The sequence below is a fragment of the Actinosynnema sp. NPDC004786 genome, from assembly GCF_053601135.1.
In genome coordinates this window covers 1-115,343 of the sequence record NZ_JBSGBG010000027.1, presented here as the reverse complement: position 1 = coordinate 115,343, position 115,343 = coordinate 1, and the positions used below count along the sequence as shown (strand labels likewise).

At 73.9% G+C, this 115,343-nt stretch carries 77 protein-coding genes (1 of these 77 running past the window's edge); 21 read left to right on the top strand and 56 right to left on the bottom strand.

Going from position 1 to position 115,343, the window contains the following annotated elements; genetic code table 11:
* Together ACWEFJ_RS23740 and ACWEFJ_RS23735 are read right to left on the bottom strand one after the other, a co-directional pair.
* Window positions 1-8,951 carry the 5' portion of a type I polyketide synthase gene (locus ACWEFJ_RS23740; RefSeq protein ID WP_449715072.1) on the bottom strand. The gene continues 289 nt to the left of window position 1, outside the view, so only the first 8,951 of its 9,240 coding nucleotides appear in the window; the start codon lies at window positions 8,949-8,951; the stop codon falls past the left edge of the window.
* An 8-nt stretch (window positions 8,952-8,959) separates the two neighbouring features.
* A complete protein-coding gene (locus ACWEFJ_RS23735; RefSeq protein ID WP_449715071.1) occupies window positions 8,960-21,850 on the bottom strand; it encodes an SDR family NAD(P)-dependent oxidoreductase in 12,891 nt (4,296 codons plus the stop codon).
* Window positions 21,851-22,029: 179 nt separating this feature from the next.
* Here ACWEFJ_RS23735 and ACWEFJ_RS23730 point away from each other — a divergent pair, with 179 nt between their 5' ends.
* Both ACWEFJ_RS23730 and ACWEFJ_RS23725 read left to right on the top strand, forming a co-directional pair.
* On the top strand, window positions 22,030-22,404 hold the full coding sequence (locus ACWEFJ_RS23730; protein WP_378092881.1) for a YybH family protein: 375 nt from the start codon (window positions 22,030-22,032) through the stop codon (window positions 22,402-22,404).
* Between the two features lies 1 nt (window position 22,405).
* Window positions 22,406-23,854: an aspartate aminotransferase family protein gene (locus ACWEFJ_RS23725; protein WP_449715070.1), complete on the top strand. Its 1,449-nt coding sequence runs from the start codon at window positions 22,406-22,408 to the stop codon at window positions 23,852-23,854.
* A gap of 267 nt (window positions 23,855-24,121) precedes the next feature.
* On the opposite strand, the gene ACWEFJ_RS23720 is transcribed toward ACWEFJ_RS23725, so the two are convergent.
* The 9 genes from ACWEFJ_RS23720 to ACWEFJ_RS23680 all read right to left on the bottom strand — a co-directional run bounded on the left by ACWEFJ_RS23720 (window position 24,122) and on the right by ACWEFJ_RS23680 (window position 34,889).
* The gene (locus ACWEFJ_RS23720; protein ID WP_449715074.1) at window positions 24,122-25,687 is read right to left on the bottom strand and encodes an acyl-CoA carboxylase subunit beta; all 1,566 of its coding nucleotides are present in this window, start codon (window positions 25,685-25,687) and stop codon (window positions 24,122-24,124) included.
* Between the two features lie 17 nt (window positions 25,688-25,704).
* Window positions 25,705-26,229, bottom strand: a complete 525-nt coding sequence (locus ACWEFJ_RS23715; RefSeq protein ID WP_378098439.1) for a flavin reductase family protein — start codon at window positions 26,227-26,229, stop codon at window positions 25,705-25,707.
* Window positions 26,230-26,294: 65 nt separating this feature from the next.
* The gene (locus tag ACWEFJ_RS23710) at window positions 26,295-26,711 is read right to left on the bottom strand and encodes a YybH family protein (protein ID WP_378096412.1); all 417 of its coding nucleotides are present in this window, start codon (window positions 26,709-26,711) and stop codon (window positions 26,295-26,297) included.
* 278 nt (window positions 26,712-26,989) lie between these two features.
* Window positions 26,990-27,739, bottom strand: a complete 750-nt coding sequence (locus tag ACWEFJ_RS23705; protein WP_378096409.1) for an SDR family oxidoreductase — start codon at window positions 27,737-27,739, stop codon at window positions 26,990-26,992.
* A gap of 97 nt (window positions 27,740-27,836) precedes the next feature.
* The gene (locus ACWEFJ_RS23700) at window positions 27,837-29,276 is read right to left on the bottom strand and encodes a flavin monoamine oxidase family protein (protein ID WP_449715069.1); all 1,440 of its coding nucleotides are present in this window, start codon (window positions 29,274-29,276) and stop codon (window positions 27,837-27,839) included.
* Between the two features lie 96 nt (window positions 29,277-29,372).
* Complete coding sequence (locus ACWEFJ_RS23695; protein WP_378096403.1) at window positions 29,373-30,545, bottom strand: acyl-CoA dehydrogenase family protein; 1,173 nt, start codon at window positions 30,543-30,545, stop codon at window positions 29,373-29,375.
* Window positions 30,542-32,086, bottom strand: coding sequence for a GMC family oxidoreductase (locus tag ACWEFJ_RS23690; RefSeq protein ID WP_449715068.1), 1,545 nt, complete (start codon window positions 32,084-32,086; stop codon window positions 30,542-30,544). The genes ACWEFJ_RS23695 and ACWEFJ_RS23690 overlap by 4 nt, the downstream gene beginning before the upstream one ends.
* Window positions 32,086-33,318, bottom strand: coding sequence for a cytochrome P450 family protein (locus ACWEFJ_RS23685; RefSeq protein WP_378096397.1), 1,233 nt, complete (start codon window positions 33,316-33,318; stop codon window positions 32,086-32,088). The genes ACWEFJ_RS23690 and ACWEFJ_RS23685 overlap by 1 nt, the downstream gene beginning before the upstream one ends.
* Window positions 33,315-34,889, bottom strand: coding sequence for an aspartate aminotransferase family protein (locus tag ACWEFJ_RS23680; RefSeq protein ID WP_449715067.1), 1,575 nt, complete (start codon window positions 34,887-34,889; stop codon window positions 33,315-33,317). Before ACWEFJ_RS23680 ends, ACWEFJ_RS23685 begins: the two co-directional genes overlap by 4 nt.
* Before the next feature lie 575 nt (window positions 34,890-35,464).
* On the opposite strand from ACWEFJ_RS23680, the gene ACWEFJ_RS23675 reads away from it, so the two are divergent.
* The gene (locus ACWEFJ_RS23675; RefSeq protein WP_449715066.1) at window positions 35,465-35,896 is read left to right on the top strand and encodes a hypothetical protein; all 432 of its coding nucleotides are present in this window, start codon (window positions 35,465-35,467) and stop codon (window positions 35,894-35,896) included.
* Between the two features lie 106 nt (window positions 35,897-36,002).
* On the top strand, window positions 36,003-36,728 hold the full coding sequence (locus ACWEFJ_RS23670) for a hypothetical protein (protein ID WP_449715065.1): 726 nt from the start codon (window positions 36,003-36,005) through the stop codon (window positions 36,726-36,728).
* 65 nt (window positions 36,729-36,793) lie between these two features.
* On the opposite strand, the gene ACWEFJ_RS23665 is transcribed toward ACWEFJ_RS23670, so the two are convergent.
* Both ACWEFJ_RS23665 and ACWEFJ_RS23660 read right to left on the bottom strand, forming a co-directional pair.
* A complete protein-coding gene (locus tag ACWEFJ_RS23665) occupies window positions 36,794-37,366 on the bottom strand; it encodes a hypothetical protein (protein ID WP_449715064.1) in 573 nt (190 codons plus the stop codon).
* A 378-nt stretch (window positions 37,367-37,744) separates the two neighbouring features.
* A complete protein-coding gene (locus tag ACWEFJ_RS23660; RefSeq protein ID WP_449715063.1) occupies window positions 37,745-40,960 on the bottom strand; it encodes a BTAD domain-containing putative transcriptional regulator in 3,216 nt (1,071 codons plus the stop codon).
* 172 nt (window positions 40,961-41,132) lie between these two features.
* Here ACWEFJ_RS23660 and ACWEFJ_RS23655 point away from each other — a divergent pair, with 172 nt between their 5' ends.
* The 8 genes from ACWEFJ_RS23655 to qhpG all read left to right on the top strand — a co-directional run bounded on the left by ACWEFJ_RS23655 (window position 41,133) and on the right by qhpG (window position 52,595).
* Window positions 41,133-41,993: an NAD(P)-dependent oxidoreductase gene (locus ACWEFJ_RS23655; RefSeq protein ID WP_378085569.1), complete on the top strand. Its 861-nt coding sequence runs from the start codon at window positions 41,133-41,135 to the stop codon at window positions 41,991-41,993.
* Between the two features lie 36 nt (window positions 41,994-42,029).
* Complete coding sequence (locus tag ACWEFJ_RS23650) at window positions 42,030-43,529, top strand: MFS transporter (protein WP_378085572.1); 1,500 nt, start codon at window positions 42,030-42,032, stop codon at window positions 43,527-43,529.
* 88 nt (window positions 43,530-43,617) lie between these two features.
* Complete coding sequence (locus ACWEFJ_RS23645; protein WP_449715062.1) at window positions 43,618-45,768, top strand: BTAD domain-containing putative transcriptional regulator; 2,151 nt, start codon at window positions 43,618-43,620, stop codon at window positions 45,766-45,768.
* A 432-nt stretch (window positions 45,769-46,200) separates the two neighbouring features.
* Window positions 46,201-47,685 (top strand): ferritin-like domain-containing protein, encoded by a 1,485-nt coding sequence (locus ACWEFJ_RS23640; RefSeq protein ID WP_449715061.1) that lies wholly within the window; start codon window positions 46,201-46,203, stop codon window positions 47,683-47,685.
* Window positions 47,682-49,064, top strand: a complete 1,383-nt coding sequence (locus ACWEFJ_RS23635; RefSeq protein ID WP_449715060.1) for a hypothetical protein — start codon at window positions 47,682-47,684, stop codon at window positions 49,062-49,064. The genes ACWEFJ_RS23640 and ACWEFJ_RS23635 overlap by 4 nt, the downstream gene beginning before the upstream one ends.
* Window positions 49,061-49,918 carry a hypothetical protein gene (locus ACWEFJ_RS23630; protein ID WP_449715059.1) on the top strand — a complete coding sequence of 286 codons (858 nt, stop codon included), beginning with the start codon at window positions 49,061-49,063 and terminating at the stop codon, window positions 49,916-49,918. The genes ACWEFJ_RS23635 and ACWEFJ_RS23630 overlap by 4 nt, the downstream gene beginning before the upstream one ends.
* Complete coding sequence (locus ACWEFJ_RS23625; protein ID WP_449715058.1) at window positions 49,915-51,246, top strand: radical SAM protein; 1,332 nt, start codon at window positions 49,915-49,917, stop codon at window positions 51,244-51,246. The genes ACWEFJ_RS23630 and ACWEFJ_RS23625 overlap by 4 nt, the downstream gene beginning before the upstream one ends.
* Window positions 51,243-52,595 carry a flavin-dependent monooxygenase QhpG gene (gene qhpG / locus ACWEFJ_RS23620; RefSeq protein WP_449715057.1) on the top strand — a complete coding sequence of 451 codons (1,353 nt, stop codon included), beginning with the start codon at window positions 51,243-51,245 and terminating at the stop codon, window positions 52,593-52,595. The genes ACWEFJ_RS23625 and qhpG overlap by 4 nt, the downstream gene beginning before the upstream one ends.
* Window positions 52,596-52,632: 37 nt before the next feature.
* Here the strand turns inward: qhpG and ACWEFJ_RS23615 are convergent, their stop codons facing one another.
* Entirely contained in the window at window positions 52,633-55,152 is a 2,520-nt protein-coding gene (locus tag ACWEFJ_RS23615) for an SdrD B-like domain-containing protein (protein WP_449715056.1), read from the bottom strand.
* Between the two features lie 85 nt (window positions 55,153-55,237).
* Here ACWEFJ_RS23615 and ACWEFJ_RS23610 point away from each other — a divergent pair, with 85 nt between their 5' ends.
* On the top strand, window positions 55,238-55,999 hold the full coding sequence (locus ACWEFJ_RS23610; RefSeq protein WP_378085588.1) for a hypothetical protein: 762 nt from the start codon (window positions 55,238-55,240) through the stop codon (window positions 55,997-55,999).
* Between the two features lie 140 nt (window positions 56,000-56,139).
* On the opposite strand, the gene ACWEFJ_RS23605 is transcribed toward ACWEFJ_RS23610, so the two are convergent.
* A complete protein-coding gene (locus tag ACWEFJ_RS23605; RefSeq protein ID WP_449715055.1) occupies window positions 56,140-57,459 on the bottom strand; it encodes a right-handed parallel beta-helix repeat-containing protein in 1,320 nt (439 codons plus the stop codon).
* Window positions 57,460-57,524: 65 nt separating this feature from the next.
* Between ACWEFJ_RS23605 and ACWEFJ_RS23600 the strand changes: the two genes are divergently transcribed.
* Window positions 57,525-58,667, top strand: coding sequence for a Dyp-type peroxidase (locus tag ACWEFJ_RS23600; protein ID WP_449715054.1), 1,143 nt, complete (start codon window positions 57,525-57,527; stop codon window positions 58,665-58,667).
* Here ACWEFJ_RS23600 and ACWEFJ_RS23595 read toward each other — a convergent pair.
* Window positions 58,664-60,271, bottom strand: coding sequence for a LuxR C-terminal-related transcriptional regulator (locus tag ACWEFJ_RS23595; RefSeq protein ID WP_449715053.1), 1,608 nt, complete (start codon window positions 60,269-60,271; stop codon window positions 58,664-58,666). The two genes, ACWEFJ_RS23600 and ACWEFJ_RS23595, sit on opposite strands and share 4 nt — an antisense overlap.
* Window positions 60,272-60,652: 381 nt before the next feature.
* Here ACWEFJ_RS23595 and ACWEFJ_RS23590 point away from each other — a divergent pair, with 381 nt between their 5' ends.
* Complete coding sequence (locus tag ACWEFJ_RS23590; RefSeq protein WP_449715052.1) at window positions 60,653-60,925, top strand: GlsB/YeaQ/YmgE family stress response membrane protein; 273 nt, start codon at window positions 60,653-60,655, stop codon at window positions 60,923-60,925.
* A gap of 615 nt (window positions 60,926-61,540) precedes the next feature.
* Here ACWEFJ_RS23590 and ACWEFJ_RS23585 read toward each other — a convergent pair.
* The 9 genes from ACWEFJ_RS23585 to ACWEFJ_RS23545 all read right to left on the bottom strand — a co-directional run bounded on the left by ACWEFJ_RS23585 (window position 61,541) and on the right by ACWEFJ_RS23545 (window position 73,490).
* Entirely contained in the window at window positions 61,541-62,509 is a 969-nt protein-coding gene (locus ACWEFJ_RS23585; protein ID WP_449715051.1) for an aldo/keto reductase, read from the bottom strand.
* A gap of 11 nt (window positions 62,510-62,520) precedes the next feature.
* Window positions 62,521-63,576 (bottom strand): ABC transporter permease, encoded by a 1,056-nt coding sequence (locus ACWEFJ_RS23580; protein ID WP_378085601.1) that lies wholly within the window; start codon window positions 63,574-63,576, stop codon window positions 62,521-62,523.
* Window positions 63,566-65,080: a sugar ABC transporter ATP-binding protein gene (locus tag ACWEFJ_RS23575; RefSeq protein ID WP_449715050.1), complete on the bottom strand. Its 1,515-nt coding sequence runs from the start codon at window positions 65,078-65,080 to the stop codon at window positions 63,566-63,568. The genes ACWEFJ_RS23580 and ACWEFJ_RS23575 overlap by 11 nt, the downstream gene beginning before the upstream one ends.
* 22 nt (window positions 65,081-65,102) lie before the next feature.
* Window positions 65,103-66,149 (bottom strand): sugar ABC transporter substrate-binding protein, encoded by a 1,047-nt coding sequence (locus ACWEFJ_RS23570; RefSeq protein ID WP_378085605.1) that lies wholly within the window; start codon window positions 66,147-66,149, stop codon window positions 65,103-65,105.
* A 31-nt stretch (window positions 66,150-66,180) separates the two neighbouring features.
* A complete protein-coding gene (locus ACWEFJ_RS23565) occupies window positions 66,181-66,933 on the bottom strand; it encodes an SDR family NAD(P)-dependent oxidoreductase (protein WP_449715049.1) in 753 nt (250 codons plus the stop codon).
* Window positions 66,930-68,231 (bottom strand): enolase C-terminal domain-like protein, encoded by a 1,302-nt coding sequence (locus ACWEFJ_RS23560; RefSeq protein ID WP_449715073.1) that lies wholly within the window; start codon window positions 68,229-68,231, stop codon window positions 66,930-66,932. The genes ACWEFJ_RS23565 and ACWEFJ_RS23560 overlap by 4 nt, the downstream gene beginning before the upstream one ends.
* Window positions 68,232-68,248: 17 nt before the next feature.
* Entirely contained in the window at window positions 68,249-69,100 is an 852-nt protein-coding gene (locus ACWEFJ_RS23555) for a fumarylacetoacetate hydrolase family protein (protein WP_449715048.1), read from the bottom strand.
* Window positions 69,101-69,295: 195 nt separating this feature from the next.
* Window positions 69,296-72,547, bottom strand: coding sequence for a glycosyl hydrolase family 95 catalytic domain-containing protein (locus tag ACWEFJ_RS23550; RefSeq protein WP_449715047.1), 3,252 nt, complete (start codon window positions 72,545-72,547; stop codon window positions 69,296-69,298).
* A 298-nt stretch (window positions 72,548-72,845) separates the two neighbouring features.
* Window positions 72,846-73,490 carry a hypothetical protein gene (locus ACWEFJ_RS23545; RefSeq protein WP_449715046.1) on the bottom strand — a complete coding sequence of 215 codons (645 nt, stop codon included), beginning with the start codon at window positions 73,488-73,490 and terminating at the stop codon, window positions 72,846-72,848.
* A 111-nt stretch (window positions 73,491-73,601) separates the two neighbouring features.
* Between ACWEFJ_RS23545 and ACWEFJ_RS23540 the strand changes: the two genes are divergently transcribed.
* Window positions 73,602-74,000 (top strand): hypothetical protein, encoded by a 399-nt coding sequence (locus tag ACWEFJ_RS23540; RefSeq protein ID WP_378085616.1) that lies wholly within the window; start codon window positions 73,602-73,604, stop codon window positions 73,998-74,000.
* A gap of 320 nt (window positions 74,001-74,320) precedes the next feature.
* On the opposite strand, the gene ACWEFJ_RS23535 is transcribed toward ACWEFJ_RS23540, so the two are convergent.
* The 8 genes from ACWEFJ_RS23535 to ACWEFJ_RS23500 form a co-directional block, all read right to left on the bottom strand.
* The gene (locus tag ACWEFJ_RS23535) at window positions 74,321-75,589 is read right to left on the bottom strand and encodes a hypothetical protein (protein ID WP_378085618.1); all 1,269 of its coding nucleotides are present in this window, start codon (window positions 75,587-75,589) and stop codon (window positions 74,321-74,323) included.
* 12 nt (window positions 75,590-75,601) lie between these two features.
* The gene (locus ACWEFJ_RS23530; protein WP_449715045.1) at window positions 75,602-79,162 is read right to left on the bottom strand and encodes a hypothetical protein; all 3,561 of its coding nucleotides are present in this window, start codon (window positions 79,160-79,162) and stop codon (window positions 75,602-75,604) included.
* Window positions 79,159-80,829 carry a hypothetical protein gene (locus ACWEFJ_RS23525; RefSeq protein ID WP_449715044.1) on the bottom strand — a complete coding sequence of 557 codons (1,671 nt, stop codon included), beginning with the start codon at window positions 80,827-80,829 and terminating at the stop codon, window positions 79,159-79,161. Before ACWEFJ_RS23525 ends, ACWEFJ_RS23530 begins: the two co-directional genes overlap by 4 nt.
* 19 nt (window positions 80,830-80,848) lie before the next feature.
* Complete coding sequence (locus ACWEFJ_RS23520; protein ID WP_449715043.1) at window positions 80,849-81,901, bottom strand: polyprenyl synthetase family protein; 1,053 nt, start codon at window positions 81,899-81,901, stop codon at window positions 80,849-80,851.
* Window positions 81,898-83,160 carry a hypothetical protein gene (locus tag ACWEFJ_RS23515; protein WP_449715042.1) on the bottom strand — a complete coding sequence of 421 codons (1,263 nt, stop codon included), beginning with the start codon at window positions 83,158-83,160 and terminating at the stop codon, window positions 81,898-81,900. The genes ACWEFJ_RS23520 and ACWEFJ_RS23515 overlap by 4 nt, the downstream gene beginning before the upstream one ends.
* Window positions 83,157-83,540 carry a hypothetical protein gene (locus ACWEFJ_RS23510; protein WP_449715041.1) on the bottom strand — a complete coding sequence of 128 codons (384 nt, stop codon included), beginning with the start codon at window positions 83,538-83,540 and terminating at the stop codon, window positions 83,157-83,159. Before ACWEFJ_RS23510 ends, ACWEFJ_RS23515 begins: the two co-directional genes overlap by 4 nt.
* Window positions 83,541-83,555: 15 nt before the next feature.
* Entirely contained in the window at window positions 83,556-84,461 is a 906-nt protein-coding gene (locus ACWEFJ_RS23505) for a hypothetical protein (RefSeq protein WP_449715040.1), read from the bottom strand.
* Window positions 84,462-84,879: 418 nt separating this feature from the next.
* Window positions 84,880-85,548 carry a DUF1990 family protein gene (locus ACWEFJ_RS23500; protein WP_449715039.1) on the bottom strand — a complete coding sequence of 223 codons (669 nt, stop codon included), beginning with the start codon at window positions 85,546-85,548 and terminating at the stop codon, window positions 84,880-84,882.
* A 532-nt stretch (window positions 85,549-86,080) separates the two neighbouring features.
* On the opposite strand from ACWEFJ_RS23500, the gene ACWEFJ_RS23495 reads away from it, so the two are divergent.
* The 3 genes from ACWEFJ_RS23495 (at window position 86,081) to ACWEFJ_RS23485 (ending at window position 89,502) form a co-directional block, all read left to right on the top strand.
* Window positions 86,081-86,701: a hypothetical protein gene (locus tag ACWEFJ_RS23495; RefSeq protein ID WP_449715038.1), complete on the top strand. Its 621-nt coding sequence runs from the start codon at window positions 86,081-86,083 to the stop codon at window positions 86,699-86,701.
* A gap of 134 nt (window positions 86,702-86,835) precedes the next feature.
* Window positions 86,836-87,954 carry a glycoside hydrolase family 43 protein gene (locus ACWEFJ_RS23490; protein WP_378085635.1) on the top strand — a complete coding sequence of 373 codons (1,119 nt, stop codon included), beginning with the start codon at window positions 86,836-86,838 and terminating at the stop codon, window positions 87,952-87,954.
* A gap of 264 nt (window positions 87,955-88,218) precedes the next feature.
* Complete coding sequence (locus ACWEFJ_RS23485; RefSeq protein WP_449715037.1) at window positions 88,219-89,502, top strand: cation:proton antiporter; 1,284 nt, start codon at window positions 88,219-88,221, stop codon at window positions 89,500-89,502.
* A 75-nt stretch (window positions 89,503-89,577) separates the two neighbouring features.
* Here the strand turns inward: ACWEFJ_RS23485 and ACWEFJ_RS23480 are convergent, their stop codons facing one another.
* The 22 genes from ACWEFJ_RS23480 to ACWEFJ_RS23375 form a co-directional block, all read right to left on the bottom strand.
* Window positions 89,578-90,993 carry a LuxR C-terminal-related transcriptional regulator gene (locus ACWEFJ_RS23480; RefSeq protein ID WP_449715036.1) on the bottom strand — a complete coding sequence of 472 codons (1,416 nt, stop codon included), beginning with the start codon at window positions 90,991-90,993 and terminating at the stop codon, window positions 89,578-89,580.
* 309 nt (window positions 90,994-91,302) lie between these two features.
* Window positions 91,303-92,370: a methyltransferase gene (locus tag ACWEFJ_RS23475; RefSeq protein ID WP_449715035.1), complete on the bottom strand. Its 1,068-nt coding sequence runs from the start codon at window positions 92,368-92,370 to the stop codon at window positions 91,303-91,305.
* A 55-nt stretch (window positions 92,371-92,425) separates the two neighbouring features.
* Window positions 92,426-93,226, bottom strand: a complete 801-nt coding sequence (locus ACWEFJ_RS23470) for an SDR family NAD(P)-dependent oxidoreductase (protein WP_449715034.1) — start codon at window positions 93,224-93,226, stop codon at window positions 92,426-92,428.
* Window positions 93,227-93,305: 79 nt separating this feature from the next.
* A complete protein-coding gene (locus ACWEFJ_RS23465) occupies window positions 93,306-94,133 on the bottom strand; it encodes an SDR family NAD(P)-dependent oxidoreductase (RefSeq protein WP_378085644.1) in 828 nt (275 codons plus the stop codon).
* A gap of 51 nt (window positions 94,134-94,184) precedes the next feature.
* The gene (locus ACWEFJ_RS23460) at window positions 94,185-95,033 is read right to left on the bottom strand and encodes a TIGR03621 family F420-dependent LLM class oxidoreductase (RefSeq protein ID WP_378085646.1); all 849 of its coding nucleotides are present in this window, start codon (window positions 95,031-95,033) and stop codon (window positions 94,185-94,187) included.
* A gap of 11 nt (window positions 95,034-95,044) precedes the next feature.
* The gene (locus ACWEFJ_RS23455) at window positions 95,045-95,629 is read right to left on the bottom strand and encodes an NADPH-dependent FMN reductase (RefSeq protein WP_378085648.1); all 585 of its coding nucleotides are present in this window, start codon (window positions 95,627-95,629) and stop codon (window positions 95,045-95,047) included.
* Complete coding sequence (locus tag ACWEFJ_RS23450) at window positions 95,626-96,807, bottom strand: MFS transporter (RefSeq protein WP_449715033.1); 1,182 nt, start codon at window positions 96,805-96,807, stop codon at window positions 95,626-95,628. The genes ACWEFJ_RS23455 and ACWEFJ_RS23450 overlap by 4 nt, the downstream gene beginning before the upstream one ends.
* Window positions 96,800-97,783: an LLM class flavin-dependent oxidoreductase gene (locus tag ACWEFJ_RS23445; RefSeq protein WP_378085652.1), complete on the bottom strand. Its 984-nt coding sequence runs from the start codon at window positions 97,781-97,783 to the stop codon at window positions 96,800-96,802. The genes ACWEFJ_RS23450 and ACWEFJ_RS23445 overlap by 8 nt, the downstream gene beginning before the upstream one ends.
* 15 nt (window positions 97,784-97,798) lie before the next feature.
* Window positions 97,799-98,152: an acyl-CoA carboxylase subunit epsilon gene (locus ACWEFJ_RS23440; protein WP_449715032.1), complete on the bottom strand. Its 354-nt coding sequence runs from the start codon at window positions 98,150-98,152 to the stop codon at window positions 97,799-97,801.
* Entirely contained in the window at window positions 98,149-99,720 is a 1,572-nt protein-coding gene (locus ACWEFJ_RS23435; protein ID WP_378085656.1) for an acyl-CoA carboxylase subunit beta, read from the bottom strand. Before ACWEFJ_RS23435 ends, ACWEFJ_RS23440 begins: the two co-directional genes overlap by 4 nt.
* Window positions 99,721-99,733: 13 nt before the next feature.
* Window positions 99,734-101,653 (bottom strand): SDR family oxidoreductase, encoded by a 1,920-nt coding sequence (locus ACWEFJ_RS23430; protein WP_449715031.1) that lies wholly within the window; start codon window positions 101,651-101,653, stop codon window positions 99,734-99,736.
* 4 nt (window positions 101,654-101,657) lie between these two features.
* Window positions 101,658-102,602: an aromatase/cyclase gene (locus ACWEFJ_RS23425; protein WP_449715030.1), complete on the bottom strand. Its 945-nt coding sequence runs from the start codon at window positions 102,600-102,602 to the stop codon at window positions 101,658-101,660.
* A 25-nt stretch (window positions 102,603-102,627) separates the two neighbouring features.
* The gene (fabG, locus tag ACWEFJ_RS23420) at window positions 102,628-103,410 is read right to left on the bottom strand and encodes a 3-oxoacyl-ACP reductase FabG (RefSeq protein ID WP_378085662.1); all 783 of its coding nucleotides are present in this window, start codon (window positions 103,408-103,410) and stop codon (window positions 102,628-102,630) included.
* A gap of 16 nt (window positions 103,411-103,426) precedes the next feature.
* Entirely contained in the window at window positions 103,427-103,690 is a 264-nt protein-coding gene (locus tag ACWEFJ_RS23415) for an acyl carrier protein (protein WP_449715029.1), read from the bottom strand.
* 21 nt (window positions 103,691-103,711) lie between these two features.
* The gene (locus ACWEFJ_RS23410) at window positions 103,712-104,926 is read right to left on the bottom strand and encodes a ketosynthase chain-length factor (RefSeq protein WP_378085666.1); all 1,215 of its coding nucleotides are present in this window, start codon (window positions 104,924-104,926) and stop codon (window positions 103,712-103,714) included.
* On the bottom strand, window positions 104,923-106,194 hold the full coding sequence (locus tag ACWEFJ_RS23405) for a beta-ketoacyl-[acyl-carrier-protein] synthase family protein (RefSeq protein ID WP_378085668.1): 1,272 nt from the start codon (window positions 106,192-106,194) through the stop codon (window positions 104,923-104,925). The genes ACWEFJ_RS23410 and ACWEFJ_RS23405 overlap by 4 nt, the downstream gene beginning before the upstream one ends.
* The gene (locus ACWEFJ_RS23400) at window positions 106,191-106,517 is read right to left on the bottom strand and encodes a TcmI family type II polyketide cyclase (RefSeq protein ID WP_378085670.1); all 327 of its coding nucleotides are present in this window, start codon (window positions 106,515-106,517) and stop codon (window positions 106,191-106,193) included. The genes ACWEFJ_RS23405 and ACWEFJ_RS23400 overlap by 4 nt, the downstream gene beginning before the upstream one ends.
* Window positions 106,518-106,532: 15 nt before the next feature.
* Entirely contained in the window at window positions 106,533-107,984 is a 1,452-nt protein-coding gene (locus ACWEFJ_RS23395; protein WP_378085672.1) for an FAD-dependent monooxygenase, read from the bottom strand.
* A gap of 29 nt (window positions 107,985-108,013) precedes the next feature.
* Window positions 108,014-109,753: an acetyl/propionyl/methylcrotonyl-CoA carboxylase subunit alpha gene (locus ACWEFJ_RS23390; RefSeq protein ID WP_449715028.1), complete on the bottom strand. Its 1,740-nt coding sequence runs from the start codon at window positions 109,751-109,753 to the stop codon at window positions 108,014-108,016.
* 91 nt (window positions 109,754-109,844) lie between these two features.
* Complete coding sequence (locus tag ACWEFJ_RS23385; protein WP_378085676.1) at window positions 109,845-110,279, bottom strand: hypothetical protein; 435 nt, start codon at window positions 110,277-110,279, stop codon at window positions 109,845-109,847.
* Window positions 110,280-110,317: 38 nt separating this feature from the next.
* On the bottom strand, window positions 110,318-110,812 hold the full coding sequence (locus ACWEFJ_RS23380; protein WP_378085678.1) for a nuclear transport factor 2 family protein: 495 nt from the start codon (window positions 110,810-110,812) through the stop codon (window positions 110,318-110,320).
* Between the two features lie 244 nt (window positions 110,813-111,056).
* Entirely contained in the window at window positions 111,057-112,232 is a 1,176-nt protein-coding gene (locus ACWEFJ_RS23375; RefSeq protein WP_449715027.1) for a LuxR C-terminal-related transcriptional regulator, read from the bottom strand.
* A gap of 818 nt (window positions 112,233-113,050) precedes the next feature.
* Between ACWEFJ_RS23375 and ACWEFJ_RS23370 the strand changes: the two genes are divergently transcribed.
* Entirely contained in the window at window positions 113,051-113,518 is a 468-nt protein-coding gene (locus ACWEFJ_RS23370; protein WP_378085682.1) for a hypothetical protein, read from the top strand.
* 5 nt (window positions 113,519-113,523) lie between these two features.
* On the opposite strand, the gene ACWEFJ_RS23365 is transcribed toward ACWEFJ_RS23370, so the two are convergent.
* Complete coding sequence (locus ACWEFJ_RS23365) at window positions 113,524-113,745, bottom strand: PLDc N-terminal domain-containing protein (RefSeq protein WP_378085684.1); 222 nt, start codon at window positions 113,743-113,745, stop codon at window positions 113,524-113,526.
* Between the two features lie 1,059 nt (window positions 113,746-114,804).
* Between ACWEFJ_RS23365 and ACWEFJ_RS23360 the strand changes: the two genes are divergently transcribed.
* The coding region (locus ACWEFJ_RS23360; RefSeq protein WP_449715026.1) for a non-reducing end alpha-L-arabinofuranosidase family hydrolase at window positions 114,805-115,343 on the top strand (539 nt) is incomplete at its 3' end.

Sequence of the window (115,343 nt, the reverse complement as noted above, 5' to 3'; positions counted from 1 at the left end):
GCCACGCCGGTCTCCGCGGCGAGCCGGTTGCGCAGGTCCACGGCGGTCAGCGAGTCGAACCCGAGGTCGCTGAACGGCTTGTCCAGGTCGACCCGGCGCGGGTCGCCGTGCCCGAGGACCGCCGCCACCTGGGTCCGCACGGCTTCCTCCACGACCCGGTTGCGCTCGCCGTTGACGGTGGACGCCAGCCGTTCGGTCAGCGGCACGCGCGGCGCGCGCACCAGGTCGCGGAGCAACGCGGTGTTCGGCAGCTCGGCCAGCGGCGCGGCGACCACGGCGGGCCGGTCGGTGACGACCGGGTCGCCACCGGTGATCACGGCCGTGCCCGGCAGCCCGTCGGCGACGCGGTGGCGGGCCAGGGCCTCCATGAACGCCACCCCGGCCGCGTAGTGCGCGTGCCCGGGCGCGCCGAACCCCTCGACCGGGGCGGCGAAGACCAGGTCGCCGGAGGTGTCGTGGTGCAGCCGCCACGCCTGTTCGGCGGTGTCGCGGAGGGTGTCGGCGAGGAGGTCGTCGGTGAGGGCCGCGAGCGCGGCCCGCGCGGGCGGTGCCGGCCGGTGCACGACGGCGTCCTCGGGCAGGGGCCTGACCTGCACCGTGACCCGCACCAACCGGGGCGCGAACGCCCGGCCGTCGCGGAACACGACCTGCGGCTCGCCGGACGCGACGACCGAGGCGAGCACGGCCGCCAGGTCAACGCCGGGCACCGGGCTCGACGCCGCGCCGTTGCCCGCCGCGCCACTCGCGGTGGCACCGCCGGGCACCGGGCTCGACGCCGCACTGCTCGCGGCGGCCCCGGCCGGACCCGCGCTCGGCCGGGATCCGTTCGCCGCGCCCGCCGAACCAGCGCCGGTGGCCACCGCGCTCGCCGCCACGCCATTCGCCGCAGCCGGACCCGCGCTCGGTGCCGCGCCATTCGTCGCAGCCCCGGCCGAACCGGCGCTCGGCACCGATCCGTTCGCAGCGTCGGCCGAACCGCCGTTCGCCGCGGCCGAGCCGGCACCGCCCGACGTGTCGCCGGGCAGGCCGCCCACCAGCACGATCCGGTCCGGTGCCTCGACCTGCGCGGCCCGCACCAGGCCCCACACCGCCGCCACGCCGGGGTCCGCCGGGTCGGGCGTGAGCACGACCGCCCGGCCCGTGCCCGTCGCGCGCTCCCGCAGCCCGGCCAGCACCTGCCGCGTCCCGGTGTGCGCGGTGGTGATCGGGTCGCCGCACGACTCCACCCGGATCACGTCCGGCGCCGGCCCGTCGACCGGCGGCAGCTCCACCGGCACCCAGTCCACCTCGTACACCGGCACCCCGTTCAGCGCGCGGAACTCGACCGAGTCGAACCGGGCGACCTCGTTGCCCTGCTCGTCGCGGAACACCGAGCCGTCCAGGCGCACCGCGGCGCCGGGCGCGGTCGCCCGCAGGCCGCGCCACACGGCGGGTTCGAGGTCGCCGCTCGCGACCAGGGACAGGTCCACCTCGGCCTCGATCGCGGGACCGGCGGTGAGCGTGCCCCGGGCCTGCTCGACCCACCCGTCCTGCCACGCGTGCACGGTCACCGGCCGGCGGTCGCCGTCCGGCTCGCCGACGGTCAGCTGGAGCCGACCGGCCCCGGGCAGCGCGACGACGTCCAGGTCCACCACCGGGTACCCGACCTCGCGGCCCGCGTGCCACACCAGGTCGGCCACGCCCGCGCCGGTCAGCGGCTCGGTCGCGGTCCCGGTGAACAGCACCTCGTCACGACCGGCGACCGGCACCGCCGCGTCGAGCACGGGGTGGCCGCCGGTCGGGCGCGGCCTCGCGGTGAGCCAGTACCGCTCGCGCTGGAACGGGTAGGTCGGCAGCACCGCCCGCCGGCCGGGGAACGCCGACCAGTCCACCGCCACGCCCCTGGCGTGCAGGTGGGCGAACAGCTCCACGGCCGTGCGGTGCTCCGACCGGTCCCGGCGCAGCACGGGCAGCGCGGCGTGCCCCTCGGGCAGCACGGCGGCCAGCAGGCCGGTCAGGACCGCGTCCGGCCCCACCTCCACGAACGTCGTCACGCCCCGGTCGAGCAGGGTGCGGGCCGCGTCGTGGAACCGCACCGGCTCGCGCACGTGCCGCACCCAGTACTCGGGGTCGGTCCAGCGGGCCTCGTCGCCGGTGACCGTGGAGACGGCCGGGACGGTGGGCTCGTGGTAGGTCAGCTCCCGGGCGACCGCGCGGAAGTCGTCCAGCATCGGGTCCATCAGCGGCGAGTGGAACGCGTGGCTCACCGTGAGCCGCTTGCCGCGGAATCCCTCCGCTGCCCCGAGGACCGCGTCCTCCACACCGGACAGCACCACCGAACGCGGACCGTTCACCGCCGCGACGGCGACGCCCTCGGGCAGCTCCAGCTCCTCCTCCGCGGCCTGCACCGCGACCATCGCCCCACCGGCCGGCAACGCCTGCATCAGCCGGCCGCGCGCGGCGACCAGCTTGGCCGCGTCGGCCAGCGACAGCACCCCGGCGACGTGGGCGGCGGCGATCTCGCCGATCGAGTGGCCCGCGACGAAGTCCGGGCGCACGCCCCAGGACTCCAGCAGCCGGAACAACGCCACCTCGACCGCGAACAGGGCGGGCTGCGCGGTGCCGGTGTCGTCGAGCCCGTCGCCGGACCCGATCGCCTCGCGCACCGGCAGGTGCGCGCACACCTCCTCGAACGCCCGCGCGAACACCGGGAACGCGCGGGCCAGCTCCAGCCCCATGCCGACGCGCTGCGCGCCCTGGCCGGTGAACACGAACGCGGTGCGCCCGTCGCGGACCTTCGGCAGCACCACCGCCTCCCGCAGGTCGGACGGGTGCTCGGCGGCGACGACGGCGCGGTGCTCCAGCAGGGCGCGGCCGGCGCCGAGGGTGTGCGCGAGGTCGGCGACCGGGACGTCCACGCCCGCCAGCCGGTCGAGCTGGTCGGCCAGCGCCCGCGGCGTGCGGGCCGACACCACCACGGGCACCGGTCCGGCCGCGCGCTCCGCCCCGGTGTCCGCCGGAGCCTGTTCGAGCACGACGTGCGCGTTGGTGCCGCTGATGCCGAACGACGACACCGCCGCCCGCCGCGGCCGGTCGACCCGCCACTCCCGCGCCTCGGTCAACAGCTCCACCGCACCGGACGACCAGTCCACGTGCGGCGACGGCTCGTCCACGTGCAGCGTGCGCGGCAGCACACCGTGCCGCATCGCCTCGACCACCTTGATGATGCCGCCGACGCCCGCCGCGGCCTGGGTGTGGCCGATGTTGGACTTCAGCGACCCCAGGGCCAGCGGCCGGTCGCGCTCGCCGCCGTAGACCGCGAGCAGCGCCTCGGCCTCGATCGGGTCGCCGAGCGTGGTGCCGGTGCCGTGCGCCTCCACCGCGTCCACGTCGGACGGCCGCAGGCCGGCGGCGGCGAGCGCGGCGCGGATGACGCGTTGCTGCGCCGGGCCGTTGGGCGCGGTCAGGCCGTTGGACGCGCCGTCGGAGTTGACCGCCGTGCCGCGCACGACGGCCAGCACGGGGTGGCCGTTGCGGCGCGCGTCGGAGAGGCGTTCCACGAGCAGCACGCCGACGCCCTCGGCCCAGCCGGTGCCGTCGGCGGCCGCCGCGAACGGCTTGCAGCGGCCGTCCGGGGCCAGGCCGCGCTGCCGCGAGAACTCCACGAACGCGGTCGGCGTGGCCATCACGGTCGCGCCGCCCGCCAGCGCCAGGTCGCACTCGCCGCGGCGCAGCGCGCCGACCGCGAGGTGCAGCGCCACCAGGGACGACGAGCACGCCGTGTCCACCGTGATGGCCGGCCCTTCGAGGCCGAGCGCGTAGGCCACGCGGCCGGACGCGACGCTGCCGGACGTGCCGCCGACCAGGTAGCCCTCCAGCTCCGGCGGCAGCGCGCCGCCGGTGCCGTAGTCGTGGTACATCAGGCCGGTGAACACGCCGGTCCTGGTGCCGCGCACCGAGGTCGGGTCGATGCCGCCGCGTTCCAGCGCCTCCCAGGCGGTCTCCAGCAGCAGCCGCTGCTGCGGGTCGGTCGCCAGCGCCTCGCGCGGCGACATGCCGAAGAACTCGGGGTCGAACAGGTCGGCGTCGTGCAGGAACCCGCCGTGCCGGGTGTAGGTGGTGCCGGGGTGCTTCGGGTCGGGGTGGTAGAGGCGGTCGAGGTCCCAGCCGCGGTTGGCCGGGAAGTCGCCGATGGCGTCACGGCCCTGCGCGACCAGCTCCCACAGGTCCTCCGGGCTGCGCACGCCGCCCGGGTAGCGGCAGGCCATGCCGACGATCGCGATCGGCTCGTCGGCCGCCGTCACCGCCTCCTCGGCCGGTTTGACCGCGCCCGCCAGGTGCTCGGCCAGCGCGGCCGGCGTCGGGTGGTCGAACACCAGCGTGGTGGGCAGCCGCCGCCCGGTGGCCTCGGCGAGGCGGTTGCGCAGCTCGACCGCGGTCAGCGAGTCGAAGCCCAGCTCGGTGAACGCCCGCCGGGCGTCGATGCCGGACGGGTCCGGGTGCCCGAGGACGGCCGCCACGTGGGACCGCACCAGGTCCGTGAGCGCGCGGACGTCCGTGGGCGCGGAGGCCGGCTTGCGCGCCGCGCGGCGCTTCGGGGCCAGCTCCCGCAACGCGGGGTGCGGGTCCTCGCGCAGCGCCGCCCGGTCCAGGGCGGTCACCGCGAGCACCGGTTCGCCGGTGGTCAGGGCCGCGTCGAACGCCGCCAGCGCCGCGTCGACCGGGATCGGCTTGAGGCCGAGCCGCCGGATCCGGTTGCGGTCCACCTCGGACAGGCCGCCGGACATCGTGCTGTCGGCCTCCCACAGGCCCCAGGCCAGCGACGTCGCGGGCAGGCCGAGGGCGTGCCGGTGGCGGGCCAGCGCGTCGAGGAACGTGTTGCCGGCGGCGTAGTTCGCCTGCCCGGCGGTGCCCAGCACGCCCGCGATGGACGAGTACAGCACGAACGCGTCCACGTCCCCGGCCAGCTCGTGCAGGTGCCACGCGGCGTCCACCTTGGGCCGCAGCACGCGGTCCACCTGCTCCGGCGTCAGACCCTCCAGCGTGCCGTCCTCGACCAGGCCCGCCGCGTGCACGACGGCCGTGACCGGGTGCTCGGCCAGCACGGCGGCCAGCGCGTCGCGGTCGGCCGCGTCGCACGCCACCGCCACGACCTCGGCCCCCTCGACGGCGGGAGCCGTGCCGCTGCGGCTGAGCAGCACGAGCTTGCGCGCGCCGTGCCGGGTGACCAGGTGCCGGGCGATCGCCGCGCCGAGCGCGCCGCTCGCGCCGGTGACCAGGACCGAGTCCCACGTCGGACCGTCGTGGCCGGGCCGCGGGGCCGGGGTCAGCACGGTCTCGACCGCCTCGCCCCGGTGCAGCAGCGCGAACCGGCCCGGGTGCTCGGCCGCGGCGCTGCGGACGAGCCCCGCGACGGCCGCGTGCGCCAGGTCGTCGCCGACCTCGACGCCCAGGACGCCACCCGATCCGGCCGCCCACGCGCGGAGCCGGTCCAGCACCTCGTGCGTGACGCGGCGGACCTGCTCGGGCACCGGGCCGTCCGGGGTTGGCACGGCGTACACCTCGTCCACGCGGGTCGCCGCGGCGCGGGTGGTCGGCGTGAACAGCAGCCCCGCGCCGGTCACGGGTCCGGTGAGCGGGCGCAGGACCAGCTCGGCGACGGACACCACCGGCGCGCCCGTGCTGTCGGCGACCAGCAGCGCCACCGAGTCCGGGCCGGTCGGGGTGATCCGCACGCGCAGCGCCGTGCCCGCGGCGCCGTGGAACCGGACGCCGGACCAGGAGAACGGCAGCCGGGCCGGGCCGTCCTCGACCAGGCCGGGCAGCAGCGGGTGCAGCGCGGCGTCGAACAACGCCGGGTGCACGGCGAACCCGGCGGTCGGCACGTCGGCCGAGACCTCGGCGAACACCTCGCCGTCGGCCTGCCACACCTTGCGCAGCCCCCGGAACAGCGGTCCGTAGCCGTACCCGTGCCGGTCGAGGCCGTCGTAGGACACGGGCAGCTCGGCGGCGGCGGGCGGCCACTCGGTCAGGTGCTCGACCGCGTCGTCGGACGGGTCGGGCACGCCGGTGGCGTGCAGGGTCCACGGCTCGTCGTCGCGGCGCGAGTGGACCTCCACCGCCGTGGCGGTGCGGACCACCTGGACGGTCACCGCGCCGGTGTCCGGGACGACCAGCGGCGAGGTGATCGTCAGCTCGGCGACGTCGCCCGCCAGCTCGACCAGCGCCGTGCCGGGCAGGACGGCCGCGCCGTGCACGCGGTGCTCGCCGAGCCACGGGTGGGTGGCCAGGGACAGCTTGCCGGTGAGCACGGTGGAACCGTCCGGCAGCTCGACCGCCGCGCCGAGCAGCGGGTGCCCGGACGAGGTGAGGCCGGCCGCCGACACGTCGCCGGCGGTGGACGCGTCCAGCCAGAACCGCTTGCGCTGGAACGCGTACGTCGGCAGCGGCACCTTGCGCGCGCCGGGGAACACGGCGGTCCAGTCCGGGTCCACGCCGCGCGCGTGCAGGTCGGCCAGCGCGGTGGCGACCGTGAGCGGTTCGGGGTGGCCGGCCCGCAGCAGCGGCACGGGCTTCACGTCGTCGAACGCGGCGGCGGTGAGGCCGGACAGCACCGCGTCCGGGCCCAGCTCGACCAGCGTGCGCACGTCGCGGTCGCGCAGGGTGGTGAGGGCGTCGTGGAAGCGGACCGCGGCGCGGACCTGGCGCACCCAGTACTCCGGGTCGGTCCAGTCGGCGTCCGGGCCGACCGTGGACATCACGGGCAGCCGCGGCGGGTGGTAGGTCAGGCCGCGGGCGACCTCGCGGAAGTCGTCCAGCATCGGGTCCATCAGCGGCGAGTGGAACGCGTGGCTCACCGCGAGCCGCTTGCCGCGCAACCCTTCCGCGACCTTGAGGACCGCCTCCTCCTCGCCGGACAGCACCAGCGAGCGCGGACCGTTGACGGCCGCGACGGCCACGCCGTCGGGCAGCTCCAGCTCGTCCTCCGCGGCCCGGACGGCGACCATCGCGCCGCCGGGCGGCAACGCCTGCATCAGCCGGCCGCGCGCGGCGACCAGCTTCGCCGCGTCGGCCAGCGACAGCACCCCGGCGACGTGGGCGGCCGCCAGCTCGCCGATCGAGTGGCCGACCAGGAAGTCCGGGCGCACGCCCCAGGACTCCAGCAGCCGGAACAACGCCACCTCGACCGCGAACAGGGCCGGCTGGGCGTTGCCGGTGAGGTCGAGGTCCACCCCGGACTCGATCACCTCCCGGACCGGCAGGTGCTCGCACACCTCGGCGAACGCGCGGGCGAACTCCGGGTACGCGGCCGCCAGCTCCAGCCCCATCCGCACCCGCTGCGCGCCCTGCCCGGTGAAGGCGAACGCCACCTTGCCGCGCGGCGGGATCGCCGCGACGGGCACGTCCCGCAGGTCGGTCGCGGCCGCGCGGTAGGGCATGGGGGTGCGGGTGGCGAGGGTGAACGCCGCGTCCCGGCCGGCGACACCGGCCTCGGCGAGCCGCCGGGCCTGCGCCGCCACCGCCTCCGGGCTGCGGCCGGACAGCACGAACGGCACCGGCAGGCCGGGGTCCGGCGCCTCCCCCGCGTCCTCGACGGGCTCGGGTTCCTCGATCACGACGTGCGCGTTCGTGCCGCCGAACCCGAACGACGACACGCCGGCCCGGCGCGGCCGCTCCCCGCGCGGCCACTCCCGCGCCTCGGTGAGCAGCTCCACCTTGCCGGAGGTCCAGTCGACGTGGCTGGACGGCTCCTCCGCGTGCAGGGTCCGCGGCATCACGCCGTGCCGCATCGCCTGCGCGACCTTGATGATCCCGCCGACGCCGGCCGCCGCCTGGGCGTGCCCGATGTTCGACTTCAGCGAGCCCAGCCGCACCGGCTCGTCCCGGTCGCGGCCGTAGGTGGCGAGCACCGCGCGAGCCTCGATCGGGTCGCCCAGCGTCGTCCCGGTGCCGTGCGCCTCGACCAGGTCCACGTCCGCGGGCGACAGGCCGGCGGCGGCCAGGGCGCTGCGGATCACGCGCTCCTGCGCGGGCCCGTTGGGCGCGGTCAGGCCGTTGGACGCGCCGTCGGAGTTGACCGCGCTGCCCCGGATGACCGCGAGCACGCGGTGGCCGTTGCGGCGCGCGTCGGACAGCTTCTCCAGCACCAGCACGCCGACGCCCTCGGCCCAGCCGGTGCCGTCGGCGTGGTCGGAGAACGACTTGCAGCGGCCGTCGGACGCGAGCCCGCGCAGCCGGGAGAACTCGATGAACGCGGTCGGCGTGGACATCACCGTCGCGCCGCCCGCCAGCGCCAGCGTGCACTCGCCCCGGCGCAGCGCGTTCGCCGCGAGGTGCACCGCCACCAACGACGACGAGCACGCCGTGTCCACGGTCAGCGTCGGCCCCTCCAGGCCGAACGTGTACGCCAGCCGGCCGGACGCGATGCTGCCCGCGCTGCCGCTGAACAGGTAGCCCTCGACGCCGTCGGGCGGCAGGTTCGGGCGCGAGCCGTAGTCGTTGTACATCACGCCGACGAACACGCCGGTCCGGCTGCCGCGCAACGACTCCGGGTCGATGCCCGCGCTCTCCACGCTCTCCCAGCTCGTCTCCAGCAGCAGCCGCTGCTGCGGGTCCACGGCCAGCGCCTCGCGCGGCGACAGGCCGAAGAACTCGGCGTCGAACCGGTCGGCGTCGTGCAGGAACCCGCCGTGGCCGGTGGTGGACCGGCCGACCCGCTCCGGGTCGGGGTCGTGCAGGTCGGCGGGCCAGCCGCGGTTGGTCGGGAACGGCGTGATCGCGTCCCGGCCCTCGGCCACGAGCCGCCACAGGTCGTCGGGCGTCTCCACGCCGCCGGGGTAGCGGCAGGCCATGCCGACGATCGCCACCGGCTCCTGGTCGCGGTCCTCGACCTCCTTCAACCGCCTCCGGGCGTCCCGCGCGTCGGCGATGGCCCGCTTGAGGTAGTCGCGGAGCTTGTTCTCGTCAGCCACGTCGTCTCCTAGTCCAGCTCGTCGACCAGCGCGAACAACGCCTCGTCGTCAGCGGAGTCGAGGTCGGGGTCCAGTGCCGGGCCCGCGCCGAGCAGGGCGCGCAGCCGGTCCAGCGCGGTGTCGTCCAGCTCGCCCGCCCGCACGGCCGCCTCCAGGCGGTCCACCAGCGATTCCTCTTCGACGGTCGTCAGCGACCGCAGGTGCTCGGCCAGCGCGTGCGGGCTCGGGTGGTCGAACACCACCGTCGTCGGCAGCGTGAGCCCCGTGGCCGCGCCGAGCCGGTTGCGCAGCTCGACGGCCGTCAGCGAGTCGAAGCCGAGTTCGGTGAACGCCCGCCGCGGGTCGACGGCGTCCGGGTCGTCGTGCCCGAGCACGGCCGCGACCTGGGCCCGCACCAGCGCGGGCAGGTCGGCCGGCTCGGCGGCGGCCTTCGGCGCGGCCCGGCGCACCCGCACCAGGTCGCGCAGCACGGCGGGCAGGTCGTCCCGGCCGCGCAGCGCCGCCTGGTCGAACCTGGTCACGGCGAGCACGGGCGCGCCGTGCGCGAGGGCGGCGTCGAACAGGTCCATCGCCTCGGCCGCGGCCAACGGCGTGAGCCCGGACCGGGCCAACCGCCGCAGGTCCACGTCGGACAGACCGCCGGACAGCTCGCTCTCGGTCTCCCACAGGCCCCACGCGAGCGAGGTCGCCGGCAGCCCGAGGGCCTGCCGGTGCTCGGCCAACGCGTCCAGGTAGCTGTTGCCGGCGGCGTAGTTGGCCTGGCCGGCGGTGCCGAGCAGGCCCGCGACGGAGGAGTACAGCACGAACGCCGACACGTCGCCGACCAGCTCGTGCAGGTTCCAGGCCGCGTCCACCTTGGGCCGCAGCACCCGGTCCACCTGCTCGGCGGTGAGCCCGGCCAGCGTGCCGTCGTCCACCACGCCCGCGGTGTGCACCACGGCCGTCGGCCGGTGCCGCGCGACCACGGCGGCCAGCGCGTCCCGGTCGGCCGCGTCGCACGCCACCAGGTGCACGGTCGCGTCCAGCCCGGCGACCAGGCGGTCCGCGCCCGGCGCGTCCGGGCCGCGCCGGCTCAGCAGCACCAGCTCCCGCACGCCGTGCGCGGTGACCAGGTGCCGGGCCAGGATCGCGCCCAGCGCGCCGGTCGCGCCGGTGATCAGCACCGGACCGTCGCCCCAGTCGACGGGGCGGTCGGCGGACGGCGTGCGGGCCAGGCGGGGCACCAGCACCTCGCCGCCGCGCACCGCGACCTCGGGCTCGCCCAGCCGCAGCGCGGTGTCCAGCAACGCGGTGTCCGGCACCGCGCTCCCGGCATCCGCCCTGTTCGGCGACGCGTCCGCGGTGTCGTGCGCCGTGTCGGCGGCGTTCAGCGGCGCATCGCCGGCGTCCGGGGTCTCCAGCGGGTCACCGGCCTTCGGCGGCGTGTCCGCCGCGCCCGCGGTGACCAGCACGAACCGGCCGGGTTGCTCCGCCTGGGCGCTGCGCACCAACCCGCGCACCGCCGCGTGCTCCAACCCGTCGCGCACCACGACCGCGAGCGGGCCGTCCGCGCGCCGCAGCACGTCGAGCGTGTGGTGGACCGCCTCCCGCGCCGGCAGGTCCGGCACCCGGTGCACGGCCAGGCCGTGCGGCGGCAGGTCGGCGGGCACGGTCACCGGCCGCCACGTCAGCGCGTGCAGCCCGTCGCGCACCGCGCGCCCGCCCAGCGGCCGCAACGCCAGCTCGTCCACGGTCAGCACCGGCCGACCGGCCGCGTCGGCCAGCGCCAGCGACACCGACGAACCCCGCCGGGTCAGCCGCGCGCGCACCGCCGTCGCGGTCGAGTGCACCGTCACCCCGCTCCACGCGAACGGCAGCACGGCCGGGGCGTCGTCGTCCGCCACGCCGGGCAGCAGCGCGTGCAGGGCGGCGTCGAGCACCGCCGGGTGCACCAGGAACCCGCCGCCGTCCTGCGGCTTCAGCTCGGCGAACAGGTCGTCGCCGTCCCGGCGCAACGCCGTCAGCCCCTGGAACGCCGGGCCGTAGTGGTAGCCGTGGTCGGCCAAGCGGTCGTAGACGCCGTCGAGGTCGATCGGCTCGGCGTCGGCGGGCCAGTCGAACGCCGCCGGGGCGGGCGGCTCGTCGGTCAGCACGCCGGTCGCGTGCTGCTCCCACGGCGCGGAGTCGTCCGGCCGCGAGTGGATGGTGACCGGCCGCCGCCCGGACTCCGGCGCGCCGACCGTCACCTGGAGCTGCGCGGCGCCCAGCACGAGCGGCGCGGACAGGGTCAGCTCGGCCAGGTGCGGGTGGCCCGCGTACGCGCCGGCGGCCAGCGCCAGCTCGGCGAACGCGGTGCCGGGCAGCAGCACGTCGTCCCGCACGCGGTGGTCGGCGAGCCAGCGGTCGGTGGCCGCCGACACGCGCCCGGTCAGCACGACGGTGTCGCCGCCGCTCAGTTCGACGGCCGCGCCGAGCAGCGGGTGGCGCGGGTCGGACAGGCCCAGCGCGTTCGCGGACCGCGAGGCGCGTGGCGCGTCCAGCCAGAACCGGCGGCCCTGGAACCGGTAGGTCGGCAGCGGCACGGGCCGGGCGTCGCCGAAGTCCCACGCGACCGGGATGCCGCGGGTGTGCAGGACGCCCAACGCGGACAGGGCGTGCTCCAGCTCCGGCCGACCGGCGCGCAGCAACGTCACCGCCGACCCCGGCTCGCCCTCCAGGCACTGCCGGGTCAGCGCGGTCAGCACCCCGTCCGGCCCCAGCTCCACGAACTCGGTGGTCCCGAGCCGTTCCAGCGTGCGCACGCCGTCGAGGTAGCGCACGGCCTCGCGGATGTGGCGCACCCAGTACTCCGGCGACCGGAGCTGCTCCACCGTGGCCACCTCGCCGGTGACCTCCGAGACCAGCGTGATCCGCGGCTCGCGGAACACCACGTCGGCCAGGTCGGCGCGGAACGCGTCGAGCACGTCGTCCATGTGCGGGGAGTGGAACGCGTGGCTGACCGGCAGCCGGCGGGTGCGGCGGCCCCGGGCCGACCACTCGGCGACCACGCGGGCCACGGCCTGCGCGTCACCGGAGACCACGGTCGAGCGCGGCGCGTTCACCGCGGCCACCGCGAGGTCGCCGGTCAGCGACGCGCGCACCTCCTCCTCGGTCGCCTCGATCGCGGCCATCGCGCCGTCGTCGCGCGCCGACTGCATGGCCCGGCCGCGCGCGGCGACCAGCGTGCACGCGTCGGCCAGGTCGAACACCCCGGCGACGTGCGCGGCGGCGACCTCGCCGACCGAGTGGCCGAACAGGTGGTCCGGGCGCACGCCGTGGTGCTCCACGAACCGGAACAACGCCACTTCGAGCGCGAACAGCGCGGCCTGGGTGAACGCGGTCTGGCCCAGCAGCGCGGAGTCCGCGGAGTCCGGCTCGGCGAAGAGCACGGCCCGCAGCGGGCGGTCCAGCACCGGGTCGAGGTGGGCGCAGATCTCGTCCAACGCCTGCCGGAACACCGGCGAGGACGCGTACAGCTCGCGGCCCATGCCGGCCCGCTGGCTGCCCTGCCCGGTGAACAGGAACGCGATCTTGCCGCGGCCCGCGGCGTCGCCGGCGGTCAGCTCGCCGAGCAGGGCGTCCCGGCCGAAGACGACCGCGCGGCGGTCCAGCAGCGCCCGCCGGGACAGGGTGAGGCCGACGTCGGCCGGGTCCAGGTCGGGGTGCTCGGTCAGGTGGGCGTGCAGGGCGACGGCCTGGGCGCGCAACGCCTCGTCGTCGCGGGCGGACAGCACCCACGGCACCACCTCGGGCGTGACGCGGTCGGCCGACGCCGGCTCCGGCGCCTGTTCGAGCACGACGTGCGCGTTGGTGCCGCTGATGCCGAACGACGACACCGCCGCCCGCCGCGGCCGGTCGGAACGCCACTCCCGCGCCTCGGTCAACAGCTCCACCGCACCGGACGACCAGTCCACGTGCGGCGACGGCTCGCCGACGTGCAGGGTGCGCGGCATGACGCCGTGCCGCATCGCCTGCACCACCTTGATGATGCCGCCGACGCCGGCCGCCGCCTGGGCGTGCCCGATGTTGGACTTCAGCGAGCCCAGCCGAAGCGGCTCCTCGCGGTCCTGCCCGTAGGTGGCCAGGAGCGCCTGCGCCTCGATCGGGTCGCCGAGCGTGGTGCCGGTGCCGTGCGCCTCCACCAGGTCCACGTCGGCGGGCGACAGCCCGGCCGAGGCGAGCGCCGCCTGGATCACGCGTTCCTGCGCGGGCCCGTTGGGCGCGGTGAGGCCGTTGGACGCGCCGTCGGAGTTGACCGCCGAGCCGCGGAGCACGGCGAGCACGCGGTGGCCGCGCTTGCGGGCGTCGGAGAGCCGTTCGACCACCAGCAGGCCGACGCCCTCCGACCAGCCGGTGCCGTCCGCGTCGGCGGAGAACGACTTGCAGCGCCCGTCGGGCGACAGCCCGCGCTGCCGGGAGAACTCCACGAACGTGCTGGGGCCGGCCATCACCGTGACGCCGCCGGCCAGCGCCAGGTCGCACTCGCCCTGCCGCAGCGCGTTCGCCGCCAGGTGCAGCGCGACCAGCGACGACGAGCACGCGGTGTCCACCGTGATCGCCGGGCCCTCCAGGCCGTAGGTGTAGGCGAGCCGGCCGGAGATCACGCTGGAGGTGTTGCCCGCCAGCAGGAAGCCCTCCACCTCGTCGGGCGTCTCCGGCAGGCGTGAGGCGTAGTCGTCGTACATGACGCCGGTGAACACGCCGGAGCGGCTGCCGCGCAGGGTCGTCGGGTCGATGCCCGCGTCCTCGAACGCCTCCCACGCCGTCTCCAGCAGCAGGCGTTGCTGCGGGTCGGTGGCCAGCGCCTCGCGGGGCGACATGCCGAAGAACGCCGCGTCGAACAGGTCCGCGTCGTGCAGGAACCCGCCGTGCCGGGTGTAGGTCGTGCCGAGCTTCTCCGGGTCCGGGTCGTACAGCGCGTCCACGTCCCAGCCCCGGTTGGTCGGGAACTCCGAGATCGCGTCCCGGCCCTCGGCGACCAGCCGCCACAGGTCCTCCGGCGAGCGCACGCCGCCCGGGTAGCGGCAGGCCATGCCGACGATCGCGATCGGCTCGTCCGCGCGGACCGCCGCCTTGCGCTCCACCTTCTTCGCGCCCGCCACCAGGAACGCGGCCAGCGCGGTCGGCGTCGGGTGGTCGAACACCAGCGTGGAGGGCAGCTTGCGCCCGGTCGCCGCGATGAGCCTGTTGCGCAGGTCCACGCCCGCCAGCGAGTCGAAGCCCTGCTCCCGGAACGCCTTCTCCGGGTCCACCGCCGAGCCGTCCGCGTGGCCCAGCGCGGCGGCGGCCAGCGACCGCACCAGGTCCAGCGCGTTCGCCTCGGTCAACGTGGTGGACGTGGTCCTGGCGGCCCGCCGCCGCACCAGGCCGCGCAGCGGCGCGGGCGCCACGTCGGCGTCCACCCGCGACGGTTCCAGCGCGGCCGGGACGAGCAGCGCGGCGTCGCCCGCGAGCGCCCGGTCCAGCAGCGCCAGGCCGCGGCCGGGGTCCAGCGGCGCGATGCCGGACCGCGCCCAGCGGGCCAGGTCCGCCTCGCCCAACGTCTCGCCCATGCCCGCGCCCCACAGGCCCCACGCCAGCGACACGGCGGGCAGGCCCTGCGCGCGGCGGTGGGCGGCCAGGGCGTCGAGGTAGGTGTTCGCGGCCGCGTAGTTGCCCTGGCCCGCCGTGCCGAGCACGCCGGAGATCGAGGAGAACAGCACGAACGCCTCGACCTCGCCGACCAGCTCGTGCAGGTGGCGGGCGGCCAGCGCCTTGGGCGCGAGCACGCGGTCCACCTGCTCGTCGGTCAACGCGGTCGTGGTGGCGTCGTCCAGCAGGCCGGCGGCGTGCACGACGGCGGTGATCCGCTCGCCGGCCAGCAGGTCGGCCAGCGCCTCGCGGTCCGCCACGTCCACCGCGGCCACGCGCGCGCCCAGCTCCTCGGCCAGCTCCCGCGCGCCCGGCGCGTCCAGGCCCCGCCTGCTGACCAGCAGCAGGTCGCGCACGCCGTGGTGGGCGTGCAGGTGCCGGGCGACCAGCGCGCCCAGCCCGCCCGTGCCGCCGGTGACCAGCACGGTGCCGTGCAGCCGCACGGGCTCGCCCAGCTCGGTCCGGGTCAGGCGCGGCACGAGGAACCGGCCGTCCCGCACTGCGACCTGCGGCTCGCCGGTCGCCACGGCGGCGGGCACCGCGTCGGCGTCCTCGGCGTCCACCACGACCACCCGGTCCGGGTGCTCGGACTGCACGACCCGCGCCAGGCCCCACACGGCGGCGTTGGCCAGGTCGTCCACCGGCTCGCCCGGCACGGCGGCGACGGCGCGCCGGGTGTGGAACACCAGCCGGTCGCCCGGGTCGTGGTCCTCGGCCAGCCACTCCTGCACCAGCCCCAACGCGCGGCGCACGGCCACCCGCGGGTCGTCGGTCGCGGCGGGCGGCACGACGACCACGTCGCCCACCGGCTCGTCCCCGCCGACCTCGGTCCACGTCACGGTGAACGTGGAGCCGGCCGCGAGGCCGTCCTTGGCGACGGCGCGCAGCGTGATGCCCTCGATGCGCCCGAGCGGCACGCCGCCCGAGTCGGCCACGTCCACGGCGAACGTGTCGCCGCCGGCGGGCGTGATCCGCACCCGCAGTCCGGTCGCGCCGGCCGCGTTCAGCTCCACCCCGCTCCACGCGAACGGCAGCCTGATCCGGCCCGGTCCGGCCGGGTCGAGCACCAGCGGGTGCAGCACGGCGTCCAGCAGTGCCGGGTGCACCGCGAAGCCCTTGGCCGGCGCGGTGATCGCGACCTCGGCGTAGACCACGTCCCCGTCGCGCCACATCGCGCGCAGACCGCGGAACGGGTCGCCGTAGTCGTAGCCCAGCTCCGCCAGCCGGTCGTAGGCGTCGTCCACCGGCTCCTCGACCGCGTCCGGCGGCCACGGGAACGCCTCCATCGCGCCCTCGGCCGCGGCCAGCGCGCCCGAGGCGTGGCGCTGCCAGGTGTCCTGCCGGGAGTGCACGGTGAACCTGCCGTCCCGCACGGTGACCTGCACCGGCACCGAGCCGGTGGCCGGCACGACGAGCGGCGCCTCCAGGGTCAGGTCCTCGACCCGGGGCAGGCCGACCCGCTCCCCCGCCGCGAGCGCCAACTCCAGGAACGCCGTGCCGGGGACCAGCACCGAACCGTTGACGACGTGACCGGCCAACCACGGCTGGGCGGTCAGCGACACCTCGCCGGTGAGCACGACCTCGTCCCGCTCGGCCAGCTCGACCGCCGTGGTCACCAGGCCCGCGGCGCGCGGCTGGGAGGTGAGCCAGTAGTGGTCGCGCCGGAACGGGTAGGTCGGCACGTCCTCGGCCGGGGCCGCGTCGGGCACGAACGACGCCACGTCCAGCGGCGCGCCGTGGGCGTGGGCGTGCGCCAGGCCCCACACCGCCGTGGCGGGCTCCGGGCGTCCCTTGCGCCCGAGCGCCACCGCCGTGACGCCCGCGGCCTGCGCCAGGGGCGCGAGCACCGCGTCCGGGCCGACCTCCACGAACACCGACGCGCCGTGCCGCTCCAGGCCGCGCACGGCGTCCAGGAAGCGGACCGTGGCGCGGATCTGGCGCGTCCAGTGGTCGGCGTCCGGGTCCAGCACCTCGCCGGTCACCGTCGAGACGACGGGGATGCGCGCGTCGTGGTGGGTCACCGTCGCGGCGACCGCGCGGAACTCGGCCAGCACCTCGTCCATGTGCGCGGAGTGGAACGCGTGGCTGACCTTGAGCCTGCGGGCGCGGGGGAACCGCTCGGCGAACGCCGTGACGGCGTCCTCGTCGCCCGCGAGCACCAGCGAGGTCGGGCTGTTGACGGCCGCGAGCGCCACGCCCGGCGGCAGTGCGCCCAGGTCGGTCTCGGCCGCCTCCACGGAGATCATCGCGCCGCCCTGCCGGGCCGACTGCATGAGCCGGCCGCGGGCGGCGACCAGCTTGGCCGCGTCCTCCAGGGTGAGCACGCCGGCGACGTGGGCGGCGACCAGCTCGCCGACGGAGTGCCCGGCCACCAGGTCGGCCTTCAGCCCGTGGTGCTCGGCCAGCCGGTAGAGGGCGGTCTCGAAGGCGAACAGCGCGGGCTGGGTGAAGCGGGTCTCGTGCAGCTCCGGCCGGTCGCCGAACATCAGCTCCGTCAGCGGCACGTCCAGGTGCGGCGCGAAGGCGTCGGCCACCTCGTCCAGGGCGCGGGCGAACACCGGGAACGCCTCGTGCAGCTCGCGTCCCATGCCCGCGCGCTGCGCGCCCTGGCCGGTGAACAGCACCGCCGTGCGGCCGCCCGGCGTCGCGTGGCCGGTGAGCGGCGCGGCGGTCGCGAAGTCCTCCGGCGTGACGCCGACGACCACGGCCCGGTGGTCGAACCGGGTGCGCCCGGCCAGCGCGCGGGCCACCTCGGCCACGTCGGTCCGGCCCCGGACGCGGTCCAGGCCGGCGAGGGCGGCGTCGGCGTCGCGGCCGCTGACCACCCACGGCACGGGCGTGGTCACCTCGGCGCGCGTCGGCTCGGTGGCGTCGCCCTGCTCCAGCACCAGGTGCGCGTTCGTGCCGCTGATGCCGAACGACGAGATGCCCGCGCGCCGCGGCCGGTCGGTCGACCACTCGCGGGCCTCGGTCAGCAGCTCGACGCGGCCCCGGGTCCAGTCGACCTTCGGCGTCGGCTCGGTGACGTGCAGGGTGCGCGGCATGACGCCGTGCCGCATGGCCTCCACCAGCTTGATCACGCCGCCCACGCCGGCCGCCGCCTGCGCGTGGCCGATGTTGGACTTCAGCGACCCGAGCCGCAGCGGCTCGTCGCGGTCGCGGCCGTAGGTGGCGAGGATGGCCTCGGCCTCGATCGGGTCGCCCAGTGACGTGCCGGTGCCGTGCGCCTCGACCAGGTCGACGTCCTGCGGCGCGAGCCCGGCGTCCGCGAGCGCCTGGCGGATGACCCGCTGCTGCGACCGGCCGTTGGGCGCGGTGAGGCCGTTGGACGCGCCGTCGGAGTTGATCGCGCTGCCCCGGATGACCGCCAGCACGCGGTGGCCGTGGCGGCGGGCGTCGGACAGGCGTTCCAGCAGCACCATGCCGACGCCCTCGGCCCACGCCGTGCCGTCCGCGTCCGCGCCGAACGACTTGCAGCGGGCGTCGGCGGCCAGGCCGTGCTGGCGGGAGAACTCCAGGAACATGCCGGGCGTGGCCATGACCGTGACGCCGCCCGCGATGGCGGCGCTGGACTCGCCGCTGCGCAGCGACCGCACCGCGAGGTGCAGGGCCACCAGGGACGACGAGCACGCGGTGTCCACGGTGAGCGCGGGCCCGACCAGGCCGAGCTGGTAGGCGATGCGGCCGGACATCACGCTCGGCGTCGCGCCGGTCAGCACGTGCCCCTCGGCCTGCTCGGACGCCTCGTGCATGCGGGGCCCGTAGTCGGCCGCCGTGCCGCCGACGAACACGCCGGTCCGGCTGCCGCGCAACGACTCCGGGTCGATGCCCGCGCGTTCGACGGCCTCCCACGCGGTCTGGAGCAGCAACCGCTGCTGCGGGTCCATGGCCAGCGCCTCGCGCGGCGAGATGCCGAAGAACGCCGGGTCGAACTCGCCCGCGCCGGCCAGGAACCCGCCCTCGCGGACGTAGGTCGCGCCCGAGCGGTCCGGGTCGGGGTGGTACAGGTCGCCGGGCCAGCCCCGGTCGGTGGGGAACGGGCCGATCGCGTCCCGGCCCTCGGCCACCAGCCGCCACAGGTCCTCCGGCGACTCCACCCCGCCGGGGAAGCGGCACGCCATGCCGACGATGGCGATCGGTTCGTGCGAGTGCTCCGGCGTGACGACGTCGTCGGTCACGTCCTCGTGCCGCAGGTAGGCGATCACGGCCTGCGGGGTCGGGTGCTCGAACAGCAGCCCGGTGGGCAGGTCGCGGCCCGTCGCGGCGGCCAGGTCCTCGCGCAGCCGCACGCCCATGAGGGAGTCGAAGCCCAGGTCGCGGAAGGGGCGGCGCGGGTCGACCTTGCGGGGGTCCGCGCCGAGCACGGCGGCGACGTGGTGCACGACCAGCTCGTCGACGTCGGTCGGCCGGGCCGCCGGCGCGGTCGGGGCGGCCTGTTCCCCGATCCAGTGCCGTTCGCGCTGGAACGGGTAGGTGGGCAGCTTGATCCGGCGACCGCCGGGCAGGGCCGTCCAGTCCACGGCGACACCGCGGGTGTGGGCGGCGGCGAGCGCGGTCAGGGCGGTGGTGGTCTCGTCGTGGCCCTTGCGCATGAGCGGGAACGCGCGGATGCCCGCGTCGGCGGCCATGGCCGAGCAGACGCCGTCCGGCCCGGCCTCGACCAGGGTCGTGACGTCCAGCCGGCGCAGCGCCTGGAGGAACCGGACGGGTTCGCGGACCTGGCGGACCCAGTGCTCGGGGTCGGTGAGGTCGGCGTCGGGGTGGACGGTCGAGACCACCGGGATGACCGGCGGGTGGAACGCCAGGCCGCGCACGACCTCCCGGAACGCGTCCAGCATCGGGTCCATGAGCGGCGAGTGGAAGGCGTGGCTGACGGTCAGCCGCTTGGTGCGGTGCGCGGTGAGGGTGTCGGTGTAGGCGAGGACGGCGTCCTCCGGTCCGGACAGGACGACCGACCGCGGCCCGTTGACCGCGGCGAGCGCGACGCCGTCCGGCAGGTCCAGTTCCTCCTCGGCCGCCTCCACCGCGACCATCGCGCCGCCCGCCGGCAACGCGCCCATGAGCCTGCCGCGCGCGCTCACCAGGGCGCAGGCGTCGGGCAGGGACAGGACGCCGGCCACGTGGGCGGCGGCGATCTCGCCGATGGAGTGGCCCAGCACGACGGACGGCCGCAGGCCCCACGACTCGGCCAGCCGGTAGGCGGCGACCTCGACCGCGAACAGGGCGGGCTGGGTCCACGCGGTGTCGTCCAGCCCCTCGCCGGTGGCGATGACGTCGCGCAGGCCGGGGTCGAGGTGGGCGAGGACGTCGTCGAAGGCGGCCGCGAACACCGGGAAGCGGCCGTACAGCTCCGCGCCCATGCCGACCCGCTGCGCGCCCTGCCCGGTGAAGACGACGCCGAGCGTGCCGTCCTCGACCGAGCCGGTCACCACGTTGGCCGCGGGCATGCCGGCGGCGACGGCGTCGAGGCCGGTGTCCAGGGAGGACCGGTCGGACGCGATGACGACGGCCCGGTGCTCGAAGGACGTGCGGGTGGTGGCGAGGGAGTGGCCGAGGTCGCGCGGCTCGCCCGCGGTGTCGCGCAGGAGCGCCGCGTGCGCCCGCAACGCCTCGGGCGTCCGCCCGGACACGGGCACGAGCGCGAACCCCGCCGCCTCGCCGGCACCGGTTGCTCCGGGCTCGGCCACGGTCGCGGCGACCGCTCCGGGGCCGGCGGCGACCGGCTTCGACGCCGCACCGGCGAGTTCCGGCGCGGCGGCAGCGGTTTCCGCGGCCGGCTCCGGCGCGACGGCGGTTTCGCCGGCCAGCTCCGGCGCGCCGGCAGTCGCCTCAGCGGCGGCCGTTCCCGGCGCGGCGGCGATCACCTCAGCGGTGGCCGGCTCAGCGGCGGTCGTTCCCGGTGCGGCGGCGGTCGGCTCAGCGGCGGCCGTTCCCGGCGCGACGGCGCGCGGTTCTCCGGCGTCGGCGGTTCCCCTTGTGCGGGCGGGTGGTTCGGCGACCACCACGTGGCAGTTCGTGCCGCCCATGCCGAACGAGCTGACCCCCGCCACCAGCGGGCGGTCCGGGTGCGGCCACGCCGAACGTCCCGTGTGGACGGTCAGGTTGTGCTCGGCCAGCTTCACCTCCGGGTTCGGCGTGGCGAAGTTCAGGCTCGCGGGCAGTTCCCGGTGCCGGATGGCGAGCACCGCCTTCAGCAGGCCGACCACGCCGGCCGCGCCCTCCAGGTGCCCGACGTTCGTCTTCACCGACCCCACCGGCAGCGGCTCGGCGCGGTCGCCGAAGACCTCGCCCAGCCCGGCCGCCTCGATCGGGTCGCCGACCGGCGTGCCGGTGCCGTGCAGCTCCACGTACTGCACCGCCTCCGGCTCCACCCCGGCCCGCCGCTGCGCCGCCCGCACGACCGCCGCCTGCGCCGCCGGCCGCGGCACGGTCAGGCCCGGCGTCGCGCCGTCGTTGTTGACCGCGCTGCCCCGGATCACCGCGTACACGTCGTCACCGTCGGCCAGCGCGGCGCGCAGCGGCTTCAGCACGAGCACCGCCGCGCCCTCACCGCGCACGTACCCGTTGGCGCGGGCGTCGAACGTGAAGCACCGGCCGTCCGGCGACAGGCCGCCGAACTGCTCGGCGCCCAGCGCGCCCTCGCCCAGGATGTTCAGGTTCACGCCCGCCGCCAGCGCCAGCGGCGACTCGCCGCTGCGCACGCTCTCCGCCGCCAGGTGCACCGCCACCAGCGACGACGACTGCGCCGTGTCCACCACCACGCTCGGCCCGCGCAGGTCCAGCGCGTACGACACCCGGTTGGCGATGATGCCGCGGTGCGTGCCGGTGTTGGTGTGCTGCGTGATCGCGCCGCGCCCGAGCACCAGCCCGGCGTAGTCGTCGCGCAACGAGCCCACGAACACCGACGCGGCCGTGCCCGCCAGGGAGCCCGGCACGATGCCCGCGTCCTCCAACGCCTCCCAGGCCAGCTCCAGCACCAGCCGCTGCTGCGGGTCGGTGGCGGCGGCCTCGCGGGGCGAGATGCCGAAGAACCCGGCGTCGAAGTCGCCGACCCCGTCCAGGAACGCGCCGAACCGCGCGCCGCGCACGGCCCTGGTCTCCGGCGACAGCGCCTCCCACCGGTCCGCGGGCACCTCGGTCACCACGTCCAGGCCGTCGCGCAGCAGCCGCCAGAACGCGGCCGGGTCGGCCGCACCGGGCAGCCGGCAGGACACACCGACCACCGCGACCGTGTCGTCCAGGTTCGTCATCGACAAGTCCTCCGCGAGCGGGATGGTTTTCGACCACCGGTTCTACCGAGGAATTGCACGACCCCAGTCACGAAACGGTCGTCGGGCGTTCTCCGATCGGCGAGTTACCGGCGCGTGACCGCGCCCTGGTTAGCGTCGGGCCGTCATTCCGACCAACCACCGGAAAAGGACTGGTCCCCATGACCGCGAACTTCACGCTGCCCGACGACGCCACCGAAATGACCGCCCTCTACGTCCGCGCGATGAACTCGGGTGACGTCGACGTCGTCCTGTCCCTCTACACCGAGGACGCGGTGTCGGTGTGGGACCCGGAAAAGCCCCTCAGCGGCGACGAGCACGCGCAGGCCGTGAAGGACTTCATGGCCAAGCGGCCGGTCATGCGCGCCGAGGTCAAGGAGTCGTACGTGACCGGCGACACGGCGCTGCTGGTCGTGGACTGGCAGATCGACGCCGAGGGCGAGGAGACGCTGTCCGGCACGGGCCTGGACGTGCTGCGCAAGGGCCCGGACGGCAAGTGGCGCTACGCCATCGACAACCCGTACGGCGACAACTGACATGGAGCCGCGACTGGCCGAGGCGCACCTGGGCGGACTGCTGGCCCAACTGGGGCTGGACGCCGAGTACGTGCGCGGCGAGGCAGACACGCTGTGGTGGCGCAAGCCGTCCGGCGACGAGGTGCCGGTGGTCGACTTCGTCGGCGGCTACGGCTCGCTGGTCCTGGGCCACAACCACCCCGACGTCGTGGCCCGCGCCCACGAGCTGCTGGCGCAGCAGGCGCCGGTGCACGCGCAGTTCTCCTACCACCCCTACGCCAACGAGCTGGCCCTGGCGCTCAACCGCGTGCTGCGGCGCGAGTTCGGCGCCGACGAGCCGTACTCGGCGATCTTCGCCAGCACCGGCGCGGAGGCCGTCGAGATCGCCCTGAAGCACGCCGAGATGGCGCGGGGCGCGCGGGTGGCCGCGGTGCGGGACGAGATCGAGGCGCACCTGGCCGACGCGCCCGCCGACCTGGCCGAACGGGTGCGCGAGCACAACGAGGCCCGGTACGGGACGCCGCCGGTGTTCCTCACCCTGGAGGGCTCCTTCCACGGCAAGCTCGCGGGCAGCGTGCAGCTGACCCACAACGCGGGCTACCGGCTGCCGTTCCGGACGCTGGCCGTGCAGGCGCGGTTCGTGTCCGGCGGCGAGGTCGCCAAGGAGGTCGAGGCGTGCCGCGTCACGCTGCTCGACGTCCGGGACGGCCGGCTGGTCGAGCGGGACCTGCCGGTGATCGCGGCGTTCTTCGTCGAGCCGATCCAGGGCGAGGGCGGCATCCACGTGCTCGACCGCGAGGTCGCGGCCGACATCCGCGCCGCGGCCGACGCGGGCGGCTTCCCGGTGGTCGTGGACGAGATCCAGACCGGCGTCGGCCGCACGGGCGCGTTCTTCGCCTCGTCGCACGTCGGGCTGCTCGGCGACTACGTGCTGCTGGCCAAGGCCATCGGCGGCGGCGTCGCCAAGTCGGCGGTGACGCTGATCCGGCAGTCGACGTACGTGCCGGACTTCGAGCTGGTGCACAGCTCCACGTTCGCGAAGGACGCGTTCTCCTGCCACATCGGGACGCGCGTGATCGAGCTGGTCGAGTCGATCGACGTCTGCGGGCGCGCGGTCGAGCGCGGGGCGGCGCTGGAGTCGGCGCTGCGCGCGGTGCGGGAGGAGTTCCCGACCGTCGTGGCCGACGTGCGCGGCAAGGGCCTCATGCTCGGGCTGGAGTTCCGGGACCAGACCGGCGCGCCGGGGCCGGTGGGCGAGCTGGCCGGGCAGGGCCTGCTCGGCTACGTGCTGGCGGGCTACCTGCTCAACGCCCACCACGTGCGCGTCTTCCCGACCGCGAGCGCCTCGCACACGCTGAGGTTCGAGCCGTCGGTGTTCATCACCGACGAGCAGATCGAGCAATTGGCCACGGGACTGCGCGCGGTGTGCACCGCGCTGCGCGACGACCCGTTCACCCTCCTGCCGGGCTGAGCCCCTCCCCCCACGGCCCACCGACCGCTCCCCCACGGTCGGTGGGCCGTTCCTCGTGCTACCTCGGCGGGTCCAAGCGGTCGCGCGGCACCGGCGACCGCGCGGTGGGGTCGAACAGCGGCCTGCCGTCGTCGTCGAGGGGGACCCAGCCCAACCCGCACCGCCGGCCGGTCCCGGGCACGCGGAAGCGGCTGAGCGCGCCGTCCGGCCGCTCAGCCGCCCGCCGTCAGCGGCCGCCCCGTTGGTCCGGGATCGGCCGCCGAACCGTCACAACGGCACGTTGCCGTGCTTGCGGGCCGGGGCGCGGCGGCGCTTGTCGCGCAGCATCGCCAGGCCCCGCACCACCGCCGCCCGGGTCTGCGCCGGGTCGATCACGTCGTCCACCAGCCCCCGTTCGGCGGCGTAGTAGGGGTGCACCAGCTCGTCGCTGTACCGGGCCACGAGCACCGACCGCAGCTCCTCGGGATCGGCCGCGGCGGCCAGCTCCTTGCGGTGGATGACGTTCACCGCGGCCTCCGCGCCCATCACCGCGATCTCGTTCGTCGGCCACGCCAGGGACAGGTCGCAGCCGATGGACCGGGAGTCCATCACGATGTACGCGCCGCCGTACGCCTTGCGCAGGATCACCTGCACCCGCGGCACGGACGCCTCGCAGTAGGCGTACAGCAGCTTCGCGCCGTGCCGGATCGCGCCGCCGTACTCCTGGTCGGTGCCCGGCAGGAACCCCGGCACGTCCACCAGCGTCACCAGCGGGATGTTGAACGCGTCGCAGAACCGCACGAACCGGGCCGCCTTCTGGGACGCGGCGGTGTCCAGCACGCCGGCCAGCACCAGCGGCTGGTTGCCGACCACGCCGACCACCTCGCCGGCCACCCGGGCGAGCGCGCACACCACGTTGCCCGCCCACCGCTCGTGCACCTCCAGGAACTCGCCGTCGTCCACGACCTCGGCGATCACCGCCCGGATGTCGTAGGGCTGGTTCGGCTCCACCGGCACCAGCGACGCCAGGTCGGGCCGCAGGTCGTCGTCCTCGGGCGGCTCGCACGACGGCGGCGGCTCCAGGTTGTTCGACGGCAGCAAGGACAGCAGGTACCGCACGTCGGCCAGGCAGCTCTCCTCGTCGTCGTGCACGAACGACGCCACACCCGACATCGACCCGTGCACGTCGGCGCCGCCGAGCTGGTCGTGCGTCACCCGCTCGCCGCTCACCGCCTTCACCACGTCCGGGCCGGTCAGGTACATCTGCGCGGTGTCGCGGACCATGAACGTGAAGTCGGCCAGGGCCGGCGAGTAGGCCGCGCCGCCCGCGCACGGCCCCAGCACCACGCTGATCTGCGGGATGACGCCCGACGCCTCGACCTGGCGGCGGAAGATGCCGCCATAGCCGTCCAGCGCCATCACGCCTTCCTGGATGCGCGCGCCGCCGCTGTCGTTGAGCGCGACGACCGGCGCGCCGGTGGCCAGGGCCAGGTCGAGCACCTTGTGGATCTTCGCGGCGTGGCCCGCGCCCAGCGAGCCGCCGGAGATCGTGAAGTCCTGCGCGTAGACGAACACCCGCCGCCCGTCCACCGTGCCCGAGCCGGCCACCACGCCGTCGGTGTGCGCGCCGGTCGTGCCGCGCCGGTACATGTCGACCTCGACGAACGAGCCGGGGTCCAGCAGCAGCTCCAGCCGCTCCCGGGCGGTCCGCTTGCCCAGCCGGTGCTGCCGCTCCACCGCGACCCGGTCGCCCAGCGCGATGCGGTCGGCCAGCTCGTCGCGCCGCTCCCGCAACGCCCGCATGGTCCGCGGCGCGGGCGCGGGGGCCGCCGCCGGCCGCACGGCGGGCCGGATGTCGATCTCGGAGATGCTCATCGTCGCCTTTCGCTCGTGTCGACCTGCCAGTACCCGCCGTCGAAGAACAGCAGCCCGGCCCGGCCGTCGCCGCGGCCCGTGCCGAGCACCCGGCCGATGAACAGCGAGTGGTCGCCCGCCTCGTGCACGTCGACCAGCTCGCACTCCAGCCACGCCAGCGCGTCGGTCAGCACCGGCGCGCCGGTGGCCGGTCCCGGCGTCCAGTCGACCCGGTCGAACTGGGCCCGCCCGGCGGGCCGGTCGCGGTCGGCGAACCAGCGGGCGCTGGCCTCCTGGTCACCGCTCAGCACGGAGGTCGCGAAGTGCCCGGCCGCGGCGATCCCGTCGTGCAGGGTCGCCGTGCGGGCCACGCAGCACAGCACCAGCGGCGGGTCCAGCGACACGGAGCTGAAGGCGTTCGCGGTCATCCCGTGCATGTGCTCGCCGCCGACGGTCAGCACGACCACGCCGGTGGCGAAGCGGGCGAGGGTGGAGCGCATCTCGGTCGGGGACACCCCGGTCAGCTCGGGTGCCAGTTCCATCGCACACGTCCTTCCCGCGAGCGGTGCGCGGACCGCGCCGGCGCGCGACGCGGTCCGCGCGCGGCTCAGCCCTGGATGTCCTCGACGCTGTCGGCGACCGGGCGGTCGACCGCCATCACCCACTTGCCGTCCTCGCCGCGCACCAGCACGTCGGTGCACTTGCCCAGGATGCGCTGCCGGGTGCCGTCCTCCTTGGTGATCTCGAGGTCGTACTCGACGATGATCAACGACGAATCACCCGCCGTGTAGGCGGCCTTCACCTTGGACTTCAGCTTCGGCTTGGTCGCCAGGAACGCGGTGATCGCCTCGGTGCGCGCCGCGCCGGTGAGCGGCCCGCCGGACAGGTTGGAAATGGAGTCGTCCCGGTAGAGGCTGTCGAAGATGGCGCCCTGACCGGAGTTGAACGCGGCCAGGAAAACGTCGTTCTGGGTTTCCGGATCGTCGGTCAGATCCAGGTTCTGCAAGTCGATCTGGGCCGTCATGGGCGAATCCTTCCTGCAAGTGCGGCAAATGCCCGGCTCCGACGTTATCGGCCCGTCCGGGAAGCCCACTCATCGTGGAATAACCCGCCGCTCATCGGCCGATCCAGGACGGGCGGTGAGCACACCGTGAGCGGTGTCGCGGGCGCTCGGGAACGCGAAAAAACCGCGCCGCCCCCACAGCGCCCGGAAACACCGCGCGCGGGACCGGCGCCCCGGGAAGCGCGAAAGGCCCGGCCGTCCCGAACCGGGACGACCGGGCCTCCCTCCGGCCGCGCGCGCTACGCGGACACGACCGACAGACCTCCGTCGGCCACCAGCTCGTGCCCGGTGGTGAAGGTGGCGTCGAAGCCCAGGTACAGCACCGCCGCCGCGACCTCCTCCGGCGAGCCGTGCCGCTTCATCGGGGTGATCTGGTCGCCCAGCTCGGAGAACTCCTGCCGCTCCTGGGCCGAGGCGTCCACGCCCATGCTCGGGGTGTCGATGAAACCGGGGCTCACCGCGTTGACCCGGATGCCGCGGCCCACCAGCTCGGCCGCGAACACCTGCACGAACGACCGCACGGCCGCCTTCGCGCCCGCGTAGACGCTCATCCCGGCGGTGCCGCCGTTGTTGGCGATGGACGTGGTGAAGACGATCGCGCCGCCGTCCTTGACCAGCGGGGCGAGCACCTGCGTGGTGAAGAACGCGCCCTTGGTGTTGACGCCGAAGGTCCGGTCGAAGACCTCCTCGGTCACCGCCTCCAGGGGCTCCAGCTTGGCGTAGCCCGCGTTGACGTGCACGAAGTCGACCTGGCCCAGCTTCTCCTTGACCACGTCGCCGACCGCGCGGAGCTGCGCGACGTCGGTCACGTCGCAGGCCACGACGTGCGCCCGCTCGCCGAGCTCCTCGCGCGCGGCCTCCAGGTTCTTGCCTTCGCGCCCGGTGATCAGCACCTCGGCCCCACCGGCCAGCAGCGCCTTCGCCACGGCGAGGCCCATTCCGTGCGTACCCCCGGAGATGACTGCTTTTTTACCGGCAAACCGGCTCACGAGATTCCCTCTTTCTGTTCCTCGACTCACGACCCGCACCGTGGTGGGATCATCCTCGAAGCTAGCCGGGCGGCCTCTCCATCGGCTCTCGGCGCGCTCACGCCGTCCGGAGGAGGTCGAGAGCCTGCCGCGCGGCGCGCTGCCCGCTCTCGATCGCGCCGTCGATGTACGCGCCGTTCCAGCCGGACGCGATGTCGCCGGTGGCGAACGCCAGCCGGCCGTGCGGCTGCTGGATGGCGGGCAGGTGGACGAGCTGGTCGGGGCCGCGCATGCCCCACGCGCCCAGCGAGTACGGGTCGCGGCCCCACGGGCCGACCGCGTGCTCCAGCAGCCTGGTGCCGGGCGCGATGCGGCGGATCGCCGCCTCCAGCGCGGCCCGGTCGGTGATGTCCAGCCGCGGGTCCTCGCTGAAGCCGACCGACAGCACGTCGCCGTTGGACAGCACCCGCTGCGGCAGCAGCAGCGAGACCGGGTCGCCCGGCTTGCCGGTGGCGTACACGCGGCCGTTGTCGCCGCTGGTGCGGAACCAGAACTTCATCACGTTGGGCACGCCGAGCCCGAACCGGCTGGCCCCGGCGTGCACGGCCGGCAGCCCGGCGGTGAACCGCAGCGTGCGCCACACGTTCGCCGGGACGGCCACGACCACCACGCGCGCGGACAGCACGCGACCGTCCCTCGTGGTCACGTCGACCTGGCGGCCGTTGTCGGCGATCGTGGTCACCGGCGTGTTCAGGCGCAGGTCCGGCGCGGCGTCGGCGAGGATGCGCTGGAGCAGCCCGAGCATGCCGCCGACCGGCCGGGTGGCGACCTGGGCGTCCCAGCCGGCGTGCGTGTGGCCGCCGAGCGCCCACCACTGCGCCATGCTGGTCAGGCCGCGGCTGTAGCTGTCGCCGCCGGAGTAGGAGTCGGTGACGCCCTGCAGCCACGCGCGGTCCTGCGTGGACAGTCCGAGCTGGTCGAGCCGCGCGCCCAGGGACAGCCGGTCGACCCGGGTCACCAGGTCGCGCGCGTACAGCGGCTCGTACGGGCGCGGGAAGTAGTCCCGCGTGCCCTCGAACAGCCGCGTCATCAGGCTGCCCAGGTGGTCGTTGGCGGACAGGAAGTCGAACGTCCTCGGACCGTCGGACGCCGGGTAGTAGGCCACGTCGGGGAAGGAGTCGGGGTCGCCGATCAGCGGGATGCCGTACCGCTGCAGCTCGCCGAAGGCCAGCGGCTGGGACTCGGCGATCCACTGGCCGCCCAGCTCGACCTGCTCGCCGGCGAACGTGGTGGTCCACGTCCGGCCGCCGATGCGGTCGCGGGCTTCCAGCACCACGGCCCGCACGCCCTGCTGGCGCAGCGCGCGGGCCGCGGTGATGCCGGCGAAGCCGGCGCCGATGACGATCACGTCGTGGACGGTCGACCTCGTCCTGGACGCCGAGGCGACGCCGGTCGCGGCGGCGGTGCCGGCCGCCGCCGCGATGCCGCCGACGCCCAGCGCCTTCAGCAGCGTGCGGCGGCCGATCGTGCCCTGTCGGGGAGGGTTCTGCTCGGTCATCTCATTCTCGTTCTTCCGGTCCGCGGCGGGCGGAGCACTGGCAAGGGGCACAGGACGCGGTCGGGGGTGCGCGTCCGGTCGGTCAACGGGGTCGGGTCACAGGAACGGGGTGTCGGGGTCGAGCCCGAGCAGGACGCGGCCCTGCACCTCGAGGTTGGTGGTGTCGAGCAGCAGACCGTGCTGGGCGAAGCCCTCGATGTCGCGGAAGAACCGCTGGATCGGCACGGACTTCTGCAGCACCGACGCGCCGCTCGCGCCGTAGAGGATCTCCACGGCCTCCTTCGCCAGCGCGATGGCGAACGCGGTCTCGCCGCGCAGCACGGCCCGCTCCTCGGCGGTCAGCGAGCCGCCCTCGTCGGCGCGGCCCTGGAGCAGGTCCCACCAGCCGCGGGCGAGGCCCTCGGCGGCGGCGATCTTGTTGGCCGCGGTGGCGACCTGGATCTGGGTCAGCGGGTGCTGCCGCTGGTCCGTCCACGACGTGTAGGTGATGGGCCGGCCCGGGACGCGCTGGAGGAACAGGTCCATGGCGCCGCGCGCGATGCCGATGCACGCGGCCGCGCACTCGGTGAACACCACGGGGAACAGGCCGTAGCGGCGGTCGGCGGTGAGGTGTTCGCGGCCGGGGGTGCTGTCCAGCAGGGCGTGCTCGAACGTCACCACCCGGTGCTCGGGCACGAACACGTCCTTGAGCGTGGACGAGGCGCTGCCGGTGCCGGCGGCGGCGAAGGTGTCCCAGTCGTCGGCGATGGTGAACTCGCTCATCGGGACGATGGCGATGGCCTCTTCCTCGGTGCCGTCGGGGCGGTGCACGATCGCGGCGGCCATGTTCCACGACGCGCCGCGGCAGCCGGAGTTGAACCGCCAGGTGCCGCTGAGGGTGTAGCCGCCCTCGGTCGGGGTCAGCGTGCCGGACGGGGTGAAGCCGCCGGAGATCCGCACGGAGGGGCCCTCGGCGAAGATCTCGTCCTGCGCCTGGTCCGGGTACAGCGTGGCCAGCCACGCGTTGGACACCCACACCATGGTGACCCAGCCCGTGGAGCCGCAGCCCGACGCCACCTCCTTGATCAGCTCGGCGGCCTCGGCCAGCGGCAGGTCCAGGCCGCCGTAGCGGCGCGGCGAGGCGGCGCGCAGCACGCCGGTCTTCTCCAGCAGGTGGACGTTCTCGTCCACGATCCAGCGGTTGTCCTCGGAAGCCCGGCCGTTCTCGCGCAGCGTCGGCACGATCTCGCGCACGGCCTCCAGCACGGCGGTGAACTCGCTCGTCGTCATTGCTCCTCCTGGATCAGTTCGGCGCCGCGCTCGCCGAGGGCGACGGCGTGGGCGTGGGTGTGCCCGCGGGGCACGTGCGGGATCACGGAGGCGTCGACCACCCGCAGGCCGTCGACGCCGCGGACCTTCAGCCGCGGGTCCACGACGGAGTCCTCGGCCTCGCCGACCCGGCACGTGCCGACGGGGTGGAACACCGTCTCGGCGTGCTCGCGGACGAACGCGCCGAGCCGGTCGTCGTCGGCGGGCCACGGCGTGAGCGGGCCGTCGAGCAGCGGCTTGAACACCTGCGTGTCGGCGACCTCGCGGGCGAACCGCACGCCCTCGAGGAAGGTGGGCAGGTCACGCGGGTCGGTCAGGTAGCCGGGGTCGATGCGCGGCGGCGTGGCGGGGTCGGCGTCGACCAGGTCGACGCGGCCCCGGCTGTGCGGTTGCAGCAGCACGACGCCGAGCGTGCGGGCGGCCAGCGGCGTGCCGTCGGCGTCGAACGCCGCGGGCACCCAGAGCAGTTCCAGGTCCGGCGGCCCGTCGCCGCGGTCGGCGCGGAAGAACGCGACCGCCTCGGGCAGGTTGGAGCTGAACGGGCCGGTGCGGTCGGCCTCGTACCGCCGCCGGGCCTCCGGCCCGAGGTCGGTGAACCGGGTGTCGCCGGAGGCCCGCAGCACGAAGTCCACCACCAGGTGGTCGTGCAGGCCCTCGCCGACGCCGGGCAGCGCGACCCGGGGCCGGACGCCGGCGGCGGCCAGCCGGTCGGGGTCGCCGATGCCGGACAGCATCAGCAGGTGCGGCGACCCGATCGCGCCCGCGCTCAGCACGACCTCGCGGCGCGCGGTGAGGACGCGGTCGGCCAGCCGGACGCCGACCGCCCGCCGGTCCTCCAGCACGATCCCGTGCACGAGTTCGCGGGTCAGCACGGTGAGGTTGCGCCGGCCGGCGGCGGGCCGCAGGTAGGCGTCGGCGGCGCTCCACCGCTGCCCCTCGTGCTGGGTGAGCGGGGTGAGCGCGGCGCCCGACTCGGGCGAGCCGCCCAGGCCACCCTCGATGGGCTTGAGGCCGGCTTCCGCGCAGGCGTCCACGAACGCGAGCGAGCTGGGGTCGGGGTCGCGCGGCGGCGAGATCCAGAGCGGACCGCGGTCGCCGTGGGTGCGGCCCGCGTCCGGGTCGCCCGCCCAGCGCTCGACGCGCCGGAAGTACGGCTCGAACCGCTCCCGGCCCCACAGCGGGCCGGCGTCCCAGGTGTCGAGGTCGTCGGCGTGGCCGGGCACCCACATCTGGAAGTTGATCGTGGACGAGCCGCCGAGGCCCCGGCCGCGCGGCCACGTGACCGACCGGCCGGCCAGCCCTTCCTGCGGCGCGGTGGCGAGGTTCCAGTCCAGCGCGGTGCCGAACAGCTCGGGCGTGGCGAAGGGGATCTTCACGTTCGGGTCGTCGTCCGGGCCGCCCGCCTCGATCAGCGCGACGGTGACGCCGGGGTCCTCGGACAGGCGGGCCGCCACCGCGCAGCCCGCCGAGCCCGCGCCGACCACGATGTAGTCGAAGTCCATCAGCCCAACCTCACCGGCAGGGCGGCGTGCCCGTTGGAGATGAACGACCCCAGCGGCTTCAGCTCCGACGCGGGCACGGCCAGCTCCAGCCCGGGGAACCGGGCGAACAGCGCGGGCAGGCCGATCCCCGCCTCCAGGCGGGCCAGCGGCGCGCCCAGGCAGTGGTGCACGCCGTGGCCGAACGCGACGTGCTCGCGCCGGGTCGGGCGGTCGGGGTCGAACCGGTCCGCGTCCGCGCCGTGCACCTTCGGGTCGCGGCCCGCCGCGGCGAACGCGATCACGATCGGCTCGCCCTGCCGGATGACGAGGTCGCCGAGGTCGATGTCCTCCACCGCGTACCGCATGGGCAGGTTGGTGAACGGCGCCTCCAGCCGCAACGACTCCTCGACGACGTCCTCCCAGGGCAGCGTCCCGGCGGTGACGCGGGCGCGCTGCTCGGGGTGGCTCAGCAGCAGGGCGATGGTCTGGTCGAGCAGGTTCACCGTGGTCTCGTGGCCCGCAGTGAACATCAGCAGCACGGTGTCGACCAGCTCGATCTCGCTGAGCGCGTCGCCGTCGTCGGCGCGGGCCTGGATCAGGCCGGTGGTGACGTCGTCGCCGGGCCGCTGCCGCTTGATCGCCACCAGCTCGCCCAGCAGCCGGTACAGCTCGGTCAGGTTGTGCTGGGCCTGCTCGGCGGTGACCGCGGTGTCCATGATCGCGTGGACGTAGTGCAGCAGGTCGTCGCGGATCTCGCCGGGGATGCCCAGCAGCTCCGAGATGACCTCGACCGGCAGCGGGTAGGCGAACTCCGCGCGCAGGTCGACCACCTCGCCCGCCGGGTGCTCGGCGAGGCGGTCCAGCAGCCCGGCCGTGATCGCCTCGACCCGCGGCCGCATGGCGGCGGTGCGGCGCGCGGTGAACGCCTTGGCCACCAGCTTGCGCAGCCGGGTGTGCTCGGCGCCGTAGGCGGTGATCATGTTGCGGTCGGCCACCCACACCGCCAGCGGCCACGTCTTGGCCAGCTCGCTCTCGCCGTTGCCCCAGGCGGGCCAGTGCCGGTAGGTGTCGCGCGAGACCCGCTTGTCCGTGAGCAACTGCTTGACCAGCGCCTGGTCGGTGACCCACCAGGCGAGCACGCCGTCGGGCAGCTCCACCTTGGCCGCCCGGCCGAGGGCGCGCAGCCGCTCGCCCTCGCCGTGGATGTCGCGGCCCTCGATGTCGATGACCGGAGGGGTGAGCTGGCTGGTCACGACGAGGCCCCGGTGCGGGCGAGCGCGTCGGCGTCCTTGGCCCGCACGAGCCGCGCCACGTCCCGCAGCCCCTCGGCGAAGCGGTCGATCTCCTCGTCGGTGATGTAGATGGAGGGCTCGAACCGCAGCGTGTTCGGGTTGCTCGCGGTGGAGAAGATGCGGATCCGCTTCTCGTGCAGCAGGTAGCCCGCCACCGCGAACAGGAACACGTGGTGCTCGGACCACTCGCGGAACACCTCGTTGTCGGAGTTCTCCTGGTCGTGGAACTGGATGCCGAGCATCAGGCCCCGCCCGCGGACCTCCTTGAAGACGTCCGGGAACTCGGCGGCCACCGCCTCCATGGCGGCCTTGGCCTTCGCGCCGCGCTCGGCGGCCATCCGGTAGGCCGCGCCGTCGTCGGCCTCCAGCAGCTCCAGCAGCTTGAGCGCGATCCGGCTGGAGAAGCCGTCCTTGCCGAACGTGGAGGTGTGCAGCAGCTCGAAGTCGCGGCGGTAGCGGGACTCGCGCACCAGCACGACGCCGGTCTTGGCGATGCCGCCGCCCAGCGACTTGGCCAGGATGATGTAGTCGGGGCGCAGGCCGCAGTGCACCGAGGCGAAGAACGAGCCGGAACGGCCCATGCCGCTCTGGATCTCGTCGGCCACCAGCGGGATGCCGGCCGCGTCGCACACCTCGCGCAGGGCCCGCGCCGTCTCGGTGGTCAGCGGCTTGATGCCCGCCTCGCCCATGATCGGCTCGGCGAAGAACGCGCCGAACACCGGGAAGTCCCGCTCGGCCAGCTCGACCACGCCGTCGCGGACCACGAGGTCCAGCAGCGCGACCCGCTCCTCCTCGATGATCTTCGCGGCCAGCTCGACCTGGTCGGAGGGCACGAAGCGGGCCTGCGCGGCCAGCGCCCGGAACGGGGTGCGGAAGTCGGAGTTGTAGGTGAGCTGGATGCTGCTGACCAGCTTGCCGTGGAAGCCGCCCTCCAGCGCCAGGAACAGCGGCTGCCGGGCCGCGACCTCGGTGTTGCGCCGGCGCACCTCGGCGACGAGCGCGTCGAACGAGGTGACGCCCAGCGACGTCAACGCCTCCTCGGCCACCGACGCGCCGCCGCGGACGGCCTCGGTCGCTTTCTCCACGTTGCCGTCGATCGACTCCAGCAGTTCGGCCGCCCGCATCCCGCGGTCCATCTCGGCGTGCTTGATGGCGATCTCGACCGCCTCCGCGCCGGAGTTGCCGAACAGTCCGTAGAACTTCTCGTCGGTGCCCAGCTCGCGGCGGATGATCCGGTTCAGCGCGGCCGCCACGTCGATCCCGAACGAGTAGCCGGAGAACTGCGCGTGCACCGCGACCTGCTCGTCCAACAATTGCTTGGCGTGGGCGACGATCTCGGGGTTGTTGTGGCCGAGGATCAACGATCCGAAGCCGCAGGCCAGGTCGAGGACGCCGATCTCCCCGCCCTCGCCGTCGTCGTGGTAAAGGGTGTTGCCCTCGGCCCGGACGTACTTCACGGCCAGCCCGAACCCGTCCAGCATCCCGATCGCGTGGGCGTCCGCGAATTCGGGCGCACCAGGAGAAAGGCTCATGACGTCCTCGACTTCCGTTCGGCGTTCGGCAGGAGAATCGCGCTCCATCATTCGGCGCGCTCGGTTGCCAGATATATCCCACGAGCCGGGGAGCCGTGGTCATCGCCGGTTCACGGTGCGGCCGAGGAATGGCCGATGAGCGACCGATTACCGGTCGGTGGAATTCGAGTGCCCCGCACCGGGCGGGAACGTGCTAAGGCGCGTCCGAGCGGGGTCCGCCGCGCTCGTCCCACTATGGAGCGGCCGGGCGGGGTCGAACAACCGCGGCCGCGCTCCGTGCCCGGACCCGGCACCGGATCTTCCGGCCCACCCGCTCCCCCGGCCCATCGCGCGACGGCCCGCCGATTTCCCGGCCCACCACGCGACGGCCCGCCGATTTCCCGGCCCACCACGCGACGGCTCACCGGCTCACCCGGCCCACCACGTGACGCCTCACCCGCTCCCCTGGCCCGTCGCCTGACGCGCCACCGGCTCCCCGGCCGCAGCGCGAGGAGTTACCGGATGCCGGCCGCCGTTCGGCCGCACCGGCGATCAACCCCGGCCCGCGACCCCCGCGACCCGCTTAAGGTGCCGGGATGGGGCAGGACGGGTTCGTCGAGGTGCGCGGGGCCAACCGGGGCAACAACGTGGTCCTGCGCCTGTTCGCCGCGGCGTTGGTGGTCACCGGACCGATCGTCTACGCCGCCGACGACGGCGGCGCCGTCGGCGTCGTGCTCACCGTGGTGCTGCTGCCGTTCGGCATCGCCGTGTGGCGCGGCATCGCGCGCGCCCAGCGGCGGCTGCTGCGCCTGGACGAGGTGGGCCTGCCCGCGATCGCCGAGGTGTTGACCGCGGAGCCGATCAGCGAGGACTCCACGGTCCGCGTCCGGCTCCGGCTCAGCGGCCCGGACGTGCCCGAGTTCGAGGTCGAGCACGACGCCGGGTACCACCCCGCCCTGAGACCCGGGAACAAGCTGGTCCCCGCAGTCGATCCCGACGACCACCGCGACTTCGAACTGGAGTACTAGTGCCGCATCTCGGGGCGTCGACCCGGTAATCGGTCCCGTGAGCTGATCGGCCGGGCTGGTTCCGCACGTCGGGTGCGGGAGGTCCGGTTTGCGGCATCATGTGACCATGAGCGGTGGTTTCCGGGTGGGCGAACTCGAAGTCGTGAACGACCTGAGTCCCGCGCGGTGGCTGGTCGAGCACATCCACGAACGGCCTCTCGACGTGGGCGCCATAGTGCCCACCGGATTCGCGGCATACGCACGCCTGCTGCACCCGGCTTATGAACCCGACCCGGCCACCGCGGCACGCCGCGACCTCCCCCTGGCACAGCGCAGGACAGCGCGTCGGTGGAGCGAGGTTGCGGCAGAAACCGGCGCCGTCGTTCATCCGCTGGTGCAATGGGAACGCATCGTCCCGACGTCGTACACGTACGGCGACGAGCCGGCGACCGGAGTGCTGCCCGTTGATTACGGCACCATCCTGGCCGATTTCCTGCGGTGGCACACCACATCCGAATCCTGCTGGTTCGGAGTGTGGCGAGGCAATCAGCCGCTATTGATCCCGGATGGGGCGTCGACCTTCCGGCTACCGCAACGCGAGATGTACTTGTTGCGCGGCCCCTTGTCGGGACTGGTGCGCAACCTCGCACCGGAACCGCTGCGGAAGACCGTCAACCTCTGCTGGCCGGAGGACGAGGCGTGGGTGCTCGGGATCGACGTCGATCTCAGATCCACCTACCTCGCCGCCTCCCGCCGATGCGTCACGGAACTGCTCGACCTACCCGGGCTCGAGGCGTACGCCGTCAACGCCACCGATTCGGTGACCATCGAGTCCGACTCGGTCAACCGGTGACCGCGGAGCGGCCACCCCCGGCCGAAGGACCAGAGGTGACCGCCCGGTGCCGCCGAAGGCGTGTTTCAGCAGGTGATGGCGTTACCCGGACCGAATCCCAGGGAGGGGTCGGAACTGGGCGGCCAAGTCGCCCACGACGGCGTGTACCCCGGCGGGAACCAGACGCTGAAATAGCGCCATGATCCGTAGAGGGCGTTGTGGCACTGCTCAGAAGCATTCGCCTGGACCACGGCGGCGTAGCTCCGCCTCTCCGGCCCGGACTGGGCCACCAGCGAGCCGTCGCGGTACAGGCTGACACCGGTTTCGAGCTGGCTCACGAAATCGTCGCAACTCACGACCACGACGACGTTGACCGTGCCGGGGACATGGGTGGACCGGTGCGGGTACTGCTTGTCGACCGTGCACGTGATGATGTTTTCCTGCGCGGCACTGGTGGCCGTTGCCGGAACGATCCTCGTCGCGGTGATCGTCCCTTGCACCTCGGCGCCCGCAACGCCCGAAGGCGCCCACGCCTGCGGCGCGATGGCGGACGTCCCGACAGACGGCGGAACATCCGGCAGGGCCGAAGCCACCCCCGGGACAATTGCCACCAGGACGACACCGGCAAGCAGGAGTGCCACATGACGCAACTTGCTCAAACTTCCCCCTCGACTCGTTGGCGAACACGCGACCGAACCTTGACGGGAGGTTCCCCGGAATTCGAAGTGATCGAAGAACCGCGTCGAACGTAGCGAGCCGCACGTGATCTTGGCAACCGAATAAACAAGCAGGGGGGCGACCATCCCGATGGAGCGGTTTTAGCGGCTGTTTAGCGCTTCGACGGACGGCTCCGGTAAAATGTGCGCAATTTCGGCACGACGGGCGATCCCCAACCCGCGCCGGCTGACGACCCTGCCGCATCGCCACCTGCGGATCCCGGATCGGCAGGGTCCCGTCGGCGCCATGGGCGGCCGGACGGCGGCCACCTCCCGCACGCCTGTCAGCGGGAAGGGCTTCGCCGGTCGCCCGACGACCGACTACGGGAGCCGCTGCGCGGGAACGTGGTCGGTGGTCTGGCCGATCAGGCCGTGCGCGGTGACGGGGTCGAGCGCGCGGCCGTGTGAGAAGTGGGTCTCGAACTCGTCGCCCAGCGCCGCGCGCAGGCAGCCCTCGATCCGCTCCAGGTCGCCGCGCTCCGCCGGGGGCAGTGGCGCGCCCGCGCCCTCGCGCCCGGAGGCGGCCGCGCCGAGCAGGGTGGCGGCCTCCGCGTGCCGCCCGGCCACCGACAGCGCGCCCGCCAACCCTTCCAGCGCCAGCGCGACCGACCGCGGGTCGCCGGTGGCCTTCGCCGCCGTGTACCCCTCCTGGTGCAGCGCCAGCGCGGTCGCCGCGTCGCCGCGCTGCTCGGCCACGAACCCCAGCTCGGCCAGGATCAACGCCTCGCCCACGTCGCCGTCGAGCTGGCGGCACCACCCGAGCCACCGCCGCAGGTGCGCCTCCGCCGCGTCCAGCCGCCCCTCACGACGCGCGCCCAGGCCCAGCCCCACCTCCGCGAACTGCTCGCCGAAGGTGAAGCTCTGCTCGGCGGCCAGCCGCATGGCCCGCTCGTGCAGCTCGCGCGCCTGCCCGTAGTCGCCCTTGAGCAGGGCGATCCGGGCCAGGCCCGACAGCTTGGTCGACACCTCCGACCACAACCCCAGGGTCTCGGCGATGCGCAGGCCCTCGCGGTGCACGCGCAGCGCGTCGTCGTAGTCGCCGCGCACCTCGGCCAGCGACGCCAGCGCGTCACCGGCCTGGAGCTGGCCCCAGCCGTCGCCGACGTCGCGGAACAGCGCCGCGCTCTCCTCGCCGTACTGCTGGGTCGTGCGCAGGTCGCCCCGCAGCACGGCCTGCGTCGCCAGCGCGGCCAGCGCCGCCGCCGTGCCCCACCGGTCACCCAGCGCGCGGAACTCGCTCAACGCCCGGTCGATGCGCTTCTCGCTGCTGTCCTGGTCGCCGAACCCGATGCGGGCGTAGCCCAGGAACCACCGCGCGGTGGCCCGGCCCAGCGGGTCGGCGATCTCGTCGGCCAGCGCGTCGTAGTGCTCCAGCGGGTAGGTCGACTCGCCGACGCGCAGGCTGAACCCCGCCTGCCAGGCCAGCGCCTTCGCGCGCTCCGACGGGTCCGCGTGGCCCTCGACGGCGAGCGCCGAGGCGAACGCGCGGGTCGCCTCGCCGAGCCTGCCGCGCAGGAACCAGTACCAGGCCAGCGCGTTGACCGCGCGCAGCGCCAGGTCGGCCCGGCCCTGGTGGGCGGCGGTGTCGAGGGCCACCCGGAAGTTCGCCGCCTCGGCGTCGGCCAGTTCGAGCCAGCGGCGCTGGTCCGGGCCCCGCAGGTGCGCCATCACCCGCACCGCGAAGTCGGCGTGGTAAGCGGCGTGCCGGGCCCGCACCCGGTCGGCCTCCCCCGCCTCGCGCAGCCGTTCGGCGCAGTAGGCGGCGACCGACTCGGGTAACCGGTAGCGCCGCGAGCCCGCCACGTCCGACGCGCTCACCAGGCTCCGGTCCACCAGCCGCGCGACCAGGTCCAGCACCTCGTGCTGCTCGATGCCCTCCCCGGCGCACACCTCTTCCGCCGCGTTGAGCGGGCAGCCGCCGCTGAACGCCGCCAGCCGCCGCAGCACCACGCGTTCCCGGTCCGACAGCAGGTCCCAGCTCCAGTCGATGGCCGCGCGCAACGTCTGCTGCCGGGCGGGCGCGCCGCGCCGGCCCACGGTCAACAGGGCGAACCGGTTCTCCAGCCGGGCCGCGACCTCGTGCACGCCCAGCGCGCGCACCCGCGTCGCGGCCAGTTCCAGCGCGAACGGGATGCCGTCCAGCCGGCGGCAGATCGCGTGCACGGCCTCCACGGTGGACCCGTCCAGCACGAAGTCCGGCGCCGCCGCGGTCGCGCGCGCCACGAACAGCTCCACCGCAGTGGACACGCCGTCGGCGTCGGGCAGGGTCAGCGGCGGCACCGTCCACAACCGCTCGCCCGCGATGCCCAGCGGCTCCTGGCTGGTGGCCAGCACCCGCACGCCCGGCGCGGCCATCAGCAGCATCTCGGCCACGTCCGCGACCCGCTCGACCACGTGCTCGCAGTTGTCCAGCACCAGCAGCAACTGCTTGGTGCGCAACGCCTCCGCCAGGCGGGTGGCCAGCGCCACGGGCGGTCCCGCGCCGGTCACCTCGTCCCGCACGCCGAGCACCGTGGCGACGACCTCGACCACGCCGTCCGGCGACTCCAGGGTGGCCAGCTCGACCAGCCACACGCCGTCCGGGTAGGCGTCGGCGACCTCCGCCGCGGCGGCGATGGCCAGCCGGGTCTTGCCGACGCCGCCGATGCCGTTGAGCGTCACCAGCCGGCTCGCGTCCAGCAGCGCGCGCACCTGCCCGATCGCGGCCTGCCGGCCGATCAGCGGCGTCACCGGCGCGGGCAGGTTGCTCAGCGGCCGGGCCGCCGTGGTGATCGGCGACGGCATGGGCGTGAGCTGGAGGTCCCGTTCGAGGATCGCCTGGCGCAGCGCGACCAGCTCGGCGCTCGGCTCCAGCCCCAGCTCCTCGGCCAGCGTGGCGCGCAGGGCGTCGAAGCTCGCCAGGGCCTCGCTCTGCCGTCCCGCGGCGTAGAGGGCGCGCATGTGCGCGGCGCGCAGCCGTTCCCGCAGCGGGTGGCGCGCCAGCAGGTCGCCCAGCTCGCCCGCCAGCAGGCCGTGCTCGCCGAGGCCGAGCATGACCTCGGCCCGGTCCTCCAGCGCGGTGAGCCGCAGCTCCTCCAGCCGGGCCAGCACCGGCTGCGCGAACCCGGCGTCGGCGAAGTCCGCCAGCGCCGGACCGCGCCACTGCGCCAGCGCGTCGCCCAGCAGGGCGGCCCTGGCCCGCAGGTCGGGGACCTCGTGCGAGGCGGACAGCAGCGCGGCGAACCGGCGGGCGTCCACCGCGTCGGGCGGCACGTCCAGCAGGTAGCCCGGCGACCGGGACACCACCAGGTCGCCCGCGCCCCGCTCGGCGTCCTCCAAGGCTTTGCGCAGCTGCCACACCTTGGTGTGCAGCGCGCCCGCCAGGTTGTTGGGCGGCGAGTCGCCCCACAGCGCGTCCGCCAGGCGGTCGACCGAGACCGCCTCGCCGTCGTGCGCCAGCAAACAGGCCAGGAGGGTGCGCGCCTTCACGCCCGGTACGGGGACGACGCGGTCGTCCTCCGTCCAGACGGTCAGGGGCCCCAGGATGCCGAAACGCACAAAACACACCATAACGGGAGTCGACCGCCGCCACGTGTGACGGAGAGCGTACTCACGAACACTCAGCGAGAGACCCGAGAGGTCGCCGAGAGGCGATCGGGAGGGCTCCCGGAGAGGGTGGGGGCCGTCACGATGAGGAGGGCGGAGGATGACGGCGGGCGACCGTTCGCCTGTGACGGTGATCGGCCTGGGTCCGATGGGGACGGCGCTCACCCGGGCGTTCGTGGACGCGGGTCACCCGACGACGGTCTGGCACCGGCTCCCGGGACGCCCCGACGAACCGGCGACCAACGGCGCGAACCGCGCCGCGACGCTGGTCGAGGCCGTGTCGGCGAGTCCGCTCGTGGTCGTCCGCGTGGTCGACCACCGCGCCATGCGGGAGATCGTGAACTCGCTGGGGGACGCACCGGCGGGCCGCGTGGTCGTGAACCTCACCGCGGGCACCGCGGAGGAGGCCCGCGACACCGCCGCCTGGGCGGCCTCGCGGGGCGTCGGCTACCTCGACGGCGCGATCCTCACGACCGCCGAGGAGGTGGGTGCGGACACCGCCCTGACCTTCTACGGGGGTCCGAAGGCGCTCTACCAGGAGCACGAGCCGACGCTGGCCGCGCTGGGCGGCACCGGCACGTACCTGGGCGACGACGTGGGGCTGCCCGCGCTGTACGAGGTGGCGTTGCTGGGCGTGATGTGGAGCGCGTGGGCCGGACTGCTGCACGGGCTCGCGCTGGTGTCGGCCGACGGCGTCCCCGCCGCCGACTTCCTCCCCCACGCCGAGCGGTGGCTGCGCCGGGTCGTCGGTCCGTCCGTGCCGGAGCTGTCCGCCGGGGTGGACCGGGGCGAGTACCCGGGCACGACGCTCGGCCACCAGGCGGTGGTGATCGAGCGCCTGCTCGCCGCGAGCCGGGCGGGCGGGGTGGACGACGCCCTGCCGGGCTTCCTGCTGGCACGGGTGGAGCAGGCGATCCGTCGGGGGCACGCGGGCGACGGGTTCGCCGGCCTGATCGAGGTGCTGCGCGACCCGCGTCCCGACTGAGGACTTTCACGCTCGAGCTGGGGAAGGTGAAGGAACATGGAACGCACCGAACGGGCCGGTGCCAAGGAGTGGTTGGGCCTCGCCGTGCTGGCGCTGCCGACCCTGCTGCTGTCCGTCGACGCCACGGTGCTCTACCTCGCGTTGCCGCACCTGGGCGCGGACCTGCGGCCCAGCGGCACGGAGACGCTCTGGATCATCGACGTCTACGGCTTCATGATCGCGGGCTTCCTGATCACGATGGGCACGCTGGGCGACCGCATCGGCCGCCGCAAGCTGCTCATGATCGGCGCGCTCGCGTTCGGCGCGGCGTCGGTGGCCGCCGCGTACTCGACCGACCCGGCGATGCTGATCGGCGCGCGGGCCCTGCTGGGCATCGCCGGCGCGACGCTGATGCCGTCGACGTTGGCGCTGATCACGAACATGTTCCACGACGCGGGCCAGCGCGGCGTGGCCATCGGCGTGTGGGCCGCGTGCTTCTCGGCCGGCGTGGCGGCGGGTCCGCTGATCGGCGGCGCGCTGCTGGAGCTGTTCTGGTGGGGCTCGGTGTTCCTGCTCGCCGTGCCGGTGATGGTGCTGCTGCTGGTCAGCGCGCCGATCCTGCTGCCGGAGTCGCGCGACCCCGAGCCCGGCCGGCTGGACCTGCCCAGCGTGCTGCTGTCGCTGGCGGCGATCCTGCCGGTGATCTACGGGCTCAAGGTCGTCGCCGCGGACGGCATCGGCCTGGGCGCGATCGCGGCGGTCGTCGTGGGCCTGGTGTTCGCGGTGGTGTTCGTGCGGCGGCAGCGCGCGCTGCCGGACCCGTTGCTGGACGTGCGGCTGTTCGCGCGGCCCGCGTTCATGGGCGCGTTGCTGGCCCTGCTGGTCGGGCTCGCGGTCGTCGGCGTCGTCTACATGTTCGTGACGCAGTACCTGCAGATGGTCGCGGGTCACTCGCCGCTGGGCGCCGGCCTCTGGCTGCTGCCGTCCGCGGTGGCGATGATCGCGTCGTCGATGGCCGCCCCGGCCCTGGCCCGCCGGGTCGCGCCCGGCCGGCTGGTCGCGGCGGCGCTGGCCGTGTCCGCGGTGGGCTACCTGCTGCTGGTGTTCGTGGACGGTCCGGGCGGGCTCGCGCTGGTGGTGTCCGGCCTGGTCGTCGTCTACCTGGGCATCGGCCCGATGATGGCGCTGGGCACCGAGCTGGTGGTGGGCGCGGCCCCCGCCGAGCGGGCCGGGTCCGCGGCGGCCATGTCGGAGACCAGCATGGAGTTCGGCCTGGCGCTGGGTGTCGCGGTGCTGGGCAGCGTGGGCACGGCGGTGTACCGGTCCGAGCTGCCCGAGGGGCTGCCGTCCGACGCCGTGGAGTCGCTCGCCGGCGCGTTGGCCGCGGGTGGCGCGGACGTGGTCGAGGCGGCCCGGTCGGCGTTCACCTCGGCGTTGAACGTGGTCGGCCTGGTGGGCGCGGTGGCGACGATCGTCGTCGCCGTGGTCACGGCGGTGCTGGTGCGCGGCTCGGCGGAGGCCGGGCAGGAGACCGTGGCGGAGACGAGCAACGCCTGACGGGCTTGCGCCCGACGACGTCGCGGAGGCGTGGGCCGGAGCGGGCACACCCGCTCCGGCCGGTCCGACAACAGCTGGGGGAACAACGATGGAGTTCCGATTACTGGGTCCGCTGGAAGTGCTGCACGACGGGCGACCGATCTCGCTCGGCGGCATCAAGCAGCGCGCCACGCTCGGTTTCCTGTTGCTCAAGGCGAACCAGGTGGTGCCGACCAGCCAGTTGCTGTGCGCGTTGTGGCCGGGTGAGGACCCGCCCGCCTCGGCGCGGAAGATGCTGCAGAACGCGGTGTGGAGCCTGCGCGCCGCGCTCTCGGCCACCGAGGGCGCGGGCGCGCCCCGGCTGTCCACCCAGGCTCCCGGGTACGTGTTGCAGGTGGACCCGGCGCGGGTGGACCTCTTCCGGTTCCACGAGCTGGCCGAGCGGGGCCGTGCCGAGCGCGGGCGGCCCGAGGTCGCGGCGCGGGTGCTGCGCGAGGCGCTGGGCACGTGGCGCGGCGCGGCCCTGGCGGACCTGGTGGAGAGCGGCATCTGCTGGCCGGAGCTGACCGTGGTGGAGAACGCCCGGCTCGACGCGATGGAGGACTACTTCGACGCGGAACTCGCCTGCGGCAGGCACCAGTCGGTGCTGGGCGAGCTGGAGGCGATGGTCGAGGCGGAACGGCTGCGGGAGCGGTCGTGCGGCCAGCTCATGCTGGCGCTGTACCGGTGCGGGCGGCACGCGGACGCCCTCGCCGTCTACAGCAGGCTGCGCACGTCCCTGGTCGAGGACCTCGGTCTGGAGCCCGGCCCGGCGCTGCAGAAGCTCCAGCACGCCATCCTCACCCACGACCCGGCGCTGGCGCTGCCGGCCGCCCCGGAGCAGGCCGTGGTCCGGCGGCTGCGGCCGGTGGAGCCGATCCCCGCGCCGCGGTCCTCGCCGGGGCCGCAGCGGCGGCGGCTGACCGTCGCCCTGGTGCGGGTCCGCCCGCGCCACGGGGTCGCCGACGCCGACCCGGCCGTGGTCGACCACGCGCTGGCCGAGGCGACCAGGATGGTGCGGCGCGGCATCGAGGAGCTGGGCGGCACGGTGGCGACGTCGATCGGCTCGGCGTCGCTGGCGGTGTTCGGCGGTCCCTACGCCCAGGGCGACGACGAGGCGCGGGCCGTGCGGGCGGCGTTGGCGCTGCGCGACTGCTTCGCCGACGGGATGCGCCGCGACCTCGCCGTGCACATCGCGGTGGCGACCGGCGAGGCGCTGGTGCTGACCGAGCCCGGCGTGCCGCCGACCGTCAACGGCGCGCTGGTCGACCGCTGCTACCAGGTGCTGTCGTCGGTGCCCGAGGGCGCGGTGTGGACCTGCCCGAAGACGCTGGACCTGACCGGTGCGGCGTTCGAGGCGGTCGAGACCGGGAGCGGCGAGTGGGAGGTCACCGGGTGCCGCGGCCGGGCCGACGAGGACGACAGCGAGCTGGCCGTCGTGCGCGGGCTGCTGGACCGGGCGCTGCGCCGCGACACGCCTCACCTGGTGACCGTGCTGGGTGAGCCGGACGCGTTCCTGGACCGGTTCGCCGGGTCCGTGGACGGGCCGCGGGTGCTGGACGAGCGGGTCGTCGAGGGCGAACCGCTCGGCGCGGTGAGGCAGGTGCTGGCCGGGTACTGCGACGTGCGGCCGGACGACGGTCCCGACACCGCGCGGGCCAAGCTGGCGTCGGCGCTGTGCGCGGCGGGCCGGGCGGAGGCCGACGCGCTGGCGACCCGGCTGCTGCCCCTGTTCGACACCGCGTCGCCGGGCGGGGGCGTGCTGACCGCGTGGCGGCGGTTCCTGGAGCTGGCGGCCCGCGACCACCCGCTCGTGGTGGTGCTGCGGGACGTGCACCTGGCCGGGGAGGAGGTGCTCGACGCGGTGGAACGCCTCGCCGACTCCGACCACCCCGTGCCGCTGCTCGTGGTCGTGTCCGCGCGGCAGGCGCTGCTGGAGCGCCGGCCGAGCTGGGGCGGCGGCAAACCGCACGCGGCGTCCATCACCCTGGACCCGCCGCGGGACGGCACGGTCGACCGACTGCGCCGGGTGATGCTGTCCACAGTGGACCGGTTATCGACCGGCCCCGACGCGAACGCCGACATCGACACCGACGCCGACCCGTGGCCGAAGCGGGAGCCGGAGGGCACGCCGCTGGCGTTCCGCCGCCCCGAACGGCGGGCGGTCCAGGTGATGGCACTGGCCGGGGTGGGGGTGTCGGCGGGCGCGAACGGCGCCTGACGCACCACCGGGGACCGACGCGCCGCCGCCCGCGCGCCGGTCCTCCCCCGGCCACCGGGCCGATCCGGACTCCACCGCCGATCGGCCGCCGGCCACCCCGTCGACCATGCCTTCGGCGGCGCGGACATCGGGCCGGTCCGGACGCCCATCGCCGATCGGCCCCCGTCCACGCGGACCTCCGACCGGTTGCGGCCGCCACCGTCGGCCGACGATCAAGGCGCGGCCGCGCTACCACCGCCCGAACCGTCGTCGCATCCCCCGACCGTGGCGACCACCGTCGCCCTCGACCACCTTCGGTCAGCAGAGCCCACCCGGTCGGATGACCGATTCACCGGCACGACTGGCGTTCGCCCCGGCCGGCACGCGATGTCGTCCCGACGCCGGCACGCTCGCCCCTGCGCCTCGAAGCGGGCGGGAAACGGAGGTGGGCGGATGCGGTCGAGGGTGCAGAGGCATCTCGCGTCGATCGTGCCGGATTTGTTCGAGGACCGGTCGCCGGCCGTGGCGTTCCTGGCGTCGGCCGGGTCGATCGAGCCCGGCGAGGAGCGCCCGGTGCTGCCACCGGAGTTCAACTGGCGCGACTACACGGTGATGCTGCTGCACGTCGCGGCCGAGATCGAGCACTCGCTGATGGTGCAGTACCTGTTCGCCGCCTACTCGATGGGCGGTCCGCAGGTGCCCCGGGAGCTGCGCGACGACGTGCGGGAGTGGCAGGAGGTCGTCCTCGGCATCGCAAAGGAGGAGATGGGCCACCTCGTGACCGTGCAGAACCTGCTCACGGCCCTGGGCGGCCCGATCAACCTCGACCGCGAGGACTACCCGTGGGGCTCGGACTTCTACCCGTTCCCGTTCACCCTGCGCCCCTTCAGCCTCGACTCGCTCGCCACCTACGTGGTCGCGGAGAGCCCCGGGAGCTGGTCCGGGCCCGAGGCCGACGAGATCAAGAAGAGGGCCGCCGCGACCGCGAGCCAGTACGTCAACCGGGTCGGGCAGCTGTACGAACGGATCGACCGCATCCTGAAGAACCGGGACTTCCTGCCGGACGAGGCATTCCACGCCGACACGCTGCCCTACCAGGCGTCCTGGGACGAGTGGGGCCGCGGCTACACCCGCGGGCAGCGGGGACAGGAGGCGGGGAACCTGCCGAACGTGAAGTCGCCCGAGCTGCTGGTGTTCGGCGTGTTCTCCCGCGACTCGGCGCGCAAGGCGCTGCGCGAGATCGGCGAGCAGGGCGAGGCCCTCGGCAACCAGGGGACGACCGGGGACCAGGGGACGGCGGAGGAGACCTCCCACTTCAACCGGTTCCTCGGCATCTACCGGGCGTTGAAGGCGCTGTCACCGCAGCAGCAGGCGCTGGTGGCGCGCCCCGTCGCCGAGAACCCGGTGACGGTCAAGCGGCTCAACGAGTCGGAGATCGTGGGCTACGCCGCCGCCGAGGTGACGACCAGCCCGATCACCGACCCCGTCACCGCGTTGTGGGGCCACCTGTTCAACCTGCGCTACCGGATGCTGCTGGCCGACATCTCCCACGCGTTCCTGCTCGCCGGTCCCGTGGACAACGGCGGTGTGCTCACCGGGCGCGGCGCGCTCGTGCACCGGGCGTTCGCCGAGATGTACAACCTGCGCGCCCTGGCCGGACGGCTGGTGGAGCGCCCGCTGGAGGCGAAAGCGCCCGACGGGCTGCGGGCCGGGCCGCCGTTCGAGATGCCCTACAGCCTCGAACTGCCCCACCACGACCACGACCGCTGGCTCCTGCAACGCGACCTCGTGCAGGCTTCCCGGCTGCTCACCGCGCAGTTGGCGGACACCGACCCCGACGGCCCGGCCGACCCGTACCTGGTGGCGCTGCGGGAAGCCGACCAGCGGGCGCTGGACCAGATCGGGCACGTCCTCGAGCGCAAGGGGTGCAGGTCATGACGATCCGGGAACTGCGCATCCTGCCACCCCTGGCCATCGGTCGCCTCGGCGCGGCCGCCGAGCCGATGGACAACTACACCGCCGAGGTCGACGAGCTGCGGCCGCTCGCGCCGCGTCGACTGCGCCCCGCGCCGACGTTCCGGGTCGACCCCGACTCCGGCGCGATCACCAGTGCCGACCCGCCCGCCGAACTGCGGTTCACCGACGGTCAGGGCAAGGTCAGGCCGGTCGCGCCGTTCCTGGAGGTCTGGGCGCTCACCGACGACGGCCTCGTGCCGCTCACCCTCGACCTGTTGCGCGACAACGGCCTCACGCCCGAGGACGTGCGCTGGCAGGTCCGGGTCGGCAACCACAAGATCCAGCGCCGCACCCACGACGGCGACGACCTGATCGACGCCGACACCGGGTGGTTCGGCGACCACGCGGTGCACGAGCTGAAGGGTGAGTGCCCGAACTTCCTGGAGCACAAGCACCTGCCGCTGGGTCACGTGCGGTACATCCGGCCGACCGCCGACTTCCCCGGCATCCGGCTGCGCTTCACCCCCGCCGGGGGCCACGTCTACGGCTCCGCCGACGCCACCTACATCCTCGACCCGGACCCGAACGTCGTGGATTTCCTCTACGACGCCACGAAGGGCACGTGGCGCGGCTACGCCGACCAGCCGGACGACCCCCTGGTGACGATCCCGGGCAGCATCTACGCGGGTGACGACGGCCCCGACGGCACGTGGGTCAGCCGCGGCTACCTGGACGACGAGTGCGACGGCTTGGTCCACGTCAAGCTCACCGTGGCGGGGAACGAACTGACCGCGTTCGGCCGCATCGGCGCCGGCCCGCCCGCCTACGCGCCGGACGTCGTCCCGATCCGGACCGTCGCGGACGAGCTGGACCAGGCGTTGCTCGGCCCGAAGGCGACCGACGACGACACGGTCGCGCTCGCCCGCGCCGTGACCGAGGAGATCCTGCGCCGGGCGACCGAGACCGTGCGGCTGATGAACACCGAGGTGATGAACGGCAACACCGTGGACGGGCGCGTCGACGCGGCCAGCACGATGGTGCGGCAGGACTCGGCCGACACCGGCCGGCTCTACGAGCCGATCATGGCGCCGTCCCTGGTGGACGCCTCCGCGGTGCTCGCGCTGCACCAGCACGTGCTCACCGCGCTGCGCAGCGGCACCGCGCCGTGGTTCGCCGACGTGCTGCGCGACCACGACGAGGTGGGCGACCTCACCGCCAAGGGTCGGCGCAAGATGCCCGCGCTGATGCGCGGCGCGGACGGCCGGTCGCTGGCGCTGACCCGCCGCCAGGTCGACCTCGCGCGCAAAGCCGCCCGGCAGGACATCTTCGACGGCGGCGACGAGCCCGGAGGGACGCGATGAGCGACGACAACCGGATCGACCCGATGAACCTCACCGCGCAGCTCCACTACCGGGCCGCGGGCAACCCGCCGAGCACGCTGCCGGAGTCGGCGATCTCCAACGCGTTCCCCGGTCTGGAGTTCGACTTCCGCAACATCTGGCGACGCCTGCTGGTCGGCATCGAACTGCACGAGGCGGACAACTACGTCGTCGACGCCGACCAGGAGCACAAGGACCTCGTCGGCTGCCGCCTGCTCGCCGTCGGCGGGCACGACGTCATCGGCTACCTGGAAGGCCCCACCCGCCCCGGCGGCGCCCCGGGGCGGCTCGTCTCGGTGGGCAACCCCGACGGCGTGACCATGCTGGAGTGGTCCAACTCCCTGGCCGACGCGCTGGCCGAGCACGCCGGCGGGACCGTCGAGTGCACGTTCACCGCCCAGCCGTCGCCGAGGCCCGTCGGCAAGACCGGGGACGTGCAGGTGCGGGAGCTGGGGGTGAGGTCGCTGTTCCCGCGCAGCGAGGCGGTTCGGGGCGGTCGGCTCCCGGTGATCGCCGAGGAGCTGGCCGGCCCCGGCGACCTGACCCGCGGCCTGTGCTCGCCCTGGCAGAACGACTACCGGGAGTGCGCCTGCTACTACTGGGCCGCCAGCAGACCGGACTACGTCAACGTCGAGGACACCGCCGCGGGCACGAGCACCGGCAACCACTGGTTCGCCGTCGACCGCGAACCGCGCGAGTACGTGCTGGACGACCGCGAGGACTCGCGGCTGGTCAGCTACGACGACCTGTTCCAGGACTGGCAGGGCAAGCTGCGGTTCATCGTGGACGGCAAGGACGCGCCGGAGCACGACGCCCGCGAATCGGACGCCGGATGACCGCGCCGCGCCTGTTCGAGGCGTCCGCCCCGGTCCACCCCGACGTCCACCTGCTGCGCACCGACGTCGGACCGCGCGTGCTGCTCGCCGACGGCAGCCGCCTGTTCGGCGTCGGCGAGGCCCTGCACGACCGGATCGACGCCGCGCGCCGCGACCCGGACCCGCGGGCGCTCGACGCGGTGCTCGCCGACCTGGGCCTGGACGCGCCGCGGCAGATCGACGACGTCGCGCCCGAGCCGCCGCCGGTGCGGGCGCTGTCGCTGGCCGTCGCGCAGAAGTGCAACCTGGGCTGCACCTACTGCTACGCCCAGCAGGGCGATTTCGGCGGGCCGGCCAAGAACATGCCCGAGGCGACGGCGTTCGCCGCCGTGGACACGTTGTTCCGCGACGCCGCCCCCGGCGAGCGGGTCAACCTCGCGTTCCTCGGCGGCGAGCCGATGATCAACCGGTCGGTCGTGCGCGCGGCCACCGAGCACGCCGTCGCGGTGTCGGAGCGCACCGGCGTGCCGGTCACGTTCTCCATCACCACCAACGGCACCCTGCTCACGCCCGAGGACGGCGACTTCTTCGAGGCGCACGGCTTCGCCGTGACGGTGAGCCTGGACGGCGTCGGCGCGCGGCACGACCTGCTGCGGCCGCACCGCGACGGCCGGGGCAGCTACCGGCGCGTCATGGACCGGGTCGCGCCCCTGCTGGCCGCGCAGCGCCGGATGCAGGTCTCGGCCCGCGTCACCGTCACGCCGCTCAACCTGGACCTCAAGGCGACCCTGGACGAGTTCGTCGCGGCCGGGTTCCACGGCGTCGGCTTCTCCCCCATGCTCAGCTCGCCCACCGGGCACGGCGAGATGGCGCTGCCCGACCTGGAGCTGATGCTGGAGGAGATGACCGCGTGCGGCGAGGAGTTCGTCCGCCGGGTCGTCGCCGGGCAGCGCTACCCGTTCACCAACATGGTCAGCGCGCTGCGCGAGATCCACCGCGGCACGCACCGGCCGTACCCGTGCGGCGCGGGCGCGGGCTACCTGGGCGTGTCCGCCGACGGCGACCTGGCGGCGTGCCACCGGTTCGTCGGCGACGAGGACGGCGCGATGGGCGACCTGGCGGGCGGCGTGGACGACGCGCGGCGCGCCCGGTGGCTGACCGAGCGGCACGTGCACCGGCAGGAGCCGTGCCGGGGCTGCTGGGCCCGCTACCTGTGCGGCGGCGGGTGCCACCACGAGGTCATCCGGCGCGGCAGACCCGCGTGCCAGTACATCCGGGGCTGGCTGCACCACTGCCTGACCGCCTACAGCCGCCTGCTCGCGGAGCGCCCGGACTACTTCGCCGGATGACCGCCTGGGACGTCTGCGTGCTCGGCGGCGGGCCGGCCGGGTCGGTGTGCGCGTTGCGCCTGGCCCGGCTCGGCCACCGCGTCGTGCTCGTGGAACGGCGGCCGTTCCCGCGACCGCACGTGGGCGAGGCGCTGTCACCGGGCGTGCCGGCCCTGCTGGACGTGCTGGGCCTGCGGCACGCGCTGGACGGGTCGGTGCCGTCGGGCGGCGCGCTGGTGCGGTGGGAGGACGACACGACGCGGCAGGTGGAGCCCGACCCCCGCGCCGTCACGGTCGACCGCGGCCGGTTCGACCACGTGCTGCTGGCCGCCGCGCGGGCCGAGGGGGTCGCGGTCCGACAGCCCGCGCGAGCCGGGCGGCCCCGGCGCGGACCGGACGGGTGGGAGGTCCCGCTGCGCCACGACGTGCTGCGGGCGCGGTTCCTGGTGGACGCGAGCGGGCGGCACCGCGCCACCGGCGGCACGACCACCGCCACCGGCGCGCGGACGCTGGCGCTGCACGCCGTGTGGCCCGGAACCGGCCCGACCCGGATCGGCGCCGGACCGCGCACGTGGTGCTGGGGCGCGCCGCTGCCCGACGGCGCGTTCCGCGCGATGGCGTTCGTCGACCCGGACCTGCTGCGCCACTACGCCTACGACGTGCGGCGGCTCTACCACCACCTGCTCGACACCACGGGCCTGTTCGCGGACCGGCCCGCGTCGCTCGACGTCGCGGTGTGCGACGCCACCAGCTACCGCGACGACGACCCCGTGACCGAGGACCGCGTCAAGGTGGGTGAAGCGGCGTACACGCTGGACCCGCTGACGTCGTCGGGGGTGGACAGCGCCGTGCAGAGCGCCATGGCCGCCGCGGTCACCGCGAACACCCTGCTCTCCGGCGGCGACCGCGCCGCCGCCCTCGCGTTCTACCGCGACCGCCGCGACCGCGCCGCGGCCCGGCACGCCGCCTGGACCGCCGCCCACTACCACCGCCACGAAACCCACCGCGACCAGCCGTTCTGGCGTCGTCGCGCGGCGCCGCCGCCGGCGGGCGCCCGGCCCGCGCCCACCCCGCTGACGCCGGACTGCCTGCACCGCCCGGTGCGCCTGGTCGCCGACGCCGCCGTGGTGCCGACCCCGTGCCCGGTCGGGGACGTCGTCACCCTGCGCCGCGCCCTCACCCACCCGGCGCTGCCGGGCCCGGTGGCGCACGTCGGCGACACCGAACTCGCGCCGCTGCTGGACTGCCTGGCGCACGCGCCGTCCCTCGCCGACCTGCTCCGCACGTGGTCGGCCCGCCTGCCCGCGGGTCAGGCCGAGGCCACGGCGAAGTGGCTGTTCGGCGCGGGTCTGCTCGTCGTCGGGGGGTGAGCGCCGGCCGCCGAGCGTCGGCGGCCGGCGGCCCGCCTCAGCTCCGCCCCGCCCGGCGCCTGCGGGTCAGGAACGCCAGGGCCACACCCACGCCCAGGACCAGCACGCCGAGCCCCACCAGCCACGGCAGGCCGGAGGACAGGCCGGTCTCGGCCAGCGAACCGGAATCCTTGCCGGCGGAGGTCGTCGTCGTCGGGGCCGCGGTGGTCGTCGTCGGCGGCTCGGTCGTCGTCGTGGTCGGCTCCGGCTGCGGAATGTGCACGCCAGCGTCGATCGTGTGGTCGACCTCGCCCGGGTTGGCGGGCGCGGTCACCGGCGCGACGCCGTCGCACAACCGCCCGGTGGTGGGCGGGACCACGTTGGAGTCGTGCACCCGGTCGTCGCCGACCACCGGGAGCGTGAACACCAGGTCGGTGGCCGGCGGTTGGCCCGGCACGGTGGCGGTGTCCGCGGTGCACACGTCGAACCGCACCGTGTACTCCGCGCCGGGTGTCAGCTCGTAGGCCGCGCCGACGCCGCCGAAGTAGTACTCGCCGGCCGCGTCGGTCTTCGTCGTGGCGACCTGCTCGCCGGTCGCGTCCAGCAGGGTGATCGTCGCGCCGGGCAGCCGCACGTCGGCCGGGTCCTGCACGCCGTTGCGGTCGCCGTCGAACCACACCAGGTTGCCGATCTGGATCGGCGCGTTCGCCGCCTGGTAGGCGATGGCCCCGAGGCCGCCCGCCTTGCCGAACCCGTTGGGCGGGCGGCGGCCGGTGAACTCGTAGGCGTTGGCGGCGGGGTTGTTGCCGGGCCCCTGGCCGGTCGTGACGTGGTAGTACCCGGTCCCGCCGGTGGCGACGTTGACGGTCGGGTCCATCTGGGTGCTGACGACCCAGTCGAGCTGCGGGATGTAGGCGACCGCGCCCTGCGCGCTCTCCTGGTGCGGGCCGCGCGCCGCCGGGCCCGCCGGGGAGAAGTAGTCGCCCGGGAAGAACTCGACCACGCCGGGGCGCTGCTGGCCGTCGTCGGCGGTGGCCGCGTGGTCGGGGCAGTCCCCGCTGCCTTCCCACGAGTACCCGCCGTCGGGGTTGGCGCAGGCCATGGTGATGTCGCCGCCGGAGAAGCCGCGCTCGGTGCCGTTGACGCCGGGCCTGGGGTCGATCGCGTCCCAGCCCGTGGTGTCCATGAACCGGTCGCGGAACCCGAGGACCATCGACCCGTCCCGGGTGAACGCGAGGCTCGCCAGTTGCGGCTGCGGGTCGATCAGCGCGCCGCCGCCGTTGACGTCGTGGTCGTCCCAGGACGCCAGGTCGGCCTGCCACGGGTTCCAGTGGTTGGCCTGGGCGGCGCCCGACACGCCGGTGAGCACCTCGCCGCGCTCGAAGTCGAGCGGCTGGGTCAGCACCGGGGTGAAGCCCGTGCCGTCGTAGGCGTGGACGACCGCCTTGAGGTCCGACCTGTTCTGCGTGCTCTCGGCGCTGCACACACCGCCCACGTAGAGGGCGCCGTCGTGGGCGAGGACGGAGAACGGCCGCCAGTCGTCGGGCGCCGCGCAGCCGGGGTCGGGCACCGGCACCGTGGCCAGGGGCGCGCCCGCGGTCGCGCCGGTGGCGTCGAAGCTGACCAGGCTGCGGGTCAGCAGGTTCACCGCGTACAGCGTGGAGCCGTCCTCCGACAGGGCCAGGCCGCCGATGCTCTCCTTGCCCGCCACGTCGGTGAAGCCGCCGTCCTTGATGATGTTCGCGGTGTCGTGCGGCGTCACCGCCGCGCCCGGGACCTTGGCGAACAGCGTCGGCGCGCCGCCGCCGTCCACCGGCACGGTGTAGATCGCGTCACCGCCCTCGGGCCCGTAGAGGGTGTGCCGCCGGGCGAACGCCCCCTGGAACAGCCGCCGCCGGTCCTTGTCGTAGGCCAGGCCGAAGGTCGTGCCGACCTGCTCCTGCGTGGCCAGCGTGGTGGGGCACGCGACGTCCTCGGGGCACGTGCCGCGGGTCTCCACGCCGAACGCCACGAGCGCGCGGGTGTCGGTCCCGTTGCCGGCGTTCTGGATCGGCACGAAGTACCGGGAGTCCGGCAGGGCGTAGTGGACGGGGTTCCACACGGCGGTGATCACCGAGTCGTCCTTGCCGTCCGACACGTCCACGAAGGTGGTGAAGCTGTCGAAGTGGTTGTCCGCGGTGGAGGCGGGCGCGGCCCGGAGGTAGGCGCTGTAGGGCTCGGGGATCGTGACGTCGACGCGGTAGTGGCCGCCGGTCAGCACGGTGGACGGCGGCACGACGACCTTGCCCGTCGCGTCCGTGACCCCGGTGACCCGGTGGCCCTCGCGGTCGGAGACGGCGACGTCGATGCCCTCCTGCGGCACGTCCATCGTCGTGTTGATCACGCCGGTGCCGAAGAAGTCGCGCAGCACCTGGACGGTCAGCGTGCCGTCGGTGGGCGACGCGGCCGCCGTCCCCGCGGTCACCCCGGCGATGCCGCTGCCGACCAGCAGCAGGCCGGCCACCCCCACCCGCGCCAGTCGGGTCCTGCGCGCCCGGCCCATCGTCGTACCCCCGCGGAAGTCGTCGTGATCCGTCACAGACAACCAGAACGGCGCGGTGGCGAGAGCCGGGTCGCCGGGTGAATCAGGGGGTGAATCGGTGGCCCTGTTAGCGTCGGGCCACATGCGCAGCATGCGAACCGCAGGACGCCTCCCGCGGCGTCGGGTGGTGGTCGTCCTCGGTGTCGTGGCCGCCGCCGTGGTCGGGGTGACGGCGTTCCTGGTCGTGGGCGGTGCCGAGCCCGCCGGTCCGCGGGCGCTGACCTCGGACGAGGTGAACCGGCTGGCGATCGCGCGGTTCCGCAACCACGAGGCCGGCGGCCGAGCGGTGACGATCACCGTGCCGACCGCGGCCGGCGGGCTGGTCGTCACCGGGCACGTCGACTACCGGGCCGGGCTCGGCTACGGCGTGGTGCACGGCAGCGGGCGGGACGCGTCCGGCGACGGGTTGATCCAGTGGACCGCGACCGCCGTGTACGCGCACCCGATGGCGGACGCCCCGGCGCAGCCACCGGCCACCCCGCCCGACTCGGAGTGGCACCGCCGTGCCCTCCGCACGGCCGGCAGCACGCTGGACAGCGCGCTGCTCATCGCGCTCAACCTCGGCAGCGACCGGCCGGACAACGCCGAGCTGCTGCCGCAGAACGGGGCGGCCTGGGTGGGCCGCGACGAGGTGGGCGGCCGGGAGGTGGACGTGATGTCGGGGCCGAGCGCGCGGGCCCGGCCGGGCACCGCCGGGAACGTCCGCTACTGGATCGACCCGGACGGCGCCATGCACCGGGTGCAGGCCGACGTGGCCTCCGAACCCCGCCCGGTGGTCATCGACTTCGACGACCGCGCGTACGTCCCGGTGCGGCCCGCACCCGGCGTCACCCCGACGCCGTAACCGCTCACGTCCCGGTGCGGCCCGCACCCGGCGTCACCCCGACGCCGTAACCGCTCACGTCCCGGTGCGGCCCGCACCCGGCGTCACCCCGACGCCGTAACCGCTCACGTCCCGGTGCGGCCCGCACCCGCCGCGACCCCTCAGGGGGTGCGCACCAGCGCGCCGTCGGCCAGCAGCGACACCGCCGGCAGCGGGATCGTGGCGACGTCCGGCAAATCGGGGACCACGGGCACGGCGGTGGGTCCCGCGGTGGTGGCGTTCGGGAGCTGCGGCTGCGGCGCGGGCGCGGCCACCTCGGTGAACGGGATCCCGCGCGGCGGCTTCGGGCTCGTCCAGGTGCCGGACGGGGACCGGTCGGCGGCCGGGCAGGGCGCGGTCGTCGCCAGCGCTTCGGGCACGGTCGTCGCGAGTTCGTTGCCCCGCAGGCAGTTGCCCGTCCCGCGGGTGGCGGTGGGGAACGTCCAGCCCACGTCGACGGCGTTGGCCGTGAAGGCGTTCTCCAGCACCTGGTTGCCGTCGGCCGGGATGTCGGACGTCGCGGTGATCACCAGCCCCGCGTTCACGTGGCCGTCGATCCGGTTGCGCACGACCCGGTTGTCGTTGCCGCCGTCGATGCCGACGCCGAGGCCCCACCCGCCGTCGGCCTGCTCCGGCGTGGCCTCCTGCTGGTTCGCCGCGATCAGGTTGCCGACGACGTGCGCCCCCTCCTGCGGCAGCAGCTTCTCCTGGTGGTCGGAGCTGGTGGTGAGCCCGACCCGGTTGCCGACGAAGCGGTTGCCCACCACGTACAGGTCGCCGCCTGCGTTGGTGCCCTCGTACCCGACGGCGTTCAGCTCGGCGATGTTGTCCCGCACCACGACCCGGCAGGGCTTGCACTGCCCGACGTAGATCCCGGAGTCGGCGGAGCCGGAGGCGTAGGAGTGCTCGATGACGCCGTCCTGCGCGGAGAACGCGTAGATGCCGTACAGGCCGTTGCGGGTGGCGGTGACGTGGGAGACGAGGAACGACTTGAGGAAGGTGACGGGCTCGTCGCCGGTGTCGTAGCCGCCGTCGCCCGGCGTCCCGGCGGCCGCCCGCGCCGATCCCGTGACCAGGACGCCGTTGTGGGTGTTGTTCCGGACCGTCAGGTTCTCCACGGCCACGCCGGACGCGGTGACCACGATGCCGTTGGGCTGTCGCAACCGCCCGTCGATGACGACCCCGTCGCGGGACTCGCCCCGCAGGGTGACCCGGTCGGTGCCGACCTTGACCGACTCGTGGTAGACGCCCGGCGCCACCAGCACGAGATCACCCGGTTGGGCCAACGACACCGCGGCGGAGATCGTCGGCGCGTCGGCGGGCACGCGGATCGTCACCCCCAGGCCCTCCGGTCGGCGGCCCTCCCCCGGTCCGTCGTCGCCGGCGCCGCAGCCGGGCAGGAGGAGCGCCACCGCGATCGCCGCAAGGCGGGAACGAAGCATGGGGCCAGTCTGGCACGAGGGCCGGATTCGCCCGCGCCAGGCCGAATCTGGCACCCTCTCACCCCGTGCGCCGAGCCGAGGACCTCCCGTCACGCCGAGCTTTCCTCGGCGCGGGCGCCGGCGCGCTGGCCGCCGGCCTCACCGCGGCGTGCGAGCCCGGCCCGGCGCGGCACGAGGCCGGCACGACGCCCGCGCCGGTGCCGCCGACGGGTCCGCACCAGGCGGGCATCGTGCTCCCCCGGGACGCGCAACCGCACCTGCTGGTCGTGGTGGCCGACGTCGCCGAGGGCGTGGCGGTCGGCCCGCTGCTGGCGGAGTTCGGCGACGTGATCCGGGCGCTCACCGCCGGGACCGACGCGCGGCTGCTCGGCCTGCCGCCCGGCGACCTCACCGTGACGGTCGGGGTCGGGCCCCGGTTGGTGGGCCTGGTCGACCCGGCCCTGCCGGGCGGCGCGGACCTGCCGGCGTTCGCCCACGAGCGGATCGCGCCGCGGGACCGGGGCGGCGACCTGCTCGTGCAGGTCTGCGCGGGCGACCCGGTCGTGGTGTCGCTCGCCGCGGCGGCGTTGCTGGGCCAGGCCGGCGACCGGGCGCGCGAGCGCTGGCGGCAGTCCGGGCGGCGCGGTGCGGCGGTCCCGGTGACCGGGGACCTCACCGCGCCGCGCAACGCGTTCGGGTTCGTGGACGGCGTCGTCGGCCCGCACACGGCCGACCAGCAGCGGCGCGACCTCTGGCTGGCCGGACCTTCCCCGGTCGCCGGCGGCACGATCGCCGTCGTCCGGCGCATGGAGGTGGACCTGGTCCGGTTCGCCGCGTTGCCCGTGGCGGAGCAGGAAGCCGTCTTCGGCCGCCGCCGGGACGACGGCGCGCCGCTGTCCGGCGGCACCATCGCGTCCGACCCGGACCTGGGCGCGAAGACGCCGGACGGGCGCTACCTCATCCCGGCGGACGCCCACCTCCGCCGCGCGCACCCGGCCGCGGTCGGCGTGGGCCTGATGCTGCGCCGCTCCTACAGCATCGACCAGCCCTCCCCCGGTCTGCTCTTCGTCAGCTTCCAGAACGACCTGGCGACGTTCACCAGAACGCTGACGCGCATGGACCACGGCGACGCCCTCCTGTCGTTCACCACCACGACCGCCGGCGGCACTTTCCTGGTGCTGCCGGGGTTCGACGACGGACGCCCGCTGGGCTCGACCCTGTTCCGCTAGAGCACGCCCAGCTCGTAGGCCCGCATCAGCGCGCCTTCGCGGCTGGACGCGCTGAGCTTGCGGTAAGCGCTTTTCACCTGCGTCCGCACGGTGTTCACGGAGACCACGAGCTTGCGCGCGACCTCGGCGACGGTCAGGCCGGCCTCCAGTTCGGCCAGGACCACCTGCTCCCGGGCGGTCAGCTCCACCAGCTCGACGCGGTCGGGGAACACCGGCCGGGCGCGCGCCAGGCGGTGCGCCGCCTCGTCGGTCAGCGGCAGGTCGCCCAGCCGGATCACCTCGTCGCGGTCGGCCGGGGACAGCGAGGCGAGGGACAGCACTTCGTCGGGGGTGCGGACGCGGCGCAGCAGCGCCAGCGACCGGCGGGCTTCGTCCCGGTCGCCCATGCGCCGCGCGGCGATCGCCTTGAGCAGCAGCACCTGCCGCACGTCCCGGCGCGAGGTGGTCTCGTGCCACGACGTGCGCGCGGCCATCGCGCGGACCGCCTCGTAGTCGCCGTTGAGCAGGCGCAGCCGGGCGGCCGGCACCGCGAGCCAGGTGTTCCCCGGGTCCGACTCCTTGATCAGCCGCAGCGCGCGGGTCGGCTCGCCGGTGGCGATCAGCAGGTCGACGTGCGCGCGGCGGATCACCCGGGAGGCGGTGCCCAGCCCGACGAGTCCGGGCGCGTGGCCGAGCGCGAGCGTGCCCAGGTGGGCCAACGCCGCCGCCGGGTCGCCGAGGTGCAGCCCGTGCGCGAACACCAGGGCCGCCACGAACGGCCACACCTCGAGCTGCGCGGTGCCGTCCCCGGTGACCGCCAGGCGGTCCGCCAGCTCCGCCTCGTCGTAGCGGTCCAGCGCGTCCCAGCCCTCGGCGATCGTGCCGCCCGCGGTGAGCAGCAGCCGGACCCGCTCGGGGGGCGGCTCGAACGCCCGCATCCGGTCCAGCCACCGGCGGGCCAGGGCGCCGTGGCCGAGGTGCCCGAAGACCATCGCAAGGTTCGCGGCGGCGTTGAGCGCGGTGGCCGCCGCTCCCGGCTCGCCCGTGGCGCGCTCGTACGCCTGCCGGTACAGCTCCACCGCGGCCGGGAAGTCGCCCGTGAGCGACCGCGTGAGGCCGCGCTGCACGGCCAGCCACCCGGGACGCGGTCCGGCGTCGCCACCCGGCAGCGCGCTGAGCCGCGCCGCGCGGGCCGTCAGGCGCTCGCCCAGCTCCTCGGCCTCGGCCGCCGCCCCGCGCAGGCGGAGCCCGATCATCGCGGCGGCGCCGACCGTGACGAGGGTGGCCACCGACGTCTCCCCGTCGATGTCCATGGTCTCGGCCAGGCGGGTGCCCAGTTCGGCGTAGTGGCGCAGGAACGGGCGCAGCTCACCGCCGTGGGGTTGGCTCACCGCGTAGTAGGCGGTGACCCACGCCAGCATCAGCCGGGGGCGGGCGCGCAGTTCCTCGACGGGGACCTGGCCGAGCGCGCGCAGCAGCCGGACCGCGAGGTCGCCCTCCGCGGACAGGGAGTGCCGGTCGCACACGGCCTCCAGGGCGGCCCAGTCCCGCACTTCGACGATCTCGGCCAGCGTTTCCGGTAAATCGGCGACCGATCCCGGAGCGGAGTGCGTCCTGCGCGGCACCGCTTTCGCCCCTTTCCAGGCCGGACCGTCCCGCCCACCCGACGGGGCACCCGGACTTCACCCGTGCCGGCCGGAGCAACCCTGTCACGCAAGTGCCGGCGTCGTCATGCCCGACAACCGGGTGAACTTCACCCCCATTAGCGGAAAGGTCGGAAAACCGCACTTCCCGCCCCGTGCCGAGCGAATGCCGCCTTTCGCGTTCCGCACGATTGCGGCCGCAATTCACCCCCGGCCCGGTCCGCCCCGGCCCGCCGGCCCACCCGCCGCCACCACATCGGGTGTCACGGGAGGTGTGAAACCCGCTCGGGTGGGGCAACCAGGGGGCGGTAGCGATCACGCCGCGTCACGAGAGACGGCGTGGCACGAGGACAAGGAAGCACCATGGGCATCCTGGGTTGGATCGTTCTGGGTCTCATCGCCGGCGCCATCGCCAAGGCCGTCATGCCCGGCAAGGACCCCGGCGGCATCGTCATCACCATGCTGCTCGGCATCGTCGGCGCCATCATCGGCGGCTTCATCGGCCGCGCCGTCTTCGGCTCCGACATCGGCAGCTTCTTCGACCTGAGCACCTGGCTGCTCGCCATCCTGGGCTCGGTCGTGGTGCTCGCCGTCTACCACCTGGTCACGAGCCGCGGCCACCGCGCGCACGGCTGACGCCGCACCACCACGACGCCCGGGCCCGCCGGTCACCACCGGCGGGCCCGGCGCTGTCGCGGGCGGACCGGATCCCGTCACGGCCGGACGGGTTCGACCGGCAACGGAGCGCTTCGGCCGGACCGCTGCGCCACCGTCCGTCACCACAGCTCGAAAAAGTCCACACCGGACCCGCACCGCCGGTTCTCCACGCGAATGCGCCACCGAACCGAACCCCGCCGTTATCGCCGCGCTGATCCGATCGGTCGCGCCATTCGATCCCATGCGGCCCTTTCCCGCGCCTCTCCGCTCATGCCGGACCGGGAAACACCCGATACGAGCCGGTCGGAGTTCTCCCCGGACGTGTACCCGCGCCTGGTCGGCAGTGACGTGACGACCAGCACCAACGGCGGCGGTATCGTCAACTGCCGGCTCAACGCCAAAGGCGGCGCGCACGAGACGTTTCTCCCTCGAAAAGGCGTGAACCGACCGTAACACCCAACCCCGCCAAGAGGAGCGGTGCTCGCCCCGACCGGGTCGGCCTCGTCGCCCGGCACGAACGCGTGGCGGACAACAGCTCCCGCGCCCGCCCGGGGCACCGACCACGCCCGCCGTGCCGGGCGCACGCCGCCGTCGTCACCCTCGCCGCGGGTCGTGGAGCAGCCCGGCCTCCGCCAGGTCCGCCCACAGGGCGTCGGGGACCGGGGTGGCGAACAGCGTCGCGTTGCGGCGCACCTGCTCGGCGTCCTGCGCCCCCACCACGATCCCCGCCACGGCCGGGTGCCGCGCGGCGAACGCCATGGCTGCCTGGGGCAGGGCCACGCCGTGCGCGGCGCACCGCGCGGCGATCGCGCCGGCCCGCTCGACCAGCGCCGGCGGCGCCGGGCGGTAGTCGTAGGGGCCGGCCGGGGTGTCGGTCGCCAGCAGGCCGGAGTTGAACACCCCGGCGGCGAGGACCGAGACGCCCCGGTCGAGGCAGCGCGGCAGCAGCACCTCCCCCGCCGACTGGTCCAGCAGCGTGTAGCGGCCCGCCACCATGACCACGTCGAGGTCGGTGTCGCGGACGAAGCGGTCGAGCGCCTGCCACTGGTTCATGCCCACCCCGACGGCCCCGACCACGCCCTGCGCCCGCAACTCGTGCAACGCGGGGTACGCCCCGTCCAGCGCGGCGGCGAGGTGGTCGTCGGGGTCGTGGATGAGCACGACGTCCACGCGGTCCAGCCCGAGCCGGGCCAGGCTGCCCTCCAGGGACCGGCGGACGCCGTCGGCGGTGAAGTCCCAGCGCCGGCGCAGCGGCGCGGTGACGGCGAACCCGGCGTCGTCCGGCGCTCCCGGCCCCGGCACGAGCAACCGGCCCACCTTGGTGGACAGCACGTAGGAGTCGCGCGGCTGGCGCCGCAGCGCCTCCCCGACGCGCCGCTCGGACAGGCCGAGGCCGTAGTGCGGCGCGGTGTCGAAGTAGCGCACGCCCGCCGACCACGCCGCCGCGACGGTCGCCGCGGCCGTCCCGTCGTCCACGGCCCGCGCCAGGTTGCCCACGCCCGCCCCGCCGAAGCCCAGCGCGGTCACCTCCACCGACGACCGGCCCAACCTGCGCGTCCGCACCCCGCCCCTCCCTAGTCCTGCGCCTTGCCGCTGGTGAGCCGCGCCAGCACCAGCGCGACCAGGATCACCAGGCCGTTCACCGCCTGGATCTGGTCGGCCTTCACCTGCGCGAGCGTCAGCACGTTCTGGATCAGGCCCAGCAGCACGACCCCGGTCAGCGCGCCGAACAGGGTGCCCTTGCCGCCGTCGAGGCTGATGCCGCCGATGACCGCCGCCGCGAACACCGTGAAGATCATGCCGTCGCCCTGGTTGGCGGCCACCGAGCCCAGCCGCGCGGACAGCATCAGGCCCGCGAACGCCGCCAGCACGCCCGCGATCACCAGGGTGGTCCAGATGACCCGCTCGACCCGGATGCCCGCCGCCCGCGCCGCCGCCGGGTTGCCGCCCACCGCGTACAGCGAGCGCCCGACCCTGGTGTAGCCCATGACGACGATGCCGACCGCGAAGCACAGCACCACGATCCAGATCGACAGCGGCAGGGTCAGCACGCGCAGGCTGCCCAGGTAGTCGATCACCGGGATCCGGTTGGCCAGGTTGGACATGGTCGCGCCGCCCACCACGGCCAGTTGCAGGCCGCGCAGGGCGATGAGCATGGCCAGCGTGACGATGAACGCCGACAGCTTGAACTTGACGATCAGCAGCCCGTTGAACAGGCCGACGAGCGCGCCGAACACCAGGGCCACCGGCAGCACGGTCCACGCGGGCCACGGCGCGCCCAGGAAGTCGGTGCTGCCGACGACCATGAAGACCGCGATGGCGGGCGCGATGCCGACGACGGACTCCAGCGACAGGTCGAACTTGCCCACGATCAGCACCAGCGCCTCGGCCAGCACGACCAGCGCCAGCTCCGTCTGGTACTTCAGCACGGTGTCGACCAGGTACGCCTTGGTCAGGAACAGGTCGGGCTTGAGCGTGTAGCCGTAGACCAGCAGGGCGATGATCGGGGGGACCAGCGCCAGGTCGCGCAGCCGCGCCAGGCGCAGCCGGTTGGCCGGCCTCCCCGGCTCGCGGGTGGGCGGCACACCGCCGCCCCCGCGCACCGTGCTGTCGGTCGCGCTACTGGTCATCGTCCTCACCGATTCCTTCGATCTCCGCCACGAGCCTGCTCTCGTCCCACCCACGCGGGTGCTCGGCCACGACCCGGCCACCCACCATCACCACGACCCGGTCGCACACCCTCAGGTCCTCCAGTTCGTCGGAGACCAGCAGCGCGCCCCGGCGTTCGCGGGTCTGCCGGTCCACCGCGCCCAGCAGCGACTCCTTCGAGCGCACGTCCACGCCCGCGGTCGGCTGCACGAGCACCAGCACTTCGGGGTCGCTGGCCAGGGCGCGGGCCATCACGACCTTCTGCGCGTTGCCGCCGGACAGCTCGCCCACGGGCTGGTGCGGGCCCGCCGCGTGCACGTCCAGCTCGGCGATCATGTTCCGGGCCTCCGCGTCCCGACGGGACGGCAGCACCAGGACGCCGGGGCCGAGCTTGCCCGCGATGGTCATCGTGGCGTTCTCGGCGATGGACAACCCGCCGACGAACCCGTCCACGTTGCGGTCGCCGGGCAGGTAGCCGATGCCGCCCGCCAGGGCCGCGCGGACGGTGCCGCCGCGCACCGGCCGCCCGGCGACCACCACCGTGCCGCCGCGGGGTCGCAGCCCGGCGATCGCCTCGGCCAGTTGCCGCTTGCCGCTGGCCGCCGAGCCCGCGACGCCCACGATCTCGCCGCGCCGGACGGTCAGGTCCACGTGCTCGACCGCGCCGGGCACGCTCACCCCGGTCAGCTCCAGCACCGGGTCGGCGTCGGGCGGCACGGCCGGCCGGTCCGCGCCCACCTGCACCAGCCCGCGCGCCTCGCCGATCATCGCGGCCACCAGCCGGTCGCGGTCCAGCGCCGCCACGGTGTCGGTCACCACGTGCCGGGCGTCGCGGAACACGGTCACCCGCTGGCAGATCTCGTAGACCTCCGGCAGGTGGTGGGAGATGAACAGGAACGTCACGCCCTGCTCGCGCAGCGCCCGGAGCCGGTCGAACAGCCGGTGGATGGCCTGGGACTCCAGCTGGGCGGTCGGCTCGTCGAGGATGACGAACCGCGCGCCCAGCGACAGCGCGCCGGCGATCTCCACCAGTTGCCGCTGCTCCACCGACAGCTCCCGGGCCGGGAGGTCGGGGGCCACCGGCACCTGCCAGGTCTCCAGCAGCTCGGCCGCCTCGCGGCGCATCCGCGCGGGCGAGATCAGGCCGAACCGCCCGCGCGGCTGCCGGTGCAGGAACAGGTTCTCCGCCACGGACAGGTCCTTGACCACGGACGGGTGCTGGTAGACGCAGGCCACGCGCCGCCGCCACGCCGTCCGGTCGCCGATCGGCGGGGCCGGCTCACCGTCGAAGAGGACCTGGCCCGCGTCCGGTTTGAGCACCCCGGTCAGCACGCCGACCAGCGTCGACTTGCCCGCCCCGTTCCGGCCGACGAGGGCGTGCGTCTCCCCCGGCAGCACGGCGATGTTCCCGTCGGCCAGCGCGACGGTCGGCCCGAACCTCTTGGCGATGCCGACCGCCGCGACGACGGGTGTCGATCGGTCCATCGGTGACACCCTTCCGTCCGCCCTACCGGGCGCTGTTGCCCCAGAGCGCGGGGTCGTCCACGTTGTCCTTGGTCACCAGGGGCGCGGGGAGCTGGTCCTCGAAGCCGTTCGGCAGCTCGATGACGGTGCTGCCGTGCTCGGTGGGGCCGGCCTTGGGCGTCACGCCCGCCATCGCCTGCTTCGCCCAGTACAGGGCGATGCCGGCGTAGCTGTCGGCGGGCTGGGAGACCGTGGCGTCGATCTCGCCCTTGCGGATGGCGTCGAACTCCTGGGGGATGCCGTCGTTGGAGATGACGAAGATGTGCCGGGGGTCGGTCGGCGGCACCAGCAGGTTGCGCTGCTTGAGCACCTGGAGCGTCGGGTCGAGGAACACGCCGCCCGCCTGCATGTAGATGCCCTTGATGTCGGGGTCGGTGGACAGGCGGGTCTCCAGCGCGGCCTGCGCCTTGCTGCCCTCCCAGTCGGTCGGCTCCTCGAACACCGTGATGTCCGGGAACTTGGTGTCCATGCACTCCTTGAACGCCTCGGAGCGGTCCCGGCCGTTGATCGAGGACAACGCGCCCTGGAACTCGACGACCTTGCCCTTGCCGCCCAGCTTCTGGCCGAGGAACTCGCACGCCTTGGTGCCGTAGGCGCGGTTGTCGGCGCGGACGACCATGTAGAGCTTGCCGCTGTCCGGGCGGGTGTCCACGCTGACCACCGGGATGCCCTTGCCCGCCAGCTCGTCCAGCTTCGGGCCGATCGCGCCGGTGTCCTGCGGGGCCATGACGATGGCCTTCGCGCCCTGCGTGACCATGCTGTCCACGTTGGAGATCACGGTCTGGATGTTGTTCTGGGAGTTCGTCGTGGACACGAGTTCGACGCCCAGCTCCTCGGCCTTCTGCGGCACGTAGCGGGCGTAGGCGTTCCAGAAGTCGGAGTCGGCCCGGGGCAGGTCGACGCCGACGCCGCCCGGTCCGGCGCCGCCCGCCGGGGCGCTGCCGGCCGGCGACTCCTTGGTGCACGCGGCGAGGGCCAGGGTCATGGTCGCGACCGCGAGCGCGGCGGCGGTCCGGGAAGGGATCCTCATCGATGTTCTCCGGTTGTGCGGCGGTGTGGTGCTACTGGGGTCGGGGGCGCAGGCCCTGCATGCCGCCGTCGACGGCGAGCGCGGTCCCGGTGGTGGACCGGGAGTCGGGTCCGGCGAGGTAGGCGATCGCGCCCGCCACCTCGTCGGCGGTCACCAGGCGGCCCGTGGGTTGGCGGGCGCGCAGCGCGGCCAGCTCGGCGTCGGGGTCGTCGGCCGAGGCCAGCAACCTGCGCACCCAGGGCGTGTCCGCGGTGCCGGGGTTGACGCAGTTGACCCGGATGCCCTCGCGGACGTGGTCGGCCGCCATCGCCAGGGTCAGCGACAGCACCGCGCCCTTGGTGGCGCTGTAGAGGGCGCGGTTGGGCAGGCCCGCGGTGGCCGCGATGGAGCAGGTGTTCACGATCGACGGGCTCGCGGACCGGCGCAGGTGGGGCAGGGCGGCACGGGTGGTGCGCACGATGCCGACCACGTTCACGTCGAACACCCGGTGCCACTCGTCGTCCGGGTTGGCCTCCACCGTCCCCTGCGCGCCGACGCCCGCGTTGTTGACCAGGACGTCGAGCCCGCCGAGCAGGTCGGCGGCGCGGTCGACGGCGGCGGTGACCGACTCGGCGTCGGTCACGTCGGCCGTGACGCCGACCAGGGGCCCGGGGACGGCGGTCGGGTCGAGGTCGAGGCAGGCGACCCGCGCGCCGCGCGCGGCGAGCAGGGTCGCGGTGGCCAGGCCGATGCCGGAGCCGCCCCCGGTCACGATCGCGCGCAGTCCGGCGAAGTCCGCGGTCACGAGGCGCTCCGGTGGTCGGCCGCCGCCCACGCCGGGCCGGTCGGGTAGCTGAAGCGGGCGATGCTCTCGGGGCGCATGGTGGCGCTGAACCCCGGCGCGGTCGGCGCGGCGTACCGGCCCCCGACGACGCGCACGGGGTCCACGAAGTGCTCGTGCAGGTGGTCGACGTACTCGATGACCCGGTCGTCCATGGTCCCGGACACCGCGACGTAGTCGAACATGGACAGGTGCTGCACCAGCTCGCACAGGCCCACCCCGCCCGCGTGCGGGCACACCGGCACGCCGAACTTGGCCGCCAGCAGGAGGATCGCGACGTTCTCGTTCACCCCCGCCACGCGCGCGGCGTCCAGTTGCAGGTAGGACAGCGACCCGGCCTGGAGCATCTGCTTGAACACCACCCGGTTCTGCACGTGCTCCCCGGTGGCGACCTTGATCGGCGCGATGGCGCGGGCGATCGCGGCGTGCCCGAGCACGTCGTCCGGGCTGGTCGGCTCCTCCACCCACCACGGCTCGTACTCGGCCAGCTCCCGCACCCACTGGACGGCCGTGTCCACGTCCCAGCGCTGGTTGGCGTCGATGGCGATGCGCACGTCCGGTCCGACCGCGCTCCGGGCGATCCGCATCCGGCGCACGTCGTCGACCAGGTCGGTGCCCACCTTGAGCTTGATCTGGGTGAAGCCCGCGGCCACCGCCTCCCGGCACAACCGGCGCAGCTTGGCGTCGTCGTAACCGAGCCAGCCCGGCGAGGTGGTGTAGCCGGGGTAGCCGGTCTCCAGCAGCCGCGCCCGGCGCTCCGCCCGCCCCGGTTCGGCGCGGCGCAGGATGTCCAGCGCCTCCTCGCGGGTGAGCGCGTCGGTGAGGTACCGGAAGTCGACCAGGTCCACGACCTGCTCCGGGCTCAGCTCCGACAGCAGCACCCACAGCGGCTTGCCCGCGCGCTTGGCCCTGAGGTCCCACAGCGCGTTGACGACCGCGGCGATCGCCATGTGCATGACGCCCTTCTCCGGGCCCAGCCAGCGCAACTGCGAGTCGTGCACCATGTCCCGCCACACGCCGCCCAGGTCGGCCATGGTGGCCTCCAGGTCGCGGCCGACGACGTGCTCGCGCAACGCGTCGATGGCGACGGCCTGCACCTCGTTGCCGCGCCCGATGGTGAACGCGAACCCGTGGCCCTCGTGCCCGTCCGGGTCGTCGGTGGTGATGACGACGTAGGCGGCCGAGTAGTCGGGGTCGGGGTTCATGGCGTCGGACCCGTCCAGCTCCAGCGAGGTGGGGAACCGGATGTCGTGCGTCGCCATCCCGGTGATCCTGGACGTCACGCCTGCCCCACCTCCTGCCGCTGCCGGCCGAGCCCGTCGATCTCGACCTCCACCACGTCTCCCTCCCTCAGGTACGGCTTCGGGTCGGGTTGCCCGAGGGCGACGCCGGCCGGGGTGCCGGTGTTGATCACGTCACCCGGTTCGAGGACCATGAACCAGGACAGGTAGCGCACGACCTCCGCCACCCCGAACACCATGTCGGAGGTCCTGCCGTCCTGCCGGGTGACGCCGTTGACCCGCAGCCGCAGGCCCAGGTCCTGCGGGTCGGCGACCTCGTCGGCGGTGACCAGCCAGGGGCCCAGCGGGTTGAACGTCTCGCACGACTTGCCCTTGTCCCACTGGCCGCCCCGTTCGAGCTGGAACTCCCGTTCCGACACGTCGTTGGAGATCGCGTAGCCCGCCACGCAGGCCATCGCCTCGGCGTGGCCGTCGAGGTAGCGGGCCGTGCGGCCGATGACGACCGCCAGCTCGACCTCCCAGTCGGTCTTGGTGCTGCGCCGGGGCACCAGCACCCGGTCGTCCGGGCCGACCACCGTGGAAGGGGCCTTCAGGAACACCACCGGCTCGGCGGGCAGCGGCACGCCGGTCTCGGCGGCGTGGTCGGAGTAGTTCAACCCGATGCAGACCACCTTGCCGGGGCGCGCGACCGGCGGCCCGATCCGCTCGCCCGGCGCGACGGCCGGCAGCGCGCCGCCGGCCAGCGCCGCACGGACCCGGTCCAGCCCGTCCCCGGCGAGCAGCGCGCCGTCGATGTCGGCGACCACGCCCGACAGGTCCCGCGGGACCCCGGTCCCGTCCAGCACGGCGGGCCGCTCCGCACCCGGTGCTCCGACCCGTAGCAGCTTCACGCTCGACCACCTCGTCATACATCGGATCTCTTGATGGATTTATACCCAGCCGTACGGGCAGTGTCCATGGTTCTCGGCGAATAGATCGGATGTATGCGGTGGCCGGTCCGTCCGCGTTCGGACCGGCCACCGCACCCCGCGCCGACGTGCCACCCACCGGCGGCCCGTCACCGGCGCGGGTGATCCGATGACCGCCTAGCCGAAGGCGCGGGTGCGCCAGCTCCCGACCTGGTCGGCGGACAGCGCGGCCGGGATGACCGCGGCCCGGTCGACCGCGCCCGTCAGCCGCTGGCCGCCGTCCTGGTCGGCGGCGAACCGGAGTTGCCGAGTGGCGCAGCCGTTGATGCCCGCACCGGAGACCCGCGCCCCGCCGGCCCGGACGCCGTCGACGTAGACGTCGATCTCACCGCCCTTGCCCATGACCACCACGAGGTCCACGTAGCGCCCGGTCGGGACGACCGCGTCGGTGGTGACGTTCTGGTTCGCCCCGATGAACCGCACGTTGTTCGACGGCGTCAGGTCGATCAGCACGCCGTCGGTGCCGGGGTTGCCGCCGGGCTGGAAGTCGAACAGGCGGCGGTAGCCGGCGCCGCCGACCTTGACCTCGGCGGCGAACGTCGCCTCCTTGAGGAACCCGAGCGTCAGCGGCTGCGTCCGCAGGTACGTCTGGCCGTCCAGCACCAGACCGGAGCCGGAGGGCGCGGTCGGGTCGTAGGCGGCGGTCCCGTCCACCGTCGCGTCGCGTCCATAGGTCGACTTGTCGGCCACCACGGCGCCGGTGGTCGGGTCCCACGCGACCAGCGCCTCGTCCGGCGGCGGCGCCGGGCACGGCAGCGGCGGTTCGACCCGGACCAGCGTGACGCCACCGGTCTGCCAGCCCGCTCCCTGCCACGTCACGGCCAGCCGGGTGGTCGTCGCCCCGGTCTTCGGGGTGACGGTGAAGGTGAACTCCTTCGACTGCCCGCGGCGGAGAGCCGGGACGTCGATGTTCGCGGGCGTGGCCGCCCACCCGTCCGGCAGCGCCATGGCGAGGCGGGAGGCGGGCAGGTCGGCGTCGCGGGCGGTGACGGTCGCCGTGGCCTGGAACGGCGTGCCCGCGACGACCAGCTCCGGGGCCTTGAGCGTGACCGACGCCTGCGACACGGCGACATAGGTGCGGTTCTTGTGCGCGTCGAAGGTGATCGTCCGGCCGTCGCGCCGGTGCTCCACGGCACGGCCCGACTTCTCCTCCACCAGCCGGTACCGACCGGTGAACAGCTCGCTGGAGACCTTCAGCTCCCCCGACGCCCCCGGGTCCAGCACGATCCTGGTGGGCACGCCGCCCGCCCACTCGGCGTCCACGGTGACGTCGCCGCGGGCGCGCAGGCCGGTGACCTTGCCCTCGGACCAGGAGGACGGCAGGGCGGGCAGCACGTCCACGGCGTCGCCGTGGCTCTGCAGCAGCATCTCCGCCACGCCGGCGGTCGCGCCGAAGTTGCCGTCGATCTGGAACGGCGGGTGGGTGTCCCACAGGTTGTCCAGGGTGCTGCTCTTGAGCAGCTCCTCCAGCATCAGGTGCGAGTGGTCGCCGTCCAGCAGCCGCGCCCAGAAGTTGATCTTCCAGGCCTTGCTCCAGCCGGTGCCGCCGTCGCCGCGCGCGGCCAGCGACACCTCGGCCGCCCGGATGAACTCCGGGTCGTCCCGCGGGGTGATCTGCCGGCCGGGGTGCAGGGCGAACAGGTGGGACACGTGCCGGTGGTCGTTGTTCGGGTCGTCCAGGTCGTCCTTCCACTCCTGCAGCTGGCCCCAGCGGCCGATGCGCAGGCCGGGGTCGAGCTTGGCCAGGACGTCGCCGGTCGACTTCACGACCGCCTTGTCCCCCAACACCCGCGCGGCCTCCTGCGTGTTCGTGAACAGGTCCCACATGATCTGCTGGGACATGGACGCGCCGGCGGTGAACTCCCCCTGTTCGGGCGAGTAGCTCGGGCTCACCACGAGCTTGCCGTCCCGCGGGTCGACCACCAGTTCGTCGGCCCAGAAGTCGGTCAGCGCCTTCATCACCGGGAAGGCCCTGGTGCGGAGGAACTTCACGTCCTTGGTGAACAGGTAGTGCTCGTAGTAGTGCTGGGCCAGCCACGCGCCCGCCTCGGGGAACCAGAAGGAGGTCGCCCAGTCGTGCACCCCGGTGAAGCCGAACGGGTTGGTCTCGTTCTGCACGACCCACCCGTCGTTGCCGAACATGTCCGCGGCGGTCTTCGTGCCGGGCGCGACCATGGAGTCCACGTAGTCGAAGAACGGCGTCGTGGTCTCCGAGAGGTTGGTGGTCTCGGCCGGCCAGTAGTTCATCTGGAGGTTGATGTTGACGTGGTAGTCGGCGCTCCACGGCGGCGAGGTCGAGTTGTTCCACACGCCCTGCAGGTTCGCGGGCAGCGACCCGGCCCGGGACGACGCGATCAGCAGGTAGCGGCCGTACTGGAAGAACAACGCCTCCAGCGCCTTGCGGTTCGGCGCGGGCAGCTCCCCGACGCGGTAGGCGCGCAGCAGGTCGTCGGTGGGCATGTCCGGCATGGACTGGCCGATGTCCAGCGAGACCCGGTCGAACAGCGCGCGGTGGTCGGCCACGTGCCGCGAGCGCAGCTGCGAGTACGGCTTGCGCGCGGCGGCGTCCACCCGGGAGGTCACCGCGCGGTGCGGGTCGTCGCCGCGGTAGGTCGGGTACCGGTCGGCGTAGTCGGTGCCCGCGGCCAGGACGAGGACGACCTCGTCCGCGCCGGAGACGGTGACCGACCCGTCGGCGTTGTCCGTGCGGGTGCCGCCGGTGGTCCGGACCTGCACCTGCGACTCGAAGCGCATCTTGTTGTCGTTGAGGTTGCCCGCCACGGTGATGCGGCCGTCGCGCGCGGTGACGGTCTTCGAGCGGTTGTCGGGTGTCGTGACCGACGCCGTGAAGCTGATGCTGCCCGGCCGTGACGCGCTGAACCGGCCGACCACGACCTCGTCGGCGGCGGAGGCGAAGTACTCGCGGGAGAACGTGGTGCCGCCGGCCTGGTAGGTGACGCCCGCCGTCGCGTTCGCGATGTCGAGGCTGCGCCGGTAGCCCGTGACGCCCTGCGGCGCTTCGGGCTGGGAGATGCGCAGGTCGCCGAACGTCTGGTAGGCGCCGAACCCGGTCTTGGGCTGGCCGAGCACCGAGGCGACCCAGGTCGGGCTGACCTTCCCCTCGGCGGCGATCCGGTCCTGCACCTGCTTGATCGCGTCGGGGCGCGGGGTGCGCCAGTTGCCGAAGTCGTAGCCGGGCGAGCCGGGACCACCGGTCCACAGCGTCTTCTCGTTGAACTGGAGCTGCTCGTTCTGGAGACCGCCGAACACCATCGCGCCCAGCGCGCCGCTGCCGATGGGCAGGGCCTGGGACTCCCAGTTGGCGGCCGGTTCGTCGTACCAGAGGGTCGAAGCCGAGGAGGCGGGCACCCGTTCACGCCCTCCGATGTCCTGCGCCGGGGCGGCGCCAGTCGCTGTGATCAGGGAGAACCCGGTTATGGCCGTCACCACGGCGGCACGCCGCCGTAGCGCTCTCCGTTGAACGCTCATGTCTTCGCACCTGTGTTCCTCACGGGGCAACACGACGGCTCGAAGGCTAGACATCCGATCTCTACAGCGTCAAGGGTGCAATCTCTCGGGAAACAGGTGAAGACGACTGCCAGGCCGACCGTAAACGTAGGAGCACTACCGGTGACCGATCCCCGGTGACCGATCCCCGGTGATCGGGTCACACCTCGGCGATGGCGATCAGCGCGTCGCGGTCACCCGTCCGGGACAGACGCCGGTGCAACTCGTCGGAGCGCAGCCAGTCCCGGATCGGCGCGGCCGGGTCCCGGGGGAACCACCACAGGCTCGGCTCGCCGCCCGCCGCGAGGTCTGCGGCCCAGTACCGCGCCAGGCGCGCGATCCCGGCGTCCGCGTCGTCACCGGTCATCGTGTGGAGGTGGGCCAACCACGGCGTCAGGTCGTGGTCGACGTGGGCCGCCGCGCAGATCAGCTCCTCCACGGAGGACGCGGGCCGGCCATCGGTCACGGCGTCCGCCAGCATCGCGCGGAGCGCGGCCCGAACCGCGCGCTGCTCGTCGTCCGGCCACGTGGGGAAGCGGGCATGGGTCAAGCCGCGCAGCAGGAGCCGGTCGGGCGACGCCTCGACCAGCGCGAGGATCCGCGGCGCGAGCCCGCGCCAGATCAAGCCGTACTGGTCCTCCGACCAGTGGTCGGTGACCTCTCGCGCGAAGGAGCCGACGAGGTCGTCCGGCACCGCCGCCGGATCGCCGCCCAGCAGCTCCAGGTCGGACGGTGAATAGCAGTACGCGCAGCCGCCCACCCTCCCGACCCGGGGCACGCCGGCGAAGACCCGACCGAGATCCATGCCGAGCAGGCTACGCGGTGCCCGACATCCCGGTTCGGCACCACCGGACGGGGTGATTGACGGTCCGGCCCGGGCACCGAACTCTGGTGACCACCACCCGAGGAGGACCAGATGACCGCAGCGATCACCGGCGTGAAGATCGTGAGCGTGAAGGGGGTGGAGTTGAGCAGCAAGGGGCTCGTGCGCGGCGTGAAGGCCGTCGTGGAGGTGGAGGTGACGCGGAAGGAGGGGAAGCCGGAGCTGCAGGAGCTGCGCGGCACCTACAAGTTCTACCCCAACCCGCACGAGAGTTCGGCGTACAACGACCGCAGCAAGTCGAAGTTCTACCACGACGCCGCGGAATCCGTGGCGTGGCGGGTGCTGGGTCCCCGGCACGCGCTCGTGGGCCTGAACAGGTTCCAGTTCGAGTTCGGCGGCGTGACGTACCGCGCGACCGGGTGGGACGAGCCGATCGGCGGGAACTACAAGAACCGCTGGCGCGTGGACGGCCCCGAGGTGCCGCCGCCCTGACCCTCCGCGCGGCCACGCAGCGAGGTGGCACGGCGGCCACGCGGCGAGGTCGCACGTGGGCGGTCCCGAGGTGCCTCACCGTCAACCGCCCTCGGACCACGCGGCCGGGTGGCACCGCACGCCTCGGGTGCCGCCGCAGCAGCCACGCGCGACGCGGCGGGCACCGCCCCGGGCTGCCGCCGCGGGAAGTCGGCGGCGGGAGGCGGCGGAGTGGATTCGGCGGCGGGAGGCCGGCGGCGGAGATCCAGCGGCGGAAGGCCCGCGGCGGAGATCCAGCGGCCGGCGGCGGGATTCGGCCGTGGATAGTCCGCAGTGGGCGGTCAGCGGCGGGCGACGTGCAGGCGGCCGGTGATTTCCACCGTGCCGTTGTGCGCCGACAGGTCCAGGTCCTTCGGCGACACGTCGAAGTGGACGCCCTCCAGGTCCACGTGGAGCGTGGGCACGCGGTAGACGTCGAACCTGATGCCCGTCATGGCCTGGCGGACGAACGGGCTGATGAGCCCGGACAGCGCGTTGGTCACCCACGCCAGCACGGCGCTGACGATGTCGCCCCGCGTCGGCGTGAGCTTGAGCGTCACGTGACCCACGTGCACGGTCTTCGCGGACAGCACCGCGTCGTCCAGGTCCAGCCGCACGTCCGCGACCGGGTCCGGGATCAGTTCCAGGGCGAAGAACCCGTCGGTCGACCCGCCGAAGAACCAGTTGATCCCGGCCGCCCCGCCGCCGGTCACCCGCGCCGACACGGTGATCGTGCGGTCGTCGGACACCCGGCCGTCGGCGCGCACGCCGTGCAGGGCCACGGTCGCCTTGTAGTAGGCCGTGCCGAGGCCGATGCCCGTCTGGTCGTGCGGTGACGCGGTCCGCCCTTCCAGGTACCGGGTGCCGACGTCGGTCACGGCCCGGATCGTGTCGGGACCGAGCTGGGCGAAGAACGGGGTGGCGGGCCACGGACCCGCCTCGTCGGTCGGCAGGGACTTCCCGGACAGGTTGGCGGTGATCACCAGGTGGTCGTCGGCCACGTGCGCGACGGGCCGGCCGAGCGCGATCCCCGCGACGGTCGGGATCGGCAGGGGCATGCCGGCGAGCAGTTGGCGCGCGGCCTCCAGCACGATCGGGACGACGTGCTCGTTGTAGACCCAGTCGGGGAGCTGCTGGCCGGTCGACACCTTCGCGCTCAGCGGGGTGATGACGAGCTTGTGCCCGGACCCGTTGATCGAGGTGACGACGCGCACCGAGACGGTGTTGTGCGCGGGTGTCCCGTCGATGGTGAGGGTGAGGTCCACCTGCTTCAGGTCGACGTGGAAGGCGTCGCGCCGGTCGGACGCCGAGAGGATCCGCAGGACTTCGTCCCGGCCGATCCCCGGCGGGTCCGCGTCGCCGAGCAGGTCGTGCGCCAGGCGGTGCCGGTCCACCGGGGACTTCAGGTCGAACGCCGGGGGTTGCCTGACGTCCCAGGACAGCGAGTACTCCTTGCCGTCCTTCGTGAAGGTCCTGCCGTCCTTGAAGTACCGCGGGTACTGCCGCCGGTACACGGTGCCCGCGATGTCGTTCAGGGTGCCGGCCGAGAGGCCGAAGGCGACGTCGCTCATGCGGTCTTCCCTTCAGAGGGCGTTGGCGGCCTTGGTGACGGCGCAGTTCTTCTCCAGCAGCTTCCACGCTTCCTTCATCGTGATGCCGCAGACGTCGACCAGCGCCTTGGCCATCTCGTCGATGCCGTGCTTCCCGAGGTCGAGCAGGGCGTCGGCGACGGCCGCCACGGACTGCCGGAAGTGGGTGTAGAGCACCTTGACGATGTCGATCGCGCTCTGCCCGACCCACAGCGCGCCGTCGAGGAGCAGGGCGAGCCACTTCCCGACGTCTTCCAGGACGACCTCGAAGAACTCCGCGGCGTGCTCGGAGATCCAGGCGGCGATCGCCTTCGGGACGTCGGTGAGGACGTCGGCACTGACCGCGAGGTCCATGGCGGGGTCGAGCCGCACGGACTTCCAGTCGAGGCGGAGGTCGGCGTGCAGGCCCGCCGACCGCGCCGACACCCGGCACGAGAGCGTCAGGCGCGCGTTCGGCACCTTGATCCGGACGCCCTTGGGGATGATCGTGATCCCGGCCACGCGGACGTCGCCCCGGAGGGTGAGGTCGAAGCCGTAGGTGCCGGCGCTGAACGCGCCGGCGAACCCGTCCTTCGTGGACAGCGTGGCGCTCATCGTGGTGTGGAAGAGGCCGGCGAGGTCCGTGCCGAACGTGAGCCGGAACCCGGCGGAGTCGGCGTGGCCGCTGAACGTCTCGGTCACGCCGAGGAGCTTGACCCGGCCGGAGGCGTCGAAGTAGGTGCGGCCGGGTTGGCCGATGACCGTGGTGTCGAGGTCGACGTGCGGACCGGCGTCGTGGTTCGTGGCGTCGGTCAGCTCGAACAGGTCGTGGTACTTCACGGCGGGGTCGATCGACCCGGAGGCGACGACGCCCTTCAGCGCGAGCGCGCCCTTGACCTTGAGCGCCCAGCCGAAGAACTCCACGTCCACGTCGAAGCCGAAACCCTTGGCGTAGTGGGTCCCGTCGGGCGCGTCCCAGCCGTTGGGGTCGGCGACCACGAAGCAGCTCAGCGCGTGGACGACGACGTCCTTGAGCAGCGGCACGCGGTCGAGGTCGGTGCCGGTGAACTGGCCGACGATGCGGGCCAGCGTCAGGTCGTGGCCGGGTTGGGACTTGAGGCTGAACACGAACGCCTTGGGCGCCTCGAAGTTCACCACCCGCCCGCCGAGGGTGAGCGTGAACGCGTCGTCGCCGGAGCCGATGAGGAACGTGCCGATCAGGCCGATCGACAGCCCGGAGGCGTCCACGGTGAAGCCGAGGCCGAACGACTTGACGGTCAGCCCGTGGATGCCGAACGGGTTGACCCAGTTCTCGATGGCGACCGACAGGTCCAGCGCCGGCGGCTTCAGGTCGATCGCGCCGCGGCCGACGAGGTGCAGCGTCTCGCCGTGCACGGTGAACTTCGCGTCGGCCTCGAGCGAGAACTTCGTCGGCGCGAGGCTGACGACGAGCCTGGTGAACTCGACCGCGCCGATGGTCCCGGGCTCGGGGAGGGTGCCGCGGATGGTGGACTTGAGCGGTTCGGCGGTGTCGATGATCGCCGCCAGGTCCAGTTCGGCGCGCGGGGGCAGGATGTCCGACAGGACCTTGAGCGCCTTCTCGGTGAGCAGCAGCGACCCGGCGAACGTCACGCCCTGCTCGACCGGGTAGGGCAGGTCCTCCAGGCCGGGCAACGGGTCGGTCCACCGGTCGGTGGACAGCAGCAGCGCGGCGTCGCGGACGGTGACGTGGTCGAACACGTCGCCGAGCGGCGGCCAGATCGCCTTGGGGTTCCAGTCGGGCACGAGGAGGATGCCGACCAGGAAGCCCGCCTGCCCCGTCCCGCCGGTCGCGGCGTTCGCGTAGGCCAGGCGCACCGGGGACGCGCCGGTCCGGCGCGCCGCGAACAGCACCGTGACCTGCCCGAACTTGTCGATGTCGAGGGAGGCGCCCGCCGCGAACTCGTAGCCGGCGGCGCCCGTGACGCGTAGTGCGCGTGCCGCGTCCTTGCTGCGGCGGACCACGACGGCGGCCTTGCGCAGGGTGATCTCGGGCACGCCGGAGCCGGTGACCACGCCCGCGTCGGCGAACGCGTCGGCGAGCTTGGTGAGCGACACCTCCGACAAGGTGCCCTTCAGCTCGAACCCGGCCGAGCGCACCGCGATCGTCGCGGCGAACGACGCGACCTTCCCCTGATCGCGGCCGGTGACGGTGGCCTTGCCGCTGATCGCGCCGTCGAACCCCTCGCCCGCGCGGTAGGCGAGGTCGAGCGTGCCTTCGGTGAGGTGCAGGGCCGCGGCCCCGACCGGCATCGCCCAGTCGCTCACCACCGTGAGCCCGAACGAGAACTGCCTGGTGCGCAGGTCAGCGGACAGCTCCAGCCGGTTGAGCGTGAGAGCGGGCAGCCAGGTCGTGCTCGGCAGGTACTTCCGGACGACCTCCGACAGCGGGATCTCGGTCGTGGGGTCGAGCACGCCGGTGAAGGTCAGCCGCGTCGGCGTGTAGTAGGCCGAGACGTCGAGGTCGTACTTGCCGAGGAACCGGAACGTGCCGGCGAGCAGGGCGGTGATCTCGCGCTCGCCGGTCGGGTCCTCGACGGTGAACGTGAGGACCACGTCGGGGACCGCGACCTGGTCGGGGATGATGGTCAACGCCTTGCCGGTGCCGACCTTCAGCGCGACGGACGCCAGGCGGACCGGGTCCAGGCCGACGACCGCGCTCAGGTGGCGCAGGACGATCGTCTCCGGCACCTCCAGCACGTCCTTCACCACGTCGGCGACCTTCGCGCCGTGCAGGAAGTCGGCGAACGCGGTCAGCGCGTACCGCGACAGCGCGGTGAGGTCGGAGTCCAGGATGAGGTAGGTCTTCAGGTCGCGGGTGCGCATCGACACCGGGACGTCGGGCACGCCGTGGCCGACGACGATCCTGCTGCCGAGTTCCAGGCACGGCTCCGGCGCGGGCACCACGACCGCGGTGAACGCGAGCGGGAGCCGGAGCCCGCCGACGACCAGCGGGTCGGACGGGACCGTGCCGATCCGGACCGGGTCGGCGTCGAGCGCACCGCGCGGCTCGCGCAGCCTGAGGTCGGGGAACACCGCGAGCGCGGCCAGGGTGCCCTGCTTGCGGACCTCGGCCGCGGCCAGGTTCAACCCGGTGGACGTGCCGTCGCGCGTGATGCTCGACCACCGCAGCCGGGGTTGGTCGAACACCAGGCCCACCACCTCCGGCGCGACGTCCCGCCACGACGGGAAGGACACGCCCGGGTTCCAGTCCTTCGGCTCCAGGGTGACCAGCAACGCGACCTTGCCCTGGTCGGCCAGGTCGAACGACAGGTGGAGCCGGGGGGCCTCGACGCCGAGCAGCGTGGTGGACGTGCCGGTCAGCACGACCGTCCCGTCCCGCAACCGCGGCTCGTCCGACGGCACGGCGGTCAGCACCCACTTGCCGTCGGTCAGGGGGAACGAACCCCGCACCAGGTCGCGGACGCTGTCGGAGCCCAGCGCGTCGGGCGCCATCGCGAAGGTGCGCTCGGCGCCGCTCCCGGTGACGAACCCCTTCACCTCCTCCAGCAACCGCTCGGGCGACCGGCCGGTCATGCCGGACCGTCCAGTCGGGCCGTCAGCAGCGCGCGGGTGTTGGTGGTGATCGCGGCGCTCAGCTCGCCCAGGATCTCCTCCTTGCGCAGTTCCCGGTTGATCCCGTCCACCACCTTCCGCTTGTTCTCCGGCTTGTTCAGCTCCTTGTTGATGATCTGCTCGAAGCTGTCGCCGACCTCGGCGGTGACGGTGATGTCGGCGGGTTCGGCGCGGACGTCGAGTCCCGTGCACCTGATCGTCAGGGTGTCGAGGGCGTCGTGCTCGCCGCCGCTCGTCGCCAGGACGACGTGGACCTCGGACTTGGTGACGCTGACCGAGTACGGGCCGTCGAAGGGGTCCTGCCCCTTGATCTTGACGACGACCGTGCCGGTGAGCTTGAGGGGCGCCTTGAGGATGCGCGTGCGCTTGTGCCCACCCGCGTCCGGGACCTCGACCTCGGTCCCGTCGGGCAGGGTCGACAGCCGCACGACGGCTTCGACGCCGGGGTCGAACACCAGCTCGTCGGCCGGCGCGAGCGCGTTGGCGGCCCCGACCAGCTCGTTGCCCTGCAACGTGATGTCGGTGGGCGTGTCCAGCACGGTCACCGGGAAGGTGAACGGTTCGGGCCGGTAGGGGTCGAGCGGCGGCGAGGTGACGGAGAAGACGCCGACGGGCAGGTAGTAGTCGCTCTTCGGGTTGTTGACCGCTCGGCGGAACCGCTGGAACAGGTCGTCGTCCACGGACGTGGACGCGCTCGCCGCCCCGATGGACCGGTCGAGCGTCGAGCGGAGGTTCTTGGTCAGCTCGGCGGCCAGGCTCCGGCGGTGCTCGGGCTCGTTGAGCGTGTCCTGGATGCGCGCGACGAGTTCCCGTTGGCCGTCGTCGCTGTTGAGCGCGAGGGTGGCCGCGCGCTTCCAGGTTTCGGGGTTGACGTAGGGGTTGCCCTTCTCGAACCGGACGTCGTCGAGCTTCAGGGTGGGCCGTTCGGCTTCCCCGCCGCGGGTGTGCAGCGCCTGGACGCCGATGGCGGGCCGTCCCTCGTCGTCCACCGTGACGGTCCAGTCGACGTCGGCCCACAGGTCGGTGACGAGCAGCACGAACGTCCCGTTGCCCGCCACGTTGAAGGTGGGCCAGTCGAAGGGGGCCTTGTGGTGGTTGGTCGTCACCTCGCCGGTCTTCGCGTCGGCGATGCTGAGCCACTGGTCGAGCCGGAAGCCGCCGGTCACCGTGATCGCCGCGGGCAGTTCGGGGAACGTGCCGAACGCGATGGTGAGCCGCGAGGTGTAGCCGGAGCCCTGCCGGCGCACCGCCGGTTCCGGCCGCAGGCGGGCGTTCTGGAGCCCGTCGACGGTCACCTCCGCGACGTTCAGCGTGGCGGGCTTCCGGTCCGGGGTCGGGATGCCCTTGTACTGCCCGATCTGGACGCGCGGGTCATACAGTTCGGGCTGCCTCCGGACCTGCCTGTCGAACTCCGCGTTGAACGCCGAGGCGAACATGTTGTTGATGGTGTTGCCGCTCTCGCCGCCGATCCCTCCGATCTCCCACCGGTCGGCGTGCAGGGGCAGCACCTTGCCGCCGCCGGAGTCGGTGAGGTTGGTCAGGACGGTGGGCAGGTAGAACCTGGTCCCCGCCCTGGCCATCCTCGGCTGGAGGGTGTTGAACACGAATCGGAACAAGCCTTCGCCCACGGTGCGCTCCCGGTGGTGGTCAGCGGCCACGGTCCACGACGTGCAACGCGATGCGCTCCAACGCGTCGCGGTAAGGGTTGCGGGGGAACGGACGCAGGTACTCCACCGCGTCCAACGCCTGACGACGCGCCTCGGCATACGCGCGGGCGAACCCGGCCGTCGCCCGCACCTCGTCCACCAACGGCGTCACGTCCTCCGGCGCGGGCAGCTCGCCGCGCAGGAACCGGCTCACCCGGTGGTCCTCGCCCAACTCCGCCATCGCGTACACGATCGGCAACGACAACCGGCGACGCGCCAGATCCACCCCGCGCGGCTTGCCCGACGCCGACTCGTCCTGGGTGAGGTCGAACAGGTCGTCCATCACCTGGAAGGCACGCCCGACCCGCCGGCCGTAGTGCCCGATGCGCCGCACGTCCCGGGTCCGCCCGTCGACCAACGCCACACCGCACTCGCAGGCCAACGCGAACAGCACGGCGGTCTTGCGGTCGATCGTGCGCCAGTAGCGTTCCACCAGCACCCCGGTCCGCCACGACGGGTCCACCCGCAGCTCGTCCAGCTCGCCGCAGCAGATGCGGTAGGCCACGTCCAGCACCGACTTCACCAGGCCGAGGTCGCGCCCGGTGTCGATGCAGTCCACGAACCCCCGCACCGCCTGCACGAACTGCATGTCCCCGACGATCACCGCCTCGCCCGGCCCACGCGCCGCGTTCACCGACGGCAAACCCCGCCGCACCGCCGACTCGTCCACCACGTCGTCATGGATCAACGTCGCCACGTGCAACATCTCCAACGACACCGCACCCCGCACCACCTTGTCCGGCAACCCACCCGGACCGTGGACCAGACGCGCCGACAGGGCCAACAACAACGGCCGCAGCCTCTTCCCGCCGTCGTAGAGCGCGCGTTCGGCGTCGGTGAGGTAGTCGCGTTGCGGGGCCAGCGCCTTGTCCAGCAGCGAGTGGTACCGGTCCAGATCACCGGACAGCAACGTCCGCCACGCGTCGGTGACCGGGTCCGCCCCCGTTCCCGACCCGAGCGCGGTCACGGACGGCACCGCGTCGGTCGCGGTCACCGGCCGGGATCCCCGACCAGGGCCGGATCCCCGGCCACCACCGCCACCCGCAGCCGCTCGGCCACCGCGTCCCGCACCAGATCCGCCACGAACCCCGCCGCGGCCAGCCGTTCCCGCGCCACCCCGGCCGCCGCGCCGCTCCAGCCCTCGTCGTCCAGCACGAGGTCGAACACCGGCAACTCGACCCGCACCACACCGGACGGGTCCGTGACCGCCGCCGCGCCGGTGATCCGACCCGAGCCCGCGCCCTCGAACAACGTCGTCGGCACGGCCGCCGCCCGCAACGCCCGGCGGCCTTCCCACGCCATGCGGTGGAACCGCTGGATCAGCTCGCGCTCCTGCTCGTCCCAGCCGTCCCAGTCGACGTCGTCGGCGAACGGCCTGAGCACGGCGGGGAACCGACGCCGGACCTCCTCGGTGATGGCGGGGAGGTCGGCTTCGTGGTCGTCCACGGCCACGTAGACCTGCTCGCGGGTCATCGGGTGGGTTTGGTCCTTGTTGTTCCCGGTCCGCTCCACCAGGTCCCCGAAGGCGAACGTCGCCATGCTGGCGTCGTAGTACTTGCCCGACGTGGGCGGGTCCAGCGGGTCGTAGTCGGGATCGAGCATGAGGACGTAGTTGGCGGCGGCGAACTGCCGGACGAACGCGTTGTGGTTGTAGTCGCCCTGTCCGCCCAAGGGGTCCTCGTAGCGCCGTTCCGGGTCGTTGACCGCGGGCTCACCGCTCTTCACCGCGCCGTGCGTGTCCGTCGCCATGTGCGTCGTGCCGGTGTTGACGGTCCAGACGTCACGGGTGAAGCTGCTCAGGTTCTCGTCGAACAGCTCCGCGTACACGTCCTCGTGCAGCCCGTACAGGTTGAGCAGGCTGCGGCCGTTCTCGGTCTGCGCCAGCCGCATGCGTTGGTTGCGCGCGTTGTCCAGCCACGCGGGGTGCTTGTCGTCCTCGTCCGCGGACCTGGGCGCGGTGGCCTCGGCCGGCAGCACCGACAGGTCGCCGCCCCCGTCGACGGTCGCCACCCGGTCGGGGGTCGCGTCGATCGCGTACCGGGCCCGCACCACCAGCGGGGGCAGCGCCACGACCGTGCGGTCGCCGTCCGACACCGGCACGGCCGCGGGCCCCTCTTCCGGCTCGACGGTCAGTTCCGCGAACCGCAGCGACAACGCGCCCGACGGGTAGCCGACGTGCTCGGGCATCCGCACCGTGCGGGCCAGCGGCAGGGCGGGCGGTGGCGGCACGGTGAACGCCCGGGGCGACGTCACGACCCCACCTCGATCCTGCCCGTCACCAGCAGGTTGCCCTCGTGGGTGCCGAGGTCGAGGTCCTTCGCCGTGAACGTGATCGGCGTGCCCCCGACCGTGACCGTGTAGCCGATCGGGTCTTTGAGGTTCACCGGGATGACCTTGCCCTTGATCTTGTCCCGGAGGGCGGGCAGCAGTTTCCTGATCACCGCGTCGACCAGGAACTTGACCAGCTCCAGCAGGGCCTTGTCGATCCAGCTGCCGTCCGGCCGCAGGTGCACCTCCCTCAAGTCCAAGTCGATGATCTTGGCGGAGAACTTCTGGGCCGAGTCCGCCGAGATCTTCACCGTCAGCTTCGGCTTCGGCGGTGTCAGGGTCACCCGGTACTGCATCGTGGTCACCGTCCTGGGGTCCGGTCAGAGGCTGTCGCTGGACTTCTTGAACGCGCACGGGATGCCGAGGTAGGAGGCCACCGCGTCGAACGCCACGTCGAGGGCTCCGGACCACACCGTGGCGTCGTCCTTGTCGATCGCGATGTCGTCCACGCTCGCCAGCACCGCGTGGACCGTGAGCTTGGCGCGGTCGTTCTTCTCGGTCCCGTCGTACAGCGTCTTGTTCCTGTTGGCCCGCGCCACCTCGGTCGCCAGGCGTTGCGCGTACGCGCGGTTGACCACGGCGAACACCGGTTTCGCGGGCCACTCCCCGGGCAGCGGCACGGCCGTCGAGGTGTCGCCCGTGGTCACGATCACCAGGCGTCCGCCGGTGATCAGGACCTCCACGACGGTCAGCGTGAACCCGAGGTCGCCGATGGTGATGGTCTGCGGTGGCACCTTGTGGCCACTCAGGACGGGCCCCAGCTTGTCGTACACCTTGGGCAGGATCAGGCCGTTGACGATCGCCTTCTCGGCGGTGCTCATGGTCGACGGGTCGGCCCAGATGGACAGCGGCGTGATGGACAACGTGCCGTCGGCGAGTGCCGCCTGCCCGTAGAACTCGACGCCGGGCGCCAGGTCGGCCTGCGCGCCGTCGATCGTGAACACCAGGCGCAGCTTCGGGATCGCCAGGACGAAGACGTTGCCGGTCGGCGGGTCGCCGGTCGGGTGCTCGCCCTTGGCGTTCACCGATTGCCGCCACCGGGCCGGGTCCGGTGGCCGGAACTCGAAGGCGGGCGACTTCCCCTCGACCTCCCAGGTGCCCGACACGGTGTCGTTGCGGTAGTCGCCCTTGAAGAAGGCGGCGTGCGTCTTGGGGTCCTTGTTGAGCTTGTCGACCCCGGCGGAGAAGCTCGCCGAGTCGATGCCGAGCACGACGTCGAAGTCCACGACCCGAAGACCTCCCGTTCCCCGACCCGTGGCCGGACCGGTTCGCCCGCTTCCGGTGCCAGTGTGTCCAGGCCGGCGCACGCCTGCGGAGCCGTGACCCCTTCGTGCCGGCAACTCGACACCTACGAGGCCGGGTTCGCACCCGGTCGTCACCGCCGGTCGCGCGTCGTGTCCCGAAAGGATGGTCGTGCCCCCTCCGGACGGGTTCCGCGGACAGCCGTGCCGGGCACGCTCCCGGTCAGCACGGCGCGTCCGCGGCGAGGAGAACCGCCCGGCCCCAGGGCACGGCGTCCCCTTCCCCGACGACGCCGGGATCCCGCCCGGTGGTCACGTCAAGGCGACGGCGCGCTCGTCATCGAGGCGGTCGCAGGGCGGGCCGCGGTCGCCACCGGCCACCCGTCCGACGGGGCGGCCGCCGTCACCGCACCGGATCGGGCACGCACACACCCCATCCGGTGACCCGCTCCACCGCGGTCGGCGCGACCGCCACCGGCTCGTGGACCAGGCGGCGCAACCGCAGACCGGCCCGCCGGTAGAACCGCAGCTGCACGCGCCGCCCGAACAACCGCCACCCCCACCGCATCCACCACGGCGCACGCGGGTGCAGTTGCGAGTGGCTGCGCGCGACGAACTCCACCCGACCGGTGGCGTGGTCCTTGACCACCGAGTAGTCCACCCGGCCCCGCTCCAGGTGGCCTTCCAGGGTCTGGTAGCCCCAGCCCCACGTCGTCCGCCCGCCGCCGGTCTCGTCCCGCACGTCGGTCACCCGCACGCCCATCAGGAACCGCAGCCCCGGCAGCCGCGCCTGCAGCAGCATGTCCCGCCCTTCCAACGGCGAGCCGGGCTCGTAGTACGCGCGCACGATCCCGGGCGGGCTGAACTCGTACCCGGCCACCAGCGCCCTGGCCCGCCACCACACGCCGTCCTCGACCGGCGGCCCGACCGCCTCCCGGCCCAACTCGTGCCGGTGCACGTCGAACGTCCACGCCGGCCCCCGCACCTCCGCCGGGTCGTAGTTGAGCCCGCGCCCCGCGAGCGCCCGCAGCAACGACCCGACCTCCACCCGACCGGACCGGACCACCCGCACGACGAACCTCCCGCGACCGCCCACGGGTACCCGCGCCCGCGCCCGGGACACGACAGGGCGGCCACCGATCTGGACACGGCAGTGTGACGGGAGGAGCGCGGCCAGGTTGCCGCCGCGTGACGGGCCACCCCGCCGGCAACGGTCGACCACGCGCCGCCGGACCCGACCACGCGGCACCGAGCACGCGGCACCGACCGAGCGGCACCGGCCGATGGCCGGGTCACCGCCGACCGGCGGCACTCGGCCACCCTGTCCGTGCTCGTGCCACCCCGCTGCCGTCGCCCGACCACGCGCGGCGCAGGGTCGTAGGACCCTATCGGGGTGCTCGCCGGTCTGCCACCGTTCGACGGACCATCGCCGAACACGCCCGCGGCTCCCGCCGTCGCGTGCTCAGGAGGCACCGGAGGTCGCCACGATCACCACACCGAGCAGGGTCGCGCGGGTCGTCCTCGGGAGGGCCGGCGAGTTCGACGACCTCGACGCCGCGCGGTGGGCGACGGCGTACGCCCGGCGCCGCGGCGACGGCACCACCGTGGCACGGCCCCTGAGCCCGGCGCCGGGGCACCCCGCCGCGGACCCGTCCGTCGCCCACGCGCTGGTGGCCGAGTCGTCCACCGCGGACCTGATCGTCACCGGGTCGCAGACCGGGGCCGACCGGGCTCTCGCGCTCGCCGTGGCCGCCTCGGCGCGGTGCCCGGTCGTCGCCGTCCCGCCCGGTGGCGCGTGGCGGGGCGACCTGCCCGCGCTGATCGGCGTGGACGAGCACCTCGCCGTGACGACGGCGCTGACCGGGTTCGCCCTGGCCGCGGTGCTGGGCACGGGTCTGCGCGCGGTCCGCTGCACGGGTGGGCGACCCGCCGCCGGAACGCCGGGCGCACCCGCCGTGCTGGGCGACTGCGCACGCCGGCACCCCGGCGTGCCGGTCGACGCGCGGGTGGCCCGGTCCCACCCCGTGAGCGGACTCCTCCGCCACGCCAGGCTCGCCGCCCTGCTGGTCGTCGGCTGCACCCCCACGGGTGAGCGGTCCACGAGCCGCCGCCTGCTCGACCGCTCCCCCGTCCCGGTCGTGCTGGTCGGCCCGCGGGTCGCCGACCGGGAGCCTGCGGCCGGTCGGGACGACGTCACGTCAGGCGATCGGGTGCCCTCACCCTGACCTGCCCGCTCTCGGCTTCAGGAGCGGCGTCCGGCTCGCTAGTCTTGACCTCCCTGTCGCGCCACCGTCCCACGACCGCAGCCGCCGGAGGACGTGCGGGCACGCGCGGTTCCCTGCACCGCCAAGGAGCCCCCATGCGCACCTCCTCCGGCATCGGACGCACCACGACACCGATCAGGCGACTCGCGGCAGCCGCCGCCACCGCCGCACTGCTGCTCTCCGGGCCACCCGCCCTCGCCGCCGAACCGGACGCGGCCGACGCCTGCGGGTTCTCCGCGCTGGGCCGGACGGGCCTGCGCGCCGCCGACCCGAGCGTGATCCGCGTCGGCGGCAACTACATCTCGGCGCAGGTCGGCGGCGGCGGCATCCAGGTCCGCCAGGCGTCGTCCCCGGACGGCCTGGCCGCCGCGCCGGCGCGCCTGGTCTGGCGCGACGCGGACAACCTCGGCTCGGTGTGGGCGCCGGAGATCGTCCGCGACAACGGCCGCTACTACATCTACTTCACGGCCGGCAACGACTCCGCGCACCGCATGTACGCGATCAGCTCGACCTCGCCGGACACCGGCTACACCCGCGAGGTCCGGCTGGCCCTGCCCGGCGACCGGTGGGCGATCGACGGCGTGCCCGTGACGTACAACGGGCAGCGCTACTTCATCTGGTCGGGCTGGGAGTGCACCACCAACGTGGAGCAGAACCTCTACATCGCCCGCATGGCCGACCCGCTGACCCCGGTCGGCAACCGCTACGTCATCTCGCAGCCGCGCGAACCGTGGGAGCGGGTGGTCGGCGACCCGTTCATCAACGAAGCGCCCGAGGTCATCAAGGACCCCAACGGCCAACTGCACGTCACGTACTCGGCCAACGGCAGCTGGAGCGAGCAGTACTGCGTCGCGGACCTGCGGCTGCGCGCCGGGGGCGACCCCACCTACGTGTGGGACTGGTACAAGTCCAACGGCTGCCTGTTCGGCTCGAACCGGGCCACGATGATGACCGGGTGGGACCCCACCCTGTACGTCAACGGCCCCGGCCACCACACGTTCGCGCTGCTCGACGGCGACATCGCCACCAGCCCGCCGGCCGGCCCGAAGTTCCCGATGATGTACCACGCCGTGGCCAAGGGCACGCCCTACCACTGGGACAACCGCTACTGGTACACCGGCACCTTCGTCTGGTGGGGCAACACCACCTACCGCCGCGCCAACGTCCCCGGCCCGACCGCGGACACCGGCTGGAGCCTGAAGTTCTTCGAATAGGGCGGCGGCGGCCCGGCGGTCGCACCGGCCGTCGAGGTCTCCCCCGGAGTTCCGCAAGCACAGGCCCGGTCGCCCGCGGCGCCTCCGGGGGCGGCCACCGGGGGCGGTCAGGGCGTGATGCGGTCGAGCGGCCTGCCCGCCGCTTCGTGGGCGGGCAGCGGCCCGTCGCGTCGGAGGGTTGGCGCGGCGGGCACGGGGGTACCTGTCCGGGGCACGCCCTGTCGAATGGGTGTTCGACGGCGGGGCTGCCGAGAGGAGTCGCTGGTGGATCCGGCTGCCGTGGCGTACGCCGGTGCCGGGGTCGCGACGCTCCTGGCGGCGTTGCTGCCGCGGGTGCTGGGCCGGGTGCCGGCCTCGATGCCCCTGGTCTTCCTGGCGGCCGGCGCGGCGGTGTTCGCGGTCTTCGACTCGCTGCCCGACCCCGATCCGACGCGGCACGGCTCGCTCGCCCTGCACCTGACCGAGCTGTGCGTGATCATCTCCCTGATGGGCGCGGGTCTGGCGCTCAACCGGCCGTTCAGCCTGCGGGGCTGGTCCACGACCTGGCGGTTGCTCGGCCTCACGATGCCGTTGTCGATGCTGGCCGTGGGGTTGCTCGGGTGGGGCGCGCTGGGCTGGGGCCTGGCGTCGTCGGTGCTGCTCGCGGCGGTGCTGGCGCCCACCGACCCCGTGCTGGCGGGCGAGGTGCAGGTGGCCGAGCCCGCGGACAGCCGGGACGAGGACGACGACGAGGCGCGGTTCGCGCTGACCTCCGAGGCGGGGCTCAACGACGGGTTGGCGTTCCCGTTCACCTACGCCGCCGTGGCGATCAGCGTCACGCCGCAGGAGTGGCTGCCGCACTGGCTCGCCGTGGACGTGGTGTGGCGGTTGGCGTGCGGTGTGCTCGTCGGTCTGCTGGCCGGGTGGGGGTTGCGCAAGCTGTTCTTCGCCGCGCCGTCGGAGAAGCTGCGGTTGGCCGAGCACGCGGAGGGCTTCGTCGCGCTCGCCGCCACGTTCCTGGCCTACGGGCTGACCGAGCTGGCCGAGGGGTACGGCTTCGTCGCGGTGTTCGTCTGCGCGTGCACGATCAGGGCGGGCGAGCGCTCCCACGGCTACCACCGCGTCCTGCACCAGTACGTGGAGCAGGTCGAGCGGATGCTGACGGTGCTGATCATCTTCCTGCTCGGCGGCGCGGCGGTGACGGGCCTGCTGGCCGGGGTCGGGTGGCGCGAGGCGCTGGTGGCCGCGGCGGTCCTGCTCCTCGTGCGGCCCGTCGCGGGCCTGGTCGGCCTGGCGCGCGGCAAGACCGGCCCGCGGGAACGGGCGGTCATCTCGTTCTTCGGCGTGCGGGGCGTCGGCTCGCTGTTCTACGTGGCCTACGCGGTGCAGTCCGGGCACTTCGCCGACCAGGACGCCGTCTGGCGCGTGGTGGGCCTGGTGGTGATCGGCTCGATCATCCTCCACGGCGTCACCGCGACCCCGGCGATCACCCTCCTGGACCGCCTCCGCACCCGGGCGGCCCGCGTCCGCCACGGCGACCCCGACCAGGCCCCGAACATGCCGGTCTGACCACCCCGCGACCGGTCGGCCCGGCGCGGAACCGGTCGGGGGGCGTCCGAACGGTGTCGGACGCCCCCCGGTGGCTCAGGACAGCGGTGTGAGGATGGCCTTCAGGTCGCGCCGGCCGGCCAGGCCCAGCTTCCGGTAGACGCGGGACAGGTGGAACTCGACGGTGCGGACGGTCAGGTACTGCTCCTCCGCGATCTGCCGGTTGCTGCGGCCGGTGCGGGCCAGTTCGCCGATCTTGCGCTCCTGCCGGGTGAGGCCGCCGGCCCGGTCCAGCACGGTCATCCTGGTCAGCGCCTCCTCCGCCCGCCCGGACCACAGCGCGTACCCCGTCCGGTTCGCGGTGTCCCGCACCGCCTCCAGCGTCTTGCGCGCCTCGCCGTGCAGCTCGCGCGTGCCCAGCGCCTGGGCCAGGTCGTACCGGGCGTGCAGCGCGTCACCCACCGCGCAGGTGCCGTCCAGCAGGGTCACCACCTCGCGCAGGGACGCGGGCTCGCCACCCGCGACCAGCGCCGCCGCGTGCGAGGCCAGGCCCACCGCGCGCGGGCTGCGCCAACGCCGTGCCGCCGCCATCTCCTTCGACACCAGCGCCTGGGCCAGGTCGGTCCGGCCCACCGCGTTCGCGCACACCGCCGCCCGCGACCGCCACGGCGCCACCGCCGGGTTGGTCACGCCCCACGCGGTCAGGTCGCGCCCGCAGTCCAGGAAGTCCTCCAACGCCCGGTCGTACTGGCCGAGCGCGAACCGCACCGCACCGCGCGCCATGAACAGCTCCGCGCGGTCCTGCACGTCGGCCAGCGCGCCGCCGAACCCGTGCTCCAGCAACAGGTCGTGCGCCCGGTTCGGCTCGCCCACGTCGACCAGCGCGGACGCCAGCCACGCGACGGCCACGCTGCGGATCTGCCGGCACACGTCACGCCGCAACGCCCCGGCGAGCACCTTGGCCGCGCCGCCCGGATCGCCGCCCAACCACATCAACCGCGCCACCAGCAGCACCACCACGCCTCGCGCCTCGCCGAGGCCGATCACGTCCGGGCTGCGCACCGCGCGGAGGCTGTGGTCCATCGCGGTGTTCAGCTCGTCGGCGTAGGCCAGGGCGAGGATCGCGCACCAGAACGCGCCCGGGTCGCGCACGCCGGGCAGCGCCAGCAGCTCCCGCGCGGTGGCGATCGTCTCGGCCCGGTCGACGCCCCGGTTGGCCAGTTGCGCGGCCCGCGCGGCGAGCCGCTGCTCCTCCGGCACGGCCGAGACGTCCACGCGCGCGCACTGCGCGTCCTCCGGCGACGGGCCTCCCGGCACGTACACCAGGCCGCCCAGCTGCGGCCCGCTCACCCCGTCCGGGCCGGTGGCGAGCAGGTCGACCACCTCGCGCACCACCTGGTCGGCCTCACCCCACCGGCCCCGTTCCACCAGCCGGGCCCGGGTCCGCCGCACCTGGTCCAGGGACAACCCGTCGACACCGAGGTTGTCGGGCAGTCGGCGCTCCGCCGGCACACGGCGGCGAGCACCGGCGGACCGTTCGACGTCGTGCTCCACACACACCCCCAAGATCCGCGCGCCCGGGCACCACGGCCACGGGCACGGCGCTGTCGTTTCGCCTCTGCGATCCCCCCGGCGCGCGGCGGCGCCGCCGAGGGGTGCGTGGCCACGGGGGTGTGGGCGCGCCGGGACGCCCGCCGGCCGGTGGTCCCGCCACCGCGTCCGCCGCGGTCGACAGCGCTTCCCACCCCCGTGGGATTCGCGGTCCCGCGACGCTGCGGGCCGGTGCACGGACCCGGTACGCGGTCCGTTGTCGGTTCGTGCTCAGATCGGGCGGAACGTCAACAATGTGACACGCCCCGCGCTCGGTTCTCCGACCGGCGCGAAACCCGCTTCAGCCCCCAGCCGGGTCCACTCGCTCCAGCCTCTTTCCCGACCACCCAGAATGGACATCATCTCGATATCCGAGAGCTTACCGAGATCAGGTACGCCTGAACGGGTGAGAAGGTGGTTCACAATCCACAACCGCGCGTCACGATCGTCGCCGATGGCCTCCCGGACGCGGGCCAGCACGCGCACTGCCTCGGCATCCGACCAATTCTGCAACGAGCGCTTGACCAGGTACGCGTCGAACCCCGGCGGCACCTTCTCGAAGAAATCGGTCTCGATCGCCTCCGCCCGGTCCGCCACCCCCTGACGGGCGAATTCGTCCGCCGCGCCGGCGATCGCGAGCGGGTGGTCGCACACCGCGCCCGTCACCCCGGGGTGGCGGCTCAGCAGGCCGGCCAGGAAACTGCCGCGGCCCCCGCCGACATCGGCGATGCGCCGGTGCCGGCGCGCGTCCAGGTCGTCGAACAGGTCGTACGTCTCGGGCCCGTCGTTCTGCACCATCGCCCGGTCGAACAGGTCCGAGGCGACCGGGTCGCGGCGCAGGTGCTCGTAGAACGGCTCGCCGAACAGGTGGTCGAACGCCGGTTCGCCGGTCCGCACGGTGTGCGCCACGTCCTCGTAGGGCCGCCACATCATCGGGTCGGTGAGGAACAGGAACACGTCCCGGAAGCCGCCCGGACCACCGGTGCGCAGGCCCTCGGCGGCCGGGGTGAGCGAGAACCGGCCCGCGCCGTCCTCCACCAGCACGCCCGCCGTCGCGGCGGCGGCCAGCACCCGGCGCAGCCGGGACGCGTCCACGCCCGCCAGCGCCGCCAGCTCCCCCGCCGTGCCCGGCCCGTCGGCCAGCAGGTCGGGGATGCCGAGCTGCACCACGGCGCGGAGGGCGCCGATCGACCACTTCACCGCCGCCAGGTGGAACACCAGTGCGCGCGCGTCGCCGCGAGCCGCCGCGGGCAGCACGGGCGCGTTCCCGTCGTCGGCCGCGAATTGTGCGCCGTCCATCACCGGACTCCCTCAGTTGGTTGATCGACCCCGTCCACCGCGCGCTCCCGCGAGGTCAGGACACCGCCGCCACGAACCCGCCGTCGACGCGCAGCACCGCGCCGGTCACGTAATCCGCCTGCCTGCTCGCCAGGTACGCCACGGCCGCCGCCACTTCCTCCGGCGTGCCGTACCGCCCGACGTCGTTCGCCACCCATTCCGCCGCCGCGCGCCGCTCGATCTCCGGCAGCTCGGTGCCCCAGCCCCGCTCCGGGCCGACCCGCGCCAACCACTCCCGCACGTACTCGACCATGACCGGCCCCGGTGACACGACGTTCGACGTCACGCCGGTGCCCTTCAGCTCGCGGGCCAGCGACACGGCGAGGTTGTGCCGGGCCGCGAGCGCCGCCGAGTACTGCGGCTGCAACGCGATCGGCTGGGTGGCCAGGCCGCCGCCGACCTGCACCACGCGGCCCCAGCCGCGCTCCCGCATGGCGGGCACGAACGCGTGGATCATCCGCACCGCGGACACCACGTTGACCTGGTACGCGGTCACCCACAGGTCCGGGCCCGCGTCCCGCCACGGCACGAGGTCCGTGCCGCCCGCGTTGTTGACCAGGATGTCGACCGGTCCGCCCGCCCGGACGGCGCGGACCACCTCCGCCGCGCCGGCGTCGGTCGCCAGGTCGCCGACCGCCACGTCCACCCGGCGGCCGTGGCCGCGCACCTTCTCCGACACCACCGCGAGCTTGTCCCGGTCGCGGCCGTGGACCACGACGTCCGCGCCCTCGGCGGCCAGCAGGTCGGCCACCGCCGCGCCGATGCCGGAACTCGACCCGGTCACCAGCGCCCGTTTGCCGCTCAGCCCCAACTCCACGAACACTCCTCGTGACGGTCGTGCGCCGACGGCCCCTGGACGAGTGAACCCGGTCTTCGTCCAGGGGCCGCTTTCCCAGTCAGCCCTCGATGCGGGCCAGCAACTCCTCGGTCAGCGTCGCCAGCCGGGCCGCGTCCCGCGGCGAGAACAGCCCGTTGTGCACGCTCATCTCCGAGTACAGGTTGAACGCGGTCAGCGGTGCGGCCGGCGGGTTGTCCAGCAGCCGCAGGATCGGCGGGACGACGGCCGTGGCGGGCTTGGCCAGCGCCTTCTGCTGCTCGATGTACAGCGCGGTCTGCGGGTCGAACTCACCCACGAACCCGGTCGACGTGGTGCCGGGGTGGAACAGCACGTAGCGCACCGGCCCGTCGCCGTGCCGCTCGGCGAACGTGACGCCGAGCAGGTCGTCCAGCCGCCCGGTCATGAACATGGCGTTGACGCCGTCGTAGCGGCGGGTGCTCTGCAGGTCGTCCCACGCGACCGGGGTGTCGTGCCCCGGGCCCGCGACGTTCACGATCACCGGCCGCTCGGTCTTCTCCAGCGCGGGCCGCAGGCCGTAGCTGAACAGCAGCCGGCTCAGGTAGAACAGCGCGAAGTTGTCCTCCAGGCCCTCCGCCGTCTCCCGCCGGTACGTGCGGAAGAAGCGCGCGCACAGCACCAGGCCGTCGATGGCCGGGTTGGCGTCCAGGATCCGGTCGATCACGCTGCGGTTGGTCGACACGAGGCTGAGGTCGGCCCGGACGAACTCCAGGGAGCCGGGGGCGCCGTCCGCCTCGCCGACCAGCGCCGCGCCCTTCTCGGGGTTCGTGCCGAGCGCCACGACGTGGTCCCCGCGGGAAAACAGCGCCCGCGCCACGGCCGCGCCGATGCCGTCGGTGGCGCCCGTGATCACGAATGTCCTCTTCAACCCATGCTCCCTGGTTCTCGTTCTACGGTATTTGCCGCGATGAGGGCGAACTCAACGCATCGCCTCGATGACCCGGGCGAACGACATCATCTCGGGTTCGAGGACGCTGAAGTAGGAGATGCCGAATCGCTTGCGCGCCTCGTGCAGTTGCTCCACGCACTCTTCGAGCGTGCCGATCAGCATTGACGGCAACTCGACCAACTGGTCGGTGGTGAGGTCCAGGTCATTCTGCCACACATCGGTGACCGCGTGATCACCGCCCGGCGGCAATACGCGGTGCACCGGAATGTTGAGTTCGACGTCGTGCACCCGGTCGCCGAGGTGCGCGTGCACGAATTCCACGCGATGTGTCAACTCCTCGACGGTGCCCAGTTTGAGGCCGTCGCCGTCGCGGACGCGGGTGGTGCCGGTGAGCGCGATGACGTCGGCGCGCTCGGCGGCGAGCCGCAGCACCCGGTCGCCCCGGCCGGCGACCAGGACGGGCGTCGTGGTCGTCTCCTTGAGGTGGTCGACGGTGCGCTCCAAATGGGCGACCCGTTCGGCGGCGGGCGTCCACGGGATGCCGGCGGCGTCGAACTGGCCGCGCTCGTAGCCCGCGCCGAGGCCGACCTCGACCCGGCCGCCCGAGTACCGGTCGAGGGTCCGGATGTCGCGGGCCAGCACCGCGGGCTCGTAGAACGTCGTGTTGAGCACGAGCGTCCCGAGGCGGATGCGCTCGGTGGCCTCGGCGGCGAGCACCAGGGTGGGCAGCGGCGCGGGCATCCCGAGGTGGTCGGACACCTGCAGCACGTCGTAGCCCAGCTGCTCGGCGAGCTTGGCCTTGGCCACCCACTCGGCCCGGTCGACGGGCGTGAAGACGGTGACGGCGAAGCGGAACGGTCGCTCGTGCACGGTGGTCACGCGCTCCCCCTTCAGTACGGGCGCGCGGCCCGCGCCGCGCGCAGTGCCGAGCCCCACCAGGCGAGCCGGTCGAGCATGACCTTCGCGGCGGCCTCGCTGCCCGCCGCGTCGCGCGGCGCGCCGTCCACGAAGAGGTCCCAGACGTTGGTGAAGCTCACGGACTCGCGGACGGTCGTGGCATGCAGTTCGGCGAACACGTGCCGCAGGTGCTCGACCGCGCGCAGGCCCGCGCCCGCGCCGCCGTAGGACACGAACCCGACGGGCTTGGCGTTCCACTCGGCGTTGTACCAGTCGATCGCGTTCTTCAGCGCGGCGGGCGGCGCGTGGTTGTACTCGGGCGTGACGATGACGAAGGCGTCGGCGGCGGCGAGCCTGTGCCCGAGCGCGTCGCGCACCCGCGCCGTGCCGTGGTCGGGCTGCCTGCCCGGCTCGGGCAGCACCAGCGGCAGCGGGTAGTCGAGCAGGTCGAGCAGGTCCACCCGGAAGTCCGGGTGGGTCCGGGCGACCTCCGCGAACCACCGCGCGGCGGTCGGCGCGAACCGGCCGTCGCGGACGCTGCCCACGACGACGGCGAGGCTGAGCGGTTCTCCGGTCATGACGGGACCTTTCGTGTGGTGGCCGTGCGGAGTCCGGCGAGGGCGACGGCGGCGCCGACCGCCGCGGCCGAGGTGACCAGCACCATCGCCGCGCGGGGCCCGCCGGTGGTGAGCAGCAGCGCGACCAGCGGCAGCGACACCACCGAGCCGAGCTGCACGAACGTCTGGTAGACCGGCACGGCCGCGCCGCGGCGCTCGGCCGGGACGGTCGCGGTGGCCTGGAGGTGCAGCGCGACGAACGACAGCACGAACCCGGCCTCGACCAGCAGCAGCACCGGCAGGACCGCGGTCGGGTACGGCTCGGCGGCCGGTCGGGCGAGGTAGAGGGCGTTGCCGGCGAGGCAGCACAGCGCGCCCGCCGCGATCAGCCTGGCCGTGCCGAACCGGCGCACCAGCCGGGGGCCGTGCGGGGCGGCCAGGACGAGCGGCAGGCTCGCGGGCAGCAGGGCGAGCGCGAGCTGCCACGGCGGCAGGTGCGCGAGCCGCGTGGTGACCAGCAGCATCAGCCCGATGTACGTGCCGTTCAGCACGGACGCGCCGAGACCGGCGCGCAGCAGCGAGCCGTCCCGCAGGACGGCGGCGTCCAGGGGCTGCGGCGGTTCGGCCGGCGAGCGCGGGACGACCTTCAGGCCGGCGACGAACAGCGCGAGCGCCACCGGCGCGGGGAACAGGAACGTCCAGTGCCAGTCGACCGCGCTCAGCACGCCGGACAACAGCAGGCCGGAGGTGAAGCCCGCCGCGCCGAACAGCGAGTACACCGAGACCGCGCGCCGCCGTGCCGCGCCTTCGAACACCGAGAGGATGATCGCCAGCCCGGCGGGCGCGGTGAGCGCGGCGCAGAAGCCCTTGACCACGCGGGTCGCGACGAGCACGCCGAGCGAGTCGGTCAGGCCCGCGACCACGGACGCGGCCGCGAACAGCAGCATCGCGCCCAGGTAGAGCCGCCTGCGGCCGACGCGGGCGGCCAGGTGCGGTCCCGGCACGAGCAGCAGCGCGAACCCGAGCGCGAAGCCGCTCATCACCCACTGCGCGTCCAGGGCCGTGATGCCGAACCCGGCGCTGAGCGGGGTCAGCGCCGGCAGCACCGCGGCGACCTCCAGGGCGTCGAGCAGCATGTTGCCCGACAGGACGAACAGCAGCGCCCACGCCTTGCGGTCCCGGTCGACGCCGTCACGCACGGGCGGGCGCCTTGTCCAGCAGGGGCGCCAGCTCGCGGCTGACCAGCTCCAGGTGCCGGGTCACCAGGTCGTCCGGCATCGCGGCGATGCTGGCCCAGAAGATGACGTGCCGGACCGGGAGCCCTTGGGTGCGTTCGAGGATGCGCGCGGCGGCCTCCTCGGGGGTCATGATCTCCAGCGCGCCCCACGGCCCCTCCTCGCGGCGGTCGCGGAACTCGCCCGGCTCCAGCAACGGCGGCGGTGGCGCGTCCGTGCCCTCGACGGACAGCTGCCGGTAGGTGTTCATCTGGTGCGCCAGGTGCGGCGCCACGCGCGGCCAGGCCGCGTCCGGGTCGTCGGCGAGCATCACCGGCAGCAGGTCGGACACGCGGGCGGACGCCGGGTCGTGCCCGCCCTCGACCAGCCCGTCGACGTAGTGCCGGAACATCTCGGGCGAGATGTGCAGCAGCCCGATCCCCAGCCGCCCGGCGATCCGGGCGCCGCGCGGGCCGTAGAACCCGCCCCACAGGGGAACCGGGTCCTGCACCGGCAGCGGCGTGATCCCGCCTTCCCGCCACAGCCGCTGGACTTCGCGGATGACCCGTTCGGTCTCGGTGAACCGGCGCGAGTGGTCCGCGCCGACCAGCTCGTACTCGGGCACGCGGTAGCCCGCGCCCAGGCCCAGCTCCAGCCGCCCGCCGCTGACGAGGTCCACCACGGCCGCCTCTTCGGCCAGGTGCGCGGGCCGGCGCAGCGCCGGCAGGGTGACGGCGGTGCCGATGCGGGCGTTGCGGGTGCGTGCCGCCGCCGCGGCGGCGAAGGTCAACGGCTGGGGCAGGTAGCCGTCGGGGAACAGGTGGTGCTCGGTGAACCACAGGCCGTCGGCGCCGAGCCGGTCGGCCTCCTCGCACAGCTCCAGGCTGCGCGCGTAGTGATCCGCCCACGGTCGTTCCCACTGCGCCGGGTTGCGCAGGTCGAAGAGGAAGCCGACGTCCATATCCAGTCTCCTTGGTCAGTTACGCCAGGTGCGCGCGCCCGCGAAGCCCGCGACGCGCTCGGGCCTGCGCCACCGCGCCGACCGCCGGGGCGCCTCTTCCGCCGCCGCGACCGCCGTGACGCGCCGCTGGAGGACGGCGGTCAACGCCGCCAGCTCCACCGCGTCGGGTTCGCCCTTCTCGACGCGCAACAGCGGTCCGGGCGGTGGGTCCACCTCGCCGGTCACCGCGAACCTCCGGTCCCCGGCACCGCCCGCGACCCCCGACAGCTCCCCGCCGCCCGCGGTCGCGCCCCGCAGGCCGCCGTCCGTCACCGCCGCCCGCCGGTCCTCGGCGCCGCCGGCCACCGCCGGCCGGTTCGCGGCCGTCATTGCGGCGGGTTGCCGTGCTTGCGGCGCGGCAGGTCGGCGTCCTTGGTCTCCAGCATCGCGAACGTCCGGACCAGCACCTCGCGGGTGCGGCGCGGGTCGATCACGTCGTCCACCAGGCCGCGCTCGGCCGCGTGGAACGGGTGGACCAGGTGCTCCCGGTACTCGGCGATCTTCTCCCGCCTGGTCCGCGCGGGATCGGGGGACGCGGTGATCTCCCGCCGGAACACGACGTCCGCCGCCGCCTCCGCGCCCATCACGGCGATCTCGTTGGTGGGCCAGGCGTACGCGACGTCCGCGCCGATCGACCGCGAGTCCATCACGATGTACGCGCCGCCGTAGGCCTTCCGCAGCACCACCGACACCCGCGGCACGGTGGCGTTGCAGTAGGCGTACAGCAGCTTCGCGCCCCGCCGGATGATGCCGTCGTGCTCCTGGTCCACCCCGGGCAGGAAGCCCGGCACGTCGACCAGGGTCAGCAACGGGATGTTGAACGAGTCGCAGAACTGGACGAACCGCGCGCCCTTCTCGCTCGCCCGGATGTCCAGCACCCCCGCCAGCACCGACGGCTGGCTCGCCACGATCCCGACGAGCTGCCCGTCCAGCCGGCCGAACGTGCACACCAGGTTCTGCGCCCACACCGCGTGCACCTCGAAGTGGTGCCCGTCGTCCACGATCTCCTCGATCACGTCGCGCACGTCGTAGGACCGCGTGCCGTCCACCGGCACCCGGTCGAGCAGCCCGTCCCCGGGCCGGTCCACCGGGTCGTCGCCGCGCACCACGGGCGGCAGCTCGCGGTTGTTGGCGGGCAGCATGGACAGCAGCAGCCGCACGTCGGCCAGGCAGCTCTCCTCGTCGTCGTAGACGAAGTGCGCCACCCCGGACGCGCCGCCGTGCACCTCCGCGCCGCCGAGCCCTTCCAGCGAGATCTCCTCGCCGGTCACCGCGCGGACCACGTCCGGCCCGGTGATGAACATCTGCGAGATGTCGCGCACCATGAACACGAAGTCGGTCAACGCGGGCGAGTACGCGGCGCCGCCGGCGCACGGCCCCAGCATCACGCTGATCTGCGGGATCACCCCGGACGCGCGCACGTTGCGCTGGAAGATCCCGCCGTAGCCCGCGAGCGCCGACACGCCTTCCTGGATGCGCGCGCCCGCGCCGTCGTTGAGCGACACCAGCGGCGCGCCCGCCGCGATGGCCAGGTCCATCACCTTGTGGATCTTCTGGGCGTGCGCCTCGCCGAGCGCCCCGCCGAACGCGCGGAAGTCGTGCGCGTACACGAACACCCGGCGTCCCTCCACCGTGCCCCACCCGGCCACCACGCCGTCACCGTGCGGGCGCTTGGCCTCCAGGCCGAACCCGGTGGCGCGGTGCCTCCGCAACGGCTCCAGCTCGCTGAAGCTGCCCTTGTCCAGCAGCAGCTCGATCCGCTCGTACGCGGTGAGCTTGCCCTTCGCGTGCTGCCGCTCGGTGGCGCGCGGGTCGGGGCCGACCCTGGTCAGCTCCTTCACCGCGGCCAGTTCGCCGATCCGGTCGACGTGCGTGCCCGGTTCCCGGACTGTCGTCATGCTTCCCCCCGTCTCAGCCCAGCAGGGTCCCGCCGCTGGCGTCGATGAACGCGCCGGTGATCCAGCGCGCGTCCTCGGTGGCCAGGAACGCCACCACGTTCGCCACGTCCTGCGCCTTCGCGACCTGCTTGAACGCCGACAGCTGGGACATCGCCTCGACGACCTCCGGCAGGTCGAACACCGGGCTGCCGTTGTCGGTGATGCCCGGCGCGACGGTGTTCACCGTGATGCCGCGCGGCGCGAGGTGGCGCGCCATGTGCAGCGTCAGCTGCTCGATCGCGCCCTTGCTCATCGAGTACGCCAACTGCTCGGGGTTGGCGACCCGCGTGACGCCGGACGAGATGTTGACGATCCGGCCGTGGTCGGCCAGCAGCGGCGAGGCGCGCTGCACGATGAAGAACGGCGCCTTGGCGTTGACCGCCATCAGCCGGTCGAAGTCCTCCGGCGTCACGTCCTCCGGCGCGAGGCCGGCCGCGGTCTGCGCCGCCGCGTTGTTCACCAGGATGTCCAGCACCGTGTCGCCGGTGCGCTCGCGCAGGCCCTGCTCCAAGCCGAGGAACAGCTCGTGCACGTCGCCGGGCACGCCCAGTTCGGCGCGCACGGCGAACGCCCGGCCGCCGTCCTTCTCGATCAGCGCGACGGTCTCGGCCGCCGCCTCGTCGTTGGTGGCGTAGTGGACGGCGACCAGCGCGCCCTCCTCGGCCAGCCGCTGCGCGGTGGCCCGTCCGATGCCCCGGCTGGCGCCGGTGACCAGCGCGGTCTTGCCGTCGAGCTTGCCCATCGTGGTCCTCTCCTGGGGTCTGTCCCGTGGCGCGGGCGGCGTGCCGAGGCCGCTGACCATCCCGGCGAGGTGGGCCTGCACGACGTCGGACCGCATCAGCTCGCCGAAGACCTCGCGCAGCGGCTCCACCTCGGGTCCGCCGAGCAGCAGCAGTGCCTGCGCCTGGATGTTGGTCAAAGTCCGCTCGCCCGCGGCGCGCCGCACGGCGTCGTACCGCTCCAGCGGGCCGTCGTCGCCGCCCGCGAGCCGGGCGAGCAGCCGCTGCCCGAGTTCGGCGGCGTCCTGCAGCCCGAGGTTGAGCGCCTGGCCGCCGACCGGCATCTGCCGGTGCGCGGCGTCGCCCGCGAGCAGCACCCGGCCGCGGCGGTAGGTCGCGGCCTGGCGGCGGGTGTTGCCGAACGCGTTGAGCCACGTCGGCCGGCCGCCGCCGATGTCCTCGCCGGTGACCTCCGCCCACGCCTCGACGACCTCGGCGAACGTCGGTGGGCCCGAGCGCGGCGACGGCGTCGTGCCGAACACGTGCACCATCACGCGGGTGCTGCCGTCGGGCCAGCGGTGGGCCGTGGCCAGACCGTTCGGGTGCCGCTCGAACCGCCGGTCGGGGATGTCGAGGCCCTCGACGTCGGCCCGCAGCATCTCCAGCGTGGCGTCCTGGCCGGGGAAGTCGAACCCGGCGAGCACCCGCACGGTGCTCTCCTCGCCGTCGCAGCCGACCAGGTAGGCGGCGGTGATCCGGTCCGCGCCGGCCACCGCGACGACGTGGTCCCCGCGCTGCCGCAGGTCGGTCAGCTCCCGGCCGCGCAGCACCCGCGCGCCCAACCGGGTCGCCCGGTCGCCGAGCACCTTCTCCAGCACGGCCTGCGGGCACTTCCACTGCCCCGCGAAGCGGTGGCCGGGGTCGGCCGCGGCGAGGTCGAGCCGGATGCCGCCGAAGTGGCCGGGGCCGCCCGGCGGCAGGTCGCCGAGCGCCTCCAGCACGCCGCGCTCGGCCAGCACGTCCATGGTGCGGGCGTGCAGGGTCGAGGCGCGCGACTCGGTGGTGGGCTCGGTCAGGCGCTCCAGCACGGTGACCCGCGCGCCACCCGCGCACAGGTCGCCCGCGAGCAGCAGCCCGACCGGGCCCGCCCCGACCACGACGACGTCGGTGTCCATCGCGTCAGCGCCGCGCTTCCGCGTAGGTCTTGGCGTGGCCCAGGGTCGCCCGGCTGTTGTTGCCCAGCGCGTCGCGGACGAACGCCCGCGCCTCGGCCACGCCCGCGTCCGGGCCGAGCACCTTGGCGATGTTGTCCGGGTTGATGACCACCGTGTGCTGGGACGACGCCGTGGTGACCCCGTCGCCGTCCTCCTCGAACGTCCAGTACCCGGTGTGCAGGGTCATCAGCGCGGGCAGGGTCGTCTGCTTGTAGGCGATCTTGTGGTGCGGGAAGCAGACCCTGACCGACTCGGTGGTGTGCGACGAGCCGTCCTTGGTGAGGGTCTCCATCCGCAGCACCTGGAGGCCGGGCGTGTCCTCGGTCAGCACCACCGACGCCACGTGCGGCAGGCGCTCGGTCCACCGGCCCGCGTCGTAGACGAAGTCGTAGGCGTCCTTGGCCGCGCCGTCGATCGTGACGGAGTCCACGAAGGACAGGGTCAGCTCCGCGGTGCGGGTGGCCAGCTCGACGTTGGCCTTCAGCGACGGCAGCTCGGCGTTGCTGTTGCGGTCCACGGCCTCGTCGATCCACGCCAGGCCCTCGGGGTCGTCGTCGATCGCGCGGTAGCTGTGCAGCAGGCGCAGCCGGGTCCGGTCGCCCTGCGGCTCGACCACCCAGGTGCCGCTCATCTCCGCGACCGGCGGCGACGACACCTCCTGGGCGAACGTGATGCGCAGGTTGTCCGGGTCCAGCTCGCGGCGCGAGGTCCAGTTCTTGGGCTCGCCGTTGGCCGTGGCCCAGATCCGGATGCGCTCGCTGTTGCCGTCGCGCTCCAGGTGGTCGACGTACACCGAGGGCGGGAACAGCCTGGGCCAGTTCTCCACCTCGGCGAGCATGCGGTAGACGTCCTCGGCCGGCGCGTGCACGGTGATCTCGTGCTCGACCTCGCGGACGGGAAATCCGGTCATGGGTGTCCTCCCCGGTCGGTGCTGCTCAGAAGTTGCCCAGCCCGCCGCAGACGTTGAGCGCCTGCGAGGTGATCGACGCGGCGGTGTCCGAGGCCAGGTAGCCGACCAGGCCCGCCACCTCCTCCGGCGTGGAGTACCGGCCGAGGGGGATCTTGGCGGTGAACTTCTCCATGATCGCCTCCTCGGAGGTCTGGTACGCCGCCGCGTAGCCCTGCCGGACCCGTTGGGCCATCGGTGTTTCCACGTACCCGGGGCAGACGGCGTTGACCGTGATGCCGGTCGGCGCCAGCTCGTTGCCCAGGGCCTTGGTGAACCCGACGACGCCGTGCTTGGACGCCGAGTACGGCGCGCCGAGCACCACGCCCTGCTTGCCCGCGGTGGAGGCGATGTTGATGATCCGGCCGCGGTCCTTGGCCCGCATGCCGCCCGCGTTGAGCACCTCGCGGGTCACCCGGAAGACGCTGTTGAGGTTGGTCTCGATGACGTCTTCCCACAGCTCGTCGGCGATGTCGGCGGTCACGCCGCCGCCGCTGCGGCCCGCGTTGTTCACCAGCACGTCGATCGGGCCGTAGCGGTCCACGGCGGCCCGCACGACGCGGGCGATGTCGTCCTTGTCGCGCACGTCGGCGGTCGTGCCGTCGACGTCCAGGCCGTCGTCCTGGAGGTCCTTGATGGTGCGCAGCAGCGCTTCCTCGCCGCGGGCGCACAGGAAGACCCGGTGCCCCTGCTCGGCGAGCAACCGCGCGGTGGCCAGGCCGATACCGCTCGTCGCGCCGGTGACCAGCGCGACCTTTCCGCTGTCGGTCATGGTCGTTCCTTCCGGGTCAGACCGCTCGGGCGGCGAGGTGGGAGTTGACGAGGTCGACCAGGGCGGCGGGCGTGCGGGCGTCGGCCAGCGCGTCCTCGTCCAGGGAGATGCCGTACTCGCGTTCGATGCGGCTGCCGGTCTCCAGCAGCGCCAGCGACTCGTAGCCCAGCTCCTCGAAGTCGCGCTCGGCGATGTCGCCGTCGAGGTCGACGGTCTCGTCGGCGCCGGCGCCCTCGCGGAGGATGCGTTTCAGGTCGTCGATGCTGAACGTCACGGACATGGTGGATCCTCTCGGCAGGTCTCAGGACGGGTCCGGTGCGCGCAGCACCATCGCGGAGTTGAACCCGCCGTGGCCGCGCGCGACCACCAGCGCGGCCCGCAGGTCCGCGCGGCGCGGCGCGCCCGTCACCAGGTCCAGCTCGTAGCGCTCGGCCGGGCGGGTGTGCACCGTCGGCGGGATCACGCCCTCGCGCAGCGACAGCAGGGCGGCGGCCAGGTCCAGCGGCGCGGCGCCGGAGTACAGCCGCCCGGTCCCGGTCTTCGGCGCCGTCACCGGCACCCCGCGCGGGCCGAAGACCTTGGTGATCGCCTCCGCCTCGGCCCGGTCCAGCTCCGGCACGGCGGCGGCGTCGGCGAACACCACGCCGATCTCGTCGGCCACCGCGCCCGCGTCGGTCAGCGCGCGTTGGATCGCCTTCTGCAACGTCGGCGCGCGGTCGGTGCCCGGCGCCGGGTCCATCGTGGACGCGTGGCCCGCGATCTCGCCGTAGACGCGCGCGCCCCGGGCACGGGCGTGGGCGCCGTCCTCCAGCACCAGCAGCGCGCCGCCCTCGCCCGGCACGTGGCCGGCGGCGTCCTCGTCGAACGGCAGGTAGGCGCGCCGCGGGTCGTCGCGCTCGCTGAGCCGGCCGCTGGTGAGCTGGGCGACCCAGCCCCACGGGCAGATCGACGCGTCCACCGCGCCCGCCAGCACCACCGACGTGCCGTTGCGGATCTGCCGCCGGGCCTGCGCCACCGCGTCCAGGCCGCCCGCCTGGTCGCTCACCACCACGCTGCTCGGGCCGCGCAGCCCGTTGCGGATGGAGATCTGGCCGCTGTTGACCGCGTAGAACCAGGCGAACGACTGGTAGGCGCTGACGTACTGGCCGCCCTTGCTCCACAGCGCCCGCAGCTCGTTCTGGCCGAACTCGAAGCCGCCGGAGTGGCTGGCGGTGATCACGCCGATGTCGTAGTCGGGCAGGTCGGACGGCGTCAGCTCGGCGTCGGCGAACGCCCAGTCGGCGGCCACCAGCGCGAGCCTGGTCATCCGGTCGGTCTGCGGCAGCAGCCTGCCCGGCAGGTGGTCCTCGGCGACGAAGTCGCGGATCTCGCCGGCGAGCCGGGCCGGGTAGCCCGACGCGTCGAACCGGGAGATCCGGTCCAGCGCGCCCACGCCCGCCAGGGTGTTGGCCCAGTAGGCGTCCACGCCGAGCCCGGTCGGCGCGGCCACGCCCAGGCCCGTCACCACGACGCTCACCGCCGCACCAACCCCGGGTCGGCCAGCACCACGGCGCTCTGGAATCCGCCGAACCCGCTGCCGACCGACAGCACCGCGTCGGTCCGCCAGTCCCGGGCCACCAGCGGCACGTAGTCCAGGTCGCACTCCGGGTCCGGGTGGTGCAGGTTCGCCGTCGGCGGGACCACGTCGTGCCGCATGGCCAGCACGGACGCGGCGACCTCGATCGAGCCGATCGCGCCCAGCGAGTGCCCGACCATGGACTTGATCGAGCTGACCGGCACGCGGTAGGCGTGCTCGCCGAGGCTGCGCTTGAACGCCGCCGTCTCGTGCCGGTCGTTCTGCCGGGTGCCGGAGCCGTGGGCGTTGACGTAGTCGATGTCCTCCGGGTTGAGCCGCGCCTGCGCCAGCGCGACCCGGATCGCCTCGGCCATCTCCCGGCCGTCGGGCTTGAGGCCGGTCATGTGGAACGCGTTGGAGCGGGTCGCGTACCCGGCGACCTCCGCGTACACCGCCGCGCCGCGGGCGCGGGCGCTCTCCAGCTCCTCCAGCACGAACACCGCCGCGCCCTCGCCGAGCACGAACCCGTTGCGGCTCGCGTCGAACGGCCGCGACGCGTGCTCGGGGTCGTCGTTGCGCGGCGTGGTGGCCTTGATGGCGTCGAAGCAGGCAACGGTGATCGGGGAGATGGGCGCGTCGGTGGCGCCCGCGACCATCACGTCCGCCGAGCCCTCGCGGATCACGTCGGTGGCGTAGCCGATCGCGTCCAGGCCCGAGGTGCAGCCGGTGGAGACGACCGTGCTCGGTCCCTCCGCGCCGACCGCCCAGGCGACCTCCGTCGCGAACGAGCTGGGCGCGAGGTAGTTGTACAGGTGCGGCACGGCGTACCGGTGGTCGACCAGCTCCAGCCGGCCGCCGTCGCTGACCGTCCGGTACTCCTGGTCCAGGCCCATCGTGGCGCCGACCGCGCTGCCGATGGTCACGCCCACGCGGTCGGGGTCGACCGACGAGAACTCCAGCCCGCTGTCCTCGACCGCCTGGCGCGCCGTGACGACGGCGAACTGGGCGGCGCGGTCCATCCGCCGGATCTCCTGGGGGCTCAGGCCGTGCAGCTCGGCGTCGAAGTCGACCTCGGCCGCCACCTGCGAGCGGAACGGCGACGGGTCGAAGAACGAGATCCGGCGGGTGGCGGTGCGGCCCGCGGTGAGCAGGTCCCAGAAGCTCTTCACGCCCGGGGTGCCGGGGGCGGTCACGCCGACCCCCGTGATCACCACTCGACGGTTGGTCACGGTGCGCTCCAGTGGTAGAACCGGCTCGCCATCGCGTCCGCGGGCGAGCGCCACGTCTTCGGGTCGTAGGCCTCGATGAACGGCTTGAGGTCGTCGCTGATCCGGACGAAGCGCGGGTCGCCCTTGGCTTCCTCGATGCGCTCGCCGCCGTTGTCGTCGTCGAAGTCCTGCAGGTGGAAGTACAGGCCGCGGTAGTGGAAGAGCTGCCGCCGCCGCGTGCCCATGCGGGCGGGCATGTCGCTCTGGTCGAACTCCCGGAACAGCGCGGCCACGTCGCCCGCGGATCCGGGGTCCATCCGTGCCACGATCAAACTGCTGTGCATCGCTCCTCCGGTGCGTCAGCCGGTCGGCCCGAACCAGCGGTCCAGGGCCATCGGCAGGTCGTGGTGACTGCCCGGCGCGGCCCAGGCCACGTGGCCGTCGGGCCGGACGAGGACCGCCGTGGTCCCGCCGGGGAGGTCGTCGGCCGCGCTCGCGGTGACGACGTCGATCCGGTCGGCCCAGGGGGCCGCCCGTCGGCGCAGGACGGCGTTGTCCGCCAGGTCGAGCAGGACGCCGCGGCCCCGGCGCAGCAGCTCGGTGCTGCTGGTCCGGCGGTTGCCGCGGGTCAGGTCCAGGTGGGGCAGCCGCAGGCCGAGCAGCGGGTTCGCACCGCCGCCGACGTCGTAGCGGATGTCCAGGCCGCTCACCCGGGCGGCGAGGTGGCGTTCCACCTCGGGGTAGCGGAGCAGTTCGGTGAGCACGTCGCGCAGCGGGGACACCTCCGCGCCGCCGAGGATCAGCATGCTCTGCGCGCGGGTGTTGACCAGCAGTTGGCGGCCGACCTCGTGCCGTTCGGCGTGGTAGGTGTCCACGAGGGACAGCGGGGCGGTGCCCTTGACCACGGCGGCGAGCTTCCAGCCGAGGTTCAGCGCGTCCTGGATGCCGGTGTTCATGCCCTGGCCGCCCGCGGGCAGGTGCACGTGGGCGGCGTCGCCCGCGAGCAGCACCCGGCCGCGCCGGTACTCGACGACCTGGCGGGCGGCGTCGCCGAACGCGCTCACCCACACCGGCTCGGCGTGCGAGATGTCGGTGTCGGTCAGCCGCTTCCAGACCTCGGCGACCTCGGCGAACGCCGGCGGACCGGAGCGGCGGCGCGGCGGTGTGCCCCGCTCGCCCACGATGACCCTGGTGGTGCCGTCGGGCAGGCGCGCGGTCATCACCATCCCGCCGGGCACCTGCTCGCCGATCATCCGCGGCTCGATCTCGATGCCGCGCACGTCGGCCATGAGCAGCTCGGTCGTCGCGTCCGTGCCGGGGAAGTCGAACCCGGCCAGCTTGCGGACCGTGCTGCGGCCCCCGTCGCAGCCGACGAGGTAGCGGGCGCGCACCGTCTCGGAGGTGCCGCGGACGTGCACGGTGACGCCGTCCGCGTCCTCCTCGAACCCGACGAACTCGGTGCCGCGCCGGACGTCCGCGCCCAGCTGGCGCACCCAGCCCTCCAGCACGGCCTCGGTGCGCGACTGCGGCACCGTCTTCGCCGACTCCCGCGCCGCGCCGAGCACGCCGAGGTCCAGCGGGATGCCGCCGAAGTGCCCGAACGTGCCGGTCTGGATGCCGCCGAACCGCGGCAGCAGGCCGCGCTGGTCGAACACCTCCATGGTGCGGATGGTGAACCCGATGCCCCGCGACTCGCCGGTGCGCTCGGGCAGCCGTTCGAGGACGATCACGTCGACGCCCGCCAGCCGCAGCTCGCCGGCCAGCATGAGACCCGCCGGCCCCGCGCCCACGACAACGACCGATGCGTACACAGGCCCCTCCCCGGGGGTGGTGGAAGGTTTCATTCGGAGAGCCGGCAGACGACGGCGCCGGCGGCGATCGCGTCGCCCGGTTTCGCGGTGAGGCCGCGCACGACCCCGGCGCGGTGCGCCAGGACCGGCTGCTCCATCTTCATCGCCTCGACGACCAGGACCAGGTCGCCCGCGCCGACCCGCTGGCCCTCCTCGACGGCGACCTTCACCGCCGTGCCCTGCATGGGCGAGACCAGTTCGTCGCCGGTCGCGGCGGCCTTGCGCGGCGCCGCGCGCGGCTTGCGGACCGCCGTGGCGACGGGTCCGCGCGACGCGGGCGCGAGCGACGGCAGCGACACCTCCAGGCGGCGACCGCCGACCTCGACCACCACCGTCTCGCGCGGCGCGGTGGAGGGCTCGCCGTGCGGCTCGCCGTCGTAGGGCGGCACGCGGTTGTCGAACTCGGTCTCGATCCACCGGGTGTGCACGGCGAACGGCTCGCCCGCGAACGCGGGGTCCGCCACCACGGCCCGGTGGAACGGCAGCGTGGTCGGCACGCCGTCGACCTCGAACTCGGCCAGCGCGCGGGCCGCCCGGCGCAACGCCTGCTCGCGCGTCGCCCCGGTGACGACCAGCTTGGCCAGCAACGAGTCCCAGGCGGGCCGGACGACCGTGCCGCTCACCACGCCGGAGTCCAGCCGCACGCCCGGCCCGGACGGCGGCGCGAACCGCGTCACCGTGCCCGGCGCGGGCAGGAAGCCCCGACCGGGGTCCTCGCTGTTGAGCCGGAACTCCAGGGAGTGCCCGCGCGGCGCCGGGTCCACGTCGTCCAGCCGCTCGCCGCGGGCGATCCGGAACATCTCCCGCACCAGGTCGACGCCCGTGACCTCCTCGGTCACCGGGTGCTCGACCTGCAACCGGGTGTTGACCTCCAGGAACGAGATCGTGCCGTCCCGGGCGACCAGGAACTCGCACGTGCCCGCGCCGACGTACCCGACGTGCGCCAGGATCGCCTTGGACGCCCGGTACAGCTCGGCGACCTGCGCGGCGGTGAGGAACGGCGCGGGCGCCTCCTCGACCAGCTTCTGGTGGCGGCGCTGCAGGGAGCAGTCCCGGGTGGAGACCACCACGACGGTGCCGTGCCGGTCGGCCAGGCACTGCGTCTCCACGTGCCGCGGCCGGTCCAGGTAGCGCTCCACGAAGCACTCGCCCCGGCCGAACGCGGCGGTGGCCTCGCGCACCGCCGACTCGTACAGCTCGGGGATCTCCGCGCGGGTCCGGGCCACCTTCAGGCCGCGTCCGCCGCCGCCGAACGCCGCCTTGATCGCGATCGGCAGCCCGTGCTCGTCGGCGAACGCGACCGCCTCGTCCGCGCCGGTGATCGGCGCGGGGGTGCCCGCGACCAGCGGCGCGCCCACCTCGCGGGCGATGCGCCGGGCCCGCACCTTGTCGCCGAGCGCCCGGATCGCCTCCGGCGACGGCCCGATCCAGGTCAGGCCGGCGTCCAGGACGGCCTGGGCGAACGCCGCGTTCTCGGACAGGAAGCCGTAGCCGGGGTGCACGGCGTCCGCGCCCGACTCCCGTGCGGCGGCGAGCACCTTGTCGATGTCGAGGTAGCTCGTCGCCGGTGTGTCGCCGCCCAGCGCGAAGGCTTCGTCGGCCAGGCGCACGTGCGGTGCGTCCCGGTCGGGTTCGGCGTAGACCGCGACGCTTTTCAGTCCTTCGTCGCGGCACGCGCGGGCGACGCGCACCGCGATCTCGCCGCGATTGGCGATGAGCACTTTTCGCACGGTTGGACCCCCATCCCGTTTCGAACCACGACCGTGCCCGGGCAGGTTCGACCGCCCCCGAAAAGAATTCGGGGGAAATGAGCGCGGACGCTCAGGCGGAACCGTTCTCCCGCATGTTCTCCGCGATCCGCCGCAGCACGTCGTTGGCCGCGAGGAACTCGTCCTGCGTGATACCGCGCAACTGCTTCTCGGCGTGCGCGTTGACCAGCACCTCGGCCCTCGCGTGCGCCGCGGCGCCGGCGTCGGTGGACGTGATCGCGTCGCCGTCCAACCGGGCCCAGCCGCGGGCGGCGAAATCCTCCACGACCGGGCGGTAGGACCGCTCGCGGTCCGCGACGAGGAACGGCGCGAACGCCTCGTCGATCTCGGGCACCGTGCGCACGCCGATGTGGATGGCGTGCAGCACCTGCCACTGCCTGCGGTTGAGGCCCACGTCCCGCAGGGCGGTCGTGGTGGCGGCGTCGAACGCCTGGTGCAGCAGGAGCAGCCAGTAGCCGATCCGCTTGGTGGTGTTCTGCTGGAGCATGGACCCTCCCCTGGTGCGGTGGCGGCCGGCGGTGGCGGCTAGCGGCCGTGGCCGCGGTCGTACGGGATCACCCAGAACGGCGTGAGCGTGATCCGGTCGAACAGCCAGCGGCCGTCCACCAGCGCGTACTCGTCGGCGAACCGGCCCGCGACCAGGTACGTCTCCTTGTCGAAGACGACCTTCTCCTCGAAGAAGCACACGCCGGTCGCCCGGTCCCCGTCGACCTCCACGTCGTGCCCGTGCACGAACTGCTTGACCAGCACCCCGGACGCCACCGGGTTGTCCGCCTCGATCCGCGCGGGCAGCCCGGCGAAGTACGCCGCGATGGCCGCGCGGCCGTCGGCCCGCCCCACCTCGCCGTAGTCGAGGTGGGCGTCCTCGGTGAACAGCTCGCCGACGCGGTCCCACGCGTCCTCGTTCACCAGCCGGGGCAGCCGGTTGCGCAATTCGTGCAGCGCGCGCACCTGCTCCAACTCGTGGACGCGCTCGGTAAGCGCTTTCAGCTGGGTGACCAGATCGGGTTCTCCGGGCATGGCACACCAAACCCTTCGTCGCATTCGCGATCAGTGCCGCGGTCCCGATCCGGACTTCTGGTCGGAAGTGTCGTCCGGGGACCCGACTCATTCCTACGGGATTGATGCTGGCACGGTGTCTTCCGGACCGACAAGGGCCGCCCCCGGATACTACGGTCCACCCGCAAACTCGCCGCCGACGCCTTGTGATCCAAGTCACCGGGGCGCGTCGCCGAATGGCCGCGCGACGGCCGGGGCACCGCCTTCACCCCAGCTGTTCCAGTGCGGCACGCAGCTCGTCACGCCCGGTGACGCCCAGTTTTTCGTAGGTGTTGGAAAGGTGGAACTCGACCGTGCGCAGCGCCAGAAACAGTTTCGTGGCGATCTCCCGGTTGGAGTAGCCCGCGACCACGAGTTGGGCGATGCGCGCCTGCTGACGGGTCAGCGCGGGCCGCCGCGGCGGCGCGGCGACGGCGGAGAGCGCCCGCTCGGCCGACTGCGCCCGGTGCGGGTTGCCGGTCCGCCGGGCCAGCGAGGACGCGCACTGCAGCCGCTGCCGGGCCGCCACCACGTCACCGCGCGCGGCCAGCCGCACGCCCAGCTCGTGCTGCGCCCGCCCCAGCTCGGGCCACGCCTGCGCCAGCTCCAGCAGCTGCACGGCCTCGCGGAGCCGCTCCAGCTCGTGGCCGTCGGCGTCCACGACGGCCAGGGCGCACAACGCGCGCCCGACCGTGCGCGACTCGCCCCACAGCACCGCGGCCTCGTACTCCTGGCGGGCCAACGCCACGGCGAGGTCGTCGCGCCCCGCCGCGAACGCCGCCAGCGCCGCCTCGCTGCGCCACGGCACCACCGCCGGGTTGGCCACGCCACGCGCGATCAGGTCCTGGCCGCACGTCAGGTACTCGGTCACGGCCGGCCCCGGCCGCCCCTCCGCCATGGCCACCGCCCCGCGGGTGGCGAGCAGCACCGGACGGCACCCGACCCCGGAGTCCAGCGCCTCGTCCATCCGGCGCTCCCGGGCCAGCGCCCGGGCGCCGTCCACGTCGCCGCACTCGGCCAGCAGCTCCACCGCCCACCCGACCGCGACCATCCGGGTCTCCAACGGCGTGTCGGCCGACATCAACGGCTCCAGCAACGCGTGCGCGCGCTCCACGTCGCCGAACAACCGCGCGATACGCGCCTGGAGCAACGCCACCACCCCGGAGACCTCGGGCCGGTCGGCGTTGAGCAGGCTGTGGGCGTCGGCGGCGACCAGCTCACCGCCGTAGATCAACGTCGACAGCGCCCGTGCGACGCACACCTCACGGCTCCGACAAGCCTCGTCCTCCAGCGCCTCTTCGGCGCACCGCACCGCGCCGCCCCAGTCCCGCCCGGCCACCAGCAGGCGCAGCGCCCGCTCGGCCGCGCACACCGCCCCGGAAGCCGCGTCGCCGTGCCTCACGGCTACCGACGTCCGGTGCCCCAAAGGCAGGAACGCCTCGAACAGCGGAGCGTCCCTACTCCGCCGAGACCACGGCCGACCCGCCGAATGCGCCATCCCGGCCCCCTCGTGAACGTCCCCACAGCGCCGCCCCTCACTCACGGCACACTCCTCGAAACCGGTCACGCTCGGCCGAACCACAGGTAACCCACAGTGATTCCATCCCTTTCAGTATCCAGAGGGATCCACTGCCGCACACCCCCCGCGCCCGCGACGATCCTGTGAACGCGAGCGATCTTCCGGTTCCGCTCGCGGTCGCCGACGCGCCGAGCTGCCACGTTGCCCTTTCGGGCGGAATTCCAGGGGTGTGAGGGACGAGACAGCCGTCCGCCGACGGCAGGCCCAGGGGTTCCCCGGTCGATCGGGACCTTCGCCCGTGCGCGCCCGCCTCGCCGGGCCGCGCAGTGGGGCGCGCAGTGGTTCGATCGGGTGAACGAACAGGAGCGTGGTCGAGGTCTCGGGGCGGCGGTAGCCCGGGTGGCCGACGTGCTCACCGCGCCGTCGCCGCACCACGGTTCCGACTCGCCCCCGACCTCATCCCGACGCCGGCCGCGTGCCGCCCGCCACCGACCCCCGGCATCGGGAACCGCGGCTTGTCGTGCGGCGCGGCTTGCCGTGCGGCGCGGCTTGTCGTGCGGCGCGGCCCTCCACCACCTCCGCCCGGCACGGCGTCCGCCCTTCGTGCCCGGCACCGCGGGTGAACGTCAACTCGCGCCTCCTCGGCCACCGCGTCATCGTCAGCGGAGAACCCAGTCAACCGACGAGGAACCGGAGGAGCGATGCGCACATCGAGGCACGGGGTCCGACGGGCGGTGGCCGCGGTCGCCCTGGCGCTCGGGGCGGGCCTGCTCGCTCCCCCGACGGCGACGGCGCAGGACAACACCGGGACGTGCGAAGGCGGGCGGTTCAGCGCGCTGCCACCCGACGGCACCTCCGTGTCACGCGGACAGGTGATCATCTACCAGGTCGACATCCGAGTCGTCGACGGCGACGTGCTGGGCTGCCTGCGCGACGTGCGCCTGTCGCCGTTGCTCGATTTCGTCGTCGTCCGACCGGACGGCTACTACTCCCCCGAAGCGCAGGGCGGGCCGACCGTCAGCGTCGTCTACGACGGACCCCTGTCCCCCGGCACCTACCACGGCAGCGTCACGATGCGCGTCCGGGCCGACGCCCCGATCGGCGCCGTCATCGAGGCGAGCAGCGGGCCGATGATCCGCCACGTGGTGCGCGACCGGCCGGCGACCTGACCGGCTCAGCGCCGCTTGCGGCCCCAGCGGAAGTAGGCCAGCGGGCCGACGAAGTTCACCGCGATCGCCAACGCCCACCACTTCTTGCCGCCGTTGACCTCCGCGGCGGGGCGGCGGGCCAGGTCCGTCCACGCGGCACCCGCGAGCGCGACCTCGACCACACCCGCCACCACGACGGCCCACCGCCGGCCGGTGCTCAACCGCGCCCACGACTTGTGCTCGCTCACGTCCACGATGCCGCCCTTCCTCCGCCCGATGTCACGACGGCGACGTCCCGGGGGGACCGACCGGCCGGTGGTGGTCGGCGGCTCCGTCCATCTTGGAGCGCTGCACCCGCGAGTGCGCGACGGTGCACGTCATTCACGCCCACCTCGAACCGCTTGATCGTGACCACGCGGTCCTGCCGCGTGCCCGAGTCGGGAAGCATGTGCGGACATCGCGTATCCCTCCGCTGGGCAATCCCCTGCCGTCGACGGTAGCGAGCCCTGCGGTGGCGAGCCACACGAAGAGTCTTACGACGACCGCTCGCGCCCGTCGCCGGGCGGCAGCGACCGGAGGGGTCCGGCGCGAATCCCGTGGCGCGTGTGTCGGCACCCATCAGCCGTGAGCACGGCACGTGAGGTCCACCAGTCACCTCACCTGCTCCACACCCACCGTTTCCCGCGCCCGGCCGTGTCGCCGCCGGCGGCAACGCTGTTCCAGCACGGTTGTTTGCGCTAACACGCAGCGGCGGTGGCAGGCACCCCAGGCCACGGGTAGAGCCCAATCAGCCGTGAAAGACCGCGCCTGTACTGCGAATTCGACATCATTCGATGGATGCCCCACGAACCGCTCTTGCCGTTAGCGCTCACATCCAGAGGCCACTAGCTCGTTGACGCTGTGCGCTCGGGTGGCTACATTGACCGAAAGGTAAAGGGCTTCGCCCGAAACATTCGGGCCGGGCCGCCAGGGTCGGCCGGGAACGCCGAGCTGCGGCGACCGTGCGCTGGGGACGCCGAGCGCACGATCTTGAAGCCGACGTCCCGGACGCTGTACCTGATCTTCCTCGGACTCGGCGGGTGGCACGGTGCTTCACGGTCGATCAACCTCGGGCACGAACGGCGAACCGGCGTCCACCCGGAGCCGCGCACTCGGGCGATCACCCGTGCCCCCGGCATCCCGAGCCCGACGGGCCGATCCCGATCGACCTGCGCAACGTCCACGAAGGAGACGTCATGTCCGTGCAACGACGCAGCTTCATGACAAGGTTCAGAGCGGCTCATGTCGGCGCCGCGGCGGTGAGCGCCGTGGTGCTGGCTTCGAGCGCGGTGCTCGTGGCGATGCCGGCGGGCGCCGCGGCTGCGGGGTGTTCGGTGAACTACGCCGTGGCGTCGCAGTGGCAAGGCGGGTTCAGCGCCAACGTGTCGATCACGAACCTGGGCGACCCGCTGAACGGGTGGACGTTGACGTGGTCGTTCGGCGCGGGCCAGACGGTGACGCAGCCGTGGAGCGCGTCGGTGACGCAGAGCGGTTCGGCGGTGACCGCGAAGAACGTGGACTACAACGGCTCGATCCCCACCGGCGGCTCGGCGTCGTTCGGTTTCAACGGGTCGTGGACGGGCAGCAACCCGGTTCCGACGACCTTCGCTTTGAACGGCGTGACGTGCACCGGTAGCACGACCACGACCACGACGACATCGTCGACAACGACGAGCACGACGACATCGACCACCACTACGACCACGACGCCCGGCGGGTGTTCGCTGCCGTCGACCTACCGCTGGTCGTCGTCGGGTGTGCTGGCGAACCCGAGGTCGGGCTGGGTCTCGCTCAAGGACTTCACCTA

Bases quoted from the DNA above. Each gene is read 5' to 3' on its own strand.
- ACWEFJ_RS23735 (WP_449715071.1), bottom strand. From the start codon at position 21,850: ATGACGAACCTGGACGACACGGTCGCGGTGGTCGGTGTGTCCTGCCGG.
- ACWEFJ_RS23730 (WP_378092881.1), top strand. From the start codon at position 22,030: ATGACCGCGAACTTCACGCTGCCCGACGACGCCACCGAAATGACCGCC.
- ACWEFJ_RS23725 (WP_449715070.1), top strand. From the start codon at position 22,406: ATGGAGCCGCGACTGGCCGAGGCGCACCTGGGCGGACTGCTGGCCCAA.
- ACWEFJ_RS23715 (WP_378098439.1), bottom strand. From the start codon at position 26,229: ATGGAACTGGCACCCGAGCTGACCGGGGTGTCCCCGACCGAGATGCGC.
- ACWEFJ_RS23710 (WP_378096412.1), bottom strand. From the start codon at position 26,711: ATGACGGCCCAGATCGACTTGCAGAACCTGGATCTGACCGACGATCCG.
- ACWEFJ_RS23700 (WP_449715069.1), bottom strand. From the start codon at position 29,276: ATGACCGAGCAGAACCCTCCCCGACAGGGCACGATCGGCCGCCGCACG.
- ACWEFJ_RS23695 (WP_378096403.1), bottom strand. From the start codon at position 30,545: ATGACGACGAGCGAGTTCACCGCCGTGCTGGAGGCCGTGCGCGAGATC.
- ACWEFJ_RS23690 (WP_449715068.1), bottom strand. From the start codon at position 32,086: ATGGACTTCGACTACATCGTGGTCGGCGCGGGCTCGGCGGGCTGCGCG.
- ACWEFJ_RS23680 (WP_449715067.1), bottom strand. From the start codon at position 34,889: ATGAGCCTTTCTCCTGGTGCGCCCGAATTCGCGGACGCCCACGCGATC.
- ACWEFJ_RS23675 (WP_449715066.1), top strand. From the start codon at position 35,465: ATGGGGCAGGACGGGTTCGTCGAGGTGCGCGGGGCCAACCGGGGCAAC.
- ACWEFJ_RS23670 (WP_449715065.1), top strand. From the start codon at position 36,003: ATGAGCGGTGGTTTCCGGGTGGGCGAACTCGAAGTCGTGAACGACCTG.
- ACWEFJ_RS23650 (WP_378085572.1), top strand. From the start codon at position 42,030: ATGGAACGCACCGAACGGGCCGGTGCCAAGGAGTGGTTGGGCCTCGCC.
- ACWEFJ_RS23645 (WP_449715062.1), top strand. From the start codon at position 43,618: ATGGAGTTCCGATTACTGGGTCCGCTGGAAGTGCTGCACGACGGGCGA.
- ACWEFJ_RS23640 (WP_449715061.1), top strand. From the start codon at position 46,201: ATGCGGTCGAGGGTGCAGAGGCATCTCGCGTCGATCGTGCCGGATTTG.
- ACWEFJ_RS23635 (WP_449715060.1), top strand. From the start codon at position 47,682: ATGACGATCCGGGAACTGCGCATCCTGCCACCCCTGGCCATCGGTCGC.
- ACWEFJ_RS23630 (WP_449715059.1), top strand. From the start codon at position 49,061: ATGAGCGACGACAACCGGATCGACCCGATGAACCTCACCGCGCAGCTC.
- ACWEFJ_RS23625 (WP_449715058.1), top strand. From the start codon at position 49,915: ATGACCGCGCCGCGCCTGTTCGAGGCGTCCGCCCCGGTCCACCCCGAC.
- qhpG (WP_449715057.1), top strand. From the start codon at position 51,243: ATGACCGCCTGGGACGTCTGCGTGCTCGGCGGCGGGCCGGCCGGGTCG.
- ACWEFJ_RS23610 (WP_378085588.1), top strand. From the start codon at position 55,238: ATGCGCAGCATGCGAACCGCAGGACGCCTCCCGCGGCGTCGGGTGGTG.
- ACWEFJ_RS23605 (WP_449715055.1), bottom strand. From the start codon at position 57,459: ATGCTTCGTTCCCGCCTTGCGGCGATCGCGGTGGCGCTCCTCCTGCCC.
- ACWEFJ_RS23590 (WP_449715052.1), top strand. From the start codon at position 60,653: ATGGGCATCCTGGGTTGGATCGTTCTGGGTCTCATCGCCGGCGCCATC.
- ACWEFJ_RS23580 (WP_378085601.1), bottom strand. From the start codon at position 63,576: ATGACCAGTAGCGCGACCGACAGCACGGTGCGCGGGGGCGGCGGTGTG.
- ACWEFJ_RS23575 (WP_449715050.1), bottom strand. From the start codon at position 65,080: ATGGACCGATCGACACCCGTCGTCGCGGCGGTCGGCATCGCCAAGAGG.
- ACWEFJ_RS23570 (WP_378085605.1), bottom strand. From the start codon at position 66,149: ATGAGGATCCCTTCCCGGACCGCCGCCGCGCTCGCGGTCGCGACCATG.
- ACWEFJ_RS23560 (WP_449715073.1), bottom strand. From the start codon at position 68,231: ATGGCGACGCACGACATCCGGTTCCCCACCTCGCTGGAGCTGGACGGG.
- ACWEFJ_RS23545 (WP_449715046.1), bottom strand. From the start codon at position 73,490: ATGGATCTCGGTCGGGTCTTCGCCGGCGTGCCCCGGGTCGGGAGGGTG.
- ACWEFJ_RS23540 (WP_378085616.1), top strand. From the start codon at position 73,602: ATGACCGCAGCGATCACCGGCGTGAAGATCGTGAGCGTGAAGGGGGTG.
- ACWEFJ_RS23535 (WP_378085618.1), bottom strand. From the start codon at position 75,589: ATGAGCGACGTCGCCTTCGGCCTCTCGGCCGGCACCCTGAACGACATC.
- ACWEFJ_RS23530 (WP_449715045.1), bottom strand. From the start codon at position 79,162: ATGACCGGCCGGTCGCCCGAGCGGTTGCTGGAGGAGGTGAAGGGGTTC.
- ACWEFJ_RS23490 (WP_378085635.1), top strand. From the start codon at position 86,836: ATGCGCACCTCCTCCGGCATCGGACGCACCACGACACCGATCAGGCGA.
- ACWEFJ_RS23475 (WP_449715035.1), bottom strand. From the start codon at position 92,370: ATGGACGGCGCACAATTCGCGGCCGACGACGGGAACGCGCCCGTGCTG.
- ACWEFJ_RS23455 (WP_378085648.1), bottom strand. From the start codon at position 95,629: ATGACCGGAGAACCGCTCAGCCTCGCCGTCGTCGTGGGCAGCGTCCGC.
- ACWEFJ_RS23445 (WP_378085652.1), bottom strand. From the start codon at position 97,783: ATGGACGTCGGCTTCCTCTTCGACCTGCGCAACCCGGCGCAGTGGGAA.
- ACWEFJ_RS23440 (WP_449715032.1), bottom strand. From the start codon at position 98,152: ATGACGGCCGCGAACCGGCCGGCGGTGGCCGGCGGCGCCGAGGACCGG.
- ACWEFJ_RS23435 (WP_378085656.1), bottom strand. From the start codon at position 99,720: ATGACGACAGTCCGGGAACCGGGCACGCACGTCGACCGGATCGGCGAA.
- ACWEFJ_RS23430 (WP_449715031.1), bottom strand. From the start codon at position 101,653: ATGGACACCGACGTCGTCGTGGTCGGGGCGGGCCCGGTCGGGCTGCTG.
- ACWEFJ_RS23425 (WP_449715030.1), bottom strand. From the start codon at position 102,602: ATGACCGGATTTCCCGTCCGCGAGGTCGAGCACGAGATCACCGTGCAC.
- fabG (WP_378085662.1), bottom strand. From the start codon at position 103,410: ATGACCGACAGCGGAAAGGTCGCGCTGGTCACCGGCGCGACGAGCGGT.
- ACWEFJ_RS23415 (WP_449715029.1), bottom strand. From the start codon at position 103,690: ATGTCCGTGACGTTCAGCATCGACGACCTGAAACGCATCCTCCGCGAG.
- ACWEFJ_RS23400 (WP_378085670.1), bottom strand. From the start codon at position 106,517: ATGCACAGCAGTTTGATCGTGGCACGGATGGACCCCGGATCCGCGGGC.
- ACWEFJ_RS23385 (WP_378085676.1), bottom strand. From the start codon at position 110,279: ATGCTCCAGCAGAACACCACCAAGCGGATCGGCTACTGGCTGCTCCTG.
- ACWEFJ_RS23380 (WP_378085678.1), bottom strand. From the start codon at position 110,812: ATGCCCGGAGAACCCGATCTGGTCACCCAGCTGAAAGCGCTTACCGAG.
- ACWEFJ_RS23370 (WP_378085682.1), top strand. From the start codon at position 113,051: ATGCGCACATCGAGGCACGGGGTCCGACGGGCGGTGGCCGCGGTCGCC.